Annotated in this window: 107 protein-coding genes and 2 pseudogenes (1 of these 109 only partly in view); 69 read left to right on the forward strand and 40 right to left on the reverse strand. The window is 71.6% G+C overall.

Annotated elements, in window-relative coordinates; translation table 11 throughout:
* Positions 1–284: 284 nt before the first annotated feature.
* Both ACRWNP_RS07695 and ppgK read left to right on the forward strand, forming a co-directional pair.
* Entirely contained in the window at positions 285–1,280 is a 996-nt protein-coding gene (locus tag ACRWNP_RS07695) for a 4-hydroxy-3-methylbut-2-enyl diphosphate reductase (protein ID WP_431960259.1), read from the forward strand.
* A gap of 29 nt (positions 1,281–1,309) precedes the next feature.
* Positions 1,310–2,053, forward strand: a complete 744-nt coding sequence (ppgK, locus tag ACRWNP_RS07700) for a polyphosphate--glucose phosphotransferase (protein ID WP_431960260.1) — start codon at positions 1,310–1,312, stop codon at positions 2,051–2,053.
* 41 nt (positions 2,054–2,094) lie between these two features.
* Here the strand turns inward: ppgK and ACRWNP_RS07705 are convergent, their stop codons facing one another.
* Entirely contained in the window at positions 2,095–2,640 is a 546-nt protein-coding gene (locus tag ACRWNP_RS07705; RefSeq protein WP_431960261.1) for a DUF6542 domain-containing protein, read from the reverse strand.
* Between the two features lie 191 nt (positions 2,641–2,831).
* Here ACRWNP_RS07705 and ychF point away from each other — a divergent pair, with 191 nt between their 5' ends.
* The 10 genes and pseudogenes from ychF to ACRWNP_RS07755 all read left to right on the forward strand — a co-directional run bounded on the left by ychF (position 2,832) and on the right by ACRWNP_RS07755 (position 10,559).
* A complete protein-coding gene (gene ychF, locus ACRWNP_RS07710; RefSeq protein ID WP_431960263.1) occupies positions 2,832–3,920 on the forward strand; it encodes a redox-regulated ATPase YchF in 1,089 nt (362 codons plus the stop codon).
* A gap of 355 nt (positions 3,921–4,275) precedes the next feature.
* On the forward strand, positions 4,276–4,485 hold the full coding sequence (locus tag ACRWNP_RS07715) for a hypothetical protein (protein ID WP_079108494.1): 210 nt from the start codon (positions 4,276–4,278) through the stop codon (positions 4,483–4,485).
* Positions 4,469–4,981 (forward strand): DUF6879 family protein, encoded by a 513-nt coding sequence (locus ACRWNP_RS07720; RefSeq protein ID WP_426549301.1) that lies wholly within the window; start codon positions 4,469–4,471, stop codon positions 4,979–4,981. The genes ACRWNP_RS07715 and ACRWNP_RS07720 overlap by 17 nt, the downstream gene beginning before the upstream one ends.
* Positions 4,978–5,811: a helix-turn-helix domain-containing protein gene (locus tag ACRWNP_RS07725; RefSeq protein WP_431960264.1), complete on the forward strand. Its 834-nt coding sequence runs from the start codon at positions 4,978–4,980 to the stop codon at positions 5,809–5,811. Before ACRWNP_RS07720 ends, ACRWNP_RS07725 begins: the two co-directional genes overlap by 4 nt.
* A 1,117-nt stretch (positions 5,812–6,928) precedes the next feature.
* The gene (locus ACRWNP_RS07730; RefSeq protein ID WP_431960265.1) at positions 6,929–7,798 is read left to right on the forward strand and encodes an aminoglycoside phosphotransferase family protein; all 870 of its coding nucleotides are present in this window, start codon (positions 6,929–6,931) and stop codon (positions 7,796–7,798) included.
* A gap of 150 nt (positions 7,799–7,948) precedes the next feature.
* Complete coding sequence (locus tag ACRWNP_RS07735) at positions 7,949–8,668, forward strand: hypothetical protein (protein ID WP_431960266.1); 720 nt, start codon at positions 7,949–7,951, stop codon at positions 8,666–8,668.
* A 344-nt stretch (positions 8,669–9,012) separates the two neighbouring features.
* Positions 9,013–9,210: pseudogene (locus ACRWNP_RS07740) on the forward strand (helix-turn-helix domain-containing protein); the annotation flags it as partial.
* A 17-nt stretch (positions 9,211–9,227) separates the two neighbouring features.
* On the forward strand, positions 9,228–9,392 hold the full coding sequence (locus tag ACRWNP_RS07745) for a hypothetical protein (RefSeq protein ID WP_431960267.1): 165 nt from the start codon (positions 9,228–9,230) through the stop codon (positions 9,390–9,392).
* Positions 9,367–9,717 (forward strand): hypothetical protein, encoded by a 351-nt coding sequence (locus ACRWNP_RS07750; protein WP_431960268.1) that lies wholly within the window; start codon positions 9,367–9,369, stop codon positions 9,715–9,717. Before ACRWNP_RS07745 ends, ACRWNP_RS07750 begins: the two co-directional genes overlap by 26 nt.
* Positions 9,714–10,559 carry a tyrosine-type recombinase/integrase gene (locus tag ACRWNP_RS07755; RefSeq protein WP_431960269.1) on the forward strand — a complete coding sequence of 282 codons (846 nt, stop codon included), beginning with the start codon at positions 9,714–9,716 and terminating at the stop codon, positions 10,557–10,559. The genes ACRWNP_RS07750 and ACRWNP_RS07755 overlap by 4 nt, the downstream gene beginning before the upstream one ends.
* 248 nt (positions 10,560–10,807) lie before the next feature.
* On the opposite strand, the gene ACRWNP_RS07760 is transcribed toward ACRWNP_RS07755, so the two are convergent.
* Positions 10,808–11,200 carry a DNA-binding protein gene (locus ACRWNP_RS07760; protein WP_431960270.1) on the reverse strand — a complete coding sequence of 131 codons (393 nt, stop codon included), beginning with the start codon at positions 11,198–11,200 and terminating at the stop codon, positions 10,808–10,810.
* Positions 11,200–11,451, reverse strand: coding sequence for a hypothetical protein (locus ACRWNP_RS07765; RefSeq protein WP_156692568.1), 252 nt, complete (start codon positions 11,449–11,451; stop codon positions 11,200–11,202). Before ACRWNP_RS07765 ends, ACRWNP_RS07760 begins: the two co-directional genes overlap by 1 nt.
* 224 nt (positions 11,452–11,675) lie before the next feature.
* Between ACRWNP_RS07765 and ACRWNP_RS07770 the strand changes: the two genes are divergently transcribed.
* Together ACRWNP_RS07770 and ACRWNP_RS07775 are read left to right on the forward strand one after the other, a co-directional pair.
* Positions 11,676–13,856, forward strand: a complete 2,181-nt coding sequence (locus ACRWNP_RS07770; protein WP_431960271.1) for a DEAD/DEAH box helicase — start codon at positions 11,676–11,678, stop codon at positions 13,854–13,856.
* 270 nt (positions 13,857–14,126) lie between these two features.
* The gene (locus tag ACRWNP_RS07775; RefSeq protein ID WP_431960272.1) at positions 14,127–14,534 is read left to right on the forward strand and encodes a hypothetical protein; all 408 of its coding nucleotides are present in this window, start codon (positions 14,127–14,129) and stop codon (positions 14,532–14,534) included.
* A gap of 16 nt (positions 14,535–14,550) precedes the next feature.
* Here ACRWNP_RS07775 and ACRWNP_RS07780 read toward each other — a convergent pair whose 3' ends face one another.
* Complete coding sequence (locus ACRWNP_RS07780) at positions 14,551–15,042, reverse strand: hypothetical protein (protein WP_431960273.1); 492 nt, start codon at positions 15,040–15,042, stop codon at positions 14,551–14,553.
* A 238-nt stretch (positions 15,043–15,280) separates the two neighbouring features.
* Here ACRWNP_RS07780 and ACRWNP_RS07785 point away from each other — a divergent pair, with 238 nt between their 5' ends.
* Complete coding sequence (locus tag ACRWNP_RS07785; RefSeq protein ID WP_431960274.1) at positions 15,281–16,351, forward strand: DUF4190 domain-containing protein; 1,071 nt, start codon at positions 15,281–15,283, stop codon at positions 16,349–16,351.
* On the opposite strand, the gene ACRWNP_RS07790 is transcribed toward ACRWNP_RS07785, so the two are convergent.
* Positions 16,290–16,994, reverse strand: a complete 705-nt coding sequence (locus ACRWNP_RS07790) for a response regulator (RefSeq protein WP_431960275.1) — start codon at positions 16,992–16,994, stop codon at positions 16,290–16,292. The genes ACRWNP_RS07785 and ACRWNP_RS07790 overlap by 62 nt on opposite strands.
* Positions 16,991–18,196, reverse strand: coding sequence for a sensor histidine kinase (locus tag ACRWNP_RS07795; protein WP_431960276.1), 1,206 nt, complete (start codon positions 18,194–18,196; stop codon positions 16,991–16,993). Before ACRWNP_RS07795 ends, ACRWNP_RS07790 begins: the two co-directional genes overlap by 4 nt.
* Before the next feature lie 210 nt (positions 18,197–18,406).
* Here ACRWNP_RS07795 and ACRWNP_RS07800 point away from each other — a divergent pair, with 210 nt between their 5' ends.
* From ACRWNP_RS07800 to ACRWNP_RS07840, 9 genes are all read left to right on the forward strand, one after another.
* The gene (locus ACRWNP_RS07800) at positions 18,407–19,447 is read left to right on the forward strand and encodes a carboxymuconolactone decarboxylase family protein (protein ID WP_431960277.1); all 1,041 of its coding nucleotides are present in this window, start codon (positions 18,407–18,409) and stop codon (positions 19,445–19,447) included.
* Positions 19,448–19,599: 152 nt separating this feature from the next.
* On the forward strand, positions 19,600–20,556 hold the full coding sequence (locus ACRWNP_RS07805; RefSeq protein ID WP_431960278.1) for a hypothetical protein: 957 nt from the start codon (positions 19,600–19,602) through the stop codon (positions 20,554–20,556).
* Between the two features lie 337 nt (positions 20,557–20,893).
* On the forward strand, positions 20,894–22,180 hold the full coding sequence (locus ACRWNP_RS07810) for a M14 family zinc carboxypeptidase (RefSeq protein WP_431960279.1): 1,287 nt from the start codon (positions 20,894–20,896) through the stop codon (positions 22,178–22,180).
* A gap of 90 nt (positions 22,181–22,270) precedes the next feature.
* Positions 22,271–23,026, forward strand: a complete 756-nt coding sequence (locus ACRWNP_RS07815) for a GntR family transcriptional regulator (RefSeq protein WP_431960280.1) — start codon at positions 22,271–22,273, stop codon at positions 23,024–23,026.
* A gap of 224 nt (positions 23,027–23,250) precedes the next feature.
* The gene (locus tag ACRWNP_RS07820; RefSeq protein ID WP_431960281.1) at positions 23,251–23,688 is read left to right on the forward strand and encodes an RpiB/LacA/LacB family sugar-phosphate isomerase; all 438 of its coding nucleotides are present in this window, start codon (positions 23,251–23,253) and stop codon (positions 23,686–23,688) included.
* Positions 23,685–23,852 carry an SPOR domain-containing protein gene (locus tag ACRWNP_RS07825; protein WP_431960282.1) on the forward strand — a complete coding sequence of 56 codons (168 nt, stop codon included), beginning with the start codon at positions 23,685–23,687 and terminating at the stop codon, positions 23,850–23,852. Before ACRWNP_RS07820 ends, ACRWNP_RS07825 begins: the two co-directional genes overlap by 4 nt.
* A gap of 202 nt (positions 23,853–24,054) precedes the next feature.
* Complete coding sequence (locus ACRWNP_RS07830; protein ID WP_431960283.1) at positions 24,055–24,474, forward strand: (deoxy)nucleoside triphosphate pyrophosphohydrolase; 420 nt, start codon at positions 24,055–24,057, stop codon at positions 24,472–24,474.
* A 140-nt stretch (positions 24,475–24,614) separates the two neighbouring features.
* Entirely contained in the window at positions 24,615–27,236 is a 2,622-nt protein-coding gene (locus tag ACRWNP_RS07835; protein ID WP_431960284.1) for a SpoIIE family protein phosphatase, read from the forward strand.
* 145 nt (positions 27,237–27,381) lie between these two features.
* On the forward strand, positions 27,382–30,000 hold the full coding sequence (locus tag ACRWNP_RS07840; RefSeq protein ID WP_431960285.1) for a SpoIIE family protein phosphatase: 2,619 nt from the start codon (positions 27,382–27,384) through the stop codon (positions 29,998–30,000).
* 34 nt (positions 30,001–30,034) lie between these two features.
* Here the strand turns inward: ACRWNP_RS07840 and ACRWNP_RS07845 are convergent, their stop codons facing one another.
* The 4 genes from ACRWNP_RS07845 to ACRWNP_RS07860 are packed head-to-tail and all read right to left on the reverse strand — an operon-like array spanning position 30,035 to position 33,906.
* Complete coding sequence (locus ACRWNP_RS07845) at positions 30,035–30,802, reverse strand: succinate dehydrogenase/fumarate reductase iron-sulfur subunit (RefSeq protein ID WP_431960286.1); 768 nt, start codon at positions 30,800–30,802, stop codon at positions 30,035–30,037.
* On the reverse strand, positions 30,799–32,754 hold the full coding sequence (locus tag ACRWNP_RS07850) for a fumarate reductase/succinate dehydrogenase flavoprotein subunit (RefSeq protein ID WP_431960287.1): 1,956 nt from the start codon (positions 32,752–32,754) through the stop codon (positions 30,799–30,801). Before ACRWNP_RS07850 ends, ACRWNP_RS07845 begins: the two co-directional genes overlap by 4 nt.
* Positions 32,754–33,599, reverse strand: coding sequence for a hypothetical protein (locus ACRWNP_RS07855; RefSeq protein WP_431960288.1), 846 nt, complete (start codon positions 33,597–33,599; stop codon positions 32,754–32,756). Before ACRWNP_RS07855 ends, ACRWNP_RS07850 begins: the two co-directional genes overlap by 1 nt.
* A 10-nt stretch (positions 33,600–33,609) precedes the next feature.
* Positions 33,610–33,906 carry a hypothetical protein gene (locus tag ACRWNP_RS07860; RefSeq protein ID WP_431960289.1) on the reverse strand — a complete coding sequence of 99 codons (297 nt, stop codon included), beginning with the start codon at positions 33,904–33,906 and terminating at the stop codon, positions 33,610–33,612.
* A 352-nt stretch (positions 33,907–34,258) separates the two neighbouring features.
* On the opposite strand from ACRWNP_RS07860, the gene ACRWNP_RS07865 reads away from it, so the two are divergent.
* The 7 genes from ACRWNP_RS07865 (at position 34,259) to ACRWNP_RS07895 (ending at position 44,959) form a co-directional block, all read left to right on the forward strand.
* A complete protein-coding gene (locus tag ACRWNP_RS07865; protein WP_431960290.1) occupies positions 34,259–36,022 on the forward strand; it encodes an ABC transporter family substrate-binding protein in 1,764 nt (587 codons plus the stop codon).
* Between the two features lie 488 nt (positions 36,023–36,510).
* Positions 36,511–38,406 carry a translational GTPase TypA gene (gene typA, locus ACRWNP_RS07870; RefSeq protein ID WP_431960291.1) on the forward strand — a complete coding sequence of 632 codons (1,896 nt, stop codon included), beginning with the start codon at positions 36,511–36,513 and terminating at the stop codon, positions 38,404–38,406.
* Positions 38,407–39,110: 704 nt separating this feature from the next.
* Positions 39,111–40,745: a peptide ABC transporter substrate-binding protein gene (locus ACRWNP_RS07875; protein WP_431960292.1), complete on the forward strand. Its 1,635-nt coding sequence runs from the start codon at positions 39,111–39,113 to the stop codon at positions 40,743–40,745.
* A gap of 154 nt (positions 40,746–40,899) precedes the next feature.
* Entirely contained in the window at positions 40,900–41,832 is a 933-nt protein-coding gene (locus ACRWNP_RS07880) for an ABC transporter permease (RefSeq protein ID WP_431960293.1), read from the forward strand.
* On the forward strand, positions 41,825–42,787 hold the full coding sequence (locus ACRWNP_RS07885) for an ABC transporter permease (RefSeq protein WP_431960294.1): 963 nt from the start codon (positions 41,825–41,827) through the stop codon (positions 42,785–42,787). Before ACRWNP_RS07880 ends, ACRWNP_RS07885 begins: the two co-directional genes overlap by 8 nt.
* An 11-nt stretch (positions 42,788–42,798) precedes the next feature.
* A complete protein-coding gene (locus ACRWNP_RS07890; RefSeq protein WP_431960296.1) occupies positions 42,799–43,854 on the forward strand; it encodes an ABC transporter ATP-binding protein in 1,056 nt (351 codons plus the stop codon).
* Positions 43,847–44,959, forward strand: coding sequence for an ABC transporter ATP-binding protein (locus tag ACRWNP_RS07895; protein WP_431960297.1), 1,113 nt, complete (start codon positions 43,847–43,849; stop codon positions 44,957–44,959). Before ACRWNP_RS07890 ends, ACRWNP_RS07895 begins: the two co-directional genes overlap by 8 nt.
* Before the next feature lie 83 nt (positions 44,960–45,042).
* Here ACRWNP_RS07895 and ACRWNP_RS07900 read toward each other — a convergent pair whose 3' ends face one another.
* The 5 genes from ACRWNP_RS07900 to ACRWNP_RS07920 all read right to left on the reverse strand — a co-directional run bounded on the left by ACRWNP_RS07900 (position 45,043) and on the right by ACRWNP_RS07920 (position 51,983).
* Positions 45,043–46,011: a phosphotransferase gene (locus ACRWNP_RS07900; protein WP_431960298.1), complete on the reverse strand. Its 969-nt coding sequence runs from the start codon at positions 46,009–46,011 to the stop codon at positions 45,043–45,045.
* 159 nt (positions 46,012–46,170) lie between these two features.
* A complete protein-coding gene (locus tag ACRWNP_RS07905; protein WP_431960300.1) occupies positions 46,171–47,868 on the reverse strand; it encodes an ABC transporter family substrate-binding protein in 1,698 nt (565 codons plus the stop codon).
* Positions 47,869–47,899: 31 nt separating this feature from the next.
* A complete protein-coding gene (locus ACRWNP_RS07910) occupies positions 47,900–49,972 on the reverse strand; it encodes an ABC transporter ATP-binding protein (protein ID WP_431960301.1) in 2,073 nt (690 codons plus the stop codon).
* A complete protein-coding gene (locus tag ACRWNP_RS07915; protein WP_431960302.1) occupies positions 49,969–50,949 on the reverse strand; it encodes an ABC transporter permease in 981 nt (326 codons plus the stop codon). Before ACRWNP_RS07915 ends, ACRWNP_RS07910 begins: the two co-directional genes overlap by 4 nt.
* A gap of 53 nt (positions 50,950–51,002) precedes the next feature.
* Entirely contained in the window at positions 51,003–51,983 is a 981-nt protein-coding gene (locus ACRWNP_RS07920) for an ABC transporter permease (protein WP_431960303.1), read from the reverse strand.
* Positions 51,984–52,388: 405 nt separating this feature from the next.
* On the opposite strand from ACRWNP_RS07920, the gene ACRWNP_RS07925 reads away from it, so the two are divergent.
* The 5 genes from ACRWNP_RS07925 to ACRWNP_RS07945 are packed head-to-tail and all read left to right on the forward strand — an operon-like array spanning position 52,389 to position 57,986.
* On the forward strand, positions 52,389–54,014 hold the full coding sequence (locus ACRWNP_RS07925; RefSeq protein WP_431960304.1) for a peptide ABC transporter substrate-binding protein: 1,626 nt from the start codon (positions 52,389–52,391) through the stop codon (positions 54,012–54,014).
* A 5-nt stretch (positions 54,015–54,019) separates the two neighbouring features.
* The gene (locus tag ACRWNP_RS07930) at positions 54,020–54,943 is read left to right on the forward strand and encodes an ABC transporter permease (protein WP_431960305.1); all 924 of its coding nucleotides are present in this window, start codon (positions 54,020–54,022) and stop codon (positions 54,941–54,943) included.
* Positions 54,936–55,931 (forward strand): ABC transporter permease, encoded by a 996-nt coding sequence (locus tag ACRWNP_RS07935; protein WP_431960306.1) that lies wholly within the window; start codon positions 54,936–54,938, stop codon positions 55,929–55,931. Before ACRWNP_RS07930 ends, ACRWNP_RS07935 begins: the two co-directional genes overlap by 8 nt.
* Positions 55,931–56,953 carry an ABC transporter ATP-binding protein gene (locus ACRWNP_RS07940; protein WP_431960308.1) on the forward strand — a complete coding sequence of 341 codons (1,023 nt, stop codon included), beginning with the start codon at positions 55,931–55,933 and terminating at the stop codon, positions 56,951–56,953. The genes ACRWNP_RS07935 and ACRWNP_RS07940 overlap by 1 nt, the downstream gene beginning before the upstream one ends.
* Positions 56,937–57,986, forward strand: a complete 1,050-nt coding sequence (locus tag ACRWNP_RS07945) for an ABC transporter ATP-binding protein (protein ID WP_431960309.1) — start codon at positions 56,937–56,939, stop codon at positions 57,984–57,986. The genes ACRWNP_RS07940 and ACRWNP_RS07945 overlap by 17 nt, the downstream gene beginning before the upstream one ends.
* Positions 57,987–58,209: 223 nt before the next feature.
* On the opposite strand, the gene ACRWNP_RS07950 is transcribed toward ACRWNP_RS07945, so the two are convergent.
* From ACRWNP_RS07950 to ACRWNP_RS07970, 5 genes are all read right to left on the reverse strand, one after another.
* Positions 58,210–59,280, reverse strand: a complete 1,071-nt coding sequence (locus ACRWNP_RS07950) for an ABC transporter ATP-binding protein (RefSeq protein WP_431960437.1) — start codon at positions 59,278–59,280, stop codon at positions 58,210–58,212.
* Positions 59,281–59,315: 35 nt separating this feature from the next.
* Complete coding sequence (locus ACRWNP_RS07955) at positions 59,316–60,407, reverse strand: ABC transporter ATP-binding protein (RefSeq protein ID WP_431960310.1); 1,092 nt, start codon at positions 60,405–60,407, stop codon at positions 59,316–59,318.
* A 37-nt stretch (positions 60,408–60,444) separates the two neighbouring features.
* Positions 60,445–61,422, reverse strand: a complete 978-nt coding sequence (locus ACRWNP_RS07960) for an ABC transporter permease (protein ID WP_431960311.1) — start codon at positions 61,420–61,422, stop codon at positions 60,445–60,447.
* Positions 61,423–61,494: 72 nt separating this feature from the next.
* Entirely contained in the window at positions 61,495–63,276 is a 1,782-nt protein-coding gene (locus ACRWNP_RS07965) for an ABC transporter substrate-binding protein (protein WP_431960312.1), read from the reverse strand.
* 86 nt (positions 63,277–63,362) lie between these two features.
* The gene (locus tag ACRWNP_RS07970) at positions 63,363–64,391 is read right to left on the reverse strand and encodes an ABC transporter permease (protein WP_431960313.1); all 1,029 of its coding nucleotides are present in this window, start codon (positions 64,389–64,391) and stop codon (positions 63,363–63,365) included.
* A 457-nt stretch (positions 64,392–64,848) separates the two neighbouring features.
* Between ACRWNP_RS07970 and ACRWNP_RS07975 the strand changes: the two genes are divergently transcribed.
* A complete protein-coding gene (locus tag ACRWNP_RS07975) occupies positions 64,849–65,841 on the forward strand; it encodes a hypothetical protein (RefSeq protein WP_431960315.1) in 993 nt (330 codons plus the stop codon).
* Here ACRWNP_RS07975 and ACRWNP_RS07980 read toward each other — a convergent pair.
* Positions 65,838–67,970: a prolyl oligopeptidase family serine peptidase gene (locus ACRWNP_RS07980; protein ID WP_431960316.1), complete on the reverse strand. Its 2,133-nt coding sequence runs from the start codon at positions 67,968–67,970 to the stop codon at positions 65,838–65,840. The genes ACRWNP_RS07975 and ACRWNP_RS07980 overlap by 4 nt on opposite strands.
* 188 nt (positions 67,971–68,158) lie before the next feature.
* Here ACRWNP_RS07980 and ACRWNP_RS07985 point away from each other — a divergent pair, with 188 nt between their 5' ends.
* The 7 genes from ACRWNP_RS07985 (at position 68,159) to ACRWNP_RS08015 (ending at position 74,662) form a co-directional block, all read left to right on the forward strand.
* Positions 68,159–68,353 carry a hypothetical protein gene (locus tag ACRWNP_RS07985; protein ID WP_431960318.1) on the forward strand — a complete coding sequence of 65 codons (195 nt, stop codon included), beginning with the start codon at positions 68,159–68,161 and terminating at the stop codon, positions 68,351–68,353.
* A 50-nt stretch (positions 68,354–68,403) separates the two neighbouring features.
* Positions 68,404–69,297, forward strand: a complete 894-nt coding sequence (gene mshB / locus ACRWNP_RS07990) for an N-acetyl-1-D-myo-inositol-2-amino-2-deoxy-alpha-D-glucopyranoside deacetylase (RefSeq protein ID WP_431960319.1) — start codon at positions 68,404–68,406, stop codon at positions 69,295–69,297.
* A complete protein-coding gene (locus ACRWNP_RS07995) occupies positions 69,294–69,650 on the forward strand; it encodes a DUF6113 family protein (RefSeq protein ID WP_431960320.1) in 357 nt (118 codons plus the stop codon). The genes mshB and ACRWNP_RS07995 overlap by 4 nt, the downstream gene beginning before the upstream one ends.
* Positions 69,651–70,048: 398 nt before the next feature.
* Positions 70,049–71,947, forward strand: coding sequence for a hypothetical protein (locus tag ACRWNP_RS08000; protein ID WP_431960321.1), 1,899 nt, complete (start codon positions 70,049–70,051; stop codon positions 71,945–71,947).
* A gap of 136 nt (positions 71,948–72,083) precedes the next feature.
* Positions 72,084–72,863, forward strand: a complete 780-nt coding sequence (locus ACRWNP_RS08005) for an ABC transporter permease (protein ID WP_431960322.1) — start codon at positions 72,084–72,086, stop codon at positions 72,861–72,863.
* Between the two features lie 13 nt (positions 72,864–72,876).
* Entirely contained in the window at positions 72,877–74,124 is a 1,248-nt protein-coding gene (locus ACRWNP_RS08010; RefSeq protein WP_431960323.1) for a sensor histidine kinase, read from the forward strand.
* Positions 74,054–74,662, forward strand: coding sequence for a response regulator (locus ACRWNP_RS08015; protein ID WP_431960324.1), 609 nt, complete (start codon positions 74,054–74,056; stop codon positions 74,660–74,662). The genes ACRWNP_RS08010 and ACRWNP_RS08015 overlap by 71 nt, the downstream gene beginning before the upstream one ends.
* A gap of 127 nt (positions 74,663–74,789) precedes the next feature.
* Here the strand turns inward: ACRWNP_RS08015 and ACRWNP_RS08020 are convergent, their stop codons facing one another.
* A complete protein-coding gene (locus tag ACRWNP_RS08020) occupies positions 74,790–75,614 on the reverse strand; it encodes a transglutaminase-like domain-containing protein (RefSeq protein WP_431960325.1) in 825 nt (274 codons plus the stop codon).
* A 10-nt stretch (positions 75,615–75,624) separates the two neighbouring features.
* On the reverse strand, positions 75,625–76,650 hold the full coding sequence (locus tag ACRWNP_RS08025; protein WP_431960438.1) for a GNAT family N-acetyltransferase: 1,026 nt from the start codon (positions 76,648–76,650) through the stop codon (positions 75,625–75,627).
* 113 nt (positions 76,651–76,763) lie between these two features.
* Here ACRWNP_RS08025 and fdxA point away from each other — a divergent pair, with 113 nt between their 5' ends.
* Both fdxA and dapC read left to right on the forward strand, forming a co-directional pair.
* Entirely contained in the window at positions 76,764–77,084 is a 321-nt protein-coding gene (gene fdxA / locus ACRWNP_RS08030) for a ferredoxin (protein ID WP_018561461.1), read from the forward strand.
* Between the two features lie 94 nt (positions 77,085–77,178).
* The gene (gene dapC / locus ACRWNP_RS08035; protein ID WP_431960326.1) at positions 77,179–78,291 is read left to right on the forward strand and encodes a succinyldiaminopimelate transaminase; all 1,113 of its coding nucleotides are present in this window, start codon (positions 77,179–77,181) and stop codon (positions 78,289–78,291) included.
* A 77-nt stretch (positions 78,292–78,368) separates the two neighbouring features.
* Here dapC and ACRWNP_RS08040 read toward each other — a convergent pair whose 3' ends face one another.
* Entirely contained in the window at positions 78,369–78,782 is a 414-nt protein-coding gene (locus ACRWNP_RS08040; protein ID WP_431960327.1) for an ATP-binding protein, read from the reverse strand.
* Positions 78,783–79,067: 285 nt separating this feature from the next.
* Complete coding sequence (locus ACRWNP_RS08045; RefSeq protein WP_431960328.1) at positions 79,068–80,063, reverse strand: heavy metal transporter; 996 nt, start codon at positions 80,061–80,063, stop codon at positions 79,068–79,070.
* A 63-nt stretch (positions 80,064–80,126) separates the two neighbouring features.
* Between ACRWNP_RS08045 and dapE the strand changes: the two genes are divergently transcribed.
* Positions 80,127–81,194, forward strand: coding sequence for a succinyl-diaminopimelate desuccinylase (gene dapE, locus ACRWNP_RS08050; RefSeq protein WP_431960329.1), 1,068 nt, complete (start codon positions 80,127–80,129; stop codon positions 81,192–81,194).
* A gap of 141 nt (positions 81,195–81,335) precedes the next feature.
* On the forward strand, positions 81,336–82,070 hold the full coding sequence (locus tag ACRWNP_RS08055) for a TIGR00730 family Rossman fold protein (protein WP_431960439.1): 735 nt from the start codon (positions 81,336–81,338) through the stop codon (positions 82,068–82,070).
* A gap of 10 nt (positions 82,071–82,080) precedes the next feature.
* Here ACRWNP_RS08055 and folP read toward each other — a convergent pair whose 3' ends face one another.
* Positions 82,081–82,941 carry a dihydropteroate synthase gene (gene folP, locus ACRWNP_RS08060; RefSeq protein WP_431960330.1) on the reverse strand — a complete coding sequence of 287 codons (861 nt, stop codon included), beginning with the start codon at positions 82,939–82,941 and terminating at the stop codon, positions 82,081–82,083.
* 123 nt (positions 82,942–83,064) lie between these two features.
* On the opposite strand from folP, the gene ACRWNP_RS08065 reads away from it, so the two are divergent.
* Positions 83,065–83,445 (forward strand): cell division protein DivIVA, encoded by a 381-nt coding sequence (locus ACRWNP_RS08065; RefSeq protein ID WP_431960331.1) that lies wholly within the window; start codon positions 83,065–83,067, stop codon positions 83,443–83,445.
* A complete protein-coding gene (locus tag ACRWNP_RS08070; RefSeq protein WP_431960332.1) occupies positions 83,442–84,032 on the forward strand; it encodes a DNA-3-methyladenine glycosylase I in 591 nt (196 codons plus the stop codon). Before ACRWNP_RS08065 ends, ACRWNP_RS08070 begins: the two co-directional genes overlap by 4 nt.
* A gap of 37 nt (positions 84,033–84,069) precedes the next feature.
* On the opposite strand, the gene ACRWNP_RS08075 is transcribed toward ACRWNP_RS08070, so the two are convergent.
* A complete protein-coding gene (locus ACRWNP_RS08075) occupies positions 84,070–84,867 on the reverse strand; it encodes an enoyl-CoA hydratase/isomerase family protein (protein ID WP_431960440.1) in 798 nt (265 codons plus the stop codon).
* 262 nt (positions 84,868–85,129) lie between these two features.
* On the opposite strand from ACRWNP_RS08075, the gene ACRWNP_RS08080 reads away from it, so the two are divergent.
* Positions 85,130–85,297, forward strand: coding sequence for a DUF3117 domain-containing protein (locus ACRWNP_RS08080; protein WP_018561471.1), 168 nt, complete (start codon positions 85,130–85,132; stop codon positions 85,295–85,297).
* A gap of 124 nt (positions 85,298–85,421) precedes the next feature.
* On the opposite strand, the gene ACRWNP_RS08085 is transcribed toward ACRWNP_RS08080, so the two are convergent.
* On the reverse strand, positions 85,422–86,087 hold the full coding sequence (locus tag ACRWNP_RS08085) for an O-methyltransferase (protein ID WP_431960441.1): 666 nt from the start codon (positions 86,085–86,087) through the stop codon (positions 85,422–85,424).
* A gap of 136 nt (positions 86,088–86,223) precedes the next feature.
* Between ACRWNP_RS08085 and sigE the strand changes: the two genes are divergently transcribed.
* The 5 genes from sigE (at position 86,224) to ACRWNP_RS08110 (ending at position 90,792) form a co-directional block, all read left to right on the forward strand.
* Positions 86,224–87,000 (forward strand): RNA polymerase sigma factor SigE, encoded by a 777-nt coding sequence (sigE, locus tag ACRWNP_RS08090; RefSeq protein WP_431960333.1) that lies wholly within the window; start codon positions 86,224–86,226, stop codon positions 86,998–87,000.
* Positions 86,997–87,965 (forward strand): anti-sigma factor family protein, encoded by a 969-nt coding sequence (locus ACRWNP_RS08095; RefSeq protein ID WP_431960334.1) that lies wholly within the window; start codon positions 86,997–86,999, stop codon positions 87,963–87,965. The genes sigE and ACRWNP_RS08095 overlap by 4 nt, the downstream gene beginning before the upstream one ends.
* Positions 87,966–88,034: 69 nt before the next feature.
* Positions 88,035–89,522 (forward strand): S1C family serine protease, encoded by a 1,488-nt coding sequence (locus ACRWNP_RS08100; protein WP_431960335.1) that lies wholly within the window; start codon positions 88,035–88,037, stop codon positions 89,520–89,522.
* Between the two features lie 133 nt (positions 89,523–89,655).
* Positions 89,656–90,102: a sec-independent translocase gene (locus tag ACRWNP_RS08105; protein WP_431960336.1), complete on the forward strand. Its 447-nt coding sequence runs from the start codon at positions 89,656–89,658 to the stop codon at positions 90,100–90,102.
* A 78-nt stretch (positions 90,103–90,180) separates the two neighbouring features.
* On the forward strand, positions 90,181–90,792 hold the full coding sequence (locus tag ACRWNP_RS08110) for a hypothetical protein (protein WP_431960337.1): 612 nt from the start codon (positions 90,181–90,183) through the stop codon (positions 90,790–90,792).
* A gap of 93 nt (positions 90,793–90,885) precedes the next feature.
* Here the strand turns inward: ACRWNP_RS08110 and ACRWNP_RS08115 are convergent, their stop codons facing one another.
* The 3 genes from ACRWNP_RS08115 to ACRWNP_RS08125 all read right to left on the reverse strand — a co-directional run bounded on the left by ACRWNP_RS08115 (position 90,886) and on the right by ACRWNP_RS08125 (position 93,885).
* Entirely contained in the window at positions 90,886–92,070 is a 1,185-nt protein-coding gene (locus ACRWNP_RS08115) for an Mrp/NBP35 family ATP-binding protein (RefSeq protein WP_431960338.1), read from the reverse strand.
* 64 nt (positions 92,071–92,134) lie between these two features.
* The gene (locus tag ACRWNP_RS08120) at positions 92,135–92,662 is read right to left on the reverse strand and encodes a DUF1003 domain-containing protein (RefSeq protein WP_431960442.1); all 528 of its coding nucleotides are present in this window, start codon (positions 92,660–92,662) and stop codon (positions 92,135–92,137) included.
* A complete protein-coding gene (locus tag ACRWNP_RS08125; RefSeq protein ID WP_431960339.1) occupies positions 92,626–93,885 on the reverse strand; it encodes a magnesium transporter MgtE N-terminal domain-containing protein in 1,260 nt (419 codons plus the stop codon). The genes ACRWNP_RS08120 and ACRWNP_RS08125 overlap by 37 nt, the downstream gene beginning before the upstream one ends.
* Before the next feature lie 212 nt (positions 93,886–94,097).
* Here ACRWNP_RS08125 and ACRWNP_RS08130 point away from each other — a divergent pair, with 212 nt between their 5' ends.
* On the forward strand, positions 94,098–94,760 hold the full coding sequence (locus ACRWNP_RS08130; protein ID WP_431960443.1) for a hypothetical protein: 663 nt from the start codon (positions 94,098–94,100) through the stop codon (positions 94,758–94,760).
* A gap of 10 nt (positions 94,761–94,770) precedes the next feature.
* Here the strand turns inward: ACRWNP_RS08130 and ACRWNP_RS08135 are convergent, their stop codons facing one another.
* Positions 94,771–95,298 carry a hypothetical protein gene (locus ACRWNP_RS08135; RefSeq protein WP_431960340.1) on the reverse strand — a complete coding sequence of 176 codons (528 nt, stop codon included), beginning with the start codon at positions 95,296–95,298 and terminating at the stop codon, positions 94,771–94,773.
* 136 nt (positions 95,299–95,434) lie between these two features.
* On the opposite strand from ACRWNP_RS08135, the gene ACRWNP_RS08140 reads away from it, so the two are divergent.
* A complete protein-coding gene (locus ACRWNP_RS08140; RefSeq protein WP_431960341.1) occupies positions 95,435–96,382 on the forward strand; it encodes a DMT family transporter in 948 nt (315 codons plus the stop codon).
* Between the two features lie 9 nt (positions 96,383–96,391).
* Here the strand turns inward: ACRWNP_RS08140 and ACRWNP_RS08145 are convergent, their stop codons facing one another.
* Entirely contained in the window at positions 96,392–97,504 is a 1,113-nt protein-coding gene (locus ACRWNP_RS08145) for a magnesium and cobalt transport protein CorA (protein WP_431960342.1), read from the reverse strand.
* Positions 97,505–97,941: 437 nt separating this feature from the next.
* On the opposite strand from ACRWNP_RS08145, the gene ACRWNP_RS08150 reads away from it, so the two are divergent.
* The 4 genes from ACRWNP_RS08150 to ACRWNP_RS08165 all read left to right on the forward strand — a co-directional run bounded on the left by ACRWNP_RS08150 (position 97,942) and on the right by ACRWNP_RS08165 (position 100,941).
* Entirely contained in the window at positions 97,942–98,532 is a 591-nt protein-coding gene (locus ACRWNP_RS08150) for a suppressor of fused domain protein (RefSeq protein WP_431960343.1), read from the forward strand.
* A gap of 163 nt (positions 98,533–98,695) precedes the next feature.
* Positions 98,696–99,334 carry a DUF6758 family protein gene (locus ACRWNP_RS08155; protein WP_431960344.1) on the forward strand — a complete coding sequence of 213 codons (639 nt, stop codon included), beginning with the start codon at positions 98,696–98,698 and terminating at the stop codon, positions 99,332–99,334.
* 82 nt (positions 99,335–99,416) lie between these two features.
* Entirely contained in the window at positions 99,417–100,283 is an 867-nt protein-coding gene (locus ACRWNP_RS08160) for a PHP domain-containing protein (protein WP_431960345.1), read from the forward strand.
* Between the two features lie 43 nt (positions 100,284–100,326).
* Complete coding sequence (locus tag ACRWNP_RS08165; RefSeq protein ID WP_431960346.1) at positions 100,327–100,941, forward strand: MarC family protein; 615 nt, start codon at positions 100,327–100,329, stop codon at positions 100,939–100,941.
* A 107-nt stretch (positions 100,942–101,048) separates the two neighbouring features.
* Here ACRWNP_RS08165 and ACRWNP_RS08170 read toward each other — a convergent pair whose 3' ends face one another.
* Positions 101,049–101,198: a hypothetical protein gene (locus ACRWNP_RS08170; RefSeq protein WP_158689826.1), complete on the reverse strand. Its 150-nt coding sequence runs from the start codon at positions 101,196–101,198 to the stop codon at positions 101,049–101,051.
* Between the two features lie 222 nt (positions 101,199–101,420).
* Here ACRWNP_RS08170 and ACRWNP_RS08175 point away from each other — a divergent pair, with 222 nt between their 5' ends.
* The gene (locus ACRWNP_RS08175; protein ID WP_431960347.1) at positions 101,421–102,329 is read left to right on the forward strand and encodes an NYN domain-containing protein; all 909 of its coding nucleotides are present in this window, start codon (positions 101,421–101,423) and stop codon (positions 102,327–102,329) included.
* A gap of 6 nt (positions 102,330–102,335) precedes the next feature.
* Here the strand turns inward: ACRWNP_RS08175 and ACRWNP_RS08180 are convergent, their stop codons facing one another.
* The gene (locus ACRWNP_RS08180) at positions 102,336–103,235 is read right to left on the reverse strand and encodes an alpha/beta fold hydrolase (RefSeq protein WP_431960348.1); all 900 of its coding nucleotides are present in this window, start codon (positions 103,233–103,235) and stop codon (positions 102,336–102,338) included.
* Positions 103,236–103,363: 128 nt separating this feature from the next.
* Positions 103,364–105,196, reverse strand: a complete 1,833-nt coding sequence (locus ACRWNP_RS08185; RefSeq protein ID WP_431960349.1) for a DEAD/DEAH box helicase — start codon at positions 105,194–105,196, stop codon at positions 103,364–103,366.
* Positions 105,197–105,516: 320 nt separating this feature from the next.
* Between ACRWNP_RS08185 and ACRWNP_RS08190 the strand changes: the two genes are divergently transcribed.
* Positions 105,517–106,251 (forward strand): ferritin-like fold-containing protein, encoded by a 735-nt coding sequence (locus ACRWNP_RS08190; RefSeq protein WP_431960351.1) that lies wholly within the window; start codon positions 105,517–105,519, stop codon positions 106,249–106,251.
* 19 nt (positions 106,252–106,270) lie between these two features.
* On the opposite strand, the gene ACRWNP_RS08195 is transcribed toward ACRWNP_RS08190, so the two are convergent.
* From ACRWNP_RS08195 to ACRWNP_RS08210, 4 genes are all read right to left on the reverse strand, one after another.
* Positions 106,271–106,546 (reverse strand): hypothetical protein, encoded by a 276-nt coding sequence (locus ACRWNP_RS08195; protein WP_431960352.1) that lies wholly within the window; start codon positions 106,544–106,546, stop codon positions 106,271–106,273.
* 150 nt (positions 106,547–106,696) lie between these two features.
* Positions 106,697–106,927, reverse strand: a complete 231-nt coding sequence (locus ACRWNP_RS08200) for a DUF3107 domain-containing protein (protein WP_431960353.1) — start codon at positions 106,925–106,927, stop codon at positions 106,697–106,699.
* 133 nt (positions 106,928–107,060) lie between these two features.
* Positions 107,061–107,696: a TetR/AcrR family transcriptional regulator gene (locus tag ACRWNP_RS08205; RefSeq protein WP_431960355.1), complete on the reverse strand. Its 636-nt coding sequence runs from the start codon at positions 107,694–107,696 to the stop codon at positions 107,061–107,063.
* Between the two features lie 100 nt (positions 107,697–107,796).
* Positions 107,797–108,015: a hypothetical protein gene (locus tag ACRWNP_RS08210; RefSeq protein WP_431960356.1), complete on the reverse strand. Its 219-nt coding sequence runs from the start codon at positions 108,013–108,015 to the stop codon at positions 107,797–107,799.
* 187 nt (positions 108,016–108,202) lie between these two features.
* Between ACRWNP_RS08210 and ACRWNP_RS08215 the strand changes: the two genes are divergently transcribed.
* The 5 genes and pseudogenes from ACRWNP_RS08215 to ACRWNP_RS08235 form a co-directional block, all read left to right on the forward strand.
* Positions 108,203–109,171 carry an alpha/beta fold hydrolase gene (locus tag ACRWNP_RS08215; RefSeq protein WP_431960357.1) on the forward strand — a complete coding sequence of 323 codons (969 nt, stop codon included), beginning with the start codon at positions 108,203–108,205 and terminating at the stop codon, positions 109,169–109,171.
* 4 nt (positions 109,172–109,175) lie between these two features.
* Entirely contained in the window at positions 109,176–110,570 is a 1,395-nt protein-coding gene (locus ACRWNP_RS08220) for a DUF3152 domain-containing protein (protein WP_431960358.1), read from the forward strand.
* Positions 110,571–110,610: 40 nt separating this feature from the next.
* Positions 110,611–110,727, forward strand: coding sequence for an Ms4533A family Cys-rich leader peptide (locus tag ACRWNP_RS08225; RefSeq protein ID WP_431960359.1), 117 nt, complete (start codon positions 110,611–110,613; stop codon positions 110,725–110,727).
* Positions 110,728–110,885: 158 nt separating this feature from the next.
* Positions 110,886–112,598 (forward strand): ABC transporter substrate-binding protein, encoded by a 1,713-nt coding sequence (locus ACRWNP_RS08230; protein ID WP_431960360.1) that lies wholly within the window; start codon positions 110,886–110,888, stop codon positions 112,596–112,598.
* Between the two features lie 22 nt (positions 112,599–112,620).
* A pseudogene (locus ACRWNP_RS08235) lies at positions 112,621–113,193 on the forward strand (ABC transporter permease) (its annotated part continues 354 nt past the right edge of the window); the annotation flags it as partial.

A 113,193-nucleotide genomic window follows, 5' to 3' on the forward strand; every position in this document is an offset into this window, starting at 1 on the left:
CGGCACGGCTGCCCCCCGTCCGAACGCCCGCCCCGCGTCCAGGCCGGGTTCCGCGTCGGCCGCTACGGCCCCGGCTGCGGCTGCTTCAGCTGCCTGCCCCTGGCGGGCGCCGCCCTCGTGACCGGGTGGGCGGTCGCCGCCCGCCGCGCCGCACGGGGTGCGCGGCGCCGTCGCTGAGCACCGTGCCCCGTGCGCCCCGGGACGCTCCGGCACCGCCCCCGCACCCCCGCCCGGAGCACCCGGGTCAGCGGTGGGGCGCCGTCCGGGCCCCGTACGATGGGCACATGACCGCTACGACTTCCCGCCGCGTCCTGCTCGCCGCCCCGCGAGGCTACTGCGCGGGTGTGGACCGTGCCGTGATCGCCGTCGAGAAGGCCCTGGAGCAGTACGGGGCCCCCGTGTACGTCCGCCACGAGATCGTCCACAACAAGTACGTCGTGCAGACCCTGGAACGGAAGGGCGCGATCTTCGTCGAGCGGACGGAGGAGGTGCCGCCGGGGTCGATCGTGATGTTCTCCGCCCACGGCGTCGCCCCGGTCGTCCACGAGGAGGCCGCCAGGGGCCGGCTCGCCACGATCGACGCGACCTGCCCGCTGGTCACCAAGGTCCACAAGGAGGCCGTGCGGTTCGCCAATGAGGACTACGACATCCTCCTGATCGGCCACGAGGGCCACGAGGAGGTCATCGGCACCTCCGGCGAGGCCCCCGACCACATCACCCTGGTCGACGGCCCCGGCGACGTCGAGAAGGTCGAGGTCCGCGACCCCTCCAAGGTCGTCTGGCTCTCCCAGACCACCCTCTCCGTGGACGAGACCATGGAGACGGTCGACGCGCTCAAGGAGAAGTTCCCGCTGCTGGTCTCGCCGCCGAGCGACGACATCTGCTACGCCACGCAGAACCGCCAGCTCGCCGTGAAGCAGATGGGCGCCGAGGCCGAACTGGTCATCGTCGTCGGCTCGCGCAACTCCTCCAACTCCGTGCGCCTGGTCGAGGTCGCCAAGCTGGCCGGGGCCCGCGCGTCCTACCTGGTGGACTTCGCCGACGAGATCGACGAGGCGTGGCTGGAGGGCGTCTCCACGGTGGGTGTCACCTCCGGCGCCTCCGTGCCCGAGGTGCTCGTCGAACAGGTACTGGAGTGGCTGGCCGCCCGCGGCTTCGAGGACGTGGAGATCGTCAAGGCCGCCGAGGAGTCGATCACCTTCTCGCTGCCCAAGGAGCTCCGCCGGGACCTGCGCGCCGAGGCCGCCGAACTGATGCGGGGCGGCACCTCCGAGGGGTGACCGACCATGCCACGTCGTAGCGTTGGGGCATGAGCGTTTTCGGTGTGGACATCGGCGGATCGGGCATCAAGGGTGCCCCGGTCGACCTCGGGCGTGGTGACCTGGCGGAGGAGCGCTTCAAAGTGCTCACCCCCCACCCCGCGACCCCCGACGCCGTCGCGGCAAGCGTGAAACAGGTCGTCGACCACTTCGGGTGGACGGGCCCCGTCGGGGCCACGTTCCCCGGAGTGGTCACGCACGGCATGACACGCACGGCGGCCAACGTCGACAAGGGCTGGATCGACATGGACGCCGCCGGGCTCCTGTCCCAGAAGGTCGGCTGCGCGGTGACCCTGCTCAATGACGCGGACGCTGCGGGCATGGCCGAGATGGAGTACGGGGCGGGCCGCGGCCGCAAGGGCACGGTCATCGTGCTCACCCTCGGCACCGGCATCGGCAGCGCCGTCTTCATCGACGGCAACCTGCTGCCCAACACGGAGCTGGGCCACCTCGAACTGCACGGCCACGACGCCGAGACGAAGGCCTCCACCAAGGCCAAGGAGGACGAGGGCCTCACCTGGGAGCACTGGGCGAAGCGCCTGCACAAGTACCTCGCCCACGTCGAGATGCTGTTCTCGCCCGAGCTGTTCATCCTCGGCGGCGGCGTCAGCCGCAAGGCCGACAAGTTCCTCCCGCTCCTGACCGGCATCAGGGCCGAGATCGTGCCGGCCGCGCTGCAGAACAACGCGGGCATCGTCGGCGCGGGCATGGCGGCGGCCGCGGTCCGCTCCTGACCGCGGCGGCCGGCGGGACGTGGCCGGGGGACGGCGGGCGCTCAGCGGCGCCGTTCACGCATCACATAGGCCACCTTCCGCGCGGCCGCGATCACCGCGGCGCCGACCGTGCCCCCGTACAGCCAGCCCGTCTGGGTGGCGAGCCCGGTCAGCAGGCCCATCAGATGGCCCGTGAAGCCCCCGCCCTCGCCGTCGGCCGTCACGGCCAGCGCGAGGGTGAAGGCGATGGGCGCGCTGACCGGCGCCGCCGACAGGTCGTACGGCCGTACGAACCCCGCGGCAGCGAGGCAGGCCAGCAGGAAGACGACCCCGAAGAGGGTGCCGGGCTCGCCCGTGATCAGCGAGTCCGCGGCCCCGCCGGCGAGCGCGGTGAGCGTGATGAAGACGAAGGTGCCCAGTCCGGTCAGCCGGGGCTCCGTCCGCCGCAGCCGGGCCGCCCGCAGCAGCAGCGGCCCCCGGGGCAGACCGCCCCGGACGGCCGTCGCGCCCTGCGGGCGGCGCTGCGGGCGTACCGGCCGCGGCAGCGGGGAGGCGGCGGTGGGTGCACCGCTCTTCTTGTGGGGTGTGCGCGCACTGTGTTGCTCCACGCACCCAACGTAGGGGCCGAGGAGGGGGAAAACAGGGGCAGGACACGACTTTTCAGTGCCTCAGGGGGCCGCTCGGGGCGCGGGCCCTCCGGGGGCCGGTGCGTTCCGTAGACTGGTGGATCGGTCCGCCGGTCGCCCCGCCCGGGCGGGGCGGCCCATTTCACCCACATCTCGCTACGGGAAGTCGTCACGTGTCGCTCACGATCGGAATCGTCGGCCTGCCGAATGTCGGCAAGTCGACCCTGTTCAACGCCCTGACCAAGAACGACGTGCTGGCGGCCAACTACCCGTTCGCCACGATCGAGCCCAACGTCGGCGTGGTCGGCGTCCCCGACCCGCGCCTGGACAAGCTCGCCGAGATCTTCGGCTCGCAGCGCAAGCTCCCGGCGACGGTGGACTTCGTGGACATCGCCGGCATCGTCCGCGGCGCCAGCGAGGGTGCGGGCCTGGGCAACAAGTTCCTCGCGAACATCCGCGAGTCCGACGCGATCTGCCAGGTCATCCGGGCCTTCGTCGACCCGGACGTGGTCCACGTCGACGGCAAGGTGTCCCCCAAGGAGGACATCGAGACGATCAACACCGAGCTGATCCTCGCCGACCTGCAGACCATCGAGAAGGTCGTGCCGCGGCTGACCAAGGAGGCCCGCCTCCAGAAGGACAAGGCGCCGGTGCTCGCCGCCGTCCAGGAGGCGCAGCAGATCCTCGAGGAAGGCCGCACCCTGTTCTCCGCCGGCATCACCGCCGGCACGGAGAAGGGCCGGCTGCTGCACGAGCTGCACCTGCTGACCACCAAGCCCTTCCTGTACGTCTTCAACGTCGACGAGGACGAGCTGACCGACGAGGCCTTCAAGACCGAGCAGCGCGCCCTGGTCGCCCCGGCCGAGGCGATCTTCCTCAACGCCAAGATCGAGTCCGAGCTGATCGAGCTCGAGGACGACGAGGCCCTGGAACTGCTGCAGTCCATGGGCCAGGACGAGCCGGGCCTGGCCACCCTCGCCCGGGTCGGCTTCGACACCCTCGGCCTGCAGACGTACCTGACCGCGGGCCCCAAGGAGGCCCGCGCCTGGACGATCAAGAAGGGCGCCACCGCCCCCGAGGCCGCCGGTGTCATCCACACCGACTTCCAGAAGGGCTTCATCAAGGCGGAGATCGTCTCCTTCGGCGACCTGGTCGAGGCCGGCTCCATCCCCGAGGCCCGGGCGAAGGGCAAGGCCCGCATGGAGGGCAAGGACTACGTCATGCAGGACGGCGACGTGGTGGAGTTCCGCTTCAACGTGTGACGGCTGATCCTTCGACAGGTCAGAGGGAAGAAGCCCCAGGTCAGGGGCCAGATCGCAAGGTCTGGCCCCTTCTTGTTTTCTCTGCCTGATTCCGGCCTTTTCTGGGGAGCGTGCTGACTTGGTGCTGACTCTCTGGCGGTGCCCGTACCGTCACTGACCTGGTGTTCTTCCGGTTTCCGTAGGCGGCTACGGAAACGGGAGCCCCAGGGGTGCCAGGGCGTCCCTGCACGGGTCTCTTGCGACCTCTCTTTATGCAAGAACGCGCATAGTCGCGAGACCGCATAGACGGTCGTGCATGACGCCCCTACGGTCGTTGTGGGCGGCTCCGCTGGGGCCGGAGACCAGGGGGTTGCGCATGTCCGAACGTGCCGGGCTGACCCGACTGACAGGCAACGGGAACGGAGAGTGCGGGCAGGGCGACTGCCCGAACGTATACCGCACCGAGAAGGGGACGTTCGTCGTGCAGGGCGACCTGTTCGACGGCTTCGCGCCCCCGCAGGGCGAGGGCCTGGTGGAGATTCCGGAGAGCGTGTTGAGGGAGGCCGTCCGTGCTCTTGGCTGGTGAGGCGTGGCAGGCGCAGTTCCGCGACTTCCGAAAGGAGGCGTGGCGGCTGGAGACACGGCCCGTCTACCGGGTGCCACAGGAAGCCGACGAGCTCGCCCGGTTCCTCGCGGGGGAGCGGTTCCCCGGCCCGTACGAGGACGACTGGACGGCCCTGATCCGCAAGCACAAGGAGACGGGCGGCACGATCGGCCGCGTGCACATCGTGACGCGCCCGCTCTCGGACTACCTCCGCTTCGAGTTCGAGCGGTACTACCGCCATCAGGCACCTGTCGGCGAGGACATCCGCATCCTCGATGTGACGGAGCGCGAGAACCCGCTCGCCGACATCGACGACTTCTGGATGTTCGACCGCTCCACGATCGTCCTCATGAAGTACGAGGCAGACGGCACGCAAACCGAACGTGAGCTGTACAAGGGCGATCCTGCCCCATTCCTCGAATACCAGCGCATCGCCCTCGCGGAGTCGGTCCCGTTCCTGGAGTACGTAGCCGAGTGACGGTCGAGCCCGGGCAGCTGGGGCAGTCTTCCCGAGAACTCGCCGCGATGCTGCGCAACCTGCGGAAACAGGCTGGTCTCTCCGGGAACCGGCTTGCCGCGCGTTGCAACATGTCGCAGTCCAAGGTGAGCCGCATCGAGAACGGGAAGGTGCGCCCGTCCCTGGTGGACGTAGAGCGCATCCTCAGGGCCTTGGAGGCTCCGCCGGTCCTGGTGGCAGAGGTCTCCGCGCTGGCCCGCATCGCAGCCACCGAGTGGCAGGACGCACGCTCGATGCGCCGGAAGGGCCTGGACAAGAAGCAACTGGAGTTGGCCGGACTCGAAGCGGCCTCGACCGACTTCCGGTTCTTCCTGCTCTCGATGCTCACCGCCCTGCTCTCCACTCCGGAGTACATCCGGGCCAGCCTCGCCCACATCCCCGGCGACCACAGCAAGACCGTGGCGAAGAAGCTGGAGCGGCAGGAAGTCCTGTACGACCGTCGGAAGCGGTTCACCTTCCTGGTCACCGAGCAGGCCGCACGCTCCCCGTTCGTCTCCGCCGACGCCATGGCCGTACAGCTCGACCGGCTGGCTTCCCTCGCTCGACTGCCCCACGTGCGCCTCGGCGTTCTGCCCATGGGCACCCGTCTGCCGGGGTGCCCGTTGAACACCTTTACCGTCTACGACGAAGCGCTCGCGACGGTCGAGACGACAACGGGAGTGATGGTCTTCCGCGACCCGAGGGACGTCCGGATGTACCTCGACGAATTCTCCGGCTACGACGACCGCGCGCTGTTCGGGCAAGCAGCGCAAGACAGGCTGGCCGAGTGGGCGGCCGCCTTCCGCCCGTGAGCTTTAGTCCACATCGCGACTGAAGCGTGATTCCACCGCTGCCCCCGGCAAGGATTCCGTGCCACGGAAGAACGCGTGGGAAGGCGGACAGCATGCGCAGAGAGCAGACCACCATGTCCGGGCCGGTTCACCTGCCGTTGCCGACGGTCCGACCGGAACCTGTCTCCGGGTGCCGGGACTGTCTCGACCTCGCGGTGCGGCGAGTCAACGCCGTCTCGACGGGAGACCACTCGAAGGCGTCGGACGTGAACGTGTCCCTGCGGGCGCACCTGCACTCGGTGCACGGAGGTCGGTGATGACGCGGGCTGTGCTGCGGTTCGCGGAGCACCGGATCACCCAGCACCCGGGCACAGACGTGACGTTCGAGGCGGAGTGTCTGACCTACCCGTGCGGATGGTCGGCGCAGCCGTCAACGGACGGTGCGGCCGTGGACGTCGAGTGCATGAGCCACACAGGCCGTACGGGACACGTGAGCTTCCGACGCGTGTGCACGTCGTTCGCGTTGGTGGTGCGGACCGAGTGAGCCATCACGGATCCCCTGTGGTCGAACTGCTGCCCCTATTCCGAGATCCACGGAGATGAAGGTGAACCGGTCGGGTCCAGCCCGTACTGCCACCTTCCGTGGCCCAACAGTGAGCGGATGTGGCCAGCGTCGGCGGCGTGTCCGTAGAGGGCTTCGGCGCCTTCTTGGTCCCAGCCTGCTCCAGCGTCCGTGCCAAGTGGGCATGGGTGGGGCCGCTGTTGGCCTCAGCGGCCTGTCGGAACACAGATTCGGCGCCCTCAAGGTCCCCGGCGTCGAGCCGCTCCCGCCACAGATCCAACAGAGGGGACAGCTTGATCATGCGCGGATCGTAGAGGCGACGGCGAAGAGCAGGAAGAGAGCGGAGGGGGTGGGGTATGACCCCTGAAGTCCCCCCTCCCCGACCGCCTCGTCTTAGCAGCGCAGATTCCGCCACGGTTCCAGACCCGCTCTGGCCCTCAGCCGATGACTTGATAGGGGTTTTGTATCCGCAGGCCAGAGCAGTGTCGGGGCTGTATCCGTCGGCGGCCCGAGTGTATGGGAATGGAGAGTCTGCCCTTCGCTCGACGCTAGGGCTAGGTGCTAGGGTCCCTGGTGGTGATGCATGAGAACGAGGTACGGACCGACGCCGCGCTGGTGCGGCGGCTGCTGGTCCGGCAGTTCCCGCGATGGGCGGACCTGCATATCGAGGCCGTACTCTCGGCGGGCACCAGCAACGCCATCTACCGGGTCGGCAACGAGCTGGTGGTCCGCCTGCCCCGGATCAAGGACGCCGTCGAGCAGGTCGCGTTCGAGCACGACTGGCTGCCACGGCTCGCCCCCGGCCTGCCCACCGCCGTACCCGAACCGATCGCCCAGGGACAGCCGGGAGAGGGATACCCCTTTCCCTGGGCGGTCGGCCGCTGGATCGACGGGGCGCACCCTACGGAAGAGACCCGCGACGAACCCGGATTCGCCGTGGACCTCGGCGAGTTCGTCGCGGCGCTGAACACGGCCGACACCACCGGTGCGCCGAGGGGCTACCGTGGCGGGCCGCTGCATGACTGGGACCCGTTCGTCCGGGAGACGACCGCGAAGGCGGCGGACGTCATCGACTCTGATGCCGTCCTCGCCGCCTGGGAGGAGGCCCTCGCCCAGCCGGAGTGGGAGGGCCCGCCCCGCTGGGCGCACGGCGACCTCATCCCCGGCAACGTCCTGGTCGACGCGGGACGGCTCCGCGCCGTGATCGACTTCGGCACCGCTGGTACGGGCGACCCGGCGTGCGACGCCATGCCGGCGTGGACCCTGCTCTCCGCGCGGACACGGCCGGCCTTCCGTGAGACGGTCGGCTTCGACGACGCGACCTGGGCCCGCGGCCGGGGCTGGGCACTCACCTTCGTGGGCGCCATCGACTACTACCGCGTCACCAACCCCGCCATGGCGGAACTGGGACGCCGCGCCGTCGCGGAGGTCCTCGCGGAGCTGTGAGCCCCGGCCGGCCCGGCCGGTTGCTGATGCTGCTCGGGGTCCCTTTTCGGCGACGTGCGAAGTGCGGAGCTAGGTCGATGAGTCCTGCCGGAGGCGTTCATGGATGCGGAGTCGTCCCCGGCAGCTTCGGGACGGTTGAATGCTCAGGTGGTGGACTGGGCGCAGATGTACGACTGTCACGGGGATGTTGATCGCGTCCCCGAGCTCTTGGCGCGGGTCGAGCGCGAGGACGACGCAGAGGCATGGGACGAGCTGGGTTACCGGCTGGTCCTCGAGCACGACCTGGTGTTCCCCGCGAGTTTCGCCGCACTGCCGCATCTGGTGCGTCTCGCGTCGCGGAGCGCGCGGGCGCGCGGGCTGGCCGGGGCGATCGTGCGGTGCGCCGCAGGGGGCCACGGGTGCGACGATCTGCTGGCGGGCTGCGCCGACGCGATCGCGGAGTTCCGTGAGCTGCTGGATCGGCACCTGCGGTCGCGGCCGGACGACTACTTCGCGACCTTCCGTGACTTGCTCGCGGTCGAAGAGCAGTACCACTGGAGTGCGGCCTTGGGTGACTTCTCGGATGACTTCTACCAGGTCGCCTGCCCTCACTGCGCTGTCGAGGTGACGATCGCCATCGGCGGTTACGGTCGCTACTCAGCGATCCGGGACTGGAACCTGGGCGACGTGGACCGACGGGGACTACGGCCGGCGTCCCCTGAGGGCCTCTCCGGCATCGGTCGATGGATGTATGAGACTGCCGTCGGCGATGGCGAAGCCGTGCTCGCCGACGGTATCGCCCATCTCTTCGGCCATGCAGAATGCCCCCGCTGTGCCAGCGTCTTCAACATTGCGGATGAGTACGCGTCTTCCAATCGTCCCGTTATGTGAGTGGCATGTCGTGAGCGAGCGGCTCTGTTCCTGCAGCAGAGCCGCAGCCCACCCGAGGCGACAGACAGCGATCGTGTCGGGGAACTGAGGCCCGTTCGTTGAAGCGGGTAGCGACCCCGTGGGGAGAGGGCGGGGCTCCCTCTCTATGCGGCGTTGGGCGGAGTGATCAGCTCACGGCGTGCTCCCGGCTGGTTATGCAGGAACAGCCACATGCGGGCCAGCTTCTGCGACTCCTTGGCCGTGTCGGCGACGGGTGAAAACTGACCGCTGATCGGCGGATGAAACGGGACCCGCTTCGCGATCTTCTGATCATCCTGATCTTCATCGAGGGTCAGGAGGAGAGGGTGATCCGCGTGGAGGACTGGGCTGAGATCCGTCGGTTGCACCGGGCCGAGCAGATGCCGATCCGGGCGATCGCCCGGTATCTGGGGATTTCGAAGAACACGGTGAAGCGGGCGCTGGCGACCGACCGGCCGCCGGTCTACCAGCGGCCGTTGAAGGGATCGGCGGTCGACGCGGTCGAGCCGGCCATCCGCGAGCTGCGGCGCAGCGTCTGGCGGTGGGATTCGACTTGAATCCGGCCACTGTGAAGGGGTACCTGCGCGCCGCGCGGCAGCGGGGCTTCCTGACCAAGGTCGAAGGCAAGGCGGGCGGGCAGCTCACGGACAAGGCAGAGCAGACACTCAGGGGGATGAAGCGTGGCGCAGGTACTGAAGAAGTGTGACTGCCGGAACAAGGCCCGCTGCGCGCACCTGTGGACGGTCCGCTACCGGGAGCCCGGCGGGCGGAGTGGGCGCCAGCGGGAGCGCTCGTTCCCCACGAAGAAGGAGGCCGAGAACTTCGGCATCAAGGCGGAGAACGACAAGCGCGAGGGCGTCTACATCGATCACCAGCTAGGCCAGGTCTCGCTCCGCAGGTGGGCCGAGGAGTGGCTGAAGCAGCACCCCGCGAACGAGTCCACCCGGCGTAACTACCAGGGCTTTCTCTCCAACCACCTGATACCCGAGTTGGGCTCCCGGACCTCGCCGGCCTCACCGTCGCTGACGTGAAGAAGCTCCAGGCCGCCATGGCGGCCCGCGGACTGACCGCCGCCACGATCAACGACCGCATGAACATCCTGCGCAGCATGATGATGGCGGCCGTGAAGCAGCGCCGCATACCGGACAACCCCTGCGACGATGTACCGCCACTCAAGGCGGCGGGCGCCGCGCTCGACCCGGATAAGATCCCGACGCTCGCCGAGGTGTATGCCATCGCGGCTGCCATGTCCGACCAGTACCGGCTGACCGTCTGGCTCCAGGCTGGCGCTGGGCTGCGGATCAGCGAAGCGCTGGGTTTTTCGGTGGACTGCCAGCGAGACGGCTTCCTCCGGCTGCGCCGGCAGATCAGCGCCAAGGCGAACCAGGGCGACTGTGTCACCCGCTTCGTCCCGCTCAAGCACCGGACGCCCGAGGAGTTTCGAGACGTCCCCACGCCGCTCTTCCTCGACCAAGAGATCGGCTTGCACCTGAAACGCTGGGGGACTGTGCAGCTCGACGGCCTGGAGGTGCTTTTCGCCCCTCGCGAGCGGGGCAAGGGCAAGATGCCCACGGCCTCGACGTACGGCCATCACTGGGGTAAGGCGCTGAAGGCGGCTGGCGTGCTGACGCCGGACGGGAAGTCGAAGTACACGCCTCACTCCCTGCGGCACTTCTTCGCCTCCACGGCGCTCGCGAACGGCGTGCCGATCCACGAGGTGAGCCGCTGGCTCGGGCACCGCAACATCAAGACGACTGTCGACACCTATGGGCACCTCGTACCGGAGGCGTGGGACCGCTGCCGGGATGTGATGCAGCAGGCGCTGCGCCCCGGGCTTCCCCGCCAGGCGTCGGCGACCGAGCTGGCGGCGTGACGTGCTGACCGGCCGACACGGTGCTGACTTGGTGCTGACCCAGCACCCTCGTGGACGGCAGGAACCCTTGCAAATACTGGGGAGTGTGCGACTTCTTGAACGTTCCGCTTCAACGTCTGACGCTATGTCAATATCTGTGCCCGATCCGCCTGTTGGAGGGTCGGGCACAGCTGTCGCGTCCGCAGTGAGTCCTCGATCCCGCGATGCGGTGACAGCGTTTGGCTGGCGGCCGTGGCGGCGACGCGGTCTCAGACCTTGACGACCTCCACGGAAGGGCCGCACAGGAGTGTCAGATCCTCGGGGTCGGACGTGAGGACGGTGGCCGGCCGGGGTGCGTTGCGGGCGATGACGGCGAAGGCGGCATCGATGGCGTACTCGTGGCCATGGAGGTGATGAGCGCGCAGGAGCGCGGCGGCCTGGTCGGCGATCTCCTTGGTGACGTCTTGAACGTCGACGCGGGAGAGGACCCACTTGATGCGGGCCGGGTGGATGCGCTCGTAGTCGGCCTCAAGCGTGGTCATGGCGCTGGTGGCGACGCGGACGCCCTCCTCCGACGCCGCCTGGACCAGAGCCACGACGGTGCGGTCCTTGCGGTAGAGCCTCGAGAGTCCTTCGCTGTCGAGCAGGAGGGTGCCGGGCATCAGGCGGCGGCCCCGCCGGCCTGCCGGTGGTCGTGGCGCAGCAGCGCCCGGGCGGCCTCGACCTCCTCGCGGGTGAGGGCTTCGTTGTCGGTCTCGAAGTCGACGACGATCTCCCGGAGCTTGTCCATGGCGACCCGCTGTTCGAGTGCCTCGGCGACGTAGGCGGAGAAACCGCCCGGGCCGACGTGGGCGCGTACGGCCTCGGCGAGGTCTTCGGGGAGACTGATGGAGTACTTCCTGCTACCGCTCATGCTGCCGATCCTACCGGTGGTCGTAAGTTTTCGGCGGTGAAAAGCGCCGCAGGTCTTCCGCATCCCCGAGATCGCGAGAGGGTGGTCTCTGGCCTGCGGCAACGCAGGCCGGGAGCCCCCGTCCGATGGGACACCGGCATCTTGCCCGGACTGGACGGGCACCCCGTCCAGGGCCGGGGTGGGTGGTGGGAGGATGCGGGGACTGCGAGAGAGGGGCGGGACGCGTGGGGCGCGGTGAGCGGGACGCGGTCGCGAGGGGAGCGCGACTGTACGAGGCAGCGCAGGCAGTGGCCGGTGACCACGGTAGGGCGGTCGAGGCGGTGCAGGCGGCGCTGAAGCCGATTCACGAGGCTGCAGTCACGCGGGAGCTCGACGCCATCCCCGTCGCCCGGCTGCAGGACGTTACCGAAGGACGCCTGCGGCTGGGGAACGTCGAGAAGAACGGCCTTGGCACGGTGGGCCGTGTTCTCGAAGCGGGCCCGTATCGGTTGCGGCAGATTCCCGGTGTCGGGCGGCGCACTGTCGACCAGATCCTTGCCGCTGCTCGCCGCCTTTCCGAAGCGGTGCACGAGACGGTGGCGGTGCACATGGACGTGGACCGGCCGGAGCCGAGCACCACCGCGCTCGTCATGGCGCTGCACGTACTGGTGGAAGCCGGCCCGGACGCCCGGCGCGCGGTGGACCGAGCAGCGGCCCTGTCGCAACGGCTCGGCCCGTTGCTGGTCGACGCGAGGCCCGCCGCCGGGCGTTTCAGGATGCTGCTGGCCGGCCGGGAGAAGAAGGCACGTGCTCTGGCGTCGGTTGCCGAGATCCGCTCACTGGTGGACGAAGCAGAGCAGGCCGGCCTGCCTGAGCTGCTTGCCCAAGCCTCGGTGGACCTGCTGCGTGGATCTTCGTCCGAGATCGCGGCATGGGCGGACTTCGAACTCCGCTCCGCGGAGTACTACAGCCTGCTCGCCGAGATCTCCGGGCGGCTGCCGGACGCGGCAGCCGCCGAGGGGTTCCTGCCGGAGGAGATCGCCGAGCGGGTACGGACGCAACGGCTCGACGACTCGCACCGGCGGGTCTCCCTTCGCGGTTACCAGGCGTTCGGCGCGGGATTCGTCCTTGCACAGCGCAAGGTGATACTCGGCGACGAGATGGGTCTCGGGAAGACCATCCAAGCGATTGCCGTGCTGGCACACCTGGCCGCCGAGGGGCAGAGCCATTTCATGGTCGTCTGCCCGGCGAGCGTTCTCGTGAACTGGACTCGGGAGATCGAGGCCCGCAGCGCCCTTCGTGTCATGGTGCTGCACGGCCCCGACCGGCACTACGCGTTCGCCGACTGGAAGGGACGGGGCGGGGTGGGGGTGACCACGTTCGACGCACTGCGCGGATTTCCGGCGCCGCGCCGCGGGGAGGTCGGACTGCTCGTCGTCGACGAAGCGCACTCCGTGAAGAACCCGAAGACCAAACGGTCGCAGTCGGTCGCCCTGTGGACGGAGCGTTGTGAGCGCAGCCTCTTCATGACCGGAACCCCGATGGAGAACCGGGTGGTGGAGTTCCGCAACTTGGTCCAGATGCTCAATGGTGGGGTGGCGGACTCCCTCGGCGAGCGGAACGCCTTGGCAGGATCCGTCGCCTTCCGCAAGGCCGTCGCCCCGGTCTACCTGAGGCGCAACCAGGAAGACGTGCTGACGGAACTCCCGAGTCTTCAGCAGACCGATGAGTGGGGGGAGCTGAGCGCGACGGACGAGGAGGCGTACCGTGAGGCCGTGCGCGCAGGCAATTTCATGGCGATGCGCAGGGCCGCGTACATGCGCCCCGAGAAGTCGGCCAAGCTGGAGCGGCTGCGCGAGATCGTCCAGGAGGCCTGCGAGAACGGGCAGAAGACCGTGGTCTTCTCCAATTTCAAGGACGTGCTGGGCGTGGTGAAGGCGGCGCTCGCTGCGGGTCCTACTGCCGGTACCCCTATCCTTGGTCCGCTCACCGGCAGCGTCCCGGCCGGGCGACGGCAGCAGATTGTCGACGACTTCGCCGGGGTTTCGGGACCAGCGGTACTCCTGGCACAGATCCAGGCGGCCGGAGTCGGCCTCAATATGCAGGCTGCCTCCGTCGTCATCATCTGCGAACCGCAGATCAAGCCGACCATCGAACACCAGGCCGCGGCCCGGGCCCACCGCATGGGCCAGATCAGGTCGGTTCACGTGCATCGTCTTCTCGCCGTCGGGGGAGTGGACGAACGCATGGTGAAGATGCTGGAGGAGAAGACCCGCCTGTTCGATGCTTACGCCCGCCGCAGCGCCGTGGCCGAAGCCACCCCGGACGCGGTCGACGTGTCGGACACCGAACTGGCCCGCCGGATTGTCGAGGAGGAGCAGGCGCGTCTCGGTATGACGGACGGGAGGCCCACGGCATACGAGTGAGGGAGTCCTCCGGTCCGCAACCAGTCCGCAGGACACCCGTAAGCGACCGTCGGGAGCCAACGCATGAACGCGTACATGCCAGGCAGTAGTCGGTGGGTGTACGCGGGGCCGCCGCGCCGATCCGCTCCACCGCCTTCGAGCTCGTCCGGCCGATCCTGGCCGGGCTGCTGGAACGCATGACCAAGCTTCAAGCGGCTCGTAGGTCACAGCACGGCGACGGAAACCGCGCACCGGCGAGTGCCGGGGGCGTCACGGGCCACCATGACGGGCATGCGTACACGCCTCAGCACCGGAGTGCTCCTCGCGGCCGTGCTCCTCGCCGTCCCCGCCTGCGGCTCCGGCACCGACGACACCGGCGGCAAGCCCGAAGGCGGCGCCACGCCGTCCGTCGAGGCGTCCGGGTCGAAGGTGCCGGACATCAGCGAGGGCATCCCCGAGGAGCCGACCGGGGCCAGGCGCGCGGCGCTCCTGGCCGCGCTCAAGGCCGTCGACCCGGCCCTGGCCGCCGACGCGGACAAGGCCGTCGCCAACGCCCGTCAGCAGTGCGCCACCATCACCGGCGGCGGCAACGCCGTGGCCGCCGCGCAGTCACGCTTCGGCAGCGCCGACCACCAGGTCACCGAGGCGCGGGCCAAGGCCATCAACGAGGTGCTGGAGCGGACCCTCTGCACGTCCTGACCCGCCCCGTCCCGGCCTATGGGGACGGGGCGGCGGCCACCGGGTTGACGCTGTCGAAGCAGACCAGCCCCCGGGCCTTCGACAGGAAGAAGGAGCCGCTGTAGAGGTCCGCGGTGATCTCGGCGTCGAAGGAGTCGCTCCGCACCCATCGCGCGTCCGCCGGGAGGAGGGCGGCGAGCCGGTCCGGGAACACCGGCAGGCGCGCCGGGCGGAAGTCGCGGTGGGCGGTGAGCCCGGCGACCCCGCCCGCGGCGAGGGCGGCGACGCCGACCACCCGGATGTCCGAGGGACCGGGGACCGACCTCCCGTCGTTCCCGGCGACCAGGTCGTAGCCCAGCCAGTGGGCGTCGCTGAGCGGCCCCAGCAGCGGGAAACGCCGCTCCAGCGGGGCCGTGTCCGTCCGCACCGGGCCCTCGGGCACCTTGGACGGGCCGGCCTGCGGCCGGGTGGACGTGCAGGCGGTCGCCAGCGCAGCGGCTCCCGCGGCCAGTGCTGCCCGCCGTGACATCACGCGCATGTCCCTGCCCCAATGGCCCCCGCCTGTCCCGTGGTTGTCCATCATGGCGCAGATACCGCCGTCCGGTCCCGGCGGGGGTGAGCCGCGGCCGATCCGTCCTCCGGCCGCACCACGGACGCCGGCGCGTCGAGCCGGGGACCAGAGGGCAGCCGCTGACGGCGCGCGGCCCGGCCCGGGATATATTCGCGCGGCCGTTCGCCACCCCATCCGTCCCCCGAGGAGCCGTTCCGTGCAGCCTCCGCCGTATCCGTCGTACCCCCTCCAGCCGGCGCTGCCGCCCGCGCCGCAGCGGGCACCGCTGAACGGGCTCGCCGTCGCCGCGCTGGTGACCGGATTGCTGTGTGTGCTGCCGGTGGTCGGCGTCGTGCTGGGGACGATCGCGCTGATGCAGATCAAGCGGACCGGCGCGCGCGGCAAGGGCATGGCCGTGACCGGGCTGGTGCTGTCCGCCGTCGGCACGCTGCTGTGCGCGCTCGTGCTCGCCGGCGGCGCCGCCGCCTTCGTCGAGGGCTTCAAGGAGGGCGTGAGGGAAGGGGCGCGGGACGACGGCGCCTTCTCGCTGCGCCGGGGCGAGTGCTTCGACACCCCCGGCGGCGACCTGGAGGCCCCGACCGCCGACATGGACACCGTGCCCTGCGCGCGGCGCCACGCCGGAGAGGTCGTCGGGGTCTTCAGGCTGCCCGGGGCCCGGGCCTACCCGGGCGACGCGGAGCTCAAGGACCGCGTGGAGGACCGCTGCCAACGGCTGGCCGACACCTACGCCATGGACAGCTGGGCGGTGCCGGGGGACGTCAAGGTGTACTACTACGCCCCGGACCGGAAGACCTGGAAGCACGGCGACCGCGAGGTGACCTGCGTGTTCGGCAAGGAGAAGGGCACGCTCAAGGGCACGCTGCGGCAGGACGCGAGCACGCTCGACGCGCACCAGGCCGCCTACCTTGAGGCGGCCAACGCCCTCAACGAGGCGATGGCCGAGGGGCCCGAGGAGGAGTACGTCGAGGACGACCTCGAGGGATACCGGAAGTGGGCCGGCGAGGTGACGGTCGCCCTCGCCACCGAGGCCCGTGCGCTCCAGGCCCACGACTGGCCGGCCGGCGCCGAGGAACCGGTCGCCGCGCTCGTGGCGGAGGCCGGCAAGGCGCGCGCGCACTGGGCCAAGGCCGCCGCGGCGAAGGACGCGGACGCCTACTACGAGCACTACGAGGCCGCGGACGCCCACAGCGGCCACCAGGAGGCCGTCAGGGCCCGGGAGGCGCTGGGGCTGGCCACGACGGTCGCGGCGGCGAACCCTTCGGTGTGATCAGCCCGGACTCGTAGGCGTAGACGACCAGTTGGGCACGGTCTCGGGCGCCCAGTTTGGTCATCGCCCGGCTGACGTGGGTCTTGACGGTCAGCGGGCTGATGACCATCCGCCCGGCGACCTCGTCGTTGCTGAGCCCGCGCGCGACGAGCGCGAGCACCTCCCGCTCCCGGTTGGTCAGCGCCTCCAGGCCCGCGGCGTGCGTGGCGTCGGGCGGCCGCGAGACGAACTCGCTGATCAGCCTGCGGGTGATGGCGGGGGAGAGCAGGGCGTCGCCGCGCTCGGCGACATGGATGGCCTGGACGAGGTCGGCGGGTTCGGTGTCCTTCAGCAGGAAGCCGCTGGCGCCGGCGCGCAGCGCGTCGAAGACGTACTCGTCCAGGCCGTAGTTGGTGAGGATGACCACGTGCACCCCGGCAAGCCGCGGATCGGCGGCGATCAGCCGGGTCGCGCCGATCCCGTCGAGCACCGGCATCTGGACGTCGAGGAGCACCACGTCGGGCACGTGCCGCCGGGCGAGTTCGACGGCCTGCTGCCCGTCGCCCGCCTCGGCCACCACCTCGATGCCCTCCTCGGCGTCGAGGAGCGCGCGGAAACCGGCCCGCATCAGCGCCTGGTCGTCGGCGATCAGCACGCGGATCACCGCACCTCCTCCAGCGGCGCCCCGGCCGGCCCGGCGGCCGTCCTGCCGTCGGCCGCCTGCAGGGCGTCCAGGGGGAGTTCGGCCCGTACGGAGAAGCCGCCCTGGGGCCGCGGCCCGGCGCGCAGCCGTCCGCCGAGCGCGGTCACCCGTTCCCGCATCCCGGTCAGCCCGACCCCGGGCACCGGGCCCTCCCCGGGGGACGCCGTGCCGTCGTCGTCGACCTGGACGACCAGCTCCCGGTCGCCGTACTCGATGCGGACGGTGGCCCGGGACTCCGGCCCGGCGTGCCGGGTGACGTTGGTCAGCGCCTCCTGCACGATGCGGTACGCGGCCCGGTCGACCCCGTCGCCCAGCGGCCGTTCCCGCCCGGTGACCGTGACGCTGGTCGGCAGCCCGGCCGTGCGCGAGCGCACCACCAGATCCTCGATCCGGTCCAGGCCGTGGCCGCCGCCGGTGCCGCGCAGCACCTCCAGGGTCGAGCGCAGCTCCCGCATCGCCTCTCCGCTCGCCTCCTGGATCGCCAGCAGCGCGTCGGGCACCTCATCGCCGCGCTTGCGGGCCAGGTGGACGGCGACCCCGGCCTGCAGCTTGATGATCGAGATGCTGTGGGTGAGCGAGTCGTGCAACTCCCGTGCGATACGGAGCCGCTCCTCGCCGGCCCGGCGCAACGCCGCCTCCTCGCGGGTGCGTTCGGCGTCCAGCGCCCGGCGCTCCAGCTGCTCCAGGTAGGCCCGTCGGTGCCTGCCCACCACGGCCATGGCGACCGAGGCCAGGAACCAGCCGAGCAACAGCGCGGTGGACTGCGCCAACGTCGGCGCGGGCTGCCCGGAGGCGAGGTAGCCGGTGAGGAACGCCAGGGCCGACAGCTGCACCGGCAGCCGCTTCCCGCCCGCCCTGACCGCCATGTGGATCGCGACCAGCACCGGGAACGCCGCCGAAGGACCGGGGTGCACCCGCAGCGCGTACGCCAGCATGCAGCCGGTGCACAGCAGCAGCGCCGTCGCCGGCCGGCGACGGCTCCCGGCCACCGCCAGCGCGCCCACCAGGCCCAGTGCCAGGTCGAGGGCGCCGGAGGGGCGCGGCACCCCCGGCAGCAGCAGGACGTCGACGGCCAGGACGGCGCCGATCACCACGTCGAAGGCGACACCCCGCCACCCCCGCAGCCCGGCCCACTCCTGACGCCCGATCAGCGTGCCACCCATGCCCGCACCCTACGCCGCCGCGCCGGGCGGCACCTCCTCCCCGAAGACGGCTCCGCGGCTACTCCCGGCGGAGTAGTCCGGCCCGCGGCCAAGGCCCCGGCAGCAGTGGCGGCCCCCTTCCCCCGGACGACGACCGCAGGGCCCCCGGTCGGCCACGATCGACCCGTCGAGACACCACCGTCCACGAGCCGTCAGCGAGGAGGCCAGGCCATGGCCACGCCCTTCCGTCTCACCACTCCCGCGCCGCCCGGCGAGGCCACCGGCCGGACCGCCGAGGTCTACGCCCAGCTCGCGGGCGACTTCGGCATCGGCCACGCGCCCACCTTCGTCGCGCTGTCGGCCGCCCCCGACCTGCTGGCGGCGACCTGGGCGGTGCTGCGCGAGTCGCTGCTCGCCGGGCGCGTGCCGCGTACCGACAAGGAGCTCGTCGCCCTGGGGGTGTCGGCGGCGAACCGCTGCCCCTTCTGCGTGGACGCGCACACCGTCCTGCTGCACGCCACCGGTGACCACCGCCTCGCCGAGACGGTCGCCCGCGGGGGCACGCCGGGCGACCCCGCCCAGGCCGCCCTGCTCGCCTGGGGCGGGGCGACCGCGACCCCCGGCGCGCCGGCGGCCGCGGCACACCCCTTCGGCCCGCGGGACGCGCCGGAGTTCGTCGGCACCGCGCTCGCTTTCCACTTCGTCAACCGGATGGTGTCCGCCCTGCTGACCGAGGACCTGCTCCCCGGCGGGCTGCAACGGCTGCGCCTGGTACGCAGCGTCGGCGGCCGGGCCCTGGCCCGTACCGTCCGCAGGCCGCTGCCGCCCGGGGCCAGCCTGCCACTGCTGCGCGGCCCGGCGGGGCCCGCGCCCAAGTGGGCCGCGAACGCCCCGGTGGGCACCGCCTTCGCCGCGCTGCGGCGGGCCGCCGCCATGGGCGGACGGCGGCTCGGTGACACGGCCCGGGAGGCGGTCGTGGCCGCCGTCGACGCCTGGGACGGCACGCCCGCGCCACTCGGTGGCGACCCCACCGCCGCGCCACTCGCCGCGGTGCCTTCCGCCGAACGCCCCGGCGCCCGGCTGGCGCTGCTCGCCGCCCTCGCCCCGTACCGGATCACCGAGGCGGACGCGGAGGCCTGGCGGATCGCCGATCCCGACCCGTACGACGCCGATCTGGTGCGGGTGCTGGCCTTCGGCGCCATGACCGCGGTGAGCCGGATCGAGACCTCGCTCCACGAGCCTTCGCCTCGCCCCAGGTTGACAGCCCATTGACAGAGCCACGACGATGCGTGGTGCCGCTGGGGCCGATGAGCCCCGTGTGCACTTCGACCACTCGCCCGGTGACGCCTCGGCCTGCTCACGAACGGGGAGAGCTGCCGTCAGCCGCGCCCGCCGGGCCACGCAACGCCAAGATTGGGTTCTGCATGTCCATATCGCGACGTGTCACCGTCGGACGGCTGCTGGGCGTGAGCGCCGCGGCCGTCGCCCTCACCGCCGTGGGGGCCACCTCCGCCTGGGCCGGCGACTGCCCGGGCGGCAAGGGCTGGGACCGCGGCGGCCACCACGGCTACGAGCCCGGCCAGGGCGGCGGCACCAAGACCTCCACCGACCGCTGCGAGTTCTCGCTCGACGGCACGGCCTGGTACCCGTCGGTCAAGGTCGACGACGTCAACCTCAAGCCGGGCGAGGACGGCAAGGTCCACGTCAAGGTCCGGGTCGCGGACGGCTCCTCGTCCTGCACCGTGTCCCTCGCCTCGTACCGCACCCACGGCGCCACTTTCCAGACCTCCGGCAAGCAGGTGTTCCACGACTGGGACACCGTGAAGATCACCACCGGCACGGGCACCGACACGCTCGACGTCGCCGTGCCGGACGTCACCTGCTTCGCGCAGGTCGACCTGTACTACGGCAACAAGAAGTACGACGGCGTCCTGGACGCCAACGACGGCTACGAGCACGGCGACCTGCCCGAGGGCCCGAACCACGCGGTCATCGGCGACAAGAAGATCGCCTGGTGGAACGGCGGCACGAAGGACTGCACCACGCAGACCGTCCCGAACACCCCCGCCGACTCCACCCCGACCACCCCCGCCGGTGACGAGACCACCCCGGCCGGCGGCGAGGAGACCACCCCCGCCGCGACCGAGACCCCGTCGGCCACCGCCTCGGCGTCGGCCTCGGCGTCGGCTTCGGCGTCCGCCTCGGCCTCCGAGTCCGTCGAGGCCGCGACTTCCGAGTCCCCCAACGGCGGCTCGGGCGACCTCGCCGAGACCGGCAGCGGCAACGTGGGCATGCTCTCGGCCGCCGCGGCCGTGCTGCTGGCCGCCGGTGGCGGTGTGGTCCTCGCGACCCGTCGCCGTCAGGCCGCCCGCCGGCACTGACACCCGCCGAGCGGAGGAGGGGTACGACTGCGTCAGCAGTCGTACCCCTCCGTCATGCCGGGTCCGACAGCCGCCTGACGCGCTTGATGCCCTGCCGTAACACGGCACTCCCCGGCCTTCGCGGGAGGAGTTGCCGAATCGTCCGAGCAGCCCACCACGAGGACGACCCTCCGTCTTGCGACGCACCGCACCTGGGGCCGCCTCCCAGCGGAGCCGGGGGAACCGCCGGGCCCGCCCTTCGGTCGGCCGGAGCTACTTTGACGACAGGGCCTAGCCCCCGCTCCGTACGGATTGGAACAATCCGAACCTGACCGTAGGGACGGATGCGGGGGGCTGCATGACATCTCCGGGGGACACCGCCGTCGGCGAGCGCTATCCGACCGTGGACGAGGTCGCCGCGGCGGCCAGGGCACTGGCGCTGCGCCGGCCCGACGTCTGCCGGCTGCGGACGGTGGGTCTGTCCCGGGCCGGGGAGCCGCTGCTGCTGCTCTCGGTCGGGCACGGGTCGCGCAACGTCCTGGTGGTGGCCGGCCCGCACGCCAACGAGATGGTCGGCGGCGCCACCGTGCTGCTGCTGGCCGGGCGGGTCGCCGCCGACCCCGTGCTGCGCGACGGCGCCGACGCCGCCTGGCACTTCCTGCTCTGCGCGGACCCGGACGGCGCGCGGCTCAACGAGGCCGTTCCCGACGGCCGGTTCACCATGCTCGGCCACTACCGGCACTTCTTCCGGCCGCGCGCCGCCGAGCAGCCCGAGTGGCTGCCGGACGACGGCACGCTGGACGGGGCGCTGCCCGAGACCCGCGCGCTGATCGGGGTCATCGACGAACTGCGACCGGTGCTGCAGTGCTCGTTGCACGGCATCGACGTGGGGGGCACCTTCATCCAGGTGACCCGGGACATCCCGCGGCTCGCGGAGCGGATCGCCAAGTCCGCCGCCGAGTTCGACATCCCCCTGGAGGCGGGTTCCTCCGACGCCTTCCACTGGCCGAGCCCCGGACCGGGGGTGTACGTGCTGCCGCCGCCCGGCGGCCCGCGCGAGGACGCCTCCAACTCCACGTGGACGTACGCCCACCGGTACGGCGGCGTCACCGCGATCGCCGAGGTGCCCATGTGGGCGTGCGACCGCGCCGCCGACACCTCGCCGCATCCGGGCGCCGACGGCGCGCTGCGCACGGCGGGGGAGGCGCTGCGCCGGTCCAGCCTGCTGGTCGGCGGCCTCGTCGGGCAGGTGCGGCCGCACCTGCCCGGGGACGGCGGGCCGTTGCTGCGCGCGGCGCGGGAGATCGTCGCGGTCGGCCCGGCGCTCGCCGCGGACTGGGACCCGGCCCTGCGCACCGCGGCCGCGCCGCCGCTGCCCGCGATGACCCGGGCCCGGGTCAGCAGCGTCGAGATCTACGCGCAGCGACTGCCGCTGCGCGCCGCCGCGATGCTGCTGCGGGTGGTCCGTACCGTGGAACAGGCACCCGCTCCGCTGGTGGCGGTGCGGCAGCTGCTGGAGGGGCTGGTGGCGGACTGGTGCGAGGCGTACGAGACGGCGCACCGGGCCCGCTGGATCCCGGTGCGCCACCAGGCGGAGCAGCACGCCCGGGTGGTGCTCGCGGCCTTCGATCTGCTGCCCGGGTGACACGACACGGGTAAAGCCTTGCGGAAGGCTTGCGGGTGGCAACCCTGAGTTGTCAAGCTGTTGCGCACAGTCAACCCGAGGGAGGGGCACGTGCCTTTCGGTGAGCAGCCCGCGTACCTGCGCGTCGCCGAGGATCTCCGCCGGAAGATCCTCGACGGCAGCCTCCCTCCGCACACCCGCCTGCCCTCGCAGGCCCGCATCCGGGCGGAGTACGGGGTGTCGGACACCGTCGCCCTGGAAGCCCGCAAGGTGCTGATGGCCGAGGGCTTCGTCGAGGGCCGCTCCGGCTCGGGGACGTACGTGCGCGAACGCCCCGACCCGCGGCTGGTCGTGCGCACGGGCTACCGGCCGGGCAGCGGCCAGGCGACGCCGTTCCGGCAGGAGCAGGCCGACGAGGGCTTCAAGGGCACCTGGGAGGCCGGCAGCTTCCAGGACTCGGCGAACGCGCGTATCGCCGAGCGGCTGGGCATCAAGCCCGGCGACCGGGTCATGCGCACGCGCTACCTCTACCGGACGGAGGGCGAGCCGATGATGCTCGCCACCTCCTGGGAGCCGCTGTCGGTGACCGGGCGCTCGCCCGTCCTGCTGCCGGAGGAGGGCCCGTTGGCCGGCCAGGGCGTGGTGGAGCGGATGGCCGCGCTCGAGATCGTGGTCGACAACGTGGCCGAGGACGTCGGCGCGCGGCCGGGCCTGGCGGAGGAGACCGCGGTGCTGGGCGGGGTGCCCGGGCACGTGGTCATCGAGATCCGCAGGACGTACTACGCCTCCGGGCTGCCCGTCGAGACCGCGGACATCGTCATCCCGGCCGACCGCTACCGGGTGTCGTACCGGATGCCCGTGAAGTGACCCCGCCCGCGCGCCGGGGGCCCGCGAGCGCGCTGGTGGGCGGCGTGGTCATGCGGCGCGGGAGGTGCGCGGTCCACGGCGGGCGGCGCCGGGGCGCACGCCGATGCGCGGAGAGCGCGGACAAGCGCCCTTTCTGAGTCAACTCCCAATCGAACATGGCCCGATCGTGTCGAATGCTGCCCGAACGTGTCCGGCGCGTCACGTTCGGGCGTAGGCTCCGGCATATGCGCATCGCCGTTTCCTCGGACATGGACGAGCCGGTCGCGCGGCTGGTCGTCGACGAACTGCGCCGCCGCGGGCACACCGTGAGCACCCACGGTGCCCTGCGCGCCGGCGACCGCAAGGACTGGGCCTGGAGCGCGGAGAGCGCCGCGCGGGACCTCGCGGAGGGCCGCGCCGATCAGGCCGTCGTGTGCTGCTGGACGGGCACGGGGGCCTCCATCGCCGCCAACAAGGTGCCCGGCGTCCGCGCCGCGCTCTGCGTCGACGCGTACTCCGCGGACGGCGCCCGCAAGTGGAACGACGCCAACGCCCTCGCCCTGAGCCTGCGTCTGACCAGTGAGCCCCTGCTCCGGGAGATCCTCGACGCCTGGTTCGCCGGCGCCCCGAGCGGTGAGGACGACGACCGGGCCAACGTGGCGCACCTGGAGGAGATCCGATGAGTGAGCTGGTCTGGGTCGTCATACGCCAGGACGACAACGGCAACCGCTACCGGGTCGGCCGCTACGCCACCCGGCGGGAGGCCGAACGCGTCGCCGACACCCTCGACGCGCGCGGCCACAAGCAGCTCTACCTCGTCGAGCGGATCGACCGGCGCGCGTCCTAGGCGTGTCGTCGCATGAGCGCCGGCCGCCCGGAGGGCGGGCCCCGCGGTGTCTGGTGCGGTGCATCGCAAGGCGGAGAGTCGTCCTCGTAGTGGGCTACTCGGACGATTCGACAACGCAGCCAGGTGCCGTGCCAGGCGCCGCGGGGCAGGCGGGCATGTGACGACACGCCCTGGCCGGTCCGCCACGGATAGGGTGCCGCCCATGACGACGCGTGACGTGACGGTGGTGGTCGGCGCCGCTGTGCTCGACCAGGGCAGGCTGCTCGCGGCGCGGCGCAGCGCGCCGCCGGAGCTGGCGGGGCGGTGGGAACTGCCCGGCGGGAAGCTCGAACCCGGGGAGACGGCGCCGCAGGCGCTGATCCGGGAGCTCCGCGAGGAACTGGGCGTGGAGGCCGAGGCGCTGGAGAGGGTTCCCGGCGAATGGCCGCTGAAGCCCGGCTACGTCCTGCAGGTGTGGACCGCCCGCATCCTGTCCGGGGAGCCCCGGCCCCTGGAGGACCACGACGAGCTGCGCTGGCTCACCCCCGACCGCCTGGGCGAGGTCGACTGGCTCGACCAGGACCGCCCCGCGGCCGCCTGGGCGGCAGCCCGGGCCGCCACCCAGGGCCCCACTTCGGGCTGACCGCCCCGCACCACCCGGGACCACCCCCGCGGCGCACCAGGACGGATATGCGGCGAGGAATATCGGGTATGTGGGGATTGATCCGAAGGTGGTCGGCCGGCTGGAGCCGGTGACCCTGCAATGGTCTGGGGTCCCCACGCGTGAGCGGGAGCGAGGACGGTACAGGGAAGGGCGAGGGACCGGGACACCCCGAGTCCGCGGCCGCGCGCGAGCGCGCCCACGCCGGGCTCCGGCCCGGGCCCACGGGACCGGTACCGGGCGGGCCCACCGCCTCCGGGACGCTGCTGGACACCCTGCGGCTGGCCGTCGTCATGCTCGACACCTCGGGCCGCGTCCTGCTCTGGAGCCCCCTCGCCGAGGAGATGCTCGGCTGGGCGGGGGAGCACATCGTGGGCCGCCGGGTCTCCGCCCTGATCGACCTCGGCGAGGAAGGACGGCCGCGCCAGGCACCGCCCGCCACCCGCCGGACGGCCTCCGTGCCCCGCCCCGGCCCCTCCGAACGCATCCTCGCCGAGCTGCTGCGCACCGGCGGCTGGGACGGCATCCTCTCCGTCCGGCACCGCGACGGCCACCAGGTGCAGGTCGAGGCGCGGGCCTCGCTCCTCGTGGACGGCGACGGCCGGCCCTTCGTCCTGGTGTCGATCGCCGAGACCAGCCGGGTCCGCAGCATGGAGCACGACCTGGCGGCACTCGACTCGCTCTTCGACTCCTCGCCCCTCGGGGTCGCGATCTTCGACACCGAGCTGCGCTACGTCCGCGTCAACGAGGCCCTGACCCGGATGAACGCGGTCCCCGCCGAGGACACCCTCGGCCACCGCGTCGAGGAGATCGTGACCGCCGGGGCCGCCGACGAGCTCACCACCCTCCAGCGGCACGTGCTGGCCACCGGGCGCCCGGTCATCGACGTCGTCGTGCCGGGTCCGTCCGGCGGCTGGCGCTCGGTGTCGTACCACCGGCTGGAGGACCGCGCTGGCCGGGTGCTGGGCATCAGCTGCAGCGTGATGGATGTGACGGAGCGTCAGCAGAGCGCCGAGAAGATCGAGCGCACCCGGCGCAGGCTGGCGCTGCTCAACGACGTCGGCTCGCGCCTGGCGGACCTGCTGGACGTACGGCGGATCGCCGAGCAACTGGCCACGACCGTCGTACCGCGGTTCTGCGACTACAGCGGAGTGATCCTGCACCCGGCCGTGCCGGACGGCGGGGAACTGCCCGGGGCCCCGTACGGGGAGCGCACCGAGATGCGCCAGCTCGGCATCGGCGCGGTCAAGGAGGGCCCCCTGGTCGACAGGATGCTCGGCATCGGCAAGGTGATCCAGGTCGACCGGGCGTCCGTCTTCGGCTCCGTGCTGCACAGCGCGCGGCCCGCCCTGGTGAGCAGCGCGGACGAATTGCGCGACTCCGTCGCCACCTTCCCCGGCGACCCCAAGGTGCAGGCCGCCCTGGACCTCGGCGTCCGCTCGCTGCTGGTCGCCCCGCTGCGGGCCCGCGGCATCGTCCTCGGGCTGCTGGTCGTCAGCCGCGCCGGCGGGCGCGAACCCTTCGACCAGGACGACGTCGACCTCGCCATGGAACTGTGCGACCGCTCCGCCGCCGCCCTGGACAACGCCCGCCTCTACATCCGCGAACGCGAGGGCGCCCTGATGCTGCAGCGCAGCCTGCTGCCGCGCAGCGTGCCCGAGCCGCCCGGCGTCGGCCTCGCCTTCCGCTACGTGCCCGCCAGCACCGGGGCGGCGGCGGGCGGCGACTGGTTCGACGTCATCCCGCTCGCCGGCGGCCGGGTCGCCCTCGTCGTCGGGGACGTCATCGGCCACGGGCTGCGCGCCGCCGCCACGATGGGCCGGCTGCGCACCGCCGTACGGACCCTGGCCGCGTTGGAGATGGCGCCGGAGGAACTGCTGCGCCGTGTCGACGACCTCGGCGACGACCTCGCCGCGGGCACCGCCGAGGGCTGGACGGCGACCTGCGTCTACGCCGTCTACGACCCCTCCACGCTGCGACTGGCCGTGGCCCGCGCCGGGCACCCGCCGCCGGTGCTGGTGGAGCCGGGCGCCCACGGGGGTGGCCGGGCCCGGCTGCTGGAGTCCCCGGCCGGGGTGCCGCTCGGCGTCGGCGGCGTGGACTTCGAGTCGGTCGAACTCGAGGTGCCCGACGGCTCCGTCCTCGTGCTCTACACCGACGGCCTGGTCGAGGCGCGCGGCGAGGACATCGGAGTCGGCATGGACCGGCTGCGGTCGGTGCTCGCCCGCCGTCCGCTGCGCTCCCTGGAGGAGGCCTGCGACGACCTGCTGGCCACCCTCGCCCAGGGCCGTGAACCCGACGACGTGGCCCTGCTCATGGCCCGTCTCGGCGGCCTCCCGGAGGGCAGCACCGTCCACTGGACGTTCAGGGCCGAGCCGAGCGCCGTCCGCCGTGCCCGGCGGCACGTACGGCAGACCCTCGCGGAGTGGGGGCTGCGCGACCTCACCGACGTCACCGTGCTGCTCGTCAGCGAACTCGTCACCAACTCCCTGCGGTACGCGCGCGGTCCGATCGGCGTGCGCATGGTGCGCGGCACCTCGCTGCTCGTCGAGGTCTCCGACCCGCTGCCCGACCCGCCCCGCCGCCGCGCCACGGGCGAGGAGGACGAGGGCGGCCGCGGGCTGCAACTGGTGGCCCACGCTTCCCGGCGCTGGGGCACCCGGCACGGCCCGCTGGGAAAGACCGTCTGGTTCGAGCTTGCCTTCCCCGCCCCGGCGACCGTCGCGGGCGGCCCCCTCGGATGACCGGTCACGCACGGTTCGGCGGGCCGGAGCAGGGTAGTTGAAGTGGGGCGTCAGCGGAATTCATACGCCTCGAGATGATGCTGTGATCGACAAGTGCATGTGCGGAACGGGGGTAATGCTGAATACTCGGCACCAGCCGGTCCGTATGTGTGAGCTGGAGGGGTCGGGCGTGAACGATGAGCCGTCGGGGGTTGTTGGGCCCCGGAACCCTGAGGCCGTGACACAGAGCGCCTGGCAGTCCAGTCCGCCCGGCTCCCTCTACGACTACATCCGGGTGGCCTCGTTCTCCCTCGGCCCGGACGGGCGGATCGAGCAATGGAGCGAGCGCGCCGAGGACTTCTTCGGCGTTCCCGCGTCCGAGGCGCTCGGCCAGGACCCGATCGCCGCCTTCGTCCCCGAGGACCGGCGTACCCGGGCGCACGAGCGGATCGCGGAGATCCTCGACGGCCGCGAGTGGATCGGCACCGTGCCCTACCGCGACAAGGCGGGCCAGGAGGGGCTGGCCGAGGTCTACGTGATGCCCTCGCGCAGCGAGACGGGCCGGCGCGGGGCACTCTGCATCGCCGTGGACGTCCGCGTGCTGCGCCAGATCGAGACCGATATCGCCTCCTCGCAGGCTGTCTTCGGCCAGTCGCCGATGGGCTTCATCCTCTTCGACACCAACCTCAAGCTGCTCCGCGTCAACCAGCGCTTCGCCACCGTCTTCGGACGCAGCCCCGGCGACCACCGCGGCCGCACCCCGCACGACTTCCTCTCCCGCGTCGAGGCCGACCGGCTCACCGCCGCGCTCAAGCAGGTGCTGGACAGCGGCGACCCGGTCCTGGACATGACGATCGTCGGCACCGTCCCTTCGGGGTCCGGCGCCAACAACCGCAGGCGCTGGGCGATCTCGCTGTACCGGCTGCACAGCGGCAGCGGCCGCCCCATCGGTGTCGCCGGTCTCGCCCAGGACGTCACCGGGCGCCAGCGCGCCGAGCGGGAGGCCGCGCACACCCGCCGCAACCTGGCCCTGCTCAACGAGGCCAGCAGGCGGATCGGCAGCTCCCTGGATCTGGAGACCACCGCCCGCGAACTGCTCGACGTCGCCGTTCCGCACTTTTGCGACCTGGCCTCCGTCGACCTCTACCAGGCGCTCCTGGTCGGCGAGGAAGGCCCCGTCGGCACCGCCGACGGGAGCGGCGAGGTCCGGCGGGTCGCCTTCGCCAGCGCTGTCTCCGACGCGCCCGTGGCCCCCCTGGACGGCGGCCACGCCGGCGGCCCGGTCTCGGTGGGCGCGGTCCACCGCTACCCCTTCAACTCGCCCTGGGCGGGGGCCCTGCGCACCGCCCAGACCCAGGTCATGGGCGCCGACGGCGGCGACCCGGAGGTGGAGCTCGGCGAACTCGGCGGGGGCCTGGTGCAGTCCACCCTCGCCGTGCCCGTCGTCGCCCGCGACACCGTCCTGGGGCTGGTCCAGTTCGCCCGCGCCAAGGGCAGCGAACCGTTCTCCGAGCGCGACCGGATGCTCGCCGAGGAACTCGCCGCCCGCGCCGCCGTCTTCATCGACAACGCCCGGCTCTACCGGCGCGAGCACGAACGCGCCCTCATCCTGCAGCGCAGCCTGCTCCCGCCCGGCAACCCCGAGGCCGCCGGACTCGACATCGCCTGCCGCTACCTGCCCGGCAACATGGAGACCGAGGTCGGCGGCGACTGGTTCGACGTCATCGAACTCCCCGGCCACCGCACCGCGCTGGTCGTCGGCGACGTCATGGGCCGCGGACTGCGCGCCGCCGTCGCCATGGGTGAGCTGCGCACCGCCGTACGTACCCTGGCGCTGCTGGACATCGAACCCGCCGACGTGCTCTCCGCCCTCGACGAGGTCGCCCGCGGCCTCGGCGGCAGCGGCGACGGCCGCAGCGGTCGGCGCGGCAAGGAGGCCGACGGCTCGGACCTGTCCGAGGTGTACCTCGCCACCTGCGTCTACGCCGTCTACGACGCCATAACGCGACGGGTCACCATCGCCAACGCCGGCCATCTGCCGCCGGTCCTGGTCGAACCCGGCGAGCAGGCCATGATGCTGGAGGTGCCCACCGGCATGCCGCTGGGCGTCGGCGGCGAGCCCTTCGAGGAGGTCGAGGTCGACCTGCCGGACGGCGCGCTCCTCGCCCTCTACACCGACGGCCTCGTCGAGTCCCGCAACCACCCCCTCGACGAGGGCCTGCGCGCCTTCCGCGCCGCGCTCGACGAACCCCAGCGCCCGCTGGAGGACGTCTGCGACCACATACTCGCCCGGCTCGACACCGCCCACGGCGAGGACGACATCGCCCTGCTCATGGCCCGCGTCCACGGCCTGCCCGACGACTCCGTCGGCGACTGGACGCTGGAGCCCAACCCCCGCTCCGTGGCCCGCGCCCGCGAGTTGGCCCGCGACTGCCTGCTCGCCTGGGACCTGGCCGCGCTGGTCGACACCACCGAACTGCTCGTCAGCGAACTGGTCACCAACGCCCTGCGGCACGGCCAGGGCGACATCCGGCTGCGCCTGCTGCGCGACCGCACCCTGGTCTGCGAGGTCTGGGACGACGCGCTCGTCCAGCCGCGCCGCCGGCGTGCCCGCGCCACCGACGAGGGCGGCCGCGGACTGCAACTGGTCTCCCTGCTCAGCAGCCGCTGGGGCTCCCGCCGCACCCACCGCGGCAAGACCGTCTGGTTCGAGCTGGACCTGCCCTCGGACGGCGGCGGCAGCACGGGCGAGGACACGATAGAGGCGCTGCTCAGCCTCTTTTGAGCAGCGCCTCCACCGCGGGAGCGGACCGGGCGGTTCAGGTCCTGCGCCGGATCCTGTTGCCGAGCCAGACCAGCGGGTCGTACTTGCGGTCCACCGCGCGCTCCTTGAGCGGGATGAGCGCATTGTCGGTGATCTTGATGTGCTCGGGGCAGACCTCGGTGCAGCACTTGGTGATGTTGCAGTACCCGAGCCCGTGCTCGTCCTGGGCCGACCGCTTGCGGTCCAGGCCCTGCTCCTGCGCCGCGTCCAGCGGGTGCATGTCCAGCTCCGCCACCCGCATCAGGAAGCGCGGACCGGCGAACACCTTCTTGTTCTCCTCGTGGTCACGGACCACGTGGCAGATGTCCTGGCACAGGAAGCACTCGATGCACTTGCGGAACTCCTGCGAGCGCTCCACGTCCTCCTGGAGCATCCGGTACTCGCCCGGCGCCACGCCCTCGGGCGGGACGAAGGAGGGCACCTCCCGCGCCTTCTCGTAGTTGAAGGACACGTCGGTCACCAGGTCCCGCACCACGGGGAAGGTCCGCATCGGCGTGACGGTGATGGTCTCGTCCCGGTCGAACACCGACATGCGGGTCATGCACATCAGCCGCGGTCTGCCGTTGACCTCCGCGCTGCACGAGCCGCACTTGCCGGCCTTGCAGTTCCACCGTACCGCCAGGTCGCCCGCCTGGGTGGCCTGCAGCCGGTGGATGATGTCGAGGACCACCTCGCCGTCGTTGACCTCGACCCGGTAGTCCTGCAGCCCGCCGCCGTCCGCGTCGCCGCGCCAGACCCTGAAGTGCGCCGTGTACGTGCTCACCGGTCCAGCTCCTCGTCCGTCAGGTACTTCAGCAGCTCGTCGTTCTCGAACAGCGCGAGCAGATCGGGCCGGATCGGGTCCATCTCGCGCCGCCTGACCGACACCTCGCCGAACGCGTCCGCCGGGTCGGCCAGTGCACAGACCAGGTTGAGCTTGCGCCAGCGGCGATCCATCTCCGGGTAGTCGTCCCGGGTGTGACCGCCCCGGGACTCGGTGCGCTCCAGCGCCGCCCGGGCCACGCACTCGCTCACCAGCAGCATGTTCCGCAGGTCGATGGCGAGGTGCCAGCCCGGGTTGAACTGCCGGTGCCCCTCGACGCCGGCCCGCCGGGCCCGCACCCGCAGGGCCTCCAGCCGGATCAGCGCCTCCTCCATCTCGCTCTGCCGGCGGATGATGCCGACCAGGTCGTTCATCGTCTGCTGCAGCTCCTGGTGGAGCGTGTACGGATTCTCCGGGACCCCGTCCGGCACGGCTCCGGCCTCCGCGCTGAACGGCCGCAGCGCCTCCGCCGCGGCGGTGTCGACCTGCCACTCCGCGACGGCCGGCCGCGTGCCGCCGAGCCCGGCCGCGTACTCGGCCGCGTGCAGGCCCGCCCGGCGCCCGAAGACCAGCAGGTCGGAGAGCGAGTTGCCGCCCAGCCGGTTGGAGCCGTGCATGCCGCCGGCCACCTCGCCCGCCGCGAACAGCCCGGGCACCCCGGTCGCCGCCGCCGTGTCCGGGTCGACGTCCACGCCGCCCATCACGTAGTGGCAGGTGGGGCCGACCTCCATGGCCTCGGCGGTGATGTCGACGTCCGCCAGTTCCTTGAACTGGTGGTGCATCGAGGGCAGTTTGCGCCGGATGACCTCGGCGGGCAACCGGGTCGAGACGTCCAGGAACACCCCGTCGTGCGGGGAACCACGACCGGCCTTGACCTCGGAGTTGATCGCCCGGGCCACCTCGTCGCGGGGGAGCAGCTCCGGCGGCCGGCGGTTGTTGTCCGGGTCCTCGTACCAGCGGTCGCCCTCGTCCTCGCTCTGCGCGTACTTCTCCTTGAAGACGTCCGGGACGTAGTCGAACATGAACCGCTTGCCCTCGGAGTTGCGCAGCACCCCGCCGTCGCCGCGGACCGACTCGGTGACGAGGATGCCCTTCACCGACGGCGGCCAGACCATCCCCGTCGGGTGGAACTGCACGAACTCCATGTTGATCAGCGGTGCCCCGGCCAGCAGCGCCAGGGCGTGCCCGTCGCCGGTGTACTCCCAGGAGTTCGACGTCACCTTGAAGGACTTGCCGATGCCGCCGGTCGCCAGCACCACGGCGGGCGCCTCGATGACGAAGAAGCGCCCCGACTCGCGGACGTAGCCGAAGACGCCGGAGACCCTCCCCCCGGGACTCCGGCCGGGGGGTACCCCCATCTCGCTCCGCTCGTCCTCCTTGAGCACCCGGGTGACCGTGCACTCCTGGAAGACCTTCAGCCGGGCCTCGTAGTCCCCGTACTCGCGGTGGTCCTCCTGCTGCAGCGAGACGATCTTCTGCTGCAGGGTGCGGATCAGCTCCAGGCCCGTGCGGTCGCCGACGTGCGCCAGGCGCGGGTACTCGTGGCCGCCGAAGTTGCGCTGGGAGATCCTCCCGTCCTTCGTGCGGTCGAAGAGCGCGCCCCAGGTCTCCAGCTCCCACACCCGGTCCGGCGCCTCCCGGGCGTGCAGTTCCGCCATCCGCCACTGGTTGAGGAACTTCCCGCCGCGCATGGTGTCGCGGAAGTGGACCTGCCAGTTGTCGTGCGGATTGACGTTGGCCATGCTCGCGGCGATGCCGCCCTCGGCCATCACCGTGTGGGCCTTACCGAAGAGCGACTTGCAGATCACGGCGGTACGCATGCCCTGCTCGCGCGCCTCGATGGCGGCGCGCAGCCCCGCCCCGCCCGCGCCGACCACGACGACGTCGTACGCGTGCCGTTCGACTTGTGCCATCAGAAGAACCTCGGATCGTCGAACGCCCCACTGGCGACCAGGTAGACATAGAGATCGGCGAGCGCCACGCTCGCCAGCGACAGCCAGGCCAGCAGCATGTGGCGGGAGTTGAGCTTCCCCACCCAGGTCCACATGCGGTACCGCACCGGGTGCTTGGAGAAGTGCCGCAGGCGGCCGCCGACGATGTGCCGGCAGGAGTGGCACGAGACGGTGTACGCCCAGATCAGGGCGATGTTCACCAGCAGCACCAGGGTGCCCAGGCCCATGTGGCCCCACGCCCCGTGCTCGTCCCGGAAGGCGAGCACGACGTCGTAGGTCAGGATCGCGGCGACCGGGATGGCGAAGTAGAAGAAGTACCGGTGGATGTTCTGCAGGATCAGCGGGAACCGCGTCTCACCGGTGTACTTCTCGTGCGGCTCGGCGACCGCGCAGGCGGGCGGCGAGGCCCAGAAGCCGCGGTAGTACGCCTTCCGGTAGTAGTAGCAGGTGAGGCGGAAGCCCAGCGGGAAGATCAGCACCAGCAGGGCAGGGGACAGCCCCCACCAGTCGCCGAAGAGTGGCCAGCGGGCGCCGAGCGGCATGTCCACGCAAGTGGAGCCCAGGCAGGGCGAGTAGAACGGCGAGACGTACGGCTCGGCGTAGTAGTGCGCGTTCGCGAAGGCCCGCCACGTCGAGTAGACGACGAAGGCGCTCAGCCCGAGCGCGGTCAGCAGGGGCTGCAGCCACCAGCGGTCGGTGCGCAGATGCCGTGCCGGAATGGCCGCGCGCCCGGCGGAAAGGACGCCGTGGCGCGCGGGTGGAGCGGGCGGAGTCGGTGGAGCGGGGGGTTGTGTGTCGGTGGCCAAGGACTACTCCCTAGGGCGCTCGGCGGTCCGGCGCCCCCAGCCCTTCGTCTTCCGCGCCGGACCAGAGACTGGGGTCGTACGGCGTATCCGGGATCGTCACCATCTCCTGGCGCGGCTTCTGACCGGCCGGGGTGGTGGTGCCGACGCTGTCGCGCAGCAGCGCGAGATCGTCGCTGAGGTGCTTGGTGTCGGCACGCACGCGTCTCATGTCCAGGCTGTCGCCGACGTGCTGCTCCAGCTTGGACACGGCCCGGCCCAGTTCATCGAGCCGGCGTTGTACCGATGCAAGTTCGTCCTGCAGGGACATGGCTGTCCTCACCTCCGCCACGTTGCGGGTGCACGACGCTAGCGCCAAGCGAGTGTCGCGCGTCACAGTCGCGCTTGGGAAGAGATCTGCAGGGATTCTCCCACCTATGGGTGGCGCGCGCCCGGTGCGAACGCGCCGTGGCGCGCGATTCCCCCTAAGGCCGCGCACCCGTGCGGGGGTGGCGACCGGCGCACCGGGGCGGGGGTCGCGGGGGCGTTGCGCCGGGTGGGTGGGAGGAGGGGGCGCGCGACGTGTCGAAGGCGTCCGGGGCCGCGGAATGGCTTTCAGTAGGTGCGATAAGCGGCAAATAGACCGTCCCGTGATCACGGCCCCCTCGCGGAGGTACGCACGCATGGCCCGCAGCGCCACCTTGATCCGCTCCGCGACCGCCGTGGCACTGGCCGCCGCGGTCGCCGCCTCCGCCGGGTGCTCCGCCGGCAAGGACGACCCCCTCGCAGGGACCGACCTCGCCTCGGCGCCCCGGGACGGGGTACGCGACGGGGGCACCCTGCGCTGGGCCGTGGACGCGGCCCCCGGCACCCTGAACGCGTTCCAGGCCGGGGCGAACGAGGCCACCGCCCTGGTCGCCGGGGCCGTGCTGCCGGCTGCCTTCCGGCTGGACGGCAAGGGCCGCCCGCAGATGGACACCGATCTGCTGCGGTCGGCGAAGGTGGTGCGGAGCGAGCCGCAGCAGGTCGTGTCGTACCGGCTCAACCCGAAGGCGGTCTGGAGCGACGGCCGCCCGATCGGCGCCGCCGACTTCGCCGCCCAGTGGAAGGCGCTGCGCGGCACCGACGACGCGTACTGGACCGCGCGCAACGCCGGGTACGACCGGATCTCCTCCGTCACGGCCGGCAAGGGCGCGCACGAGGTGAAGGTCACCTTCGGCAAGCGGTACGCGGACTGGCAGTCGCTGTTCACCCCTCTCTACCCCAAGGGCGTCACCGGCACATCCAAGGCCTTCAACGAGGGGGCGCGCCGGACCCTGCCGGTGGCCGGCGGGCCCTTCGCGCTGGGCAGCGTGAGCGGGAAGTCCGTCACGCTGGTCCGCAACACCAAGTGGTGGGGCGACCGCGCCAAGCTGTCCCAGCTGGTCCTCGCCGCCACGCCCGCCCACCAGAGGGCCGCCGACCTGGCCTCCGGCAAGCTGGACGTGGCGGAGGTCGACCGCGACGTGACCGGCAAGCACGTGGCCGTCTACCGGACGCGCGCCGCCTCCTACACCCAGCTCGCCCTCAACGGTTCCACCGGGCCGCTCGCCGACGAGCAGGTGCGGCACGCCGTGGCCCGCGCGGTGGACCGCCGGGCCATCGCCAAGTCGGTGCTGGGACCGCTCGGCCTGCCCGACGAACCGCTCGGCAACCATCTGCTGCTGCTCACCCAGGCCGGGTACGCCGACCACAGCTCCGCCCTGGGCACGTCCGACACGAAGGCCGCCCGCGCCCTCCTGGCCGACGCGGGCTGGCAGCGCACCGCCCTGGATCCCGGGGCCGGGACAGGCGCCCGCCCCGGTGCCGGGGCGGCGGAGCGCAACCAGGCGGCGCCCGTGCACAAGGTCGAGGTCAGCGTCGTCGAACCGGCCAAGACGGTGCTGCGCAAGAACGGCAAGGCGCTGACGCTGCGCTTCGTGCTGCCCAAGTCCTCGACGACCCTGAACGCGGTCGGCGACCGCATCGCCACCATGCTCTCCGGCATCGGCGTGCGCACCGAGCTGCAGCGGGTCGCCGACGACAGCTTCTTCCGCGACCACATCGCGGCCGGAGACTTCGACCTCACCCTCTACGGCTGGCCCGGCACCGCCTTCCCGGCGACCGACACCCGCCCCATCTTCGCCAAGCCCGAGCCCGCGCCGGACGGCTCGCTGGTGGTCGCGCAGAACTATCCCCGGGTGGGCACCGACCTCATCGACCAGCTCTTCGACCAGGCCGCCGGCGAACTCGACCCGGTCAAGGCCCGCGACTTCGCCGCCCGCGCCGACGCCCGCATCTGGGCGGCCGCCGGGTCCATCCCCCTCTACCAGCGCCCCGAGCTGGTCGCGCTGCGCAAGGACGTCCTCAACGCGGGCGCCTTCGGCTTCGCGACGCCGCGCTTCCAGGACATCGGCTTCAGGAAGTGACCTCTTCTTCCGGGTGAGCGACTGCTCGGCCTCCTCCAGAGGGCCACCCCCGGCAACGCTCGCCGAGGCGCGAAGGGGCCGCGAGGTCACCCCTGAGATCGAGGAGGAGTACGCGGCGGCCCGGCTGCCGCACGAGCTCGGGCCGCAGTGCGTCACCGTCGCCTTGAGCTGTCCATGCCCGGTCGGATCTCCGCCGCCGGGCACGGCTGGCCCAGTCCGCCGTGGCCCGCTCCGAGGCGGGAGGCACCGAACCGGCGCTGCCCGTGCTCGAGCGCCTGGCGCAGGCGCTCGGCCTCGGCCCACGGGCGGAACCGGTCCCGCACACGGCCACCGCGTGAGCCCGTGACGACAGCGGCGATCATGCCCGGGCGGTCTCCGCCGCCCGAGCCCCGTACCATGGAGTGAGGCCGTGGCTCGACTCGCCCGGCGGCAGGTGTGCCGACGAGGGTATGCCGCCACACCCACCAACCCGGGAGAAGCGCCGCAGTATGCCCACGCGCAACGACATTCGTAATGTCGCCATCGTCGCCCACGTCGACCACGGGAAGACGACACTGGTCGACGCCATGCTCAAGCAGGCGGGAGCCTTCGCAGCGCACCAGCACGTGGACGACCGCGTGATGGACTCCAACGACCTGGAGCGCGAGAAGGGCATCACCATTCTCGCCAAGAACACCGCGGTGAAGTACCACCCCAAGGACGGTGGCGAGCCGATCACGATCAACATCATCGACACCCCCGGCCACGCCGACTTCGGTGGTGAGGTCGAGCGCGGTCTGTCGATGGTCGACGCGGTCGTGCTGCTCGTGGACGCCTCCGAGGGCCCGCTGCCGCAGACCCGCTTCGTGCTGCGCAAGGCGCTGGCCGCGAAGCTGCCGGTCATCCTCTGCATCAACAAGACCGACCGCCCGGACTCCCGGATCGACGAGGTCGTCAACGAGGCGTACGACCTGTTCCTGGACCTGGACGCGACCGAGGAGCAGATCGAGTTCCCGATCGTCTACGCCTGCGCGCGTGACGGTGTGGCCTCTCTCACCAAGCCGGAGGACGGCACCGTCCCGGCCGACAGCGACAGCCTGGAGCCCTTCTTCTCCACCCTGCTGGAGCACGTCCCGGCCCCGTCCTACGACGAGAGCGCCCCGCTGCAGGCGCACGTCACCAACCTGGACGCCGACAACTTCCTGGGCCGTATCGCGCTGCTCCGCGTCGAGCAGGGCGAGCTCAAGAAGGGCCAGACGGTCGCGTGGATGAAGCGCGACGGCTCGATCCAGAACGTCCGCATCACCGAGCTGATGATGACCGAGGCGCTCACCCGCAAGCCCGCCGAGAAGGCCGGCCCCGGCGACATCTGCGCCGTCGCGGGCATCCCCGAGATCACCATCGGCGAGACGCTGGCCGACCCGGAGAACCCGGTCGCGCTCCCGCTGATCACGGTGGACGAGCCGGCGATCTCCATGACGATCGGCACCAACACCTCCCCGCTGGTCGGCCGCGGCCCCGGCGGCAAGGGCGCCGACAAGTCGGCGGTCAAGGACCGCAAGGTCACCGCTCGTCTGGTCAAGGACCGGCTGGACCGCGAGCTGATCGGCAACGTCAGTCTCCGTGTGCTGCCGACCGAGCGCCCCGACGCCTGGGAGGTGCAGGGGCGCGGTGAGCTGGCGCTGGCCATCCTGGTCGAGACGATGCGCCGGGAGGGCTTCGAGCTGACCGTCGGCAAGCCGCAGGTGGTCACCCGCGAGATCGACGGCAAGGTCCACGAGCCGGTGGAGCGGATCACCATCGACGTGCCCGAGGAGCACATGGGCGCGGTGACGCAGCTCATGGGCACCCGCAAGGGCCGGATGGACAACATGTCGAACCACGGCTCCGGCTGGGTCCGCATGGAGTTCATCGTGCCGTCCCGCGGTCTGATCGGCTTCCGGACCGAGTTCCTGACCAACACCCGCGGCACGGGCATCGCCCACTCCATCCACGAGGGCCACGAGCCCTGGTTCGGCACGCTGGTGACCCGCAACAACGGCTCCCTGGTCGCCGACCGTGCCGGTGCCGTCACGGCCTTCGCGATGACCAACCTGCAGGAGCGCGGCGTGCTCTTCGTGGAGCCGGGCACCGAGGTGTACGAGGGCATGATCGTCGGCGAGAACTCCCGCGCCGACGACATGGACGTCAACATCACCAAGGAGAAGAAGCTCACGAACATGCGGTCCTCGACCGCGGACGTGGCCGAGTCCATCGTGCCGCCGCGCAAGCTCTCCCTGGAGCAGTCCCTGGAGTTCTGCCGCGACGACGAGTGCGTCGAGGTGACCCCGGAGACCGTCCGCATCCGCAAGGTCGTCCTGGACCAGAAGGAGCGCGGCCGCGCCGCGTCCCGCGCCAAGCGCTGAGGCCCCGCGGTCCGCGCCGGCGGCGCGGACGGGTTCCTCGGCGGTGTGCGACACCGGCCCGGCCGTCCCCGGTCACACGGGGGCGGCCGGGCCGCTTCGCAGCCGGTTCCGGACGGCCGTGGCGTAGCTACGACATCGCCGGACATCCACGTCGATCCCGTGCGAGCGGAGCGCAGTCTCCCGTGAGGCCGGTCACATCACGGGGCCTTTGCGGGGCCTGATGTGACCGAACTCACCGCGGCGGCGCCCACTGTGCGCGGTTCGGCCCCTGGAGTGGCGATGTGTCGCGGTTGCGCCAGTGGCGTGGGCGCGACACCTCGTTCCCTGTCGGCCCGTCAGGCACGTACATTCGCGAGGAATCTACGCGCTTTGAGGGCAACCGGATTTCAGTCCGGCGACGTCCGGATACCGGACGGCGTTCACCGGTACTTGTGTTACAAGTCCGTTTCGTCGGTGTCTGTCTACAATCCAAATGTCCGAATTGCGGGATTGTTTTGGGCCGGTTGTGACCAAAACGAGATCGTAAGTGTGTGGTTCGTAGGCCCAACGTGACCGATAGTTGGAGCCGTTGAGCTCGGGTCAATGGGTCCAAGCGCTTATGGGGAGCGCCGACTCACGAGCACAGGTGACCGGTATCACTGTCAGGGGTGTCAGTGAGGCCGGCCCTTTCACGTAAGAACAGTGACTCCTGAGGAGGCAAACCCATGCGCGGTGCCAAGAGCGCCACTTGGGTCGCAGGCGCGATCATCGTTGCCATGGCTGCTACCGCTTGCGGTGGCGGCGGTGGTGACAAGGGCAGCAAGAACGACGCTGGCGGCGTCAACCCCAACGGCAAGTTCTCCGTCGAGGTCGGCGAGCCGCAGAACCCCCTGCAGCCTGCCAACACCATGGAGTCCAACGGCAGCATCGTCGTCCGCTCGCTGTTCGCGCAGCTCGTGGACTACGACCCCAAGGGCAACATCGTCATGGTGAACGCCAAGTCGGTGGACACCAAGGACAACAAGACCTTCACGGTCACCCTGAAGGACGGCTGGACCTTCCACGACGGCACTCCGGTGACCGCCGAGTCCTACGTCAAGGCGTGGAACTGGGCCGCCAACATCAACAACGCCCAGACCAACGCGTCGTGGTTCGCCGACATCAAGGGCTTCGCCGACGTCCACCCGGACAAGGAGGGTGCGAAGCCGAAGGCCGACACCATGTCCGGCCTGAAGGTCGTCGACGACAAGACCTTCACCATCGAGCTCACCACCCCGATCCCGTACTTCGTGTACAAGCTCGGCTACGAGGTGTTCTCGCCGCTGCCGGAGTCCTTCTACAAGGACCCGAAGGCCGCCGGTGAGAACCCGGTCGGCAACGGCCCGTACCAGTTCGTCAAGTGGGACCACAAGAAGCAGATCGAGGTCAAGCGCTTCGACGGCTACAAGGGCCCGGACAAGGCGAAGAACGGCGGTGTGATCTTCAAGAACTACACCGGCCTCGAGGCTGCGTACGAGGACCTGAAGTCCGGCAACGTCGACGTCCTGCGTCAGATCGGCCCGAAGGACCTCCCGGTCTACCGTGACGACCTCGGCGACCGCGCCGTGGACCAGGCGTACTCCGCCATCCAGTCCATCGTCCCGGCCTTCTACTCCAAGCAGTGGAAGAACGTCGACCCCAAGGTCATCCAGGGTCTGTCGATGGCGATCGACCGCGACACCATCACCAAGACCGTTCTCCAGGGCACCCGTGAGCCCGCCACCGGCTTCGTCGCCAAGGGCGTGCTCGGCTACCAGGACAACGTGGGCGGCGACGTCTTCAAGTACGACCCCGCGAAGGCCAAGGAGCTCATCAAGGCCGGCGGCGGCGTCCCCGGCAACAAGATCTCCATCCAGTACAACGCCGACGGCGGCCACAAGGAGTGGGTGGAGGCCGTCTGCAACAGCATCACCAACGCGACCGGCGTCAAGTGCTCCGGCGACTCCAAGGCCGACTTCCAGAGCGACCTGGACGCCCGCGACGCCCAGGAGGTCAAGTCGATCTACCGCAGTGGCTGGGTGCTCGACTACCCCGTGAACGCCAACTTCATCCGCGACCTGTACGCCACCACCTCGGCGGGCAACCAGTCCGGCTTCTCCAACAAGGAGCTGGACGCGATGATCAAGAAGGCCGACACCGCGGCCACGCTCGACGAGTCGGTCAAGGAGTACCAGGCGGTCGAGAAGAAGATGGTCGAGCTCATGCCCGCCATCCCGCTCTGGTACTACAAGGTCAACGCCGGCTACTCGGAGAACGTCTCGAACGTCCAGTACGCCCAGAACGGTGACCCGATCCTCACCGGCGTCGAGGTCAAGAAGTAACCATCGCGTAGTGAGCACGCCGGTGCGGGGCTGACGGAGACGTCAGACGCGCGGGGTGCAGGCAACGGCTGGGGGGCCCTTCTCCCGTCTTCCCGAAGGGGAGGACGGGGGAAGGGCCCGTCTCTGCTGCCACAGCGACTGACATGGAGGCACGATGGGGCGTTACGTCGCGCGGCGACTGCTCCAGATGATCCCGGTTTTCATCGGGACGACTCTGCTGATCTTTCTCATGGTCTATGCCCTCCCCGGCGACCCCGTACGGGCGCTCGGCGGTGACAAGGGCATCGATCCGGCGACCGTGGCGCGGATCCGTCACGAGCTCGGTCTCGACCAGCCGATCCTGAAGCAGTACTGGGATTACATGACGGGCATCATCCTGCACTTCGACTTCGGCAATCAGATTGCCAGCGGTCGGCCGGTGCGGGACGTGCTCGGCGACGCGTTCCCGGTGACGTTCCGGCTCGCGGGGCTCTCCTTCGTGATCGAGCTGGTCGTGGGCATCGCCCTCGGTGTCTGGGCCGGCATGCGGGCGGGCAAGCTCGCCGACTCGCTGGTGCTGATCTTCACCCTGCTGCTGATCTCGGTCCCGGTCTTCGTCCTCGGCTTCATCTTCAAGCTGGTCTTCGCCTTCCAGCTCGGATGGATGACGCCGAACGTCCAGGACGACACGAACTACAGCCAGTTGCTGATGCCGGCCATCGTGCTGGCCAGCCTCTCGCTGGCCTACGTGGCGCGCCTCACCCGTACCTCCATAGCCGAGAACCTGCGCGCCGACTACATGCGGACCGCCGTCGCCAAGGGCCTGCCCCGGCGCCGGGTGGTCGGTGTGCACCTGATGCGCAACTCGATGATCCCGGTGGTCACCTTCCTCGGCACGGACATCGGCGCCCTGATGGGCGGTGCGGTCGTCACCGAGGGTCTGTTCAACATCCACGGTGTCGGCGGCACGATCTACGAGTCCATCCTGCGCCGCGAGGGGACCACGCTGGTCGGCCTCGTCACCGTCCTCGTGCTGGTCTTCCTCTTCACCAGCCTGATCGTCGACCTGCTCTACGCGGTCCTGGACCCGAGGATCCGTTATGCCTGACGTCACCAAGACCGCCGTCGAGAACGCGGACCCGGCGGCCACCACGGCCGCGGACGCCGCTGCCGTCACCGGGGCCGTGTCCCAGGCGGAGAAGGCGCGCAGCCTGTGGGGCGACGCCTGGCGGGACCTGCGCCGCAACCCCTACTTCGTGGTCTCCGGCATCCTGATCCTGCTCCTCCTGATCATCGCGATCTTCCCGGGCCTGTTCACCAGCGCCTCGCCGACCTACGCCGACCTGCGGAACCACTACCTGGGCAAGCCCGAGTACGGGAAGGTGTTCTCGGCGGAGTGGCTCGGTTACGACGGGCAGGGCCGCAGCGTCTACGCCCGAGTGATCTACGGGACCCGGGCCTCGATCACGGTCGGCATCAGCGTGACCGTCCTGGTCACCGTGCTGGGCGGCCTGGTCGGCATGATCGCCGGCTACTTTGGCGGCTGGGTCGACACGATCCTCTCCCGGATCACCGACATCTTCTTCGCGGTCCCCTTCCTGCTCGGCACGCTGGTCGTCCTGAACTCCTTCACCAACCGCACCGTCTGGGTGGTCTCCGGCGCCCTGGCCTTCCTCGGCTGGACGCAGATCGCCCGTGTCATGCGCGGTTCGGTGATCACGATCAAGCAGGCCGACTACGTGCACGCTGCCCAGGCCCTGGGCGCGAGCACCACCCGGATCCTGATGAAGCACATCCTTCCGAACGCCGTCGCCCCGGTGATCGTGGTCGCCACCATCGCGCTCGGCGGCTACATCTCGGCCGAGGCGACCCTGTCCTACCTCGGCCTCGGTCTGCCCACGTCCGTGGTCTCCTGGGGCCAGGACATCTCCGGCGGTGCCCAGCAGATCCGTACGGCGCAGCACATCATGCTGTACCCGTCGATCATGCTGAGCATCACGGTCCTGGCGTTCATCATGCTCGGCGATGCGGTCCGCAACGCCCTCGACCCCAAGCTGCGCTGAGGGAGGCGTACGTGACCATCATCGACAAGAACGCGGACGTGCCCGCGCCCCGTACCGGGGACGCCGCCGCTCCGCTGCTGGAAGTGCGCGACCTGCACGTGGAGTTCCACACCCGGGACGGCGTCGCCAAGGCCGTCAACGGTGTGAACTACACGGTGTCGGCCGGTGAGACGCTGGCAGTGCTGGGCGAGTCCGGCTCCGGCAAGTCCGTCACCGCGCAGGCGATCATGGGCATCCTCGACATGCCGCCGGGGAGGATCCCGCAGGGCGAGATCCTCTTCCAGGGCCGCGACATGCTCAAGATGTCGGGCGAGGAGCGCCGGAAGATCCGCGGCCGCAAGATCGCGATGATCTTCCAGGACGCGCTGTCCTCGCTGAACCCGGTGCTCACCGTCGGCTACCAGCTGGGCGAGATGTTCCGGGTCCACCAGGGCCTGTCCAAGAAGGAAGCCAAGGCCAAGGCCATCGAGATGATGGACCGGGTCCGCATCCCGGCGGCGAAGGAGCGGGTCAACGACTACCCGCACCAGTTCTCCGGCGGTATGCGCCAGCGCATCATGATCGCGATGGCGCTCGCCCTGGAGCCCGAGCTGATCATCGCCGACGAGCCGACCACCGCGCTCGACGTGACGGTGCAGGCGCAGGTCATGGACCTGCTCGCGGACCTGCAGCGCGAGTACAACATGGGCCTGATCCTCATCACCCACGACCTCGGCGTGGTCGCCGACGTCGCGGACAAGATCGCCGTGATGTACGCGGGCCGGATCGTGGAGACCGCGCCCGTGCACGAGATCTACAAGCGCCCGGCGCACCCGTACACCAAGGGCCTGCTGGAGTCGATCCCGCGCCTGGACCAGAAGGGCCAGGAGCTCTACGCGATCAAGGGCCTGCCCCCGAACCTGCTGCGCATCCCCACCGGCTGCGCCTTCAACCCGCGCTGCGAGATGGCGCAGGACATCTGCCGCACCGAGGTCCCCGCGCTGCACCGGGTGACCGAGCAGGACGGCAGCGAGCTGCCGGGCCGCGGCAGCGCGTGCCACTTCTGGAAGGAGACGATCCATGGCTGACGTCACCAAGAACGACGAGGCCGTCTCCGACGAGGTGGCGGCGGTGGAGGCCGCGATCGCCAAGCCGGTCGAGCGCGGCGAGCCGATCCTCCAGGTGCGCAACCTGGTCAAGCACTTCCCGCTGACCCAGGGCATCCTCTTCAAGAAGCAGATCGGCGCCGTCAAGGCGGTCGACGGGGTCTCCTTCGACCTGTACCAGGGCGAGACCCTGGGCATCGTGGGCGAGTCCGGCTGCGGCAAGTCGACCGTCGCCAAGCTGCTGATGAACCTGGAGCGGGCCACCGCCGGCGAGGTCTTCTACAAGGGGCAGGACATCACCAAGCTGTCCCGCCGCGCCCTGAAGGCCGTGCGCCGGAACATCCAGATGGTGTTCCAGGACCCGTACACCTCGCTGAACCCGCGGATGACGGTCGGCGACATCATCGGCGAGACCTACGACATCCACCCCGAGGTGGCCCCGAAGGGCGACCGGCGCCGCAAGGTGCAGGAGCTGCTGGACGTCGTCGGCCTGAACCCGGAGTACATCAACCGGTACCCGCACCAGTTCTCCGGCGGCCAGCGGCAGCGCATCGGCATCGCCCGCGGCCTGGCGCTCAACCCGGAGATCATCATCTGCGACGAGCCGGTCTCGGCGCTGGACGTCTCCGTGCAGGCGCAGGTGATCAACCTGATGGAGAAGCTGCAGGACGAGTTCAACCTCTCCTACATCTTCATCGCGCACGACCTGTCGATCGTCCGCCACATCTCGGACCGCGTCGGCGTGATGTACCTGGGCAAGATGGCCGAGATCGGTACCGACACCGAGATCTACGACCACCCGACCCACCCGTACACCCAGGCCCTGCTGTCGGCGGTGCCGGTGCCGGACCCGGAGGCGCGCGAGCACCGCGAGCGCATCATCCTGACCGGTGACGTCCCGTCGCCGGCCAACCCGCCGTCGGGCTGCCGTTTCCGCACCCGCTGCTGGAAGGCCCAGGACCGGTGCGCCACCGAGGAGCCGCTGCTGGCCATCCCGCAGCGCTTCCAGGGTGACGACACCCCGGCCGCGCACGAGTCGGCGTGCCACTTCGCCGAGGAGAAGGACGTCGTCCACGCGGTGCACTGAGCACCAGCCGTACCGCCCACGAGGGGCGCCCGCGCGAACACCGCGCGGGCGCCCCTCGGCGTTCAGGGGCCGTGCAGGGCTGTTCACGGCCGTACGGGACGGTCGTCCGGCCCGGCGAGCGCGAGCGCGGTGAGGAAGGCCCGCTGGTGCGGGTCGGCCCAGTCGCCGCTCTCGGTGGCGTCCAGGAGCGTCCAGACGCCCCACTCGACCTGCATGTAGCGCACGGCCGCCGGCCACGCGGCCACCTCGGCCGCGGTCAGCGTGCAGTGGCGGCGGTAGGCGCCGTGGAAGACGGCCCATTCGCGGGGCGTGAACGGCCGTGGCGGGGCGCCCGGCGACTCGGTGTGGAAGAGCAGCAGCGCCAGTGCGAGGTCGAGCAGCCGGGGCGCGTACTCGGCGTTCTCGGGGTCGACCAGGACCGGTCCGCCGCCGGAGTAGACCAGGTTGTTCGCCTTGAAGTCCATCGACGCGACGACATGGGGCAGGCCCCCGTCGCGCAGCTCGGGCATCAGCCGCGTCATCAGCGACCGCGACCACCGCTCCAGCCGGGCCGTGGCGGCCTGCCGGACCGCCGGAGCGTACTGCTCCAGGGCGGGGCGCAGCGCGTCGAGGTCGGCCTCCAGGTCCGCCGGTTCGTGGTCCGGCCAGGTGAAGGCGGGGACGCCGGCGGGGCCTTCGGCGCTGTGCGCGTGCAGCCGTCCCAGCAGGTCGCCCGCCGCCTCGATGTCGGCCTCCGCGCCGGAGTAGGGGCGGCCCTCCACCCAGGGGTAGGCCACCCAGGCCTCCTCGCCGATCGTGGCCGGGTTCGCGGCGGGCCCGTCGAGCGGGGTCACCACCGGTACGCCGCGGGCCGCCAGGGCGCGCGTCCAGCCGGCGACGGCCGCCGCCGCGGGCTCCGGCGAGGCGGCCCTCTTCAGCACCGCTTCCGTACCGTCCACTCGGCACCGGAAGACCGGTGAGTGCGGGTGCAGCGAGCGGGCGGGACGATCGGCCCGCGCCACCCCGAAATGGGCGAAGACATCGGCGTAGGGCAGGGAGCTCGCGAGCGGCATGGCGGGGATCCTGTCCTTCGCGGGGGCGGGCCGCGGGCCGGTGGGTGCGGGGCGGTCAACTGTGCCACAGCGAGGGTCACTTGGTCCACGCAATAGGAAGGCGTCCGCCCCGTCACCGGGCGGTGACGGGGCGGACGCGGTGCCGGGAGCCGGCGCGGCCTACTTCAGGAAGCCGATGTTCTCGTAGCGCAGGTCCTGGAACCCGTAGGCCCCGATGTTGGCCAGGTTCTTCTTCACCGCGTAGATGTCGGGACGCTGGTACAGCGGGAGCAGGTTGGCCTGCTGCCAGATCAGCAGGTCCGCGGCGTTGGCGTCGTCGATCGCCTGGGCCGGGTCGGTGTCGGCGGCGGCCTTGTTCATGGCCGCGTCCAGCTCGTCGCTGCCGACGCCGGTGTAGTTCTGCTGGATGTTGTCACCCACGGGCTTGGCGTAGATCGACTTGGTCGACGACACCGGGAAGGACGTGCCGAGCCAGGAGAAGGCCGTCAGGTCGAAGCTGCCGGTGTTGACGTACTTGTCGAAGAACTCCTGCAGCGGCACCGACTTGATGTTCATCTTGATGCCGACCGCCTTGAGCATCGGCTGCATCAGCTTGCCCTCGTTGGCGGAGGTGCTGACGTTCGCCGGGATGACGAAGTCGAGCTCCAGGGTCTTGCCGCCCTTGGTGCGGAACTCGCCGTCCTGCTTCCAGCCGGCCTCGTCCAGCAGGCTCTTGGCCTTGGCCTGGTCGAAGGTGCCGATGCCGGTGGAGTTGTCCTTGTAGCCCTTCTGGTTGGTGACGAAGAAGTGGTTGTTCAGCGGCTTGGCGTCCCAGTCCAGGCCCTGCAGGTCGGACTCGGCGATGGCCTGCCGGTTCAGGGCGGACATGATGGCCTGGCGGACCTTGACCTCCTTCAGCGGGCCGCGGGCACCGTTGAAGGTGACGTGGCGGTAGTTGGGGCCGGCCGCCTTGCGGAGGTCGGCGCCCTTGACCTCCTTGGCCTGCTTGTAGGCGGCCGAGTCGGGTCCGACGTTGAAGAAGTCGACCTCGCCGTTGGCGAAGGCGCCGGCGGTGGCGTCCGAGTCCAGGGCGCGGTAGATGATCTTGTCCAGGATGGCCTTGTTGCCCCACCAGCTGTCGTCGCGCACGACGGTCAGGGTCTTGGTGGTCTTGTCGATGCCCTGGAACTTGAAGGCGCCCGCGGTGACCGGGAACTTGCCCAGGTAGCCGGTGTTGAAGCCGTCCGGGGTGCCGATGACCTTGGCCGGGTAGAGCGGGCTGAACAGGCTCTTCCAGTCACCGAAGGGGCTGGAGAAGGTGACCACGGCCTCCTGGTCGTTGGCGCCCTTGGCGACGCCGCTGATCAGCTCGTAGCCCGTGCTGGAGGAGATCTTGTACTTGGCGTCCTTGCCGTTCAGCGCCTTCCAGCTGGCCTCGAAGTCCTTCCAGGACAGCGGGGTGCCGTCGGACCACTTGGCCTTGGGGTTGATCTTGTACGTGACGACCTGCTTGCCGGAGCTGTCGGCGACCTCCGCCGAGGTCAGGTAGTCCGGGTTCGGGGTGACCGTGCCGGTGGCGTCCGACATCATGATGATCGGCATCACGGCGCGCTCGACGTCGTAGCCGTCGGCCAGGGTGCCGTCGATCTGGTTGTAGTTGAAGTTCTCCGCGATCTCGCCCAGCGGCCAGTTCAGGGTGCCACCCTGCTTGAGCTGGTCGCGGTCGGTGGCCTTGATGTTGTTGACGCTGGACTTGGGCACCGAGTTCTTCTTGGACGCGGCGTCGCTCTTCCCGTCCCCGCCGCCGCATGCGGTCAGGGTCAGCGCGCTCGCCGTGGCCAGCGCCACCACGGCGACGGACATACGTGTTCTGTTCAACGGACTCTCTCTCCTCTTGCGGGGTGGGAAATCACACGACGGTGACGGCGGCGGCGAAGTGGCAGGCCGCGGTGTGGTCGCCCGCCAGTCCGGTCGGTGCCGGGTCCTCCTCGCGGCACCGGCCGCGGTCGGACTCGTCGAGGGAGGCGAACTTCGGGCAGCGGTTGCGGAACCGGCAGCCGGTCGGCACGTCCGCGGGGCTGGGAAGGTCGCCGGTGAGCAGGATGCGCCTGCGTTCGCGCTCCTTGCGGGGATCGGGCAGCGGCACCGCGGAGAGCAGCGCCTGGGTGTACGGGTGGGAGGGCGCCTCGAAGACCGCCTCGGCGGAGCCGAGTTCGACGATCCGGCCGAGGTACATCACCGCGATCCGGTCGGCGATGTGCCGTACGACCGACAGGTCGTGCGCCACGAAGAGGTAGCTCAGGTTCATGCGCGCCTTGAGCTCGTCCAGCAGGTTGAGCACACCGGCCTGGATGGAGACGTCCAGGGCCGACACCGGCTCGTCCAGGACGACGAGCTTCGGCTCCAGCGCCAGCGCCCTGGCGATGCTGATGCGCTGGCGCTGCCCGCCGGAGAACTCCGCGGGGAAGCGGTCCACGTGGTCCGGGTCGAGCCCGACCTGGCCCAGCAGCTCCGGCACCCGGGCGGCGATGCGGTCCCGGGACCAGCCGTGGGTCTTGAGGGGCTCGGCGAGGATGTCGCCGACCGGCATCCGCGGGTCGAGCGCGGCCATCGGGTCCTGGAAGACCACCTGCAGGTCGCGGCGGAGCGCCTTGCGCTCGGCGCCCTTCAGCCCCCGGATGTCCTTGCCGAAGACGGTGACCGTGCCGGACTGCCCCGAGGGCAGGTCGAGGATCTCCAGCAGCGTGGTGGTCTTGCCGCAGCCCGACTCGCCCACCAGGCCGAGGGTCTCGCCCTCGCGGATGTCGAAGCTGATGCCGTCGACCGCGCGCACCTCGCCCACCTTGCGCTTGATGACCGCGCCCTGGAGCAGCGGGAAGTGCTTGACCAGCCCGTCGACCTCCAGCACCGGGGCACGGTCCGCGCGCGGCACGGAGTCGGCCGGGACCTCGGGCAGCGCCGGCACCGGATAGATGGTCGCGGGGTCGAGGGCGCCGCCCGCCACCAGCTCGTGGCTGCGGTGGCAGGCCGTGGGGTGGTTGCCCCCCTCGCGCAACGTCAGCTCGGGCTCGACGCGTCGGCACACGTCGGTGACGATGGGGCAGCGGGCCGCGAAGGGGCAGCCGGTCGGCAGATCCACCATCGAGGGCGGGTTGCCGTCGATCGGGGTCAGCGCGTGGCGCCCGCCGTCGTCGAGCCGGGGGATCGAGCCGAGCAGGCCGATGGTGTACGGCATGCGCGGGGAGTAGTAGACGTCGTCCACGGTCCCGGTCTCCACCGGGCGGCCCGCGTACATCACCTGGACCCGGTCGGCGAAGCCGGCCACCACGCCCAGGTCGTGGGTGATCATGACGATGGCGGCGCCGGTGACCTCCTGGGCCTTCTTCAGCACGTCCAGGATCTGCGCCTGGATGGTCACGTCCAAGGCGGTCGTCGGCTCGTCGGCGATGATCACCTCGGGGTCGTTGGCGATCGCCATGGCGATCATCGCGCGCTGGCGCATGCCGCCGGAGAACTCGTGCGGGAAGGCGTCGGCGCGCCGCGCCGGGTCCGGGATGCCGACCAGGTCCAGCAGCTCGATCGCGCGCTTGCGGGCCGCGTCCTTGTCGAGGTCCTGGTGGATCCGCAGCGCCTCGACGATCTGGTCGCCGACGGAGTAGACCGGGGTCAGCGCGGACAGCGGGTCCTGGAAGACCATCGCGATGTCCTTGCCGCGGATCTCCGTCATGTCCCGGTCGTCCAGCTCCAGCAGCTCACGGCCGTGCAGCTTGATCGAGCCCTTGATGTCGGCGGTCTCCGGGAGCAGTCCGAGGACGGCGAGGGAGGAGACGGACTTGCCGGAGCCGGACTCGCCGACGATGCCGAGGACCTCGCCGGGACGCACGGAGAAGGACACGCCGCGCACGGCCCTGACCGGCCCGGCCTCGCTCGGGAAGGAGACGTGGAGGTCGGTGACCTCAAGGGCGGGGGGCGTCTCGCTCACGACGTGCGTCCTTCCTTGGTGGTGCTCTTGGAGGTGCGGGGGGCGCGGGCCTTGGCGCCGCTGGAGTTGGGGTCGAGTGCGTCGCGCAGGCCGTCGCCGATGAAGGCGATGGACAGGCAGATCAGCACCAGGCAGCCGGCCGGGAAGTAGAACAGCCACGGGAAGGACGGGGCCGCCGGGGTGCCGGTGGCGATGACCGTGCCCAGCGAGACGTCGGGGGACTGCACACCGAAGCCGAAGTAGGACAGGCTGGTCTCGCCGATGATCGCCGCGCCGACCTGGATCGTCCCGTCGATGATCAGCATCGAGGCCATCGACGGCAGGATGTGCCGGAAGATGATGACCGGCGCGGGCACGCCCATGTACTTGGCGGCCTTGACGAATTCACGGTCCTTCAGGGTGAGCGTCATGCTGCGGACCACTCGGCCGGTGATCATCCAGCTGAACCCCGCCAGCAGCACCACGAACACCAGCCAGGTGGTGCCCTGGAACAGGGGCGACAGCACCGCGATGATCAGGAAGCTGGGCATCACCAGCAGTAGGTCGACCACCCACATCAGAGAGCGGTCCGTCCAGCCGCCGAAGTAGCCCGCGCAGGCGCCGACCGCGGCGGCGACGAAGGTGCAGATGAGACCGGTCAGGATGCCGATCACCAGTGACTTCTGCATACCGCGGGCGGTGAGCGCGAAGAGGTCGGAGCCCGTCTGGTCGGTGCCGAACCAGTGGCTCGCCGACGGTGGCTTCTGGAAGGCGGTGAAGTCGAGCTCGGTGTAGTCCCACTTGTAGAACAGCGGCGAGACATAGGCCATCAGGAAGAGCAGGACCAGCATGACCAGCCCGAACAGGGCCATGCGGTTGCGGGAAAAGCGGACGGCGGTGAGCCGGAGCCGGCTGCTCGCGCGGCGCTTGGCGGGCTGGTCGGCCAATGCGGTGGGCGCCTGCGCGGGAGGCTGTACGGAGGGGGTCTGGACGGCCATGGGTGGACGCTCCTGGAACGCGGGATCGGGGCGGCGGAAGGGTGCGGTGGGTCTCAGCGCACCCGTACGCGGGGATCGAGCGCCGCGTAGAGCACATCGGACAGCAGGCCGGCGATCAGGACCACGAACGCCGTGAACATGCCGACGGCGGCGACCGCGTTGACGTCGTTCGTGCTGATGGAGTTGACCAGCCACTCGCCCATGCCGTGCCAGCCGAAGATCTTCTCGGTGAAGGTCGCGCCGGTGAAGAGCAGGACGACGTTGTAGACCAGCAGCGGGACCACCGGGAGGACCGCGGTGCGCAGGCCGTGCTTCATCAGCGCCGCCCGCCGCGACAGGCCCTTGGCCCGGGCGGTGCGCAGGAAGTCGCTGCCGAGGACGTCCAGCATGGTGCTGCGCTGGTAGCGGCTGTACAGGGCGATCTGGATGACGATCAGGGTCAGGCTGGGCAGCAGCAGGTGCTGCAGCCGGCTGGCGAGGATCTCCCCCGTCCCGGTCAGGCCGGGATCGTACTCACCCGTGTACTCGATGACCTTGTGTCCCACGGCGTCGTTGATGTCGATCGCCCAGAGTTTGAAGGTCACCGCGATCACGAACACCGGCATGGCCAGGACGAAGAAGGAGGCCAGTGTGGTGACCCGGTCCGATGTCCGGTACTGCCTGATGGCCCCCCAGGCACCCATCAGGACACCGCCGATGGAGCCCAGGATGGTGGCGATCAGCAGCAGGCGGGTGCTCACCCCGACGCGGCGGCCGAACTCATCGTTGACCTCGCCGCCGGTGACGGTCCGTCCGAGGTCCCCGTGCGCCACGCCGTTCGCCCAGTGGGCGAAGCGGACCACGACCGGGGTGTCGGGGTTGAGATTGTAGTCGTTCAGGGTGGCCGTCACCGAGGAGGCCGCCACCGGGGGGTTCCGGCCGGCGAAATTGGCGCGCGGGTTCAGGCTGATCGCCGCCAGGAAGTACGTGAGGGAGGCCGCGATGAGAACCAGCGCCACGTGGTTGATCAGTCGGCGCAGCAGGTAACGGCCCACGGCTCACACTCTCAGTCGGTTCGTTTCGAACGAATAACAAGATTGAACTTTGTTCACCGGCCGCTTCTGACATACTGGTGTAGCACGGCCGAAACATTTGCCCCGGCCGTCTGCGCAGGTCGTGCGTATTCCGGCCGGGCTTGCAGGGTTGATGGGACTTTCGCAACCGAATTGTGGCCGCGTCAACGAGCACCGGTTCGTCGTGATGGATCCTTTATTTTTTTGGTCGAAATTTAACCTGACTATCGGGATGACCCTCATTGACGGACCGGCACATAGGGAAAACCCTCTGTCCCCCTCGGGGCGGCCCCGGGCCGGTGAGCCGCTGTGCAATATGTCAGGGTTTGCGATGTCATGGTGAGCCTCGTGTCCTTCATGGCGTAGAGCTCCCCGAGGAGGCATCCGATGCGACGGAGCGCGGCGAGGTGGGCCGTCGGCACGGCCGCGGCCGCCCTGGTGGCGACGGGCTGCGGGGGTGGGGACGGGGGCGGCGCGAGCGACGGCTCCGGCGTGTTCAGCGCCTCGTGGACCGACCCGCGCAATCCGCTGGAGCCCGCCAACACCAATGAGGTGCAAGGCGGCAAGGTGCTCGACATGATCTTCCGCGGCCTGAAGAAGTACAACCCGCGGACGGCCGCCGCCGAGAACGTCATCGCCGACTCGATCACGACCACCGACCAGCGGACCTTCAAGATCAAGATCAAGGACGGCTGGACCTTCGGCAACGGCGAGAAGGTCACCTCCGATTCGTTCATCGACGCCTGGAACTACGGGGCGCTCGTGACGAACAAGCAGATCAACGCGTCCTTCTTCCGGTACGTCGAGGGCTACGACAAGGTCCACCCGGAGTCCGGGAAACCGGCCGCCCGGAAGCTGTCCGGCCTGACCAGGCAGGACGACCTGAACTTCACCGTCACGCTCAACCAGAAGTTCTCCACCTGGCCCGACACCCTCGGCTACGCCGCCTTCATGCCGCTGCCGCGGGCCTTCTTCACCGACCACGCCGCCTGGGTGAGGAAGCCCGTCGGCAACGGCCCGTACCGCGTGGAGTCCTACACCAAGGGCCAGGGCATGCAGTTGCGGGCGTGGGACGGCTACAAGGGCGCCGACGCGGCCGTCAACGACGGCGTGGACCTCAAGGTCTACACGGACAACAACACCGCCTACACCGACCTGCAGGCCGGCAACCTCGACCTCGTCGACGACGTCCCCGCCGCCCAGTTGCAGAACGTGAGGAGCGACCTGGGCGGCCGCTACCTCAACACCCCGGCCGGCATCATCCAGACCCTCGCGTTCCCGCTCTACGACAAGGCCTGGTCGGGCAAGAACTCCGAGAAGCTCCGCCAGGGCATCTCCATGGCGATCAACCGCGACCAGATCACCCGGCAGATCTTCCACGGCACCCGCATCCCGGCGCGGGACTGGACCTCACCCGTGCTGGGCGCGGACGGCGGCTTCGACGACACCCTGTGCGGCCGGGTCTGCACCTACGACCCCGCCCGGGCGAGGCAGTTGGTCAAGGAGGGCGGCGGGCTGCCCGGCGGCACCATGAGGATCACGTACAACGCCGACAGCGGCTCCCACAAGGACTGGGTCGACGCCGTCTGCAACAGCATCAACAACGCCCTGGGCAAGGACGACGCCTGCGTCGGCGATCCCGTCGGCACCTTCGCCGACTTCCGCAACCAGATCGTGGGCCGGCGGATGAACAACCCGTTCCGGGCCGGCTGGCAGATGGACTACCCGCTGATCCAGAACTTCCTGCAGCCGCTGTACTACACCGACGCCTCCTCCAACGACGCGCACTTCAGCGATGCCCGCTTCGACCGGCTCGTCGACCGGGCGAACGCCGAGAGCGACCCCGCCAAGGCCGTGCGGACCTTCAAGGAGGCCGAGCGGATCCTGCCGCAGCAGGTCCCGGCGATCGCCCTGTGGTACCAGAACGGCAGCGCGGGCTGGTCGCAGCGGCTTTCCGGCGTCACGCTGAACCCCTTCAGCGTCCCCGTCTACGACCAGATCAAGGTCAGCTGACGCCCATGGGACGGTACGTCGTCCGCCGTCTGCTGCAGATGATCCCGGTCTTCGCCGGCACCACCGCGCTGATCTTCGTGCTGGTGTACGCGCTCGGCGACCCGGTCCAGGCCCGTTGCGGGGAGCGCGCCTGCGACCCCGCCACGGCCGCGCAGATCCGTCACGACCTGTATCTCGACCACCCGCTGTGGCAGCAGTACCTGCGCTACATGGGGCAGATCTTCCGGGGCGACTTCGGGATCGCATGGAACGGACAGCCGGTCACCGAGCTGCTGGCCTCCGCCCTGCCGGTCACGTTGCGGCTGACGATCCTGGCCGTCCTCCTCGAGATCGTCATCGGCATCACCCTCGGCGTCCTGACCGGCCTGCGCCGCGGCCGCCCCGCGGACACCGCGACGCTGCTCGGCACCCTCGTCGTCATCTCCGTGCCGACCTTCGTCACCGGCTATGTGCTGCAGTACCTGCTCGGCGTCAAGTGGAACGTCATCTCGCCCTCGGTCTCCTCGCAGGCACGGTTCGACGAACTGATCGTGCCGGCGTTCGTGCTGGCCCTGACCTCGCTCGCCTACGTCACCCGGCTCAGCCGCGCCTCCGTCGTGGAGAACGTCCGCGCCGACTACGTCAGGACCGCCGTCGCCAAGGGGCTGCCGCGCCGCCGGGTGATCACCCGTCATCTGCTGCGCAACTCCCTCATCCCGGTGGTCACCTTCATCGGCACCGACATCGGGGCACTGATGGGAGGGGCCGTCGTCACCGAGCGCATCTTCAACATCCACGGCGTGGGCTACCAGCTCTACCAGGGCATCCTGCGGCTGGACTCGGCGACCGTGGTGGGCTTCGTGACCATCCTGGTCATCGTCTTCCTCCTCGCGAACCTGCTGGTCGACCTGCTCTACGCCGTCCTCGACCCGAGGATCCGCTATGCCTGAGCCGCGCAACCACCCCGACGAGGCCGTGGAGCCGGCCGGCGGGACGGGAGCCTCGATGGGGCTGGGCCAGGACGAGGCACGCACCCTGGAGCGGGCGCCGGCCTCCGGCGGGGCACCGTCCCCGTCGGGGCCCGGGCCGGAACGGCCGCGCAGCCTGTGGTCGGACGCCTGGCGTGACCTGCGGCGCAACCCGGTCTTCGTGATCGCCGCGCTGATCATCGTCTTCCTCGTCGTCATCTCCCTCTGGCCGCAGCTCATCGCCCCCGGCAACCCGCTCAGCTGCAACCTGGACAACTCCCAGAAGGGCTCGTCGCCCGGCCATCCCTTCGGCTTCGACACCCAGGGGTGCGACGTCTACACCCGCGTCGTCCACGGGGCGCGCGCCTCGGTCACCGTGGGCATCTGCGCCACCGTCGGAGCGGCCCTGCTCGGCGCGCTGCTCGGCGGCCTCGCCGGCTACCACGGCGGCTGGGCCGACGCGGTGCTCTCACGGGTGAGCGACATCTTCTTCGGCATCCCGATCGTCCTCGGCGGCCTGGTCTTCCTGTCCGTCGTCGCCAGCACCACCGTCTGGCCGGTGGTGGGCTTCATCGTGCTGCTCGGCTGGCCGCAGATCGGCCGCATCGCCCGCGGCTCGGTGATCACCGCCAAGCAGAACGACTACGTCCAGGCCGCCCGCGCCCTCGGCGCCGGCAACTCCCGTGTGCTGCTGCGGCACATCGCGCCCAACGCCGTCGCGCCCGTCATCGTCGTGGCGACCATCGCGCTCGGCACGTACATCTCCCTGGAGGCCACCCTGTCCTACCTCGGCGTCGGGCTGAAACCGCCCACGGTCTCCTGGGGCATCGACATCTCCCAGGCCTCCACGCAGATCCGCAACGCCCCGCATATGCTGCTCTGGCCGGCCGGGGCGCTGAGCGTGACGGTGCTGGCCTTCATCATGCTCGGTGACGCGGTGCGCGACGCCCTCGACCCCAGGCTGCGCTGATGGACGCGGGAGCGACGGCCACCGCGGCCCAGGACGAGCCGCTGCTCGAGGTACGCGACCTGCACGTGGAGTTCCGCACCCGCGACGGCGTCGCCCGGGCCGTCAACGGGGTCTCCTACGCGGTGCGCCCCCGCCAGACGCTCGCGGTGCTGGGCGAGTCCGGCTCCGGCAAGTCGGTGACCGCGCAGGCCGTCATGGGCATCCTCGACTCGCCGCCCGGGTTCGTCACCCGCGGCGAGATCCTCTTCCACGGTGAGGACCTGCTCACCATGGGCGCCGAGGAGCGCCGCAAGGTGCGCGGCGCCAGGATGGCGATGATCTTCCAGGACGCGCTGTCCGCCCTCAACCCGGTGCTGACCGTGGGCGAGCAGCTCGGCGAGATGTTCCGGGTCCACCGGGGGATGTCCCGCAAGGACGCCCGGGCCAGGGCGGTGGAACTGATGGACCGGGTGCGGATCCCGGCGGCGCGCGATCGCGTCGGGCAGTACCCGCACCAGTTCTCCGGAGGCATGCGCCAGCGCATCATGATCGCGATGGCGCTCGCCCTGGAGCCCGAACTGATCATCGCCGACGAGCCGACCACCGCCCTCGACGTCACCGTGCAGGCACAGGTCATGGAGCTCCTGGCCGAGCTGCAGCGCGAGTACGGCATGGGCCTGATCCTCATCACCCACGACCTCGGCGTGGTCGCCGACGTCGCCGACCACATCGCGGTGATGTACGCCGGGCGCATCGTCGAGACCGCGCCCGTCCACGACATCTACCGCAGGCCGGCGCACCCGTACACCAAGGGCCTGCTGGAGTCGATCCCGCGCCTGGACCAGAAGGGCCAGGAGCTCTACGCGATCAAGGGCCTGCCCCCGAACCTGCTGCGCATCCCGTCCGGCTGCGCCTTCCATCCGCGCTGCCCGCTGGCCCGGGAGGTGTGCGCCACCGACGAGCCGGAGCTCTACCGGATCAGCGCCCGGCGGGGCAGCGCCTGCCACTTCTGGAGGGAGTGCCTCGGTGAGCGGCGGCGGTGAGCCCGTGCTCCAGGTGCGCGGGCTGTACAAGCACTACCCCCTCACCCAGGGGATCCTCTTCAAGCGGCAGACCGGCGCGGTGAAGGCGGTCGACGGTGTGGACCTGGACCTGTACCGGGGCGAGACGCTCGGGGTCGTCGGCGAGTCCGGGTGCGGCAAGTCCACCGTGGCCCGGCTCCTGGTCCACCTGGAACGGGCCACCAAGGGGCAGATCCTCTACAAGGGCGAGGACATCACCAAGCTGTCGGGCCGGGCCCTGAAGGCAGTGCGCCGGAACATCCAGATGGTGTTCCAGGACCCGTACACCTCGCTCAACCCGCGGATGACGGTCGGCGACATCGTCGGCGAGCCGTACGCGATCCACCCCGAGGCCGCGCCCAAGGGCGACCGGCGCCGCAGGGTGCGCGAACTGCTGGACGTCGTCGGCCTGAACCCGGAGCACGTCAACCGCTATCCGCACCAGTTCTCCGGCGGCCAGCGGCAGCGCATCGGCATCGCCCGCGGCCTGGCGCTGCGGCCCGAGGTCATCGTCGCCGACGAGCCGGTCTCGGCGCTGGACGTCTCGGTGCAGGCGCAGGTCGTCAACCTGATGGAGCGGCTGCAGGACGAGTTCGACCTCTCCTACGTCTTCATCGCGCACGACCTGTCGATCGTCCGCCACATCTCGGACCGGGTGGCGGTGATGTACCTGGGGCGGATCGTCGAGACCGGCGACGACACCCAGATCTACGAGCACCCCACCCACCCGTACACCCAGGCGCTGCTCTCGGCGGTGCCGGTGCCGGACCCCGGCGCGCGCGGGCGCCGCGAGCGCATCATCCTCAGCGGCGACGTCCCCTCACCCGCCGATCCGCCGTCCGGCTGCCGCTTCCGCACCCGTTGCTGGAAGGCGCGGGAACGCTGCACGCTGGAGGTGCCGGCGCTGGCGGTGCCCGCGGTCTTCCGCGGTGTGGACTCCCCGGCGGCACACGACAGCGCGTGCCACTTCGCCGAGGAGAGGACGGTGGTGCCGCCGGAGCCCCGGGGCGAGTGAGCCGAAGGGGCGCGGCCGGTGCCGGAAGGGAGAGCACGCCAAGGTCCCGGGGACGAGGGACCGAGCACGGCCGGCCTCCCCCGGCCCGGCGGCTGGGGGTGCCCCCATCGCCGGCCGGGGCGCCCCGGCGGCGGACCGAGCCACGAGAAACCCGGCCCGCGCCCGGTGGTGCAGGGGTGTGGGCGCGGGCCGGGCTCGGAGCGGAGACGTCTGTCGGCCCGGGTCAAGGGGTCTTGTCGGCGGGCGTCTCCTCGAGCGCGGCGAGCGCGGGGTCGAGGACGACGTCCTCGCCCCGTGCCGCGGTCGTCGGCTCCTCGGGGAAGTGGCACGCGCTCAGGTGCCCGTCCCGGTTCCCTTCCAGCCGGACCAGGGGCGGTTCCTCGGTCGCGCACTTGTCCTGCGCCTTCCAGCAGCGCGTACGGAAGCGGCAGCCGGACGGCGGAGAGACGGGCGAGGGCACGTCGCCGGCGAGGCGGATGCGCTCGTTGGCCACCCGCTCGTCCGGGTCCGGCTCGGGGGAGGCGGACAGCAGCGCGTGAGTGTACGGGTGGCGGGGCCGCTCGTAGATGTCCCGGCGGTCGCCGATCTCCACGATCCGCCCGAGGTACATCACCGCCACGCGCTGCGAGAAGTGCCGTACCACCGCGAGGTCGTGGGCGATGAAGAGGAAGGCGATCCCCAGTTCCCGCTGCAGGCGCTGCAGCAGGTTGACCACCTGGGCCTGGATCGACACGTCCAGTGCCGAGACCGGCTCGTCCGCCACGATGAGCCTGGGCTCCAGCGCCAGCGCCCTGGCCACCCCGATGCGCTGCCGCTGGCCGCCGGAGAACTCGTGCGGGAAGCGGTTGTAGTGCTCGGGGCTCAGGCCCACGGTCTCCAGCAGCTCGCGCACCCGCTTCTCGCGACCGCCCGGCGGGTTGATCCCGTTGATCTCCAAAGGCGCCGAGACGATGTGCCCCACGGTCTGCCGCGGGTTCAGCGAGGCGTACGGGTCCTGGAAGATCATCTGGATCTCGGAGCGGATCGGGGCCAGTTCCTTGCGCGAGGAGTGCGCGATGTCCTTGCCGCGGTAGCTGATCCGTCCCGCGGAGGGCTCCAGCAGCCGGGTCACCAGCCGCCCGGTGGTGGACTTGCCGCAGCCCGACTCGCCGACCAGGCCCAGGCTCTCGCCCTCGGCGATGCTGAAGTCGATGCCGTCCACGGCCCGTACGTCGGCCACATGGCGCTTGATCAGGAAGCCGCTCCGCACGGGGAAGTACTTGCGCAGACCGGTCACTTCGAGCAGCGTGCTCATGGTCTCCCTCGGCGCGTCGTCCTGCTGCGGGATGCTCACGGCGCACCTCCGCCGAGCCGCGGCCGGATCTGCCCGGCGAAGATCTCCCGCTTCCGTTCCTGGCCCAGGTGACAGGCGGAGCCGCGCCGCTCGCCCTCCGGCAGCCCGGGCCGCACGGTTGCGCAGCGCCCGCCGCCGACCTCCTCGGCGAAGGCGCACCGCGGATGGAAGGGACAGCCGGAGGGCGGGTCGAGCAGGCTGGGCGGGGTGCCGGGGATCGGGGACAGGGGCAGGTCCACCGGCGCCGACAGCCGCGGGATGGACGCCAGCAGGCCCCAGGAGTAGGGGTGTTCGGGAGTCCGCAGGATCTCGCGCACCGCGCCGCGCTCCACGCAGCGCCCCGCGTACATCACCATCACGTCGTCCGCCGTGTCGGCCACCACGCCCAGGTCGTGGGTGATGATGATGATCGCCGTGCCCGTCTCCCGCTGCAGATCCTTCAGCAGGTCGAGGATCTGCGCCTGCACGGTGACGTCCAGCGCCGTCGTCGGCTCGTCGGCGATGACCAGCTCCGGGTCGCAGACCAGCGCCATCGCGATCATCGCGCGCTGCCGCATGCCCCCGGAGAATTGGTGCGGGAAGTCGTCCACCCGCAGCCGCGGCTGTGGGATGCCCACCCGGGTGAGCATCTCGATCGCACGCTCCCGGGCAGCCTTCTTCGAGGCGCCCATGTGTTTCATGTAGGGCTCGGCGATCTGCCGGCCGACCGTGTAGTACGGCGAGAGCGCGGTGAGCGAGTCCTGGAAGATCATCGCCATCTTCCGGCCGCGCAACCGTTCCAGGGTCCGCTCGGAGGCGCCCGTCAGCTCCTGCCCGTCCAGCACGATCTCGCCGCGGACGGTGGTGTTGCGGGGGTTGTGCAGGCCGAGGACCGCCAGGTTGGTGACCGACTTGCCGGAGCCGGACTCGCCGACGATGCCCAGGGTCCTGCCGCGCTCCAGGTCGAAGGAGAGCCCGTCGACGGCCTTGACCACGCCGTCCTCGGTGGCGAACTGCACGTACAGGTCGCGGACCGACAGGAACGGCCCGGACGGTGCGGGGTCCCCGGGCCCGGGCGGCCCCGCCTCGGTCTTGGTGAGGATGCTCAACTGTGCTTCTCCTCTGCGTGCCGGCAGGCGTCCCGGCTCACGAAAGCCTGATCCGCGGGTCGATGAGGGCGTAGGCGGCGTCGACGACGATGTTGCAGACGACGATGATCGTGGCGCCGATCAGCATCACTGCCATCTCCAGCGGCAGGTCGCTGCGGAGGACGGCCTGCACGGACAGCAGGCCGAGGCCGTGCAGTCCGAAGGTGACCTCGGTGATGATCGCGCCGCCGAGGACGGAGCTCAGGTCGATGCCGAAGACGGTGATGATGGAGGCGGCGGCGCCGCGCAGCGCGTAGCGCAGGAACACGTAGCGGGAGGACATGCCCTTGGCGCGGGCCGCCCGGATGTGGTCCTCGGACATCTGCTCCACCATCAGCGAGCGGGTCTGCCGGCTGTAGTTGGACCAGAAGATCACTGACATCACCAGGCAGGGCAGGATCAGCCCCCGCACCGAACCCCACGGGTCGTGCGACCAGTCGGGGTCGTGTCCGCGGTCCAGGAGGTGCCAGCTGGTGGCGAACAGGCCGATGGCGATCGGTCCGAGGAAGTAGATCTGAACGGAGTTGCCGACCAGCGAGACGCCGCTGGCGATCCGGTCGAAGGCCCTGCCCTGCTGCCAGGCGGCGACGAGCCCGAGGCCGACGCCGATGGCCAGGAAGGCGGAGGCCCCGCCGACGGCCAGCGACAAAGTGGTCGGGTACCGGTCGGCGATGGTGTCCCAGACGAGTTGCTGGTCGGCGAAGGAGTAGCCGAAGCACGGCGCCGGGCAGTGGCCGACGGGCATGTCGCGGCCGGCGAAGATGCCGACCATGAAGTGCCAGTACTGGGTCCAGATCGGCAGGTCCAGGCCGAGGTTCTTGCGGATCAGGGCCACGTTCTGCGGATCGCAGTTCTTGCCGCAGGACAGCAGTGCCGGGTCGGACGGCAGGAAGAAGAAGAGGAAGTACGTGATGGCGCTGATGAGCAGCAGGATGACCACGGCGCCCAGCGCTCGGCGTACCAGGAAACGCAGCATGGAACAGGCTCTTCCGTCGGGGCACCGGTCCCGGCCCGGGGAGGGGCCGGGACCGGCGCGGGTACGCTGGAGCTACTGCTTGACGTAGATCGTGCTCGGGTTGATGGCGCCGTAGACCTGGTTGTAGCTGACGCCGCCGAGGCCCGAGCCGTAGATGTTGAAGAACTTGTCGAAGATGAACGGGATCTGCGACGTGTCGTTCTTCAGCACGTACTCGGACAGGGTGCGCCACTCGTCGTTCTGCTTCGTGATGTCCGTGATCGCCAGGATGCGGTCGATCTCGGAGTTGACGTGCTCGTCGTTGAGGAACGAGTAGTTGTTGGTGCCGTCGGCGAGGTTGCGGCCGTCCATGGTCGGCGGGACCACGGTCGAGGCGCTCGGCCAGTCCGCGCCCCAGCCGGTGCGGTAGAGGTCGTACGGGGTGTCGAGCTTGCCGACCACCGTGTAGTAGGAGGTCTGGTCGATGGCCTTGCGCTGGACGTCGAAGCCGGCCTTCTCCAGGGCCTTCTCCAGGGTCAGTGACACGTTCTGCCAGCGCGGGGTGTTGGCGTAGGCGAAGGAGAGCTTGACCTTGCCGGTGACCCCGGCCTCCTTCAGCAGCTGCTTGGCCTTCTCGATGTCACCGGCCGGCTTGTCGAGCTTGCCGAAGGGGTCGTACTTCTTCCAGCCGGCGACGGTCGGGCTGAGCAGGGTGGTGCCGAGCTCGCCCTGGGCGCCGCCGCCGAAGGCCTGCTGCACCTGGGTCATCGGGAAGGCGTACATGATGGCCTGGCGGATCTTGGGGTCCGTGATCCGCTTGGTGTTGATGTTCATGACCTCGACGTACGGCTGGTACTCGTTCACCGTGCGCGACTTGTACTGGGCGTCCGTCGTCAGGGTCTGCATCTTCGACGGGTCCGACGAACCCCAGAGGTTCACCGCGTACTTGTCGTTGCCGTTCTCGGCGGCCAGCCGGTTGGTCAGGCCCGGCTCGGCGATGCCGAGCTGGAAGTTCCAGGTGTCCGGGTAGGCGTTGCGGATCGGGTCGCTCTTCGGGTCCCAGTTGGGGTTCCGCTCGAAGACCAGCTCCTTGCCCGGCTTGTAGCTCGCGATCTTGTACGGGCCGGTGGCGACCGGGTGGTTGTTGTACTTCTGCTTGTCGTCCTTGGCCTTCGGCACCGGCGAGATGTTGGGCATCGCCGCCGCGTAGGGAGCGTCGGCGTGCGCCTCCATGAAGTGGAAGACGATGGTCTTGTCGTCCGGGGTGTCGATCTTGTCGGAGGGGATCTCCTTGCCCTCGTACGGACCCGCGTACGCCTTGCGGTAGTCGGGGCCGAAGAGCCACTTCTGGATGTACTGCGGGCCCTGCGTCTGGTAGTCGGCGAACAGGCGCTCGATGCCGTACTTGACGTCCTTGGAGGTCACCGGGGTGCCGTCCTCGAACTTCAGGCCGTCCTTGAGGGTGTACGTCCAGGTCTTCGCTCCGTCGGACGACTTGCCCGTGTCGGTGGCCAGGTCGCCGACCAGGATCGTCTTGCCGGTCTTCGCGTCGATCTTGTAGCCGGTCAGCGAGCGGTTGTAGAGCAGCTGCACCGAGAGCTGGTCGCTGACGTACTGCTGGCCGGGGTCGAGGTAGTCGAAGCCCGCCTGGGAGAGGTCGTAGGCCGTGCCGCCCTTCTTGGCCCCCGGGACCTCCGGGGCGGGACCCTTGGAGTCGGCGGCCGTGCCGATGCCGAAGTTCTGCACGGTGGCCTTCTTGCCCTCACCGCCGCCGGTGCCCGTCCCCCCGCCGCCACCGCTGCTGCACGCGGCGGACAGTGTCAGAGCCCCCAACGCCAGGAACGCGGAGGCGTAACGCGCCTTGCGAATTCTCATTGATCCCTGCCTGTCAGTGAACCGAACTGCGGATACCGGCGTGCCCGGTCTCCCCCCACAGGGGCCCGGCGCGGCGGCTTGGACACCTAGCGCACGGTCTTGGGATCGAGTGCGTCCCGGACCGAATCCCCGAGCAGGTTGAAGGCGACCACGAAGATCACCATGGCGATGCCGGGGAAGAACATGAAGGTGACATCGGACTCGTAGTACGCCGCGGCCTGCTGGAACATCAGTCCCCAGTCCGGGGTGGGCGGCAGAATTCCGACGCCGAGATAGGAAAGGCCCGCCTCGGCGGTGACGTTCACCGGGAGCAGCAGGGTCGCCTGGACGAGGATCGTGGACCAGATGTTCGGCAGCAGTTCCTTGCGGATGATCCGCGCCGACGAGGCGCCGCTGATCCGCGCGGCCTCGATGAACTCGCGTTCGCGCAGGCTCAGCACCTGGGCCCGCACCAGCCGGCCCACGCTCATCCAGCCGAGGACGAACTGGACGATGACCAGCGCCGCGATACGGACGTAGGTCGGCTCCTCGTCACGGGGGGAGACGAACAGCGCCACGATCACCGGCGTGAAGGCGATGAAGAACAGCTGCTGCGGGAAGGACAGCATGAGGTCCGAGAACCGGCCCACGAAGTAGTCGGTACGCCCGCCGAGATACCCCTGGACGAGCCCGATGAGCACGCCGACGACGACGGAGACCGTGGTCACGGCGAGGGCGATGCCCAGCGAGGTGCGGATTCCGTAGATCAGCAGGGTGAACACATCGCGGCCGAGCTGCGGCTCGAGGCCGAACCAGAAGTCCCCGTCGATGCCGCCGTTCGGCTTGAGCGGGATCCCGTAGCTGTTGAGCAGACCCAGGTCCTGGCCGTACAGGTCGTAGGGGTTCTTCCCGTAGAGCTTGGAGATCAGCGGCGCGCCCAGCGCGATGACGATGTAGAAGAGCACCACGCCGGCGCAGAGCATTCCGGTGCGATCGCGCCGGAAACGCAGCCAGGCGAGCTGACCCGGGGATCGCCCGACGAGTTCGGAGGGTTCTTTCCCGGTGCCCTCGACATCGGCGGGGGCCTCTGCCGGAACGGGTTCCGGCCGGTTTGCGGCCGTGCTCGGACTGGACATGTCATCTGCCCCCGCACCAAAGAGTTTTGGTGGCGCCTGTGGGCGCCCGTGGCTAGCTAGCCGGTATTGGGCAATGGATTTGGCGGCCAGTCAAGAGGATGAAGCGACCGGAAGGCGAGATCGCCGTTATCTTGGGGCAAGGTTTTGCATATTGTCGCGAACGCGTGCTTGACAGCTTCCGGGTCGCTCCGGCGAATGCGGAGGATTCAGGATGAAACTCTTTTACACGCAGGCAACTTGATTGACGCATCACCGATATACGGACGTGTCACGCTGAACAGCGTACGGCCGTGCGGGTGCCGTGGGCCGGCCGGGGTGATCATGTCACCCCGGCCGGCCGCCGTGCGTCCCCGGTGAACGGTGGACCGCCCCGGTGCGTATCTCCCCGGAAGGCCGAACGACAGCTGCCGGAGCGGCCGGGGAGGTGGCCATGCGGCAGGCGTATCGACTCGGAGGGATGGTCTGTGCCGTCCTGGGGGCAGCCGAGGCGGTCTGGCTGGGCCAGGACCTCGTGCAGTTCCGGGCGGCGGGCGCCGTCAGGGTGTGGGCGGGGCTGGCGGTGCCGGCCGGCGGGGCGCCGCTGGTGACCTCCACCGTGGACCTGCTGCTCCTCGGGCTCTACGCGGCCGCCGCGGTCGCGTCCCTGAGGCCCGGCGGCGTCGGGGTCCTCGGGGCGGCCGCGGTGATCACCCTGGCGCTGCGCACCCCCACGGCGTACCTCCTGGCCCCCTCCTCGGGCGGCAGTCCGCCCGGCCTGCAGGGGGCCCTGCTGCTGACCGCGGGCGGGCAGATCGCCGGGGCCCTGGTGCTGCTCCTGGTCGTACGGCGCACCGGCCAGGACGCGCCCGCCCCGCCGCGGCCCGCGGCGGGCGTGCTGGCGGGGATGCTGCTGCTGGTGGTCGCGCTCATCGCCGGCGTCCTGGAGTTCTCCCGGCGGTCCGACCCGGCGGCGCTGCGGCCGCCGGGCTTCTTCTGGCGCACCGCCAAGGGCGGCTACCTGGTCGGCTCCCAACTGGGGGCGCCCTACGAGTGGCTGGTCTGGGCGACCGCCGGGCTGGCCGCGGCCGCGGGCCTCGCCGCGTTCGCGCGGGCCCCGTTCGCCCGGCCGCTGGGCATCTGCGTGGCCGGGCTGCTCGCCACGACCGCCGTCCCGGTGATCGGCACCTCCCGGATCGACGCCCCGGGCGCCGACGACTTCGCCGCCGCGTTCGCGGTGGGCGCCGCGCTGGTGGTGACGCTGCTGCTGGCCCCCGGCGACCTGGCGGCGGTGGGCGTGTCCGGCGGTGACCCGTACGCGGAGGCGGAGGTCCCCACGGCCGCCGGCACCCTGTCGATGCCGCTGTACGAGCAGACCGCCGTCCTCCCCGTCTTCGGCGCCTACGGGCAGCAGCAGCCGCCGCCCGGCCCCTCCTCCGAGGCGCGGGCGGCGTACCTGCAGGACCCGCCCTAACCCCGCGCGACCCCCAGGGAACGCTTCAGGAACGCGACCTGGAGGAGGAGCAGGTTCTCGGCGACCTCCTCCTGCGGGGTCATGTGCGTCACCCCGGACAGCGGCAGCACCTCGTGCGGGCGGCCGGCGGCCAGCAGCGCGGAGGACAGGCGCAGGGTGTGCGCGGCGACCACGTTGTCGTCGGCGAGGCCGTGGATGATCATCAGCGGCCGGACCTCGTCCGCCGGGTCGGCCAGACCGGCGTCGGTGACCAGGGAGTTGGTGGCGTACACCGCCGGCCGCTGTTCGGGGTGGCCGAGGTAGCGCTCGGTGTAGTGCGTGTCGTACAGCCGCCAGTCGGTGACCGGCGCGCCCGCCACCGCGGCGTGGAAGACGTCCGGGCGGCGCAGCACCGCGAGCGCCGCCAGATAGCCGCCGTAGGACCAGCCGCGGATGCCCACCCGGGTGAGGTCCAGGGGGTAGTGGCCGGCCAGCGCGTGCAGCGCGTGGATCTGGTCGTCGAGCGTGACACCCGCGAAGTCGCCGGCGATCGCCTTCTCCCAGGCGGGGGAGTGCCCGGGGGTGCCCCGGCCGTCCGCGACGACCACCGCGAAGCCCTGGTCGGCCAGCCACTGCGCCTGCAGGTAGCCGCGCTGGGCGCTCACCACCAGCTGGCCGTGCGGTCCGCCATAGGGGTCCATCAGCACCGGCAGCGGCCCGTCGCCCTCCCGGTGCCCCGAGGGGAGCAGCACCGCCACCGGCACGCCGCGCTCGCCGGCCCCGACGAGCACCGGGCGCGCGGTGAGGACCGGGGTCTCGGCGTGCGAGGCGATCTCCGCCACCTGCTCGCCGTCCCGCAGCACCCGGACCGCCGTGGCGGCCGACTCCAGGGACGCGGAGGACAGCACCGTGACGGCCCCGGCCCGTACCGCGGAGTGCACGCCCGGCGCACCGCTCAGCCGGACCGCGCCGGCGGGGCCTTCGCCGGCGCGGTACACATGAATCTCGCCGGTCTCCGGGTCCTTGGCGCCGTGCCCCGCGGAGGCCGCGAACAGCACGCCGTCGCCGTCCGTCCCGAGCACCGCGCGTACGTGCAACTCCGGTCCTGTCCAAGGCTGTTCGCCGACGAACAACGATCGTGAGCCGTTCTCGTCGGAGATCCGCACGAGGCGCTCGCCGGGCAACCAGGCAGGCACCCCGGGGAAAAGATCAAGCCAGATTTCGTCGCGGTCCCGGTGCACCTCCCGGGTGCCGCCGGTGGCGGTGTCCACTGCCAGGTACAGCTGCTCGCGCTGGTCGCGGGTCTGCACGAGCAGCAGCGGCGGACCCGCCGCCGACCAGTGCACCTGCGCGAGGTACGGGTAGCGCTCGCGGTCCCACTCCACCGCGGTGGCCGCACCGTCCAGCGTCAGCAGCACCAGAGTGACCTCGGCGTTCGGCGTGCCCGCCGCAGGGTAGGCCACCTCCGCCGGCTTCTGCCCGGGGTTGGCGGGGTCGGCGATCCACCAGCGGCGGACCGGGGACGCGTCCACCCGGGCCGCCAGTACGCAGGCGCTGTCCGGGGACCACCAGTAGCCGCGGCTGCGGGACATCTCCTCGGCGGCGATGAATTCCGCCAGCCCGTAAGTGACGTCCGGACCCTCGGGCCCGGCCAGCGCCCGGTCCTCGCCGCCGTCGGCGGCCACCACGCGCAGCGCGCCGTTCGCCACGTAGGCCACCCCGCGGCCGTCCGGCGACGGACGCGGGTCCACCACCGGGCCCGGCACGGCGATCTCCCGGGCCGTACCGGCCCGCAGCTCCGCGGTGAACAGCCGCCCGGACAAGGCGAACGCGGCCAGCTCCACCGCGTCGTCGGTCGCGTAGCCGACGATTCCGGCCGAGCCCTCCCGGCTGCGCTCCCGGCGCGCCCTCTCCTGTGGCGACAGCTCCTCCGCCGCGCCGGACAACAGCACCGCGGGGTCCGCCGCGACCCGCTCGGCGCCGGACTCCGGGTCCAGGACCCACAGCAGGTGCGAGCGGTCGGTGCCGGAACGGGAGCGCAGGAAGACGATCCGGCCGCCGTCCGGCGACACGGTGAAGGCGCGCGGGGCGCCGAGCGAGAACCGCTGCGTGCGGGCGTACTGCCGGGGGAACGAGAGCGCTTGCGTCATGGGTGGAGTGTGCCACCGCCCGCCGGTGAGCCCGGCGCACGCCAACCGCGAGATCCGGCCATGCGCCCCCGCGTGCTCCCGTGCGACGAGCTATGCGGTACGCCACAAAGTTATGATCCACTGCCGAGAGTGGGTAACAACCGGTTGGCAATTGCTGTCGGAACCTGACGCCCTGGAGGTGAGCCGCTGTGGCACTTTCGATTTCGGCGGTGCTGCTGCTGCTGATCGTCGTCTTCCTGCTGGTCAGGAAGGCCGGTTTGAAGGCGGGGCACGCGGTGGTCTGCGTACTGCTCGGGTTCTATCTGGCGAGCTCCTCCATCGCGCCGACGATCCGGGACCTCACCAACAATGTCGCGGGCATGATCGGGGACTTCAAGTTCTGAGCCCGTGGCTGCGCCCCGGTGAGCGGCGGGGCCTGCCCTAGGCTCTCCTCATGACCGCACTGCCCGCCCGCCGATTGCTGCTCGTCCACGCGCACCCCGACGACGAGTCGATCAACAACGGCGCCACCATGGCCAAGTACGCCGCCGAGGGCGCGCACGTCACCCTGGTGACGTGCACCCTCGGCGAGGAGGGCGAGGTCATCCCGCCCGAGCTGGCACACCTGGCCCCCGACCGCGACGACACCCTCGGCGCGCACCGGGCCGGCGAACTCGCCGACGCCATGGCGCAGCTCGGCGTCACCGACCACCGTTTCCTGGGCGGCCCCGGCCGCTTCCGGGATTCCGGGATGATGGGCGTGCCGCAGAACGACCGGCCCGAGAGCTTCTGGCAGGCGGACCTCGACCTGGCGGCCTCGTACCTCGTGGAGGTGATCCGCGAGGTCCGTCCGCAGGTCCTGGTCACCTACGACCCCGACGGCGGCTACGGCCACCCCGACCACATCCAGGCGCACCGCGTCGCCATGCGCGCCGCCGAACTGTCCGCCGAGCCGTCCTACCGGCGTGACCTCGGCGGCCCGCACTCCGTCGCCAAGATCTACTGGAACTGCATCCCGCGCCACGTGGTCGAGGAGGGCTTCGCCCGGCTGCGCGGGGCCGGGCGGCAGATCCCCTTCGAGGGCATCGCGACCGCCGACGACGTCCCCGGCGTGGTGGACGACGACCTGGTGACCGCCGCCATCGACGTGGAGGCCCGCTACGCCGAGCGGAAGGCCGCGGCGATGAAGGCCCACGTGACCCAGATCGCGGTGGACGGCCCGTTCTTCGCGCTCTCCAACGACCTCGGACAGCCCTTGTTCGGCGCCGAGTTCTACCGGCTGGTCAAGGGCGTTCCCGCGCCGGCCGGGAGCCTGGAGGACGACCTGTTCGCGGGGACCGGGGTATGAGGCGCGCCGCCTACCCCGTACTCGCGGTCCTGGGCGTGCTGGTCGCCGTCGCGGGGTCGCTGGTCCAGGCCGCCTGGTTCCCGGGCGGGTTGCTGCTCGCGCTCGCCGGGAGCGCGGCGCTCTTCCACGGCGGTGCCAGGCTCACCGGCACGCGGCTGGGCGCGGTGGTGCCGGCGGCGGTGTGGCTGATCACCGTGATGCTGCTCAGCTCCGCCCGGCCGGAGGGTGACTTCCTGTTCGCCAGCGGAATCAGCCCGTACGTCTACCTGTTGGGCGGAGCGATGGCCGGCGTGATGTCGGCCACCCTTGTGCAACCCCGTCCTCCCGCCGGTGGATCACTTGAGGCACGATAGGCGCCACGTTGCGTCCGTTGCGGAACGAGCGTCGCCCGTTTTGGCGGTTGGCGTCACATAAGCCCCTTTGATCAGGGCGGTCTCCATCCGGCGGGCGGGCGGCTTCGACGCGGCGCCCAGTATGGTGGTGCGCGCCGCCGGGCCACCCGCGGAAAGGCCGTGACGGGTGGCGAAGCGAACCGGGAGAGCCTGCTTTGAGTCGTGAAACTGATCGTCCGTCCCCCGGCCCCCAGGGCCGGGGCGGAGCCGCGTACCCGTCGGGTACCCCGCCGTACGGAACCCGACCGTTTCCGTCGCTGCATCCGCAGGAGGGCCCGCGCGACGGGGCCGCGGCCGGGGAGCCCGCTGCCGCTCCCGCCGCAGAGGAAACCAAGACCGAGACCACGCTGACCACCCGGGTGCGCATCAACATCCCCGGGTCCCGGCCGATCCCGCCGGTCGTCGTCCGCACCCCCGTCGAGGGCGGCGCGGAGGGCGAGGCACCCACCGGGTCCGCACCGGCCGCCGCCGCGGCCGAGTCGGCCCCCCTGCCGGCGGGCTGGACCGTCGGCGGCGGCACCGGGGCCGGTCAGGGCGCCCCGGCGCCCGCGCCGGAGCCCGCCGCGGAGCCGGCTCCCGCGCCGAAGAGCGAGAAGCCGACGAGCGACTGGTTCGCGCCGCGGAAGGCCGCCCCGGCGCCGGCCCCGGCGCCCGGTCCCGAGGCGGCGCAGGAGTTCGCCGCCCCCGAGGTCACCCAGCCGATGCAACGCGGCGACATCCCCGCCCAGCCCGGCCCGGCGGACCGCCGACCGGCCCCCGGGCCGGGCGCCGCACCCGCCGGACCCCGGCGCGGCGGCATCCCGTACCTGAACGACGGCGGGGTCGGCCCCGCGGGCCCGGGTGGTCCCGGCGGCCCCGTGGCGCCAGGTGGCCCGGCCGGTCCCGGTGGCCCCGTGGCGCCGGGCGGCCCGGGTGGTCCCGGCGGCCCGGCCGGTCCCGGACGCCCCGCCCCGGCGCCGCGCGCCTTCCCCGGCGGCCCCGGTGCGGGCCCGGCGAAGGGTCCCGGCGCCGGCGTGCCCTTCCCGGGGCAGCAGCCGCCGGCCGGGCCCACCGCGGGCCCGGTCACCGGGGAGATGAGGGTGCCCCCGGCGGCCCCCGCGGCCGGCCGTTCGCCCTACCCCACGCCGTTCCCGCCCTCCGCGGGCGAGCGGCTGTCCGGCGACACCGTCGTCGGCGGCATCCCGGCGGTTCCCCCCGCAGGGCCCTCCGCCAACCGGCAGGCCCCGCCCGGCGGCGAGATGTACCGCTTCGAGCAGGACGAGCCGGCGGCGCCGGCGAGTCGGCAGAGCACCGCGGAGCGCGAGGCCAAGGGCCGTTCCAAGCTCATACTGGTGGGCGTCGGCGTGCTCGGCCTGCTCGGCATCGCCTACGGCGCCGGACTGCTGATGGACCACTCCGACGTGCCGGCCGGCACCACCGTCTACGGCGTCGGGATCGGCGGCAAGTCCAAGGACCAGGCCGTCGCGCTCCTCGACCAGGCGCTCGGCTCCCGCAAGAACGCCCCGCTCACCGTCACCATCGGCGACGAGCGCAAGTCGCTCAAGCCCGCGGCCGCCGGTCTCGTCTTCGACACCGACGCGACCGTCCGCAACGTGGCGCACCGCGACTACAACCCGGTCACCGTCATCGGCTCTCTGTTCGGCGTCTCGCGCGCCGCCGACCCCGTGCTGACCACGGACAGCGAGAAGCTCCGCGCCCAGCTGGAGAAGCTCTCCCAGGGGCTCGGCGGCTCCGGCTCCGAGGGCATGGTCAAGTTCGTGAACGGCAAGGCCGTCGCGGTCCCCGGCAAGCCCCACCAGGGCGTGGACGCGGCCGCATCGATCGACGCCGTCACCGCCGCCTACGCCACGCAGGTCGCCACCGGCAAGGCGGGCGCGGTGAGCCTGAAGGTCACCACCGTCCAGCCCAAGGTGACCCAGGAGGCGCTCGACGAGGCCGTCAACGGCTTCGGGAAGACGGCCATGTCCGGGTTCGTCATGGTCCGGGCGGGCGCCGGGGCTCCCGTCCCGTTCAGCCCGCAGAAGTCGCTGTCGCAGATCCTCACGATGGTGCCGGACCAGGACGGCAACCTGACCCCGTACATCGACCGCAAGGTGCTCAAGGGCCTGTACGGCGGCGCCTTCGACGGTGTGCTGGTCGAACGCGGTGACGGCAGCAAGACCGCCGTCACCCCCGAGGACGTCGCCTCCGCGATGCTGCCCGCGCTGCAGACCACCGACACCGCCAAGAAGACGGTGACCATCGAGGGCACGTCCTGACCCCAGGTCGCGCGATCCGCGTGTGAGAGGTGTGGCCCCGGTACCCGTACCGGGACCACACCCATGACATCTGTCATCCGCGGGACAGGACGCCCGGCACTGCCGCGCGCACCCCGCCGTCCGCGACGCTGCTGCCATGACCGCAACAGTGTTCACCCACGTGAGCAAGAGCTTCGGTCAGGTCCGGGCCGTCGACGACCTGAGCCTGACCCTCCACCCCGGTGAGACCGTCGCCCTCCTGGGCCCCAACGGCGCCGGCAACTTCTCGGTGCTGTACCCGGTGCTGCTCTTCATGATCCTGACGGCGGGCCAGAAGGCGGCGATGGTGCCGTACTACATGGTCGCCATGTGCGCCTTCGGCGCCATGACCGCCGTGCTCATGGGCAACTCCGAGCGGATCGCCCGGGAGCGCGACAAGGGCTGGGTGCGCCAGTTGCGGCTCACCGCCCTCCCCGGGCGCGGCTACGTCCTGGCCAAGATCGCCGCGGCCGCCACGGTCAGCCTGCCCTCCATCGTGCTCGTGCTGCTCGCCGGCGGCGCCCTGAAGGGCGTACGGATGGCCGCCTGGCAGTGGGCCGGGGTGCTGCTCACCAGCTGGGCGGGGAGCTTCGTCTTCGCGGCGCTCGGCGTGGCCATCGGCTATGTCGCCTCGGCGGAGACCGCCCGTCCCGTCGCGATGATCGCCTACTTCGGGCTCGCGCTGCTCGGCGGCCTGTGGATGCCCTTCGACTCCTTCCCCGGCTGGCTGCGCGACATCGCGAACCTGCTGCCGGCCCGCCCGTACGCGGCACTCGGCCAGGCCGTCGAACTCGGCCGGGCCCCGCACGCGAGGGACATCGCCGTGCTGCTGGTCTACGGGCTGGTGTCCGGCGGGACAGCCGCTTGGATGTACCGCAAGGACACCGCGAGGACCTGAGAGGAGAAGGAACGTGGCCGTCGGAGCGACGCAGCAGCCGGAGGCCGCCGAGGCCCGGAACGCCCCGGCGATCGGCCGGGCCCCGGAGAACCGCCGCCAGGCCCTGATCAAGCTGGTCTGGGTGGCCATGTGGATGCTCTACCTCGGCGCCCCGGTCAGCGATCTCGCCGAGGGCGGCCGCGGCCTCACCGCGACCGTGCTCGGCTGGCTCGGGCTCGCCGCGTTCGTCGCCGTCTACCTGGGCATCGTCTTCCTGCGGACCAACGCCGAACACCAGCCGCGCCGGGTGTACGGGCAGCTCCTGCTGCTCGGCGCGCTGGCCCTGCTGATGACCCTCACCCTCGGCGACGACTTCCTCGTCCTGTTCGTCTACCTCGCCGTGGGCTGCGGGGCGGTGCTGCCCAGCCGCCAGGCGCACTGGGCGATCCCACCGGTCACGGCGGTGCTCGCGGGCGTCGCGGGACTCACCGGGGCGGGCGAGGGCCTGGTGATCTCGCTGCTCGTGCCGTGCCTGCTCGGCGGCTACGCCATGACCGGGGTGCGCCAGTTGGTGCGGACCACCCGCGAACTGCGCGAGGCCCGGGCGGCGGTGGCCCAGCTCGCCGCCACGGAGGAGCGGCTGCGGCTCGCCCGCGACCTGCACGACCTGCTCGGCCACTCACTGTCGCTGATCACCCTCAAGAGCGAACTGGCCGGACGCATGCTGCCCGGCCGCCCCGAGGACGCCGCCGCGCAGGTCGCCGACATCGAGCGGGTCAGCCGGCAGGCCCTGGTGGACGTCCGGGAGGCCGTCAGCGGCTATCGCATGCCCACCCTGGCCGCCGAGCTCGCCGGCGCCCGCGGCGCCCTGCGGGCCGCCGGCGTCCGCGCCGGGCTGCCCGCGACGGTGGCCGCCCCGCTCACCCCGGAGGCCGAGGGAGCCCTGGCCTGGGCCCTGCGCGAGGCCGTCACCAACGTCGTACGGCACAGCGGCGCCTCCCGCTGCACGGTCACCGTGGCCGAGGACGACGGCACGGTACGGCTCACCGTCGCCGACGACGGCCGTGGCGCCGGCCCCGGCGGCACACGGCGGGGCAACGGCCTGACGGGCCTGGAGGAGCGCCTGGAGCTCGCCGGTGGCCGTCTGGAGACCGCCGCGGACGGCGGCTTCACCCTCCGCGCCGTCGTCCCGGCCGACTACGCTCACGCCCATGATCCGGGTGCTGCTGGCGGAGGACCAGGCGATGGCGCGGGAGGCCCTGGCAGCGCTGCTGGGGCTTGAGGACGACATCGAGGTGGTCGCGCAGGTCGCCCGCGGCGAGGACGTCGTCGGCGCGGCCCGCGCCGCGGGCGTGCAGGTCGCCCTCCTCGACATCGAGATGCCCGGCGCGATGACCGGCCTCGACGCGGCTGCCGCGGTGCGGGCGGAACTGCCCGGGGTGCGCGTCGTCATCGTCACCACGTTCGGCCGGCCCGGGTACCTGCGCCGCGCCATGGAGGCGGGCGCCGACGCGTTCCTGGTCAAGGACGCGCCCGCGGGGGAACTCGCGGAGGCGGTGCGCGGGGTGCTGCGGGGGGAGAAGGTCATCGACCCGGTGCTCGCGGCGGCCGCGCTGTCGGAGGGGGCCGACCCCCTCACCCCGCGGGAGCGCGACGTCCTGCGCGCGGCCGCCGACGGGTCCCTCAACGCGGACATCGCCCGCCGCCTCCACCTCTCCGAGGGGACCGTCCGCAACTACCTGTCCACCGCGATCCAGAAGACCGCGGCCCGCAACCGCGCCGAAGTGGTCCGCATCGCGCTGGAGCGCGGCTGGCTCTAGCCGGTTCGGCTCCCCGTCCGACTCGCGCCCGAAGGGCGCGAGACGAACCCGTGCCCGAGAACCGGCGGCACCCCGGCACCCAGCACCGCCGACCGGGACCACCAGCACCGTTCGCACCCCTACGTGGTCAGTTCAGGAGCGCGCGGGCGGCCCGCGCCTGTCGCCGCAACGCCGTCGCGGCGGACGGCTCCGCCTCGGCGAGCACGTCCGCGTACGCCTCCATCTCCGCCGCGCCCCGCGCGAAGTCCCCCTTTCGCACCAGCAGTTGCGCGTGCTCGAAGCGCAGCCGCGCCGGATGGTGCGGCAGCAGCAGCGCCAGCTCGACCGCCCACAGTTGCGTGGCCAGGTGCTCCGGCCGCGCCGAGGCCCAGGCACGGATGTTGTTGAGCACGCGCAGCACGATGTCCAGCGGATCCGCCGGCTCCAGCATCGCCGGGGACGGCGCGGTCCCCGTCGCGCCCGCCACCAGCAGGCGCACGTCCTCCTCGCCGAGCCGCCGGCCGCCGTTGAAGGGGTCGGCCAGCACGAACCCGCCCGCGGGGTCGCCGAAGCCCACGACGAAGTGCCCGGGGAGGGCCACCCCGTGGACCGGCCCGCCGGCCCGCCGGACGACCTCCATCCAGATCACCGACAGCAGGATCGGCAGCCCGCGCCGCCGCCGCAGCACCTCATGCAGCAGCGAGGACTCCAGCCGCTGGTAGTCGGCGGGGGAGCCGCGGTACCCGCAGCGGCGGCCGAGGAGTTCGGCGGCGGCGGCGGCCCAGTCGGCGGGGGCGGCGAGGCCGTACGGCAGGAGCCCGGCGAGGCGGTCGAGTTCCATCTGCGCGGCGTCCGTCCCGGCCTCGTCGAGGGAAGGGTCGGCCGCGGCCCCGATGAGCAGGCACAGGTCCGCGAGGTCGGGGCGCGGCTCGCGGGCGGCCTCGGCGAAGCGCTGCCTGATGGCGTCGTCCATACCGGGTCGCTCACCCTCCCGCGGACAGCGGGCCGCGCCGGTAGTGGTAGGCGTGGTGGGTGGTGAAGCCCATCAGGTCGTAGAGGGCGATCGCGCCCTCGTTGCCGGTCTCGACCTGCAGGTACGCGCCGGAAGCGCCCTCGTCCAGGGCCTTGCGGGCGAGCGCGGCCATCACGGCCCGGGCCAGTCCGCGCCGCCGGTGGGACGGGGCCACCTCGACGGCTCCGAAGGAGGCGAACCGGCCGTCGACGACGCAGCGGCCGATCGCCGCGGGCCCGGTGCCGGCGATGTCGCCGTCTCCCGGCACCGTGGCGAACCACACCGAGGGGCCACCGCTCAGCACCTTCAGTGCCGCGTCGCTCAGGCCACCCGTGCGGTGGTAGCGGGCGAGCCATGCCGCGTCGGCCTCGCGGGACAGGCACACGGCCTCGGCGCCCGGCAGGTCCGCGATCGGCGCCAGGGCGGCCGTACGCAGCAGGGCGTGGCCCTCCGCCGTCCAGCCGAGGCCGTCCAGCGCCTCCGCCAGAGTCTGGTCGGAGTCCTCGCTACCCGTGGTGACCTGCACGTACGCCGGCAGGCCGCGGTCGCCGTACCAGCGGGCGATCCGCGCGACGGCCTCCGTCAGCGGGACACCGGGATCGCCGAGCGGCAGCACGGAGTTGGCGCGCCGGGTGAAGCCGCCGGCGGCCCGGAGCGTCCAGGCGCCCAGCCGGGCGGTCTCCGGTGCGGGCCAGCCGCGGCTGGCGGATTCCTGCAGTTCCCGGGCCGTCGCGCGGGGCGCGCGGGCGCCGCGACGCGCCGGTGCGTCGGGCACGATCTTGCCCGCCACCAGGGACGATTCCGCGATGTGGACGTTTTCGCCGTCCCGACGGGTGACAACAAGCACCCCTTCGTCCCACGATGTGAGAATACCGACGGCGTCGGCGAACACCGGCCGTCCCTCGACGATCTCCGCGATCCTGCGTACCGAAACGCGTTTGCCCACGTCAGAAGGGGTTATGCGCACCTCGAGCCGGCCTCCGGCGGTGAAATCCATGCTCATGACCGCCCCTCCTGTTCGTCTGCTGCCCAAGAACGGAGATACTAGGGGCGGGCATCGACGACGCCGCGCTCCCGCGCGAGACAGCCCTATCGAGGAGGAACGACAGCGTGACCTACGTCATCGCGCAGCCTTGTGTCGACGTCAAGGACAAGGCGTGCATCGAGGAGTGCCCCGTCGACTGCATCTACGAGGGCCAGCGGTCCTTGTACATCCACCCGGACGAATGCGTCGACTGCGGAGCCTGTGAGCCGGTCTGCCCGGTGGAGGCCATCTTCTACGAGGATGACACCCCGGAGGAGTGGAAGGACTACTACAAGGCGAACGTCGAGTTCTTCGACGAGCTCGGCTCGCCCGGTGGTGCCTCCAAGCTCGGGCTGATCGAGCGCGACCACCCCTTCATCGCCGCCCTGCCCCCGCAGGGCGAGTGACCCGAGAATCGCGGGCGGTCCCGCACGGCACGGCGCCGTGCGGGACCGCCGTGTTCCAGGCAGCGGCAGGCCGCGGGCCTGCGAGGAACGGAAAGTGAGCACCACCGTGGCGCAGCCAGTCTCGTCCAGACTCCCCGTCTTCCCGTGGGACCGGCTCGAACCGTACAAGGCCACGGCCGCCGCGCACCCCGGCGGCATCGTCGACCTGTCGGTCGGCACCCCGGTCGACCCGGTCCCGCACATCGTGCAGCGTGCCCTGGCGGGGGCGGCGGACAGCCCCGGGTACCCGACCGTGTGGGGGACGCCCGAGCTGCGCGCCGCCATCACCGGATGGGCCGCCCGGCGGCTGGGCGCCGCCGGGCTGACCGACGCGCACGTGCTGCCGGTCGTCGGCTCCAAGGAGCTGGTCGCCTGGCTGCCGACCCAACTGGGCCTCGGGGCGGGCGACAAGGTGGCCCACCCGCGGCTGGCCTACCCGACGTACGAGGTCGGGGCGCGGCTGGCGGGCGCCGAGCCGGTGGTCTACGACGACCCGACCGAGCCCGACCCGGCCGGGCTGCGGCTGCTGTGGCTCAACAGCCCCTCCAACCCCACCGGTCGTGTGCTGTCCAAGGACGAGCTGACCCGTGCCGTCGCCTGGGCGCGTGAGAACGGCGTGCTGGTGTTCAGCGACGAGTGCTACCTGGAGCTGGGCTGGGACGCCGCCCCGGTCTCGGTCCTGCACCCGGACGTCTGCGGCGGTTCCTACGAGGGCATCGTGGCCGTCCACTCGCTGTCCAAGCGCTCCAATCTGGCCGGCTACCGCTCGGCCTTCCTCCTCGGAGACCCGGCGGTGCTCGGCGAGCTGCTGCAGATCCGCAAGCACGGCGGCATGATGACGCCCGCCCCGGTGCAGGCCGCCACGGTCGCCGCGCTCGGGGACGACGCCCACGTGGCCCGGCAGCGGGAGCGCTACGCGCGGCGGCGGGCGGCCCTGCGGGAGGCCTTCGAGGCCGCCGGCTTCCGGATAGAGCACAGCGAGGCGAGCCTGTACCTGTGGGCGACGCGCGACGAGTCCTGCTGGGACACCGTCGCGGATCTGTCCAAGCAGGGCATCCTCGTGGCGCCCGGCGAGTTCTACGGCGCGGCGGGGGAGCGGTTCGTCCGGGTTGCCTTCACGGCCACCGACGAGCGGGTGGCGGCGGCGGTGCGCCGGCTGTCCTCCTGAGCCGCGAGGTCACCACGACGGCGCGAAGGGCCCGGGGAGCACCGCTCCCCGGGCCCTTTCGGCGCCGCTGTGGGGGGTCAGCCGCCGATGGGGAGCCCCTGCACGGGCAGCCGGCCGGCGGAGGGCAGGCCGCCCGGCAGCCCGGAGCCCTCGGCGGTCCTCCCGAGCTCCTGGGCGGCGCCGCCGACGGTCTTGGCGACCTGCGTCGCGGCGCCCCCGGCGGCCGGCTGGGCGCTCTTGGCCAGGCCGCCGACGGTGCCCGACGTGACGGGCAGCGCCTCCTGCACGGTCTTCACGGCGCCGGACTGCTTGGCCACGCCGTTCACGGTGCCGGTGAGCTCGGGGGTCTTGTCCACGTTGGTCAGCCCACCCAGGTCGCCGACCTGCGGCAGCTCGGCGGCGGACGCGGCACCGGCACCGATGAGAGGAGCCGCGGCCGCGCCGACCAGCAGGGCGGCCCGGGCGATCCGACGCGCGAGGGGGAGAGACATGGTGCTCCTTTTACGGAGAGACGACGGTTTCGACGTGACATGTCCGCGGGGCGGACGTCGTGACTACCGCGTGAAGGGGGTCGGAGGTTGCGGCCGCCAAGAGTAAAGACTTGGTAATGCGGACGGATTCCCGGGGTGGTGAAGCGGAGCAATTCGGACGGAGCCGGAAGTGCCGCGGAAACGTCGCAGCCCTAGATCAGAAGCTTTTTTCGCACCCCCGAACGAGGGGATTCACATCTGATGGGTTTGGCGTATCAATCACCCGCCTGGGGGTGAATGCCCGCACTATTGCGCGACGGTGATCCTGACGTCGCCCGCGGTCTCGCGCGCGGCGCCGGAATTCGACGCCGTCCACCCCCGTTCGGATGCCTTCGCCGACCACTCGCGGTCGTCGAAGGACACCTTCTCCACCTTCAGTTCATGCGCGTGGGCCACCGCCCACTGGGCCAGCTCCCAGCCCCGCCGGCGTTCGTCGCCGCGCTCCTCGTTCCCCGCCGGGGCGGACGGCACGGCCACCGTGCGCCGCGCCGGATGGCCGCCCCGCGCACCGTTCTTGGCGTCCCGCGCGAACTCGCCGTCCGGGTCCGCGGGCGTCTCGGTGGTCCGCGGCGCCACATCGGCCCCGAACTCCCGCACCAGCCGTTCCCGCACCTTCGCCGGGTCGCCCCCGGAGACCGTCCCCGCGGCCTTCGCGGTGACGCAGCTCAGCGCCCCGGCGTGCCGGCCGGTCAGCGCGCCGGCCAGCAGCGCGGCGTCCCCCTCGTGCTTGGCGTACGCCTGCGGGAAGCCGCTCTTCTGCACCTTCTGCGCGGCCACCGTGAGGGGGAGCCGGGAATACCCGTGGATCTTCACCAGCCCGTCGAAGAATTCGTTGGAGGCGTAGACCGGGTCCATGATCTGTGCGGCCGTGCCCCAGCCCTGCGAAGGGCGCTGCTGGAACAGCCCCACCGAGTCGCGGTCGCCGTGGTCGAGGTTGCGCAGCGCCGACTCCTGCATCGACGTGGCCAGCGCTATCGTCACCGCCCGCTCCGGCAGCCCGCGCGAGGTCGCCACCGCGGCGATCGTCGAGGCGTTCGCCGCCTGCTGCGGCTCCAGCGTCAGGCTGCCGGCCTCCGTGGTGACCGTGCAGGCCGGGCGGCGCGGACCGACGCCGACGAGGTGGTACGCGGCGTAGCCCGCGACCCCCAGCAGGACCAGGCCCGCGGTGACCAGACGGGCTGCGCGCCCCCGCCTGCGGGGGGCGCGTGCGGCGGGTGTCGAGGTCGACGGTGGCTTCGGCACGCGCACACCGTACCGAAGCCTGCTGTGCCGGGGCCCCGTCCGGCCCCCGGTAGGGTCGGCGGCATGGAACGGCCCGTGCTCGATCTCAGTCAGGACGCCGCCGCCGTGACGGCGCAACTCGTCGACATCCCCTCCGTCAGCCTCGCCGAGAAGCCGCTCGCGGACGCCGTGGAGAGCGCCCTGCGCGCCCTGCCGCACCTGACGGTGGACCGGGACGGGGACGCCGTCGTCGCCCGCACCCGGCTCGGCAGAGCCGAGCGGGTCGTGCTCGCCGGGCACCTGGACACCGTGCCGATCGCCGAGAACGTGCCCTCCCGCCTCGACGGGGACGGGGTCCTGTGGGGCTGCGGCACCTCCGACATGAAGTCCGGGGTCGCCGTCCAGCTGCGACTGGCCGCCACCCTCACCGCGCCCAGCCGCGACCTGACCTTCGTCTTCTACGACGCCGAGGAGATCGCGGCGGAGCGCAACGGACTGAGGAGGCTCGCCGAGTACCACCCGGAGTGGCTGGCCGGGGACTTCGCCGTCCTCCTGGAGCCCACCGGCGCCAAGGTCGAGGGCGGCTGCCAGGGCACCCTGCGGGTCCGCGTGGAGACCACCGGCCGGCGCGCCCACTCCGCGCGCAGCTGGCTGGGCGAGAACGCCATCCACAAGGCCGCGCCCGTGCTGGCCCGGCTGGCCGCCTACGAGCCGCGGAAGGCGGTCGTTGACGGCCTCACCTACCGCGAGGGCCTCAACGCGGTCATGATCGAGGGCGGTCACGCCGGCAACGTGATCCCCGACTCCTGCGCGGTGATCGTCAACTTCCGCTTCGCCCCCGACCGTTCCGAGGCGGAGGCGTTCGCCCACGTCCGCGAGGTCTTCGAGGGCTACGACGTGCGGCTGACCGACAGCGCCCCCGGAGCCCTGCCGGGCCTGTCCCACCCGGTGGCGGCCGCCTTCGTCCAGGCCATCGGCACCGAGCCCGCGCCCAAGGAGGCCTGGACCGACGTCGCGCGCTTCTCCGCCCTCGGTGTCCCGGCGGTGAACTACGGCCCCGGCGACCCCAGGCTCGCCCACACCCGCGAGGAGCACGTCGCCGTCGCCGACGTCCTGGAGGCGGAGGAGAAGCTGCGCGCCTGGCTGTCGTAACGAGCAATTCAGCGGCGCGTTCTTGATCCGCCCGGCGGACGCGGTCGTACCCTGACCGGACGGCAGCGAAAGGAGCGCGACATGGACAGTGACGCGGAGGAGGCGGCCGCCGCCGAGACAGCCGCGGCGGAGGGCCGCCCCATGGGGCGCGGCTGGCCCGAGCGCCAGACCGGTCCCGTGGTGCGGCGCCGGGGCCAGGTGCAGAAGTCGACGACCGACCAGCGGCTGCTGGACACCCGCGGACCATCGGACTGGGTCCACAGCGACCCGTGGCGCGTGATGCGCATCCAGTCCGAGTTCGTCGAGGGCTTCGGCGCGCTCGCCGAACTCGGCAGGGCGGTGAGCGTCTTCGGCTCCGCCCGGGTGGCGGAGGGCACGGCCGACTACGAGACCGGCGTCCGCATCGGCCGCGCCCTGGCCGAGGCCGGTTTCGCCGTCATCACCGGCGGCGGCCCCGGCGCGATGGAGGCGGCCAACCGGGGCGCCTGCGAGGCCGGCGGAGTCTCGGTGGGGCTGGGCATCGAGCTGCCCTTCGAGCAGGGTCTCAACCCCTATGTCGACATCGGCGTGAACTTCCGCTACTTCTTCGTCCGCAAGACGATGTTCGTCAAGTACGCCTCCGGGTTCATCGTCCTGCCGGGCGGCTTCGGCACCCTCGACGAGCTCTTCGAGGCCCTGACGCTGGTCCAGACCCGCAAGGTCACGCAATTCCCCATCGTCCTGTTCGGCTCCGCCTACTGGCGCGGCCTGGTCGACTGGGTCCGCGACTCCGTCGTGGCCGGCGGCAAGGCCTCCCCCGTCGACCTGGAACTGCTCCACGTCACGGACGATGTCGACGAGGCGGTCGCGCTGGTGACCAAGGAGATCGGCGACTGACCTGCGGGCCCTACGCCAGCCCCCGCCGGGCGACCGCCGGGGGCCGGTGTCCCGCGATCGAGGCCACCATGTCCAGCACCTGACGGGTCTCGGCGACCTCGTGCACCCGGTACACCCGGGCGCCCAGCCACGCCGAGACGGCGGTCGTGGCCAGGGTGCCGATCAGCCGATCCTTGACAGGGCGGTCCAGGGTCTCGCCCACGAAGTCCTTGTTGGACAGCGAGACCAGCACCGGCCAGCCCGTGGCCCTCATCTCCGGCAGCCGCCGGGTCGCCTCCAGCGAGTGCCGGGTGTTCTTCCCGAAGTCGTGGCCGGGGTCGATGAGGATGCCGTCCCGCCGCACGCCGAGCGCGGCCGCCCGCTCGGCGAGGCCCACGGTCACCTTCAGGATGTCGGCCATCACGTCCTCGTAGCCCACCCGGTGCGGCCGGGTCCGCGGCCGCGCGCCCCCCGCGTGGGTGCAGACCAGGCCGGCGCCGTGCTTCGCGGCGACCTCGGCGAGCCGGGGGTCGACGCCGCCCCAGGCGTCGTTGAGCAGGTCCGCGCCGGCCTCGCAGACCGCCTCGCCGACCTCGTGGCGCCAGGTGTCGACACTGATCACCACGTCGGGGTGGCGCCTGCGTACCTCGGCGACGAAACCGGCGGTCCTGCGGATCTCCTCCTGAGCCGAGACCTCCTCGCCCGGGCCCGCCTTCACCCCGCCGACGTCGATGATCGCGGCACCCTCCGCGATCGCGCGCTCGACGCGTTCCAGGGCCGGTGCGTCGGTGAACGTGGCGCCCTGGTCGTAGAACGAGTCCGGCGTCCGGTTCACGATCGCCATGATCACGGGCTCGTGCTCGCCGAATTCCCGTGTGCCCAGCCGCAGCATGTCGCGCCTGCCTCCCTCGAAATGTCGTACGCCGATCGAAGATAGTCGCCGACCGCACACCGCGCGCACGGCGCGACGTGGCACGATCGTGGCGTACACGTCGGGCCGACCCCGGGAGAGGTCTTGTTCTGGTTCTTGCTCATCGCGTTGGTCGCGGTGGTCGCCGCGGTCGCCCTCGCGGTGCTCGGCGACGGCGGGGTGCTCCGTGACGTGGAGCCGGACCGGGTGGACGACCGGCTGCCGCCGGAGCGGCCGGTGGGCCGCGCGGACGTCGAGCGGCTGCGCCTGCCGGTGACCGTACGCGGTTACCGCATGGTGGACGTCGACGACGTGCTGGAGCGCCTCGGCGCGGAACTGGCCCAGCGCGACGCCCACATCGCCGACCTGGAGGCCGCGCTGGCCGGCGCCCACGCCACCCGGCTCGGCGGCCACTCGCTGGTCAAGGACGCCGACGACGTTCCGCGAGCCCCCGAGGACCCGCGTGCCCCGGGGAGCGAGCTGTGAGCGACGGCGACGTGGTGACCGGCCCGGACGGCCTGGCGCGCTGCCCGTGGGGGCTGTCCACCGACGATTACGTCGAGTACCACGACACCGAGTGGGGCCGCCCGGTGCACGGCGAGGGGGCCCTCTACGAGCGGCTGTCCCTGGAGGCCTTCCAGTCGGGCCTGTCGTGGATCACGATCCTGCGTCGCCGCGAGGGCTTCCGGAAGGCCTTCGCCGGCTTCTCCCCGGATGCCGTCGCCGCCTTCACCGACGAGGACCGGGAGCGGCTGCTCGCCGACACCGGCATCATCCGCAACCGCGCGAAGATCGACGCCGCCGTCGCCAACGCGCGCGCCACCCTGGCGCTGCGCGAGGCTCACGAGGGCGGCCTGGACGCCCTGGTCTGGTCGTACGCGCCGGATCCCGCCGGACGTCCGGCACCCCGCACCGTCGCGGACGTGCCGGCCGTCACGGCGGAGTCCACCGCGCTGGCCAAGGACCTCAAGAAGCGCGGCTTCCGCTTCGTCGGCCCCACCACCGCCTACGCGCTGATGCAGGCCTGCGGCCTGGTGGACGACCACCTGGCCGGCTGCTGCGCCCGCCGCTGAGCGCCCCGGGCGCCCCGGCGCGCCTGCGCCGCCCGGATCAGCGGCCCAGGAAGCGGGGCTTCTCCTTCTTCAGGAAGGCCTCGACGGCGATCCGGTGGTCCTCGGAGGCGCCGGCGGCCGTCTGCAACTCGTCCTCCTTGGCCAGGGTGTCCAGGAGCGAGTGCTCCTCGCCGTACGCGATGGAGGCCTTGACCGCCGCGTAGGCCACCGTCGGGCCCTCGGCGAGCCGGCGGGCGACCGAGACGGCCTCGGCGGCCAGATCGCCGGCCGGCACCAGACGGTTGGCGATGCCCAGCTCGTACGCCTCCTGCGCGCCGATCGTGCGCGGGAAGAGCAGCAGATCGGCGGCGCGGCTGCGGCCGACCAGCCGGGGCAGCGTCCAGGAGGCCCCCGAGTCGGCGGTCAGGGCGACGCCGACGAAGGAGGTGTTGAAGGCGGCGGTGTCGGCGACCACGCGGTAGTCGCAGGCGAAGGCGAAGCCCGCGCCCGCTCCGGCGGCGACCCCGTTGACCCCCGCGACGACGGGCTTGGGCATGGTGGCGATCGCGGTGACGATCGGGTTGTAGTGCTCCCGCACCGTGGACATCACGCCCCCCGGCCCGCCGCCGGCCTCGGCGATGAGTGCGACGTGCTCCTTGAGGTCCTGGCCGACGCAGAAAGCCTTGCCGTTCGCGGTCAGCAGCACGGCCCGCACCGCGGTGTCGGCGCCCGCCGTCTGCAGGGCGTCCCGCAGGGCGACCTTGGTCTCGACGTTCAGCGAATTCATCGCTTCGGGGCGGTTCAGGGTGATGGTGGCGAGCCCGTCGCTCACCTCGTACAGCACGGTGTCGGCCATGTGGTCCCCTTCGTCGCGGCTCACGTTCGGGGTCAGCATGCCGGAGATCGCCCGGCGCGGACATGTGACCTCCGTCAAACGCGCCGGAGAGTGCGATCACCGAAATGGACGGTTTTGCGGGACAGGGTTCTCGAACGGATGGGAACCGATGTTGGTCATCAGGTCACCCGATGCGGGATAATGGCCGAGAACCAATGTGTTCGAGTCCGGTGGCGCCTGGGCCACCGTGTGCGAAGAGCTGGTTTCAGGAAGGGGAACGAGCATGGCGGCCATGAAGCCGCGGACGGGTGATGGCCCGCTCGAGGTGACCAAGGAGGGGCGGAGCATCATCATGCGCGTTCCGCTCGAGGGCGGCGGACGGCTTGTCGTCGAGCTGACTCCGGACGAGGCGGATGCACTCGGCGAGGCTTTGAAGAAGGCCATCGCCTGACAACCGGCCAATCCAAGCCTTGGGCCCCTGGCGGCATGCGCCGGGGGCCCACTTGTTTGTCCGTTCCGCGTTTGCCCTTTGGTGCGCCAGCCCGGAAACGGGTGCATTCCGGGCGGGGGAATGGTCAGCCGCGCCGTACGGCGCAGAGCAGGCCGTCGTCGGTCGGGAGCAGGACGGGGGCGAGGGCCGGGTTGTCCCGTACCGTCCGCATCAGTTCGCGCAGCCGGATCACCTCCGGCTCGGAGTGGGCGGCGTCCATGGAGCGGCCCTGCGCGAAGGCCCCCTCGAAGCAGACCAGTCCGCCGGGACGCAGCAGGCGCAACGATTCGCCCAGGTAGTCCGGGTACTCCAGCCGGTCCCCGTCGCAGAACACCAGGTCGTAGCCGCCGTCGGCGAGCCTGGGGAGGACGTCCAGCGCCCGGCCGGGGATGAAGCGGGCGCGGTTCCCCGCGAACCCCGCCTCCCGGTAGGCGGTGCGGGCGAGCTGCTGGCGGTCCGGTTCGGTGTCGACGGTGGTCAGCACGCCGTCGGGGCGCATGCCGTGCAGCAGGTGGATGCCGGAGACCCCAGTGCCGGTGCCGATCTCCACCACCGCCTTGGCGTCCGTGGCGGCGGCCAGCAGACGCAGCGCCGCGCCGGTGCCGGGGGAGACGGGGCGCAACCCTGCCTCACGAGCTCGCCCGCGGGCTCGTATCAGCGCGTCGTCCTCGGCGACGAAAGCGTCCGCGAACGCCCAGCTCGCCTGCCGGTTGCCGGTAATTGCCCTCTCCTGTCCGCCTGACGGTTGCAGCCCGCCTGGCGACTGTATCCGTTGCGGTCGGGAACCCGCAGATGGGACCGCTCGTTGGTACCTGCGACAGACCTGAACCACAGGAGCCGGGAGCGATGAGCCCGGCATTTATCCGGAGCTAACGGGCGAGGTGGCTATGGTAGGGGCTCTACTGGACACCACCAGAGCCGACAGGGGAGGTGCGGCTGCGGCGGGTCACCGGGGAGTGCTCTCGCGCTTCCGCAGGTCGGCCGGCGAGCCGAAATCCGTGACCAATACAGCTGACGAACGTCCGCGCACCGACGAGTCCGCGACTGTGGCCGCCAACGCGACCTTCGCCACCGACGGGGACAGTCAGGCATGGACCCCCCCTTCCTGGGAGGAGATCGTCAGTACGCACAGTGCCCGGGTCTACCGCCTCGCGTACCGTCTCACCGGAAACCAGCACGACGCCGAGGACCTCACCCAGGAGGTCTTCGTCCGGGTCTTCCGCTCGCTGTCGACGTACACCCCCGGCACCTTCGAGGGCTGGTTGCACCGCATCACCACCAACCTCTTCCTCGACATGGTCCGCCGCCGTCAGCGCATCCGTTTCGACGCCCTGGGCGACGACGCCGCCGAGCGGCTGCCGAGCCGCGAGCCGTCCCCCGCGCAGCACTTCGCCGACACCCACTTCGACGCGGACATCCAGCAGGCGCTGGACACCCTCGCCCCGGAGTTCCGCGCGGCCGTCGTGCTCTGTGACATCGAGGGCCTGTCGTACGAGGAGATCGCCGCGACGCTCGGCGTGAAGCTGGGCACCGTGCGCAGCCGTATCCACCGCGGTCGTTCGCACCTGCGCAAGGCGCTGGAGCACCGTGCGCCGGCCGCCCGTCCGGGCCGTGCGCCCGTCCTGGCCACCGGCCGGCCGGCCCTGGAGGGCGGGAGCACGTGAGCAGCGGTGTCAGCCGGCACTTCACGTGTGCCGACCAGCACTTGGGTGACCATCTCGCCGCCTTCGTCGACGGTGAGCTGCACGACGACGCCCGCGACCGGGTGCTCGCGCACCTGGCGACCTGCCCCGACTGCAAGACCGCTGCCGACGAGCAGCGCCGGATGAAGGACGTGGTGGCCGCCGCGGCGCCGCCCGCCCTCTCCGCCGGCCTGCTCGCCCGCCTCCAGGAGCTGCCCGGGGGTGACGGGGACGGCGGAAGAGGGCCGTTCGGCGACGGCGGACTGATGGAGACGGCCAGCCTCGGCGGTGAACGCCTCGGCGGCGACCTGTTCGGAAAGGCGCGCGAGGAGTTCTCGCTGCCCCTGTCCGCCTCCGTGTCCCGCGGCTTCCGGATCCACGAGAGCGGCCGCTCCGGCGCCGGGGCCGCACCCCTCGGCCCCGCCTCGTCCGCCGCCGCGGTCCGCGGCCGGCGCCGCTTCGCCTTCGCCGCGGCGGGCGCGGTCTCCATGGCGGCCATCGCGCTCGGCGGCGCCCTGCCGCTGGAAGCCGCGGTCGACGCAGCCGGTGGCACCCCGCTCTCCCGCAGCGGCGCGGGCACCCCCGCGGCTCCACTCACCGGCGAGACCGCCCGCGCGGCCGCCGACGTGTGGAGCACGGCCACCAGCGACCTGCTGCACCCCGTCTCCCGCGGCATGCACCCGTACGGCGTCGCCGCACCCGACGGCCACGTGCCCCCCGGTACGCTCACCCGGCCGCTGGGTCTGTCCGGGGACGGCCGGTCACTCCCCGCCCCGGCCGCATCCGTGCTTCCCGGCGTCACCCCGGCACCCGCGGTGGCCCCGCCGGCGACCGCGAGCCCGTCCGTCTCCGCCACCCCGCCGAGCGGCGCGGCGGACTCCCCGGCCGCGCCCGTTCCGCTCGACTCGGTCGTCCCCCTGGTCGGCCACTTCCCCGTGACCCGCTGAGCGGTCGGCTGCGGGCGGCGCCGACTCCTGGTTCAATCCAGGGAGGACTGGTCGTCGTAGGGGAGCACCGTGGACGAGGGGAAGGCCGAAGGGCCGAAGTGGTGGAGCAGGCCGGAGACGGTCGCGCCGGTTCCCCCTGAGCCGCGGGACGGGCCCGCCCCGGACGCGGTCCCCGAGGCACCCGCCGGGCCCTCCGCCGGAGCGGCCCCCCGGCACGCCACTGACGCGTACGACACCCCGCCGTACGGCGAGCCCGGCCCCTGGGCGCCCGCGCCGCCGGTGCAGCCCCCCGCCGGCGCGGCACCGCCGCACCACCCCGCACCCCCGCCGCCCAGCGGCCCGCCGGCGCCCCCGGCCCCGCTGTCCGTCGGCCAGTGGCACCGCTACGACCCCTGGGCGCCCCCGGGCGCCGCCGCGGGCCCGCGGCGTCCCGCCCAGCCCTCGGGGAGCCGCCGTGCCCCGCTGGCGGCCGCCCTGATCGCCGTGACCCTGATCGCGGGGGGCGTCGGCGGGGTGCTGGGCGCCTACGTCCACGACAACGGCGGCACGCCGGACGTGACCCTGCCGCAGGCCACCGCGGGGGCCGGCACCCGCGCCCCGGACAGCATCGCGGGCATCGCGGCCAAGGTCCTGCCCGGCGTCGTCTACATCCACGTCAAGGGCGACGGCGGCGAGGGCACCGGCACCGGCTTCGTGCTGGACGGCGAGGGCCACATCCTCACCAACAACCACGTGGTGGAGAGCGTCGCCAAGAGCGGCACCATCTCGGTGACCTTCAACGGCGGCCAGGTGAAGCCCGCCACGATCGTGGGTCACGACACCGGCTACGACCTGGCGGTCATCAAGGTCGGCGGCGTCGCGGGACTCCACCCGCTGACCCTCGGCGACTCCGACGCGGCCCAGGTCGGCGACCCGGTCGTCGCCATCGGTGCCCCGTACGGCCTCGAGGGCACCGTGACCTCCGGCATCATCAGCGCCACCCAGCGCCCGATCACCGCGGGCGGGGAGACCAGCAGCAGCGACGTCAGCTACGTCGACGCCATCCAGACCGACGCCCCGATCAACCCCGGGAACTCCGGCGGTCCGCTGGTCGACGCCAAGGGGCTGGTCATCGGGATCAACAGCGCCATCCGCTCGGCGGACAGCGGCTCCGACCCCTTCGGCAACAGCAGCCAGGGCGGGAGCATCGGCCTCGGCTTCGCGATCCCGGTCAACCAGGCCAAGCGGGTGGCCGAGCAGCTGATCAACGACGGCAAGGCCACCCACCCGGTGATCGGCGTCAGCATCAACCTGCAGTACTCCGGCGACGGCGCCCAGGTCAGCCCCGAGGGCCAGGGCGAGGGGGACTCGGTGACCCCGAACGGCCCGGGCGCCAAGGCGGGCATCGAGCCGGGCGACGTGATCACCGCCATCGACGGCAAGCGGGTGCACAGCGGCGAGGAGCTGATCGTGCGGATCCGCGCCCACCGGCCCGGCGACACGCTGCAGCTGACCTTGAAGCGGGACGGCAAGCAGCGCGCCGTGGAGCTGACCCTGGGCTCAGCCGGCGGGAGCTGAGCACGGCGCATTCGGGATTTACCGGGCCGCGGCCTACTGTTGACCGTGCCCACTCCCGTGCGGACGGTTGGGGCAGGTACGGTGAGATCCGCCGGATTCCGTCCATCGGCCGAGGACCACGAGGAGCTGCACGGTGTTTTCAGACATAGGCGCGCTGGAGGTCGTCGCGCTCGTGATCCTTGCCGTGCTCGTGTTCGGGCCGGACAAGCTGCCCAAGGTCATCAGGGACGTGATGCAGTTCATCCGCAAGGTGCGGGAGTTCTCGGACAGCGCGAAGGCGGACATCCGCAACGAGCTGGGCCCGGAGTTCAAGGACTTCGAATTCGAGGACCTGCACCCGAAGAACTTCGTCCGCAAGCAGCTGCTGGACAACGACGAGCTGGGCCTGAAGGAGATCCGCAACGGGTTCGACTTCAAGGAGGAGATGTCGGCGGTCACCGACGCCGTGCACGGCCGCGAGAGCGGCGGCGGCTCGGCTTCCGCAGGCTCCTCGGGCTCCTCGGGCACTCCTGACCTGCTGCGCAAGCGCGACGGCCTGACGCCCGGCGAGGCCCCGCCGTTCGATTCCGACGCCACCTGAGACGGGGGCCTGCCCCGTTCACGCAGCGCGAGTGGCTATTCTCCCTTTGTTTGCCCTTATGGAGGAGGCGCCGCGCGTATGGAGACCACAGCTGACCCGGCGGATCGTACGGTCGGCGGCCATCTCAAGGCCGACTTCCCCTGGTACGGGCTGGACGAGGCATTCACCGGCGACCGCTGGCTCGCCCCCGTCGGCATGAGCGCCGACGGCACGGTCGAGCACGGCTCCACCGGCCACGGCGACGAACCGTCCGTGAAGGTCGAGCCCACGCCCGACAACCGCCGCTTCGTGGTGGTCGTCACGGTCGCCGACCGCCCGGTGCGGCACAGCTCGGACGGCACCGGCGTGCTGGAGGCCACCTCGGTCGCCTCGGCGGCCTGGCTGGCGGGCTCGGGACTGCTGTCCTGCACCTGGCCCACCCAGATGGAACGGCACCTGCGGCAGGACTGGCTCGACCAGCAGACCGCCATCGCCTGGGACCTCGCGGACCATCTCGAGGGACCCGTCTGGTCGGAGCTCAGCCTGCCGGTGGACGGCGTCCCCACGCCCTTCCACTACCGGGAGTCCGAGTACGGCTGGGTGATGGCCGGATCGGCGCGCGGGGTGCACCTGGGTGCCTTCGGGCGCGGGATGAGTGCCTACGGCCTCGGCCTGGCCCAGGTGAAGGACATCACCACGTACCGGCCGTGACAGACGGCTCAGGGGCGCTTCCCGGCCCGGGAGGCGCCCCTGAGGTGTTCCGGGGCCGGTCGCGGCCGCCCGCCGGTGATCGCAGGTGCCGGATCAGAACTTGTTGCGCGGCGTGATGCCCAGCGACAGGCCGGCCAGACCGCGCTGGCGCCCGCCGAGCTTGCCCGCGATGGCCCGCAGGGCCGAGCCGGCCGGGGACTGCGGGTCGGTCAGGACGACCGGGCGGCCGTCGTCGCCGCCCTCGCGCAGTCGCACGTCGATGGGGATCTGCCCGAGCACCGGCACGGTGGCGCCGGTGGTGCGGGTCAGGCCCTCGGCGACCCGCTCGCCGCCGCCGGTGCCGAAGACGTCGACCATCTCGCCGCAGTGCGGGCAGGGCAGCCCGGACATGTTCTCGATGACGCCGACGATCTTCTGGTGGGTCTGCACGGCGATGGTGCCCGCGCGCTCGGCGACCTCGGCCGCCGCCTGCTGGGGCGTGGTCACCACGAGGATCTCGGCGTTCGGCACCAGCTGCGCGACGGAGATCGCGATGTCGCCCGTGCCGGGCGGCAGGTCGAGCAGCAGCACGTCCAGGTCGCCCCAGTAGACGTCGGCGAGGAACTGCTGCAGTGCCCGGTGGAGCATCGGGCCGCGCCACACCACCGGGGCGTTGCCCGGGGTGAACATGCCGATGGAGATGACCTTCACGCCGTTGGCCGAGGGCGGCATGATCATGTTCTCGACCTGGGTCGGACGGCCGTCCGCGCCCAGCATCCGCGGCACGCTGTGGCCGTAGATGTCGGCGTCGACCACACCGACCTTCAGGCCGTCGGCGGCCATCGCGGCCGCCAGGTTGACCGTCACCGAGGACTTGCCGACACCGCCCTTGCCGGAGGCGACCGCGTACACCCGGGTCAGCGATCCGGGCTTGGCGAACGGGATCTCCCGCTCCGCCTGCCCGCCGCGCAGCGAGGTGGCCAGCTCGCGGCGCTGCTCGTCGCTCATCACGTCCAGCTCGACGGTCACCCCGGTGACCCCGGAGACCTTCGACACGGCGGTGGTCACCAGGCTGGTGATGGTGTCCCGCAGCGGGCAGCCCGACACCGTCAGGTACACGGCCACCCGCACCGCGCCGTCGTCCGCGATGTCCACGGACTTGACCATGCCCAGGTCGGTGATCGGCTTGTGGATCTCGGGATCGTTCACCGTCGCGAGCGCGGCGCGCACCGCGTCGGGCGAGGGGGAGGAGCCTGGGGGTGCCTCCCAGGCCGAAGTCTCTGGGGGTTCGGTAGCCATGCGTCGATGGTACGTCCCGCACCGTGCCCGCAGGACCCCGGTGGGCGGGCTCACACGGGGGCGATCACTCCAGCTCGGCCCGCTGCCGCTGGTCGATGTCCTTCAGCAGCTCCTGCAGTTCGGAGCGGATCCAGTCGCGTGTGGCGACCTCCCCCAGCCCCAGTCGCAGCGCGGCCACCTCACGGGTCAGGTATTCCGTGTCGGCGATGCTGCGGTCGTTCGCCTTGCGGTCCTGCTCCAGGTTGACCCGGTCGCGGTCGTCCTGCCGGTTCTGGGCCAGCAGGATCAGCGGGGCGGCATAGGAGGCCTGCAGCGACAGCATCAGGGTGAGGAAGATGAAGGGGTACGAGTCCCAGCGCAGATCGCGCGGCGCCAGCGCGTTCCACGACACCCACGCCACGATCACGACCGTCATCCAGACGATGAAGCGCCCGGTCCCCAGGAAACGGGCGATCTTCTCCGACAGCCGTCCGAAGGCCTCCGGGTCGTAGGAGGGCAGGAGGCTGATTCGCGGCACCCGCGGCTGGTCGAGGCGGATGCGTGGGCGTTCGTCGCTCACGGCGCCGCCTCGTGCAGCTCCGTCTCGCGCCAGTCCTCCGGCAGCAGGTGGTCCAGGACGTCGTCGACGGTGACGGCGCCCAGCAGCGATCCGCTGTCGTCGACGACCGGCACGGACACCATGTTGTACGTCGCGAGGAAGCTGGTGACCGCCGGCAGCGGCGTGTCCGGCGCCAGCGGCTGCAGGTCGCTGTCCAGGAGGGCGCTGACCAGGGTGAACGGGGGGTCGCGCAGCAGCCGCTGGAAGTGCACCGTGCCCAGGTACTTGCCGGTCGGGGTCTCGTCCGGCGGCCGGCAGACGTACACCTGGGCGGCGAGCGCGGGGGACAGGTCCGGGTTGCGGACCCGGGCCAGCGCGTCGGCGACGGTGGCGTCGGGGCGCAGCACGATCGGCTCGGTGGTCATCAGACCGCCGGCGGTGCGCTCCTCGTACGACATCAGCCGGCGCATGTCGGCCGCCTCGTGCGGCTCCATCAGGCCCAGCAGCCGTTCCTGCTCCTCCTCGGGCAGCTCGGCCAGCAGGTCGGCGGCGTCGTCCGGGTCCATCGCCTCCAGGACGTCGGCGGCCCGCTCCTGCTTGAGCTTGCCGAGGATCTCCACCTGGTCGTCGTCCGGCAGCTCCTCCAGGACGTCGGCGAGCCGGTCGTCGTCGAGGGCCGCGGCGACCTCGGCGCGGCGCTTGGGTGAGAGGTGGTGCAGGACGTTCGCCAGGTCGGCGGGGCGCAGCTGTTCGAAGGTGGCGAGCAGCGCCGCGGCCCCTTGCGCGTGCTCGTCCAGCGAGAAGCCGGTCACCGCAGACCACTCGACGGTCAGCGTCTCCCCGGTGCGGCGCAGCGGGCCGCCCTTGCCGCGGCGGACGAAGACCTTGTCGATCTCCCAGTCGCGGCGCGCGGCCAGGCGCACCATCGACACGTCCAGCACGGTCACTTCCTCGCCGGACTCCACCAGCGTCACCCGCCGGTCGAGCAGTTCGCCGAGGACGAGGGTCTCGGTCGGGCGCTGTTCGAAGCGCTGCATGTTGACGACACCCGTGGTGATCACCTGACCGGACTCCACGCCCGTCACCCGCGTGATCGGCAGGAAGATCCGGCGCCGGCTGACGACCTCCACCACCAGTCCCAGCACACGCGGCGGCCGGCCCCCGACCCGCAGCATCACGACCACGTCCCGGACCCGGCCGACCTGGTCGCCGTTGGGATCGAAGACCCGCACCCCGGAAAGGTGCGAGACGAAGACCCGGGAGGTTCCCGCTGGCATGCCGCCAGGCTAACGCCGCCCCCGCCGGCCGGGCGCGTCGTAATGCTCCACGGGGGCTTCGCACGGTGTTCACAGGGGTTCACCCGGCCAGCGGTACGCTGCGGTAGCTTCGGCTCCGCTTCGCCGCTCCCCTCGTGTGACGGGCGCGTACAACCGCAGGAGGAAGAGAACACGTGATCCCCGGCCGCAGGTCAGCCGTCCTCGTGAGCCTTCTGGGCGCGGTCCTCGTGCTCGCCGGAACGACAGGGTGCGCGGGCGACCCGGACGCGGGGACCAACGGCGTCGGCAAACTGCCGGCCGAGACCATCGAGAAGCGCGCCCGCACCGCCGCCGACGCGGCCGACACGGTGCGGCTGGCCGGCACCGTCGTCAGCAAGGGCCGTACCTACACGCTCGACATGCGGCTGCGCGGCAACGGCGGCCTGGGCGAGGTCACCTCCGATGGCAGCACCTTCGAACTGCTGCGGGTGGGGGACGACCTCTACCTCAAGGCGGGCGCCGGCTTCTACGGCGACCAGGTCGGCGCCAAGCTCAAGAACAAGTACGTCAAGGTGCCGTCCGGAGACCCCACGTACGACCAGTTCAGCGGCTTCACCGACAAGGAGGTGCTGCTGGAGGGCCTGTTCGTCCTGCACGGCGCACTCGCCGTCGGGGACCACCGCTCGGTCGGCGGCGTCCGCACCATCGCCGTCACCGCGGACGGCGGCAACGGCGGCACGATCGACGTGTCCCTGGAGGGCAAGCCGTACCCGCTGCGCTACGAACGCGCGGGCGGCGCGGGCACGCTGACCATGGACGACTGGGGCAAGGACTTCACGCTGCGCGCGCCGGACGAGGACGATGTCGTCGACTACGGCAAGGCCGTGACGCAGTAGGTCCCGGGGTTCAGGCCTTCCTGCGGCGCCGCAGCAGCAGCTTCGGCAGGGCCGCCGGGACCGGGTGGCGGGTGATCGCGGCCGTCGGCACGGGGGCCGCGGCGCCACTGCCGTCCGGCATCGCGCCGGGGCGCTCCAGGGGGTGGCCGGCGGGCTCCAGGCGCAGCACGTGGCACTCGCGGGCCCAGCGTCCGGCCATGGTCCCGGCGTCCGGCGCGTTCAGCCGCTTGCCCTTGAGCTCCTCCACCGCGGCCGTCCACGCCTCGCCCTCCGGGCGCAACTCGGTGACCCGGACCGGGAAGGCGACCAGCCGGCCGCCCTTGTCCTTGCTGCGGACGATGACCGTGGCGGTGCCGCCGTCGGTGAGTCCGGGCCCGGGCAGCGGCTGCTCGCCGGGGCCGCCGCCGACGACCACCACGGCGCCGTCGACCCAGGCGTGCCACAGGGCCTGACCGTCGACCCACAGCAGGCCGGACTTCTTCACGGCCTCCTCGATCAGGGCCTGGTCCAGCTGTGGCTGCGTCACGGTCTCCGTCATGCGACCCACCCTATGGCGTGGGCCGCGCCCGTCGCCGCCGTGGTGCCGCACACATGGTGAGACGACAGGGGCTCGGGGCCCGGACGGGCCTTACGCTAAGGGGGTCACCGCCCACCGTGCCCCGAGGAGACACCGCGTGTCCGCCGCGCCGTCCGCCAGAACCACGCCCGCCGTACCGAAGGCGGACGCCGAGTCCGGCGCAGCCGCGCACGGGAAGGCGCCGCTGGACTTCGCGCTCCTGGGCGTCGCCATCGCCGGTGTCTCCCTTTCCGCGCCGCTGATCGCCGCCACCGCCGCGCCCGCGCTGGCCATCGCCTTCTGGCGGAACGCCATGGCCGTCGGAGTGCTGAGCCCGTTCGCCTGGCTGCGGCACGGGCGGGAGCTGCGGGGGATGGGCCGCCGGGCCCTCGGGCTCTCGGTCGCCTCCGGCCTGGTGCTGGCGCTGCACTTCGGGCTGTGGCTGCCGAGCCTGACCATGACCTCGGTCGCGTCCTCGACGGCACTGGGCACGACGACGCCGGTGTGGACCACCCTGATCCTGTGGATGCGCGGACACCGGCCGCCCCGGATGGTGTGGCTGGGTTCCGCGCTGGCGGTCGCCGGCGTGGTGCTGCTGACCGGCGTCGACCTGTCGCTCTCGCCGCGCGCCCTGGCCGGGGACGCGCTGGCGCTGGGCGGCGGCATCGCGGCGGCGGGGTACGTCCTGCTCGGCGCGGAGGTTCGACGGACCGTCAGCACGACCGCCTACACCTATGTCTGCTACACCACCACGGCCGTCGCCCTGCTGGCCGTCTGTCTGGTCTCGGGCTCGGCGCTCGGCGGCTACGACGCGAGCACCTGGGCGAAACTCGCCGCCCTGACCGTGGCCGCGCAGCTGCTCGGCCACAGCCTGCTCAACCGCGTGGTGCGCGGGCTCGGGGCGTCGACCACGTCCACCGCGATCCTGCTGGAGACGCCGGGTGCCGCCCTGGTGGCGGCGGTCTGGCTGGGCCAGACCCCGCCCGTGGCGGCCTACCCGGCGCTCCTGGTGATCCTCGCCGGGCTCGCCCTGGTGATCCTGGCCGACCGCCGGAGGGCCGGTTAGGGCCGGGCCCTACAGCCAGCCGTTGCGGCGCAGGATGCGGTGGATGGCGAAGCAGATCCCGCCGATGGCGACCAGCACCATCGGGTAGCCGAACCTCCAGCGCAGTTCGGGCATGTAGTCGAAGTTCATCCCGTACACACCGCAGATCATGGTCGGGACGGCGATGATCGCCGCCCATGAGGTGATCTTGCGCATGTCCTCGTTCTGCGCCACTGCCGCCTGGGCGAGGTTGGCCTGCAGGATGGAGTTGAGCAGGTCGTCGAAGCCGACCACCATCTCGTGGACGCGGGCGACGTGGTCGGCGACGTCCCGGAAGTACTTCTGGATCTCCGGGTCCACCACGCGCATCGGCCGCTCGCTGAGCATCTGCATCGGGCGCAGCAACGGGGAGACCGCCCGCTTGAACTCCAGCACCTCGCGCTTGAGCTGGTAGATGCGCCCGGCGTCGGTGGCGCGCGGGGACTTGCCCTGGGCGGAGAAGACGTCGATCTCCACCTCGTCGATGTCGTCCTGCACGGCCTCGCTGACCGCCAGGTAGTCGTCCACGACCTGGTCGGCGATGGCGTGCAGCACCGCGGAGGGGCCCTTGGCCAGCAGCTCGGGGTCGTCCTCGAGGCGGTGGCGCAGGGCGCGCAGCGAGCCGTGGCCGCCGTGCCGGACGGTGATGACGAAGTGCCGGCCGGTGAAGACCATCACCTCGCCGCTCTCCACCACCTCACTGGTGGCGGTGAGTTCGGCGTGCTCGACGTAGCGGATGGTCTTGAACACCATGAAGAGCGTGTCGTCGTAGCGCTCCAGCTTCGGCCGCTGGTGGGCGTGGACGGCGTCCTCCACGGCCAGCGGGTGCAGTCCGAACACCTCGGCGATCTCCGCGAACTCCCGCTCCGACGGCTCGTGCAGGCCGATCCAGACGAACCCGTCGCCGCCGCGCACCTTCTCCAGGGCCTCGCGCGGCGAGATGTGGTCGCTGCCGCGGCGGCCGTCCCGGTAGACGGCGCAGTCCACGACCGAGCTGGGCGTGGCGGACGACATACGGGAGCGGTCCGGTCCGTAGTCGTACGACGTGCTGCTCTTGCGCAGGGCGGGGCGGACGACTGCGCGCAGGTCGCGGATCATCGACATGGCAAGCTCCTTCACGGACTGGCCGGGCTGAAATGCGGATCAGGGCAGGGGTGATCACCGTTGATCACTGCGCAGTTCAGGGAGCTCTTCCGGAAGCGGCGGGGCGGACCCGGGCAGGCCTCGAAAGCGGGCACAGTTCGACGTCACACGCTCGTGCTCGCGGAGATTTCCGGGATTCCCCGAGGGTTCCGTGGTTCCTTGGTTTCAGCCCCGGGTGACCGGGTACGGAACGCGGGGGATCAGGAGGGTTGCCGGGCGGAAGAGCTGCCGGTACTGCACGGTCGACTAGGATCCATCGCAGCCCCACCTCCTCCGGCCGATCCCCGCTGGGGGAAAGCGGCACGCCTCTACCGGCGTAGCCGACGGCCCACCCTATCAGGCGGCTCCAGCGCGAAGCCGCGCCTTTGCACGTTCCATACGCGCTCTATGCTCACTTCATGGTCGACGTACTGGGGCTCGTCGAGGCGCGGCTGCGCATGGCCTTCGGTGAGCCGGACGCCCGTGCCGCGGTCACCTTCCTGGGCACCGAACGGATCGAGGTGCTGCGTTTCCGGGACGGCGAGCTGCTGCGCTATGTGACCCTCGGCATGTCGCGCGCGCCGATGAACGACCCCGTCACCGTGGTCGCGGACCCGGTGCGCGGCCCGCGCGCGGAGCTCGTGCTCAGCCTGCGCGCCGGGCGCGGCGCCGACACGGACAAGGTCCTGCGGCCGCTCGCGGTGCTGGCCGCCGCCCCTCAGGTCGAAGGCGTCGTCGTCGCGCCGGGGAACTCGCTGGACGTGGGTGAACCGCTGTGGCCGGGGGCGGCGTTCTCGGCCGTTATGGTCGCCGAGCCCGGCGGTCTCGTGGCGGACCTGGAACTCGACGCCCCGATGGACCCGGTCCGCTTCTTCCCGCTTCTGCCGATGACGGCGAACGAGGCGGCGTGGAAGCGGGTGCGGGGCGCGGGGGCGCTCCAGGAGCGCTGGCTGCAGGCGGGGACCGATCTGCGCGACCCGAGGCGCGCGGCGGTGGCGCTGACGGACTGAGCCGCGGCGGTCCGTGACGCCCCCTCAGCGGTTCGGGCAAACCCGCCGACGCGGGAGCGATGTGACCCGCGGGGGAGGTGTGCCGCGCGACGGCGCCACGCGCCGAACCCGGACGGGTGATCGTCCTTGACGCGCGCACGCCGCCAGAGGACCGTGGGGCGGTATGAGAGGCGAACCCAGTTGCCCGAAGTGCGGTGGCCGGGTCCGAGCGCCCGGGCTCTTCGCCGACTCCTGGCAGTGCGACGAGCACGGCGCCGTGTATCCGCTGCAGCCTGTCGTGCCGCCGAGCGTGGAAGCCCTCGGCGTGGTCGTGAGCCGGTCGCGCGTCCCGGTGTGGATGCCCTGGCCGCTGCCCGTCGGCTGGCTGTTCACCGGCGTCGCGTCCGCCGGGGACGACCGCAGCGGCGGACGGGCCACGGCGGTGGCGTGCTCGGGACCGGGGCCGCTCGGCGGGCAGGGCGAGATGGTGCTGGTGGCGGAGGAGCTCGGGGTCGGGCTCGGGGCGAGGTTCGCCGGGATCCCGGGACCGGACCCCGGACCGGCGATGTGCGTCGGCAAGCCGCCGGCCGCCAAGGTGATCGCGGCCGGGAGGCCGACCGGCCTGTGGCACGTGAACGGGACGCCACCGGACCGCGCGGTCTTCGCCGGCGAGTCCTTCGGGCTCTGGCTGTGGGCGATCGTGTGGCCGGAGGAGTCGGGCCTGCTCATGTACGACGAGCTGATACTGACCGATCTGCGCGAGGCCGGCGCCGAAGTCGATCTCGTACCGTGCGGGGCGCTCTCCCCTCGCCTGCTCTCCTGAGATTCACAGGTTGGCCGGGCAGTTATCCTGGTAATCACAACCCCTGAATCTGCCCGAGCACCGAGCGCCTGGAGTGACCCGAGTGCGAATCGATCTGCACACCCACTCCACGGCCTCCGACGGCACGGACACCCCCGCAGAGCTGGTCCGGGCCGCGGCCGCCGCCGGGCTGGACGTCGTGGCCCTCACCGACCACGACACGGTCGGCGGCTACGCCGAGGCCGAGAAGGCGCTGGCGGAACTGCACGCCACCGGCGCCGCGGCGCCGGTCCTGGTCACCGGCGCCGAACTGTCCTGCCGCATCGACGGGGTGAGCCTGCACATGCTCGCCTACCTCTTCGACCCGCAGGAACCGGAGCTTTACCGGGAGCGCGAACTCGTGCGCGACGACCGGGTGCCCCGCGCGCAGGCCATGGTCGCCCGGCTCCGCGAGCACGGCGTTCCGGTGACCTGGGAGCGCGTCGCCGAGATCGCCGGCGACGGTGCCGTGGGCCGGCCGCACATCGCCCAGGCGCTGATCGAGGCGGGCCTGGTGGACAGCATCGCGGAGGCGTTCACGCCTCAGTGGATAGGGCCCGGCGGCCGCGCCTACGTCGAGAAGCACGAACTCGACCCCTTCGAGGCGATCCGGCTCGTGAAGAGCGCGGGCGGGGTGACGGTCTTCGCCCATCCCGCCGCCGTCAAGCGCGGCACCTGCGTGCCCGAGAGCGTCATCCACGACCTGGCCGCGGCCGGGCTCGACGGCATCGAGGTGGACCACATGGACCACGACGAGCCGACCCGTGCCCACCTGCGCACCCTCGCCGCGAGGCTGGGACTGCTCACCACCGGGTCCAGCGACTACCACGGCACCCGCAAGACCGTCCGGCTCGGGGAGTACACCACCGACCCCGAGGTCTACCGGGAGATCGTCCGCCGGGCCACCGGCGCGGCGCCCATCACCCCGTGACCCCCTGACCCGCGACCCCTGTAACCGCACCACCGCTAGGCCCATGGATCTCTTCTCCCTCACCCTGTTCGGTTCGGTCTTCGTCACGCTCTTCGTGATCATGGACCCGCCCGGAATCACCCCGATCTTCCTCGCCCTCACCTCCGGCCGCGCGGCCAAGGTCCAGCGCCGCATGGCCTGGCAGGCCGCCGGTGTCGCGCTGGGCGTCGTCACCGTCTTCGGCATCTGCGGCCAGCAGATCCTCGACTACCTGCACGTCTCGGTGCCGGCCCTGATGATCGCCGGCGGTCTGCTCCTGCTGCTCATCGCCCTCGACCTGCTCACCGGCAAGGCGGACGAGCCCACCCAGACCAAGGACGTCAACGTCGCGCTGGTACCGCTCGGCATGCCGCTGCTCGCCGGGCCGGGCGCGATCGTGACGGTGATCCTCGCGGTGCAGCGCGCGCACGGTTTCGGGCAGCAGCTGTCGGTGTGGGGCGCCATCGTCGCGATGCACGTAGTGCTCTGGCTGACGATGCGTTACTCACTGGTGATCATCCGTCTGATCAAGGACGGCGGTGTGGTGCTGGTCACCCGGCTCTCCGGCATGCTGCTCTCGGCGATCGCCGTGCAGCAGATCGCGGGCGGGGTCTTCGGCTTCATCCGCGGCGAGGGCTGACGGACCGTCGGCGCGATCCGGACGCGACAAGGGCCCCGTACCGTGGTGTACGGGGCCCTTCGCGTTCATGGCGTCCGGCCGTGCGGCCACGCCGGGGTGACGGAGCCTTACTGGGCGGGGCGGATGTAGATGCGCTGGCCGATCGCGGCGGCCTGCTGGACGATCTGGTCGACGGAGGCGGCGTCCACGACCGTGCAGTCGACGGCGCGGCCGTCCTGGTCGTTGAGGCGCATGATCTCGAAGCGCATGGTGTTCACGGCTTCTCCCTTCGTCCGGGCACTCCTCCATTGGAGTACGGGGCTGCTTCGCAGCCGTTACTTGCCGGGGTCATTCATGTATCGACAACAGTTGCCGCGACGAAAACCTTCCCTGTCCTAAAGAAATCTTTTCCCACGCATCTACTGGCCGGTAGCCACCGGTACCGGCGGTCCTGGTTCCGGTTGTGTGTGCGGACGAAACCGCCGGACAATGTGATCTCTATGAACGACGACGCCCTTTCCGCCATCGCCGCCGGCATCGAGCGCACGAACGAGCTCCTGCAGCGGGTGCTCGCCGAGGTCGCCACGACCCCGGCGACCCACGCCGTGTTCGTGGACGCCGGGTACGTGTACGCCGCGGCCGGTCGCCTCGTCGCGGGCACCGAGGACCGGAGGGCCTTCGAACTCGACGCCGAGGGCATCATCGAGGCCTTCATCGACCGGGCCCGCACCCTCTTCGCCGACAGCCGCCTGCTGCGCGTCTACTGGTACGACGGCGCCCGCCGCCGCATCCACACCGCCGAGCAGGAACGCATCGCCGAGCTGCCCGACGTCAAGGTCCGGCTCGGCAACCTCAACGCCAGCCGGCAGCAGAAGGGCGTCGACTCCCTGATCCGCAGCGACCTGGAGTCACTGGCCCGGCACCGCGCCATCAGCGACGCCGTCCTCATCGGCGGCGACGAGGACCTGGTGTCCGCGGTCGAGGCCGCTCAGGGGTACGGCGCCCGCGTCCACCTGTGGGGCATCGAGGCCGCCGACGGCCGCAACCAGGCCGACCCCCTGCTGTGGGAGGTCGACAGCCTGCGCACCCTCGACCTCGACTTCTGCAAGCCGTACATCACCCGGCGCACGGCCCCCGTCTACGGCGACGCGCCGATCCCCACCGGGCCCATCCCGACCCGCGAGGACGTGCACTTCGTCGGGGCCCGGGTGGCCTCGCAGTGGCTGGCGACGCGCGGTCGCGACTCCCTGGCCGAGCTGCTGCCCGGCCACCCGTACCTGCCGCCGGCCTACGACCAGGAACTGCTCGTCGAGGCCGAGGGCATGCTCAACATCTCGCTGCGCGGCCACGCCGACCTGCGGCGCGTACTGCGCGACGGCTTCTGGGAGCACCTGCAGGCGCGCCTGTAGGTGGGCTCAGGCCCCGGAACCGGGACCGTCCCAGAACTCCCGGAGGGCCTGGGCGGTGGGGTCCGGGCGTTCGGCGTTGGGGGAGTGCTCGGCCCCCTCGACCACGACCCGGCGGGCGGCCAGGCGCTCGGCCATCGCGTCCAGCCACGGGACGGGCCAGGCGTAGTCCACCGCCCCAGAGACCACCAGCTTCGGCAGCGGGACCGCCGCGAGCTCCGCCACCCGGTCCGGCTCGTCGAGCAGTTGCCGACCGGTGACGATCAGCTGCTCGGGCACCGTCGCCAGCCAGCGGCGGTGCAGGAACTCCTCGATCGCGTCCCCGGCGTTCGCCGTGCCCTCCAGGTCCTCGGCGTCCAGGTCGCGCATCGCGCGCCACACGCCCTCCATGTCCATTCCGGACAGCGCATCGAGCAGCAGCTTCGTACGGGCCTGCTGGGCGGGTTCGATGGCGGCGGGGCCGGAGCTCATCAGGGTGAGCGACGTCCAGGGCAGGGCGGCGCCGGCGCCGTGCGCGGCCAGGACGGCGGCGCGGACGACCAGGCCGCCCATCGAGTGCCCCAGCAGGTGCACCGGCTCGCCGGCCGGGGTTCCCAGCGCGGCGGTCTGCGCGACGACGTCGGCGGCCAGCTCTTCTTGTGCGTACGCCGCCTCGTCCCGCGGGCCCGGCGACTCGTGCTGGCCGCGCCCGTCCACGGCGACCGTGCGGTAGCCGGCGGCCGTGAGCGGTGCCAGCAGTGCGACGAAGTCCTCCTTGCTGCCGGTGAACCCGGGCACCAGCAGGGCGGTGCCGCGCCGCGGCGTGCCGGCCGGGGGGACGGCGTCCAGCACGGCGAAGGCGCCGCGGTCCGTCTCCAGGGGGTACGCGATGGCGTTCTCGGGCAGCGTCAGGAACGGCGGTCGGCTCATGCGCCGAGGCTAGCCGGGCCGGGTTGCCCCCACATGACGCGGGACCCGATCCCGGGCGCCACCCAGGCGGAACGCCGACGGCCGGGCACCCCTCAGGGGCGCCCGGCCGTGCGCGTACGGGTGTCGCGTCAGCCGGTGGCCTCGTCGGCCGGCTTGGCCGTCCGTGTACGGCGACGGCGGCGGACGGTCTTGGCCGCGCCCTCGCCCTCGGCGGGTGCCGCTTCCGGGGTCGCCGCCTCCGCGGCGGCCGGAGTCTCGGCGGCGGAACCGGCCCGCGTGCGGCGACGGCGCGGGGCCGGGACCTCCTCGGCCACCGGGGCGGCCGGGGCGGACGTGGCGGTCTCGGTGCTCGCGGTGCCGGCGGTGGTCGCGCCGCCCGCGCCCGCACGGGTGCGGCGACGGCGGCGCGGAGCGGCGGCGGTGGCCTCGGCAGCCGGGGCCTCGACGGCCTCGACGACCGCCTCCGCCTCGGCGGGTGCCTCGCCGAGCGCCTGCCCGCCGCGGGTGCGGCGGCGCTGGCGCGGCGTACGGGTGCGCGCCGGACGCTCCTCCGCCTCGGCCGAGGCGGCCGGGCCGGACTTGCGGCCGCCGCGGCCGCGACCGCGGCCTCCGGTCTCGCCGAGGTCCTCGATCTCCTCCGCTTCGAGCCCCGCACGGGTGCGCTCGGCACGCGGCAGGACGCCCTTGGTGCCCTCGGGGATGCCGAGCAGCTCGTAGAGGTGCGAGGAGGTGGAGTAGGTCTCCTCCGGATCGTTGAACGGCAGGTCCAGCGCCTTGTTGATCAGCTGCCAGCGCGGGATGTCGTCCCAGTCGACCAGGGTGATCGCCGTGCCGGACGCGCCCGCGCGGCCGGTGCGGCCGATGCGGTGGAGGTAGGTCTTCTCGTCCTCCGGCGTCTGGTAGTTGATCACGTGCGTGACGCCCTCGACGTCGATGCCGCGGGCGGCGACGTCGGTGCAGACCAGGACGTCGACCTTGCCGTTGCGGAAGGCGCGCAGCGCCTGCTCGCGGGCGCCCTGGCCGAGGTCGCCGTGGACGGCGCCGGAGGCGAAGCCGCGGCGTTCGAGCTGCTCGGCGACGTCCGCGGCGGTGCGCTTGGTGCGGCAGAAGATCATCGCCAGGCCGCGGCCCTCCGCCTGCAGGACGCGGGAGACGAGCTCCGGCTTGTCCAGCGAGTGGGCGCGGAAGATGTGCTGGGTGATGTTGGCGACGGTCGCGCCCTCGTCGTCCGGCGAGGTGGCCCGGATGTGCGTGGGCTGCGACATGTAGCGGCGGGCGAGGCCGATGACGGCGCCCGGCATCGTCGCGGAGAAGAGCATCGTCTGCCGCTTGGCCGGCAGCATCTCGATGATCTTCTCGACGTCGGGGAGGAAGCCCAGGTCCAGCATCTCGTCGGCCTCGTCGAGGACGAGTGCGCGGACGTGGCGCAGGCTGAGCTTCTTCTGGCCCGCCAGGTCCAGCAGCCGGCCCGGAGTGCCGACGATCACGTCGACGCCCTTCTTCAGGGCCTCGACCTGCGGCTCGTAGGCACGGCCGCCGTAGATCGCCAGGACGCGGACGTTGCGCACCTTGCCGGCGGTCAGCAGGTCGTTGGTGACCTGCGTGCACAGCTCTCGGGTGGGGACGATGACCAGGGCCTGCGGACCGTCGACGACGTCCTCGGGCGTCGCCCGCCCGGCCTCGACGTCGGCCGGGACGACGACCCGCTCCAGGAGCGGCAGGCCGAAGCCCAGGGTCTTGCCGGTGCCGGTCTTCGCCTGGCCGATGACGTCGTTGCCGGCGAGGGCGACGGGGAGCGTCATCTCCTGGATCGGGAAGGGAGTGGTGATGCCGACGGCCTCGAGTGCCTCGGCGGTCTCGGGGAGGATCCCCAGATCGCGGAAAGTCGTGGTGGTGGTCAGGATGCTGCCTCTTCTGTTGGGACGCGGCGACGAGCGGTTTCCGGGGAGGGTCGGGCGCAAGGAACTGCGCTGACCGCGCGGAGCGTCGTTCGGCCTTCGGTGGCCGAGGTGCGCGGGACCACTGCCCTCGTGCGCGCCGCGAATCTGTCCCCTCCCCATGTGAGGAGGGCGGTCGGTAGGAGCCGATCGGGCCACCGACCGGGCATCCATTCATGCGTGACCCGCCGGGTCACCTGGCGGGTCCATATCACTGTACCCCGGAATCACGCACCTGCGGCGGATGGATTTTCCGGTAGGAGCGACAGGTCACGGCGCGACTTCCGCGCCGCGGGCCGCGCGGGAGGGTTGCCGCGCTGGTGGGGTTGGCTATTGTGCGCAGCATGGAGACGCCTGACACCCCCGCCGAGACCCCCGCCGAGACGACCATCGCCGCCAAGGACTGGGCCGCCGCGTCCGCGGACCCGCAGTACCGCGCGGCGGTCGTGGACCTGCTCGGGGCACTCGCGTACGGCGAACTGGCCGCCTTCGAGCGGCTCGCGGAGGACGCGAAGCTCGCACCGTCCCTGGAGGACAAGGCGGAGCTCGCGGCGATGGCGTCCGCCGAGTTCCACCACTTCGAGCAGCTCCGCGCGCGGCTCAGCACCATCGAGACGGACCCGACCGCGGCGATGGAGCCCTTCGCCGCCGCGCTGGACGAGTTCCACCGCCTGACCGCGCCGTCGGACTGGCTGGAGGGCCTGGTCAAGGCGTACGTCGGCGACTCCATCGCGTCCGACTTCTACCGCGAGGTCGCCGCCCGCCTCGACGCCGACACCCGTGAACTGGTGCTGGCGGTGCTGGACGACACCGGCCATGCCGGCTTCGCGGTGGAGAAGGTGCGCTCGGCCATCGAGGCCGACCCCCGGGTCGGCGGACGGCTCGCGCTGTGGGCGCGCCGGCTGATGGGCGAGGCGCTGTCGCAGGCGCAGCGGGTCGTGGCGGACCGCGACGCGCTCAGCACGATGCTGGTCGGCGGGGTCGCCGACGGATTCGATCTCGCGGAGGTCGGCCGGATGTTCACCCGGATCACCGAGGCCCACACCAAGCGGATGGCGGCGCTGGGCCTGGCCGCCTGAGCGGCCCGGGCCGCACGGCTCAGGCCGTGCGCGGCGCCGGCCGGCGGGTGCTCCGCGGCGGGCGCACCAGCAGCGAGAGCAGGGCGGCCGCCACCCCCACCGACACGGCGAGGTTGATCAGGAACCGGTCGGAGCCGAGGACGGTACGGGTGATCAGGCCGCCGAGGACGGCGGCGACCGCTCCCGTGGCGAGCACGAGCGTCGCCGCGGGAAGGCGGCGACGAGGGAGCAGCCGGGTCGCGGCGTACGCGACGGACAGCCCGACGGCGGCGAACGCGAGTGCTTCCCACATCATCGTGCGGCCCTCCCGGAGACTTCGGTCGCACGGGTCCTACCCCCCGGACCCGCCCAGCGAAACGGCGGGTCACCCCATTCGGGGGTGACCCGCCGTGCGTCGTCCCGTACGGGAGCGGCGAGGCTCGCGACCTGCTTTGACGACAGGACCTTAAAGCTGGGCCCCGAAGCCCACCCGGCGCGCCGCCGGCTCGCCGATCTCCACGTAGGCCAGCCGGTCGGCCGGCACGAGCACGCGCTTGCCGTGCTCGTCGGTGAGGCTGAGCAGCTTGCCGGTGCCCGTCAGCGCCTCGGCGACGGCCTTCTCGACCTCCTCGGCCGTCTGCGCGCTCTCGATGATGATCTCGCGCGGCGCGTGCTGCACGCCGATCTTGACCTCCACGGCTTTCGTCCCTCCGAACGGTCTGCGGTGTGCGCGGTTGGAAATCGCGCCGTACGCAGGACACATTAGCCGCGCCCGGTCCCGGGGCACGGGCTGGACGGGCACGCCCAGAGCGAACAGTCGCCGGGCGGTGTCAGTGCTCGGCGCCGTGCAGCGGGAAGCCGGCGATGCCGCGCCAGGCCAGGGACGTCAGCAGCTGCACCGCGGTCTCGCGGGGCATGGAGCTGCCGCTGGAGAGCCAGTAACGGGCCACGACCTGCGAGACGCCGCCGAGTCCGACGGCGAGCAGCATGGACTGCTCGGTGGTCAGCCCCGTGTCCTCGGCGATGACCTCGCTGATCGCCTCGGCGCACTGGAGCGCGACCTTGTCGACACGCTCGCGGACGGCCGGCTCGTTGGTGAGGTCGGACTCGAAGACCAGACGGAAGGCGCCGCCCTCGTCCTCCACGTACGCGAAGTACGCGTCCATGGTCGCCGCCACGCGCTGCTTGTTGTCGGTGGTGGAGGCCAGGGCGGTGCGCACCGCGTCCAGCAGGGCCTCGCAGTGCTGGTCCAGCAGGGCCAGGTAGAGCTCGAGCTTGCCGGGGAAGTGCTGGTAGAGCACGGGCTTGCTGACGCCCGCACGCTCGGCGATGTCGTCCATCGCGGCGGCGTGATAACCCTGGGCGACGAACACTTCCTGCGCCGCGCCCAGCAGCTGGTTTCTCCGGGCCCGGCGCGGCAGGCGTGTGCCGCGAGGGCGCGCCTCAGTCTGCTCGATGGCTGTCACGCCGCCTCCCAAGTGATGTCGTTCTGCGCTGCGGGTGCCATCGTACTTTTCGGTAGCGGGGGCATGCGCTGTGCGAACGCACATTCTCACCAAGCGGAACTCAGCGATAGTCGTCCTCGTCGAGTTCCACCACCCGGTGCTGCTCGGCGACGTCCGCGGGATCGGCGTCGTCCGGGCGTTCGGTGATCGGGACGTCGCGGTGCTGCAGCAGTTCGAGGTGCTGTTCGGCGATGTCCGCCTCGGGCGCCTCGATGTCGGCCTCGGCGTCCTCCAGGTCGTCGATGGCGTCGTCGTCGAAGGTCTCGATGTCGTCGGACACGGGCACCTCCCGTCTGGTCGTGTGCTGCCGGTCCCCCGCTGCTACCCACTGTTTCCCTCTTTCCCCTTCTGCGAGCGTAGGAGACAGGGACGGGGTCTGCAGGGTGACGGAAGATGCGGAGAATCGCCACGACGCGTGTGAGGGCGAACACACGAGCGCACGCGTGATCACCTCGTAACATTGCCCCATGTCCTCGACGGAGCCGCCCGAAACCGCACTCGCCGCCGTGCCCGTACCGCCTTCGGGAGCCAGAGCGGGGGACGGGGAGACCGTGCTGACCGTGGCCCTGCCCGGGCGGACACTGACCGTACGAGCGCGGACGGAGCAGGCCGAAGGGCTGCCGCCCGCGCTCTTCGTGCACGGCCTGGGCGGGTCGTCCGCCAACTGGTCCGCGCTGATGCGGCTGCTGGCGAACCGCGTGTCCTGCGAGGCCCTCGACCTGCCCGGTTTCGGGTACTCCCCGCCACCGGACGACGGCAACTACTCGATCGGGGGGCACGCGCGCGCCGTCGTGCGCCTGCTGGAGGCTTCCGGGCGCGGGCCGGTGCACCTCTTCGGCAACTCGCTGGGCGGCGCCGTCGCCACCAAGGTCGCCGCGGCCCGGCCCGACCTGGTCCGCACCCTGACGCTGATCTCGCCCGCCCTGCCGGAGGTGCCGCCGCAGCGCGGCGCCTGGCCGACCGCGTTCCTCGGGCTGCCGGGCGCGACCATGCTGGTGACCCGTGCCACCCGCGGCTGGTCCGTGGAGCGGCGCACCCGGCAGTTGCTGGCGCTCTGCTACGGCGACCCGGCCAAGGTCAGCCAGGAGGCCTTCGCCGAGCACGCCTCGGAGTACGAGCGCCGGCTGGCGCTGCCGTACTTCTGGGACGCGCTGACCCGCTCGGCGCGCGGCATCGTCGACGCCTACACGCTCGGCGGCCAGCACAACCTGTGGCGGCAGGCCGAGCGGGTGCTCGCGCCGACCCTGCTGGTGTACGGGGGCCGGGACAAGCTGGTCGCCCCCCGGATGGCGTACCGTGCCGCCCGGACGTTCCGTGACGCGCGGCTGCTCACGCTCCCCGACAGCGGGCACGTCGCGATGATGGAGCACCCCGACACGGTGGAGCGGGCCTTCCGCGAACTGCTGGACGCCACGGACGCGCGGACGGATCACTGACTTCATGGGCAGGCACAGCGCACCGGGCGGCCGGGACGGCCGCCGCGACGACGTACCGGGCATAGGCGGCGGCGGCTGGGGCAGCGGACGCCGCCGGCGTCCCGGCCCGGCGGCGACGACCCCGCAGCGGCCGGGCGGACCGGGCCGGGTGCCCGGTGGTCCCGTGCCGGGCGGCCGGGAGGACGGCTTCGGGCCCGGGGACCCCGGGCACGGTCACCACGACGTGCCGGGCCACTCCCACCCCGAGCACCGGGAGCACTCGGCCTGGGGCCGGGCCGGCTCCTGGGCCCCGCCCCGCACGCCGCGCGGGACCCGGCCCGCCGAACTGGCGGAGACCGCCCTCGGCACCGAGTACCCGGAGGACGACGACCCCCTCGACCCCGGCGTCTTCACCGCGCCGCGAATATCCGGCTTCCCGCGCCCGCGCCGGGCGCCCGGCGCGGGAGCCCGTGACGTCCCCGGCCCGAGGCGGGAGTTCGTCGCGGCCTTCGACGCACCCTCCGCCACCACCGGATCCGGGGCACCCGTCGGGGGCGCCGAGGAGGCCGAGAAGAGCGGGGAACAACCCGAACGGCCCAAGAAGGCCGGCAGGACTCGCGCCCTCAGCGGCGCCGCCGCGGCGGCGGTCGTGACCGTGCTCGCCGTCGTCGCCGCGGGCCAGATGGCCACCGGGGGTGACAAGCGCCACTCGTCCGCCACCGCGGCACCGGGCGGCAGCCGGGGCGCCGACGACTCGGCGTCCCGTTCCCAGGGCCGGGCGACCCCCTCGGCCTCACCTTCCGCGGTCGCCGCCCCGCTCACCTACGACCAGGCGATGACCCGGCGCTATCCGCTCGACCAGGACCTGGGGCTGGCCGGGAGGTTCCAGACCGTGGGCGGCCACGAGAAGGCCCCCGGCAAGGGCAAGCTGTTGCGCGTACGGGTGGACGTCGAGAAGGGGCTGCCGCTGGACGGACGGCTCTTCGCGGACGCGGTCTACAGGACGCTGAACGACAAGCGGAGTTGGGCACACGCCGGCGCCCGCACCTTCGAACGGGTCTCAACGGGCCACGCCGACATCGTGATCACGCTCGCCAGCCCCGGCACCACGGCTACGTGGTGCGCCAAGTCCGATCTCGACACGACAGTTGACAACGTGTCATGTGACGCGGCGTCGACTCCCCGGACGATGATCAACGCATACCGCTGGGCTCAGGGGTCGGAGACCTACGGCCCCGGCCGGATGCTCGCCTACCGCGAGATGCTGATCAACCACGAGGTCGGGCACCGGCTCGGCTACGGCCATGTCCTCTGCCCGAAGCAGGGCGCCCTGGCCCCGGTGATGATGCAGCAGACGAAGTTCCTCTCCTACGGCGGCCTGACCTGCAAGCCCAACGCCTGGCCCTACCCCCGGGGCTAGCTTTTTGACATCGGGCGATTAATCGTTCAATGTTTTCGGCATGCCGCACAGCCCCGCCGCAGACGCCGACGCCAGCATCGAGCTGGCGCTCATCGGTGTGGCCGGGCACAGCGTGGCCGACATCCTGTGTCGGTGTTCCACGGTGCCGGGCGCTTAAAGGGCACGTTTCCCCCTCGCCCCGGTCCTTCCCGCCCGTGGGCACAGTGCTCGACACACGATCGATCCTTCACGGCCTCCCCATGAGGTCGTCGCCGCTGCCTGCGGGCCTTCCACAGCCCTGCCTCCGCCATCTCGCAGCCGCGAAAGGGATCCTCGATGTCTCACCCGTCCGTCACACCCCGCCGCCTCGCAGCGGCAGCCGTCGTCCTGGCGATCACCGGTGGCGCCGCCGCCTGCGGTCCGGAGGACAGCGGGGCCAAGGCGGCCGGCGGCAAGCCCGCCAAGGGCGGCACGCTGTACGTCCTCAACCAGTCCCCGCAGGAGGACTTCGACCCCGCCCGGCTCTACACCTCCGGCGGCGGCAACATCCCCGGACTGGTTTTCCGCACGCTGACCACCCGCAACCGCGAGAACGGCGCGCCCGGCGCGAAGGTCGTCCCCGACCTCGCCACCGACACCGGGACGCCCAACAAGGACGCCACCGTCTGGACGTACCGCCTCAAGGACGGCCTGAAGTACGAGGACGGCAGCCCGATCACCACCGCCGACATCAAGTACGGCATCGAGCGCTCCTTCGCCGCCGAACTGTCCGGGGGCGCCCCCTACCTGCGCGACTGGCTGGTCGGCGGCAAGGACTACCAGGGTCCGTACAAGGACAAGGCCGGCCTGGCCTCCATCGAGACCCCGGACGCGAAGACCATCGTCTTCCACCTGAACAAGCCCGAGGGCGACTTCCCGTTCCTGGCCACCCAGACCTCCTTCGCCCCGGTGCCCAAGGCCAAGGACACCGGCACCAAGTACGAGAACCACCCCTTCTCCTCGGGCCCCTACAAGGTCGTCAGCAACGAGAACGACGGCGAGCACCTCGTCCTGGAGCGCAACACCCACTGGGACCCCAGGACCGACGAGGAGCGCCGGGCCTACCCGGACCGCGTCGACGTGCGCTCCGGCCTCGACGCCGCCGTGATCAACCAGCGGCTGTCCGCCGGCTCCGGCAAGGACGCGGCGACGGTCACCACCGACACCAACCTCACCGCCGCCGAACTCGCCAGGATCACCGGCGACAAGGAGCTCGCGAGCCGCGTCGGCACCGGCCACTTCGGCTACACCGACTACATCGCCTTCAACCCGAAGGTGAAGCCCTTCGACAACCCCAAGGTGCGCCAGGCCATCTCCTACGCTGTCGACCGGACCACCGTCGTCAACGCCCTCGGCGGCTCCTCGCTCGCCGAGCCGGCCACCACCTTCCTGCCCGCGCAGGAGGCCTTCGGCCACACCCCGTACGACGCCTTCCCGGCCGGCAAGAGCGGTGACGCCGCCAAGGCCAGGGAGCTGCTGAAGGAGGCCGGCTACCCGAACGGTCTGACCGTCACGCTGACCCACGACAGCAGCGCCGGCGACGAACAGGGCCCCGAGGTCGCCACCGCCCTGCAGGACGCCCTGAAGAAGGCCGGCATCACCGTCCGGCTCCAGGGCCTGGAGTCCAGCGCCTACAGCGAGAAGATCCACGGCGTGAAGACCGAGCCGGGCTTCTTCCTCTCCGGCTGGGGCGCCGACTGGCCGTCCGGCGGCCCCTTCCTGGCGCCGATCTTCGACGGCCGGCAGATCGTCGAGGACGGCTACAACTACAACAGCGCCCAGCTCGACGACCCGGCCGTGAACAAGGAGATCGACGAGATCAACAAGCTCACCGACCTCAAGGCCGCCGCCGCACGCTGGGGCGCCCTGGACAAGAAGATCGGTGAGCAGGCGCTGACCGTGCCGCTGGCGTACCCCGTCTACAAGCGCCTGTACGGCAAGGACGTCAAGAACGTCGTCATCAGCGACTGGACCGGCGTCCTCGACGTCTCGCAGGTCGCGGTCAAGTGACCACCACCGACGTGCTCGCCGCGCCCGGCAGCTCTGGCGGCGGCTGCGCGCCCAGCGCGCCGCCCTCGCCGGCGTCGCCGTGATCGCCCTGCTCGTCCTGGTGGCCGTCGCCGCCCCGCTGCTCGCCGCGCTGGAGGGCCAGGACCCGGACGCGTACCACGCCTCGGCCGTCGACTCCGCCCTCGGCGGCGTCCCGCTCGGCTCCTTCGGAGGCGTGAGCGCCGACCACTGGCTCGGTGTCGAACCCGGTACCGGACGCGACCTGTTCGCCCGGCTGGTGTACGGCGCGCGCATCTCGCTCGGCATCGGCGTCGCCGCCACCGTCGTGCAGATCGCCGTCGGTGTCGCCGTCGGCCTCGCCGCCGGGCTCGGCAACCGCTTCCTGGACAACCTGCTCAGCCGGACCACCGACGTCATGCTGGCGCTGCCCACCCTGGTCTTCTCCATCGCCCTGCTGGCGATCGTGCCGGCCGGCTTCCCCCGTCCGGTGCTGCTGGTCCTCGTCCTCGGCCTGCTGGGCTGGGGCGGCACCTCCCGTATCGTCCGGGCCCAGACGCTGAGCCTGAAGTCCCTCGACTACGTCGCCGCCGCCCGG

This window comes from Actinacidiphila sp. bgisy160, from assembly GCF_965342435.1.
In the GTDB taxonomy this organism is placed as follows: Bacteria; Actinomycetota; Actinomycetes; order Streptomycetales; family Streptomycetaceae; genus Actinacidiphila.

Coding starts and splice junctions, on each gene's coding strand:
- ACRWNP_RS07695 (WP_431960259.1), top strand. CDS start 285: ATGACCGCTACGACTTCCCGCCGCGTCCTGCTCGCCGCCCCGCGAGGC.
- ppgK (WP_431960260.1), top strand. CDS start 1,310: ATGAGCGTTTTCGGTGTGGACATCGGCGGATCGGGCATCAAGGGTGCC.
- ACRWNP_RS07715 (WP_079108494.1), top strand. CDS start 4,276: ATGTCCGAACGTGCCGGGCTGACCCGACTGACAGGCAACGGGAACGGA.
- ACRWNP_RS07760 (WP_431960270.1), bottom strand. CDS start 11,200: ATGCCCGGCACCCTCCTGCTCGACAGCGAAGGACTCTCGAGGCTCTAC.
- ACRWNP_RS07765 (WP_156692568.1), bottom strand. CDS start 11,451: ATGAGCGGTAGCAGGAAGTACTCCATCAGTCTCCCCGAAGACCTCGCC.
- ACRWNP_RS07775 (WP_431960272.1), top strand. CDS start 14,127: ATGCGTACACGCCTCAGCACCGGAGTGCTCCTCGCGGCCGTGCTCCTC.
- ACRWNP_RS07780 (WP_431960273.1), bottom strand. CDS start 15,042: ATGTCACGGCGGGCAGCACTGGCCGCGGGAGCCGCTGCGCTGGCGACC.
- ACRWNP_RS07795 (WP_431960276.1), bottom strand. CDS start 18,196: ATGGGTGGCACGCTGATCGGGCGTCAGGAGTGGGCCGGGCTGCGGGGG.
- ACRWNP_RS07800 (WP_431960277.1), top strand. CDS start 18,407: ATGGCCACGCCCTTCCGTCTCACCACTCCCGCGCCGCCCGGCGAGGCC.
- ACRWNP_RS07805 (WP_431960278.1), top strand. CDS start 19,600: ATGTCCATATCGCGACGTGTCACCGTCGGACGGCTGCTGGGCGTGAGC.
- ACRWNP_RS07810 (WP_431960279.1), top strand. CDS start 20,894: ATGACATCTCCGGGGGACACCGCCGTCGGCGAGCGCTATCCGACCGTG.
- ACRWNP_RS07820 (WP_431960281.1), top strand. CDS start 23,251: ATGCGCATCGCCGTTTCCTCGGACATGGACGAGCCGGTCGCGCGGCTG.
- ACRWNP_RS07825 (WP_431960282.1), top strand. CDS start 23,685: ATGAGTGAGCTGGTCTGGGTCGTCATACGCCAGGACGACAACGGCAAC.
- ACRWNP_RS07830 (WP_431960283.1), top strand. CDS start 24,055: ATGACGACGCGTGACGTGACGGTGGTGGTCGGCGCCGCTGTGCTCGAC.
- ACRWNP_RS07840 (WP_431960285.1), top strand. CDS start 27,382: ATGTGTGAGCTGGAGGGGTCGGGCGTGAACGATGAGCCGTCGGGGGTT.
- ACRWNP_RS07850 (WP_431960287.1), bottom strand. CDS start 32,754: ATGGCACAAGTCGAACGGCACGCGTACGACGTCGTCGTGGTCGGCGCG.
- ACRWNP_RS07860 (WP_431960289.1), bottom strand. CDS start 33,906: ATGTCCCTGCAGGACGAACTTGCATCGGTACAACGCCGGCTCGATGAA.
- ACRWNP_RS07865 (WP_431960290.1), top strand. CDS start 34,259: ATGGCCCGCAGCGCCACCTTGATCCGCTCCGCGACCGCCGTGGCACTG.
- typA (WP_431960291.1), top strand. CDS start 36,511: ATGCCCACGCGCAACGACATTCGTAATGTCGCCATCGTCGCCCACGTC.
- ACRWNP_RS07875 (WP_431960292.1), top strand. CDS start 39,111: ATGCGCGGTGCCAAGAGCGCCACTTGGGTCGCAGGCGCGATCATCGTT.
- ACRWNP_RS07880 (WP_431960293.1), top strand. CDS start 40,900: ATGGGGCGTTACGTCGCGCGGCGACTGCTCCAGATGATCCCGGTTTTC.
- ACRWNP_RS07885 (WP_431960294.1), top strand. CDS start 41,825: ATGCCTGACGTCACCAAGACCGCCGTCGAGAACGCGGACCCGGCGGCC.
- ACRWNP_RS07895 (WP_431960297.1), top strand. CDS start 43,847: ATGGCTGACGTCACCAAGAACGACGAGGCCGTCTCCGACGAGGTGGCG.
- ACRWNP_RS07900 (WP_431960298.1), bottom strand. CDS start 46,011: ATGCCGCTCGCGAGCTCCCTGCCCTACGCCGATGTCTTCGCCCATTTC.
- ACRWNP_RS07915 (WP_431960302.1), bottom strand. CDS start 50,949: ATGGCCGTCCAGACCCCCTCCGTACAGCCTCCCGCGCAGGCGCCCACC.
- ACRWNP_RS07925 (WP_431960304.1), top strand. CDS start 52,389: ATGCGACGGAGCGCGGCGAGGTGGGCCGTCGGCACGGCCGCGGCCGCC.
- ACRWNP_RS07930 (WP_431960305.1), top strand. CDS start 54,020: ATGGGACGGTACGTCGTCCGCCGTCTGCTGCAGATGATCCCGGTCTTC.
- ACRWNP_RS07935 (WP_431960306.1), top strand. CDS start 54,936: ATGCCTGAGCCGCGCAACCACCCCGACGAGGCCGTGGAGCCGGCCGGC.
- ACRWNP_RS07940 (WP_431960308.1), top strand. CDS start 55,931: ATGGACGCGGGAGCGACGGCCACCGCGGCCCAGGACGAGCCGCTGCTC.
- ACRWNP_RS07950 (WP_431960437.1), bottom strand. CDS start 59,280: ATGAGCACGCTGCTCGAAGTGACCGGTCTGCGCAAGTACTTCCCCGTG.
- ACRWNP_RS07960 (WP_431960311.1), bottom strand. CDS start 61,422: ATGCTGCGTTTCCTGGTACGCCGAGCGCTGGGCGCCGTGGTCATCCTG.
- ACRWNP_RS07965 (WP_431960312.1), bottom strand. CDS start 63,276: ATGAGAATTCGCAAGGCGCGTTACGCCTCCGCGTTCCTGGCGTTGGGG.
- ACRWNP_RS07970 (WP_431960313.1), bottom strand. CDS start 64,391: ATGTCCAGTCCGAGCACGGCCGCAAACCGGCCGGAACCCGTTCCGGCA.
- ACRWNP_RS07975 (WP_431960315.1), top strand. CDS start 64,849: ATGGTCTGTGCCGTCCTGGGGGCAGCCGAGGCGGTCTGGCTGGGCCAG.
- ACRWNP_RS07980 (WP_431960316.1), bottom strand. CDS start 67,970: ATGACGCAAGCGCTCTCGTTCCCCCGGCAGTACGCCCGCACGCAGCGG.
- mshB (WP_431960319.1), top strand. CDS start 68,404: ATGACCGCACTGCCCGCCCGCCGATTGCTGCTCGTCCACGCGCACCCC.
- ACRWNP_RS07995 (WP_431960320.1), top strand. CDS start 69,294: ATGAGGCGCGCCGCCTACCCCGTACTCGCGGTCCTGGGCGTGCTGGTC.
- ACRWNP_RS08005 (WP_431960322.1), top strand. CDS start 72,084: ATGACCGCAACAGTGTTCACCCACGTGAGCAAGAGCTTCGGTCAGGTC.
- ACRWNP_RS08015 (WP_431960324.1), top strand. CDS start 74,054: ATGATCCGGGTGCTGCTGGCGGAGGACCAGGCGATGGCGCGGGAGGCC.
- ACRWNP_RS08020 (WP_431960325.1), bottom strand. CDS start 75,614: ATGGACGACGCCATCAGGCAGCGCTTCGCCGAGGCCGCCCGCGAGCCG.
- ACRWNP_RS08025 (WP_431960438.1), bottom strand. CDS start 76,650: ATGGATTTCACCGCCGGAGGCCGGCTCGAGGTGCGCATAACCCCTTCT.
- ACRWNP_RS08040 (WP_431960327.1), bottom strand. CDS start 78,782: ATGTCTCTCCCCCTCGCGCGTCGGATCGCCCGGGCCGCCCTGCTGGTC.
- dapE (WP_431960329.1), top strand. CDS start 80,127: ATGGAACGGCCCGTGCTCGATCTCAGTCAGGACGCCGCCGCCGTGACG.
- ACRWNP_RS08055 (WP_431960439.1), top strand. CDS start 81,336: ATGGGGCGCGGCTGGCCCGAGCGCCAGACCGGTCCCGTGGTGCGGCGC.
- folP (WP_431960330.1), bottom strand. CDS start 82,941: ATGCTGCGGCTGGGCACACGGGAATTCGGCGAGCACGAGCCCGTGATC.
- ACRWNP_RS08075 (WP_431960440.1), bottom strand. CDS start 84,867: ATGGCCGACACCGTGCTGTACGAGGTGAGCGACGGGCTCGCCACCATC.
- ACRWNP_RS08080 (WP_018561471.1), top strand. CDS start 85,130: ATGGCGGCCATGAAGCCGCGGACGGGTGATGGCCCGCTCGAGGTGACC.
- sigE (WP_431960333.1), top strand. CDS start 86,224: ATGGTAGGGGCTCTACTGGACACCACCAGAGCCGACAGGGGAGGTGCG.
- ACRWNP_RS08110 (WP_431960337.1), top strand. CDS start 90,181: ATGGAGACCACAGCTGACCCGGCGGATCGTACGGTCGGCGGCCATCTC.
- ACRWNP_RS08115 (WP_431960338.1), bottom strand. CDS start 92,070: ATGGCTACCGAACCCCCAGAGACTTCGGCCTGGGAGGCACCCCCAGGC.
- ACRWNP_RS08125 (WP_431960339.1), bottom strand. CDS start 93,885: ATGCCAGCGGGAACCTCCCGGGTCTTCGTCTCGCACCTTTCCGGGGTG.
- ACRWNP_RS08135 (WP_431960340.1), bottom strand. CDS start 95,298: ATGACGGAGACCGTGACGCAGCCACAGCTGGACCAGGCCCTGATCGAG.
- ACRWNP_RS08145 (WP_431960342.1), bottom strand. CDS start 97,504: ATGTCGATGATCCGCGACCTGCGCGCAGTCGTCCGCCCCGCCCTGCGC.
- ACRWNP_RS08150 (WP_431960343.1), top strand. CDS start 97,942: ATGGTCGACGTACTGGGGCTCGTCGAGGCGCGGCTGCGCATGGCCTTC.
- ACRWNP_RS08155 (WP_431960344.1), top strand. CDS start 98,696: ATGAGAGGCGAACCCAGTTGCCCGAAGTGCGGTGGCCGGGTCCGAGCG.
- ACRWNP_RS08165 (WP_431960346.1), top strand. CDS start 100,327: ATGGATCTCTTCTCCCTCACCCTGTTCGGTTCGGTCTTCGTCACGCTC.
- ACRWNP_RS08175 (WP_431960347.1), top strand. CDS start 101,421: ATGAACGACGACGCCCTTTCCGCCATCGCCGCCGGCATCGAGCGCACG.
- ACRWNP_RS08180 (WP_431960348.1), bottom strand. CDS start 103,235: ATGAGCCGACCGCCGTTCCTGACGCTGCCCGAGAACGCCATCGCGTAC.
- ACRWNP_RS08190 (WP_431960351.1), top strand. CDS start 105,517: ATGGAGACGCCTGACACCCCCGCCGAGACCCCCGCCGAGACGACCATC.
- ACRWNP_RS08195 (WP_431960352.1), bottom strand. CDS start 106,546: ATGATGTGGGAAGCACTCGCGTTCGCCGCCGTCGGGCTGTCCGTCGCG.
- ACRWNP_RS08215 (WP_431960357.1), top strand. CDS start 108,203: ATGTCCTCGACGGAGCCGCCCGAAACCGCACTCGCCGCCGTGCCCGTA.
- ACRWNP_RS08220 (WP_431960358.1), top strand. CDS start 109,176: ATGGGCAGGCACAGCGCACCGGGCGGCCGGGACGGCCGCCGCGACGAC.
- ACRWNP_RS08225 (WP_431960359.1), top strand. CDS start 110,611: ATGCCGCACAGCCCCGCCGCAGACGCCGACGCCAGCATCGAGCTGGCG.
- ACRWNP_RS08230 (WP_431960360.1), top strand. CDS start 110,886: ATGTCTCACCCGTCCGTCACACCCCGCCGCCTCGCAGCGGCAGCCGTC.